Source organism: Nioella nitratireducens, assembly GCF_001879715.1.
In the GTDB taxonomy this organism is placed as follows: Bacteria; Pseudomonadota; Alphaproteobacteria; order Rhodobacterales; family Rhodobacteraceae; genus Nioella; species Nioella nitratireducens.
This window is the reverse complement of record NZ_MNBW01000006.1, coordinates 55608-170401: the sequence shown is the minus strand read 5'-3', so window position 1 is coordinate 170401 and position 114794 is coordinate 55608. Positions and strand designations below refer to the sequence as shown.

Here is a 114794-nt window from a genome sequence, read left to right as displayed (position 1 = left end):
GTTTCCCAGCGAGGGACGCGCAACTTTGCGCATCAGTTGCCCGCATGGCGCGAAACCCGCGTGAGGACAGGGTTTCGCGACGGCCACGACGGCAATACACTGGTTGGGGGAGGCCAATCACCGACATTCGCCCTTCGGGGCTGTGGGAATTGGGTTAGCTTCGCACGTAGTGGGCACCCGCCCGACATAGCAGGACACGTGGAAGGCATCCGCCCTCCGCCCCGGTTCAACGTGTCATCTGCTGGGACAGGAACCGGCACCTTTCAAGGGAGAGACCATTGTCCAACGACACTGACATGATGCCCGGACTGCTCAAGGACGCGCATATCGACCTGGCCAAGTACAACGAGATGTATGCCGCCTCGATCAACGACCCCGAAGGGTTCTGGGGCGAGCATGGGCGCCGCATCGACTGGATCAAGCCCTACACCAAGGTCAAGGATACGTCCTATGACTTCGACAACGTCCATATCAAATGGTACGAAGACGGCACCCTGAACGTCGCCGCCAACTGCATCGACCGGCACTTGGCCACCCGTGGCGACCAGACCGCGATCATTTTCGAGCCCGATGAACCGGGCGACGATGCGCAGCACATCACCTACAATCAACTGTCCGAGGAAGTGGGCCGTTTCGCCAACGTCCTCAAGGAAATGGGCGTGGGCAAAGGTGACCGCGTCGTCATCTACCTGCCGATGATCCCGGCCGCCGCCTATGCCATGCTGGCCTGCGCCCGCATTGGCGCCGTGCATTCCATCGTCTTCGCCGGGTTCTCTCCCGATGCGCTGTCTGCGCGGATCAACGGGTGTGGGGCCAAGCTGGTCATCACCTCCGATGGCGCCCCGCGCGGCGGGCGTGTCACCGAGCTGAAAGACAACGTCAACAAGGCGCTCCTGCATTGCGATGACCATGTGAAATGCCTCGTGGTCAAGCGCACCGGCGATCAGGTGGCCTGGGTTGCCGACCGCGACCACTGGTATCACGACCTTGCCGCCACGGTCAGCGCAGACTGCCCGCCGGAAGAGATGAACGCCGAAGATCCGCTGTTCATCCTCTACACCTCGGGCTCGACCGGGCAGCCCAAGGGCGTGGTGCACACCACCGGCGGCTACCTCGTTTATGCCTCGATGACCCACGAATACGTCTTCGACTACAAGGATGGCGACGTGTTCTGGTGCACCGCGGACGTGGGCTGGGTCACTGGCCACAGCTATATCGTCTATGGCCCGCTGGCCAACGGCGCGATCACGCTGATGTTCGAAGGCGTGCCGACCTACCCCGATGCCGGCCGCTTCTGGGCCGTCTGTGAAAAGCACAAGGTCAACCAGTTCTACACCGCCCCCACCGCGATCCGCGCGCTGATGGGCAAGGGAACGGAATTCGTCGAGAAATACGACCTGTCCGATCTCAAGATCCTCGGCTCGGTGGGCGAACCCATCAACCCCGAAGCGTGGAACTGGTACAACGAGAATGTCGGCAAGGGGAACTGCCCGATCGTCGATACATGGTGGCAGACGGAAACCGGCGGTCACATGATGACCCCGCTGCCCGGTGCCCATGACCTCAAGCCCGGCGCGGCGCAAAAGCCGTTCTTTGGCGTCAAGCCGCTCGTGCTCGACCCGACCACGGGCGACGTCGTCGAAGGCAACGGCGTCGAGGGCGTGCTTGTGCTGGCCGATAGCTGGCCGGGCCAGATGCGCACCGTCTACGGCGATCACGACCGCTTCGTGAAAACCTACTTCTCGGACTACAAGGGCTACTACTTCTCGGGCGACGGCTGCCGCCGCGACGAGGACGGCGACTACTGGATCACCGGCCGCGTCGATGACGTGATCAACGTTTCCGGTCACCGCATGGGCACCGCCGAGGTCGAAAGCGCACTGGTGGCGCACGAAACCGTGTCCGAGGCCGCCGTTGTGGGCTATCCGCATCCTGTCAAGGGGCAAGGCATCTACTGCTATGTCACGCTGATGAACGATGAAACCCCGTCGGACGAGCTGAAAAAGACGCTCTCGGATTGGGTCCGCACCGAAATCGGCCCGATCGCCAAACCCGATGTCATCCAGTGGGCCCCCGGCCTGCCCAAGACCCGCTCGGGCAAGATCATGCGCCGCATCCTGCGCAAGATCGCCGAAAACGACTTCGGCAGCCTTGGCGATACCTCGACCCTCGCAGATCCGTCCGTCGTGGACGAACTGATCGAGAACCGGGCCGTAAAGTAAGGCGTTGTCATGACCACACAGACCATGACCCGCCCCGTCAACCTGATCCTTCTCGGCCCTCCGGGCGCCGGGAAGGGCACCCAGGCCCGTATGCTGGAAGATACCTTCGGCCTCGTGCAGCTCTCCACCGGGGATCTGCTGCGCGACGCCGTGGCCAAGGGCACAGCGGCCGGCACCGCCGCCAAGGCGGTGATGGAGAAGGGCGACCTCGTTTCCGACGAGATCGTCATCGCCATCCTGTCCGACCGGCTCGACCAGCCAGATGTGACCAAGGGAACAATCCTCGACGGCTTTCCCCGAACCGAGGCGCAGGCCGCGGCGCTTGACGAACTGCTCGCGGATCGCGGGCAAAAGATCGACGCCGCGATCAGCCTCGACGTGGATGACGAGGCGATGGTGGCCCGCGTATCCGGGCGATACACCTGTTCGACTTGTGGCGAAGGCTATCATGACGAGTTCAAGCAGCCCGCCACCGTAGGCGTTTGTGACAAGTGCCAGAGTAACGAGTTCAAACGCCGCGCGGATGACAATGCAGACACGGTGCGCACGCGCCTGTCGGCATACCACGCACAGACCGCCCCGCTGATCAGCTACTACGACAACCGTGGTGCGCTGAGCCGGGTCCACGCCATGGGCGACATCGGCGATATCGCCGCCAGCCTTGGTGCCATCGTGACCGAGGTCACGGCGGCCTGACAAACGTCACGGGCGCCCTTCTGAGGGGCGCCCGCGATATCAAGGGTCCGGGGCGGGGGTCGGAGTCCATCCCGGATCATCCTCAACAAGTGGGAGTAACATAATGGCTGATTCGCCATCTAACAATGAGTACTGGTCCGCGAACATGCGTCTGGTCGCCATCTGCCTGGTGATCTGGGCGGTTGTCTCGTTCGGTTTCGGTATCCTGCTGCGCCCGATGCTGTCCGGCATCGCGGTTGGCGGCACCGATCTGGGCTTCTGGTTTGCCCAACAAGGCTCCATCCTCGTCTTCCTCGCGCTGATCTTCTTCTACGCCTGGCGGATGAACACGCTCGATAAGCAACACGGCGTGGACGAAGAGTAAGGACGACACGGGAACATGGAACAGTATACTCTCAACCTTATCTTTGTGGGCGCCACATTCGCGCTCTACATCGGTATCGCGATCTGGGCCCGCGCAGGGTCCACGTCTGAATTTTACGCCGCCGGACGCGGCGTTCACCCCGTCACCAACGGGATGGCAACGGCGGCTGACTGGATGTCGGCGGCCTCGTTTATCTCGATGGCGGGTCTCATCGCCTTTACCGGCTACGACAACTCCACCTACCTGATGGGCTGGACCGGCGGCTACGTGCTGCTCGCCATGCTGCTTGCGCCCTACCTGCGCAAGTTCGGCAAGTTCACCGTGCCGGAATTCATCGGCGACCGCTTCTACAGCCCGACCGCCCGCGTGGTGGCCGTGGTCTGCCTGATCGTCGCCTCCGTCACCTACGTGATCGGTCAGATGACCGGCGTCGGCGTGGCCTTCTCGCGCTTTCTCGAAGTGGACAACGCGACCGGCCTCTATATCGGTGCCGCCATCGTCTTCATGTATGCCGTTCTCGGCGGCATGAAGGGCGTGACCTACACGCAGGTCGCACAGTATTGCGTGTTGATCGTCGCCTACACCATCCCGGCGATCTTCATCTCGCTGCAACTGACGGGCAACCCGATCCCGGCCCTTGGCCTGTTCTCGGATCATGTCGCCTCGGGTCAGCCGCTGCTGGAACGCCTTGACCAGGTCGTGCAAGAGCTTGGGTTTGCCGAATACACCGGCCATCACTCCAACACCTTCGACATGTTCCTGTTCACCATGTCGCTGATGATCGGCACCGCGGGCCTGCCCCACGTCATCATCCGCTTCTTCACCGTGCCGAAAGTGGCCGACGCACGCTGGTCCGCCGGTTGGGCGCTGGTCTTCATCGCGCTGCTCTATCTCACCGCTCCGGCCGTGGGCGCGATGGCTCGCCTGAACCTGATCGACACCGTCTATCCCAATGGCACCACCGAGGCCCCGATCGCCTACGACGATCGCCCCGAGTGGATGCAGAACTGGGAAGTCACCGGTCTGCTCAGCTTCCAAGACGCCAATGGCGACGGCCTGATCCAGTGGTATAACGCAGGCTCCGCAGACTTCGCCGCCACGGCGGAAGAGCGTGGCTGGGCCGGATCGGAACTGACCGTGAACCGCGACATCCTCGTGCTGGCCAACCCCGAAATCGCCAACCTGCCGGGTTGGGTGATCGCACTGGTCGCGGCCGGTGGCCTGGCCGCCGCCCTGTCCACCGCGGCAGGTCTGCTTCTGGCCATCTCGGGCGCCATCAGCCACGATCTGATCAAGGGTCAGCTCAATCCGAACATCTCGGAAAAGGCTGAATTGCTTTCGGCCCGTATCGCCATGGCCGGTGCCATCGCAGTGGCGACCTACCTCGGGCTCAACCCGCCGGGCTTCGCCGCGCAAACCGTGGCTCTGGCCTTCGGTCTGGCCGCTGCGTCGATCTTCCCGGCGCTGATGATGGGGATCTTCTCCAAGCGGGTGAACAACAAGGGCGCCGTGGCCGGGATGTTGGCCGGTCTGATCGTGACCGTTGTCTACATCTTCCTGCACAAGGGCTGGTTCTTCATCCCCGGCACCAACACGTTCACCGACGCCGATCCGCTGCTTGGACCGGTCAAGTCGACCTCGTTCGGTGCCATCGGGGCGGTCATCAACTTTGCCGTGGCCTACCTCGTGTCCAATGCGACCGACGAGCCGCCGCAAGAGATCCGCGATCTGGTGGAAAGCATCCGCGTGCCGCGCGGTGCAGGCGCCGCTCAGGATCACTGAGGCCTAGCCAAGACAGGGCCTGCGACACCGCGGGCCCCGTTCAGGACAACGGCGCATCCCGACCCTCCGGGGTGCGCCATTTTACATCCGGGGGAGCCGGACCAATGCCCCAGACAACCCGCGAAATCCTCGCCCTGACCCATCCCTACGATAGCCTGCCGCCCGAGGCGCTCGACCATCTGGCCGAGACCGTGGTGCGCCGGGACGTGGACGCCGGGACCACGATCTACCCCCAAGGCGCGCCGCTCGATGCGCTTTACCTTATCATTCGCGGGCGCGTTGAAATCACCGACGAGTCCGGCGCGCTCCTTTCGATCCTCGGTCCCCGCAACTCTTTCGGCGAACGGGGCCTGATGCGCGACGGGCTGGCCGCCACGACTGCCCGCGCCGACAGCGACAGCCAGCTTATTGCCGTTCCCGCCGACACCTTCCGCGCGCTGATTGCCGATCACCCCCGCGTCGCCCGGTTCTTCGACCGCACCCGCCCCGCCCGCGCCAAGCGTCAGGATCTGGCCACCATGCGGCTGGCCGACATGATGACGCCCGCCCCCCATACCGCCACGCCCGACACCCCGATCCGCGCCGCCGCGCAGACAATGCGCGAGCATGGCGTCTCGTCGCTGATGATCACCCAAGGCGACACCGTCACCGGGATCGTCACCACCCGCGACCTGACCAACAAGGCGCTGGCCGAGGGACTGGCCCCCGACACGCCTGTGCGCGCCGTTATGACCGCGAACCCCATGTCGCTGCCACCCTCGGCCCTCGTCTCGGACGTGCTGCATGTGATGGTCGAGCGGCGCATCACCCATATGCCGGTGATCGACGACGGCAGGCTGGTGGGTATCCTGACCCAGACCGACCTGACGCGGTTTCAGGCCACCTCCTCTGCGGCGCTGATCCGGGATGTCGCCGACGCCGACACTGTTGACGATCTGACCGGCATCGTCGCGCGCATCCCGCAATTGCTGGTGCAACTGGTCGGTGGCCACAACGCCCATCAGGTCGTCACTCGCCTGATCACAGATGTGGGCGACGCCACCACCCGGCGCCTGCTGGCCATGGCCCAAGAGCAGCTCGGCCCGCCGCCCGTGCCCTACCTGTGGCTTGCCTGCGGGTCGCAGGGGCGGCAGGAACAGACCGGCGTCAGCGATCAGGACAACTGCCTGATCCTCGACGACGCGATGCAGCCCCAGCATGATGCCTATTTCAAGGCGCTGGCCACGTTTGTCTCGGACGGGCTGGATGCCTGCGGCTATTTCTATTGCCCCGGCGACATGATGGCCACCGCCGACCGCTGGCGGCAGCCCCTGCGCGTCTGGACACAGTATTTCCAGAAATGGATCGCCAAACCCGACCCCGAAGCGCAGATGCTGGCCAGCGTCATGTTCGACTTGCGCCCCATCGGCGGCGACGAACGCCTGTTTGCAGACCTTCAGGCCGACACGCTGGCCGCAGCCGCCGGAAACTCGATCTTCGTGGCCCACATGGTCTCGAACTCGCTCAAGCACACGCCGCCGCTTGGCCTCTTCCGCGGTTTTGCCACCGTCCGCTCGGGCGAGCACAAGAACCAGATCGACCTCAAGCACAACGGTGTCGGGCCCATCGTGGACCTTGGCCGCATCTACGCCCTGCAGGGCCAGTCGGCCCAGACCAACACCCGCGCCCGGCTGGAGGCCGCAATAGACGGCGGCCAAGTCTCTCCGACCGGCGGGCGTGACCTGCTCGACGCCTATGACATGATCGCCGAGGCCCGGCTGGAACACCAGGCCCGCCAGATCCGCCGCGGCGACACCCCCGACAATTTCATGGCCCCCACCGACCTGAGCGATTTCGAACGCAGTCACCTGCGCGACGCTTTCGTGGTGGTCAAAACCATGCAATCCGCCGCCGGTCAGGGCCGCGGCATCCTCAGCTGACAAGGAAACGCACCCCATGCTGATGACCCTCATCGCCGTGATCTTCGCGGGCTTCGCCGGGGCGGGCCTTGCCCTTGCCCTGCGTTTCGGCACCGGTCGCCGCCTGCCCGGCTGGATCACCCCGCTCGGCGCCGGGGCCGCAATGATCGCGGCCACCATCGCCACCGAATACGGCTGGTATGACACCACCACTGGCTCGATGCCCGAAGGGATGGAGGTCATCGTCACCCATGAACGCTCGGCATGGTGGCAGCCCTGGACCTATCTGCGCCCCTACCGCGATGGCTTCATCGCGGTCGACATCGCGGGCATCCGCAGCAACGAAGACGCCCCCGGCCTGCATCTGGTGAACCTTTATGTCTTTGGCCGATGGGCCGCCACGACCGAAGTGCCGATGGCCGTGGATTGCACCGGCAACCGCCAACTCACCCTGATCGACCGCCCCGACCTGTCGCTCGACAGCCTGACCGACGACGCCCCGTGGATCGCCTTGCGCGAAAACGATCCCCTGCGCCTCGCCGTCTGCAACGAGGCCACGACCTGACCAATTGATGCGGGAGGAGGAGGCCCGCCCCAATGTTGACCCATCTCAGTCTGCGCCTGCGGATCTTCCTGTTCTTCGCGCTTCTCGCCCTTGGCGGCTCTGCCCTGACCATCGGCGGCCTCACCTTGGGCTTTCTCCGGCTGGCGGAACCCGAGGCGCTGTCCTCTTTCATCGTCGCGGGCGTCGTCGCCTGTTTCGCCATTCTGGGCCTGACCACATGGGTCTGGGTGCTTTTCGATGAAAACGTCGCGCGCCCGGTCGAACGGCTGGCCGCCGACCTGCGCGCCCGCGCCCATGCCGACGTGGATCACGCGATCGACCACGCCCCCACCCGCTATCTGGGGGATCTGGGGCAGGCCGCCGCCGCCGTCTCGTCGCATCTGACCGAAACCCGCAACGCCATGGCAATGGCCGTGGGCCGGGAAACCGCCCGCCTGTCGCTGGAAAAATCGCGGCTGGAAACCCTTTTGGCCGAGGTGCCGGACGGGGTCCTGTTCTGCACGCCTGACCACACCATCGCTCTCTACAACGCCCGCGCCGTCGAATTGCTCGACAACAGCGAGGCCTTGGTGCTCAACCGCCCCATTCACCACCTGCTGAAACCCGGCCCAATCCTGCAGGCCTATGCCCGCCTGCAACAGGGCACGCCCGAGGCCACCGCCGACATCCTCTGCGCGACCGAGGATGGCGCACGCCTGATCGCTGCCCGGATGCGGCTGCTCTATCTCGACGGGCAGGAAACGCCGACTCCGGGCTATGTGCTGTCGCTGCACGACGTGGCCAGCGACCTGCGCCACAGGGCCGAACGCACCGCGCTGCTCGATCGCCTGATCGAAGGGACCGAGGCCACCCTGCCCGCCCTGCCCGAGGCCGAACGCACGACCCTGAGCACCCTGCTGCGCGATGTCAGTGGGCGCAAATCGGCCACCGACGCGGCGTGGTGGCCGAAAGAAGCACTGGCCCTGTCCGACCTTGGCGGCGCAGTCGCGTCGCGGCTCGCCCGCAAAGGCGTGCAGATCACCCAAGACCTGCCCGCCCGCCGGGTGCTGTGCGATGGCTACGCCCTGACGCGCCTGCTCGAACGGCTGGCCCTTGCCTGGACCGGCCATGGCGCCGACGCGCTGACCGTGAGGGTCTCTGATCTGGGCGCGCAATCCGCCACCCTCAGCCTGGAGGCCGCCTCTCCCACACCTGATGCCGATACGCTGGACGATTGGCTCTCGACCCCACTCAGTCCCGGATTTACCGGGTTTTCGGGCCATGACGTGGAATCGACCCATGCCACACAGGTGACGATTGCCCACGGCGATGCAGGCCGCGCCGCGCTGCATCTCGCGCTGCCGCTGGCCGCCGCCACCGCCCCGCGTCCCGCCCGCGCCATGCAATATGACTTCGACCTTTTGCACGCGGCCCTGCCACCGGAACTGTCCGAGGCGCGGCTGAAACAGCTCAACTTCGTCATCTTCGACACCGAGACCACCGGCCTGAACCCCGCCGTCGACGAGATCTGCCAGATCGCCGCCGTTCGGGTGGTCAACGGGCGCATCCGGGCCGAGGAACGCTTCGACATTTTGGTTGATCCGGGCCGCAAGATTCCCGCCGCCTCGACTGCCGTTCACCACATCACCGACGCCATGGTCAGGGGCGCCCCCTGCGTGGCCGAGGCACTGGCCCGTTTCCACCGATTTGCCGACAATGCCGTTCTGGTCGCCCACAACGCGCCTTTCGACATGGCGTTCCTGCAACGGCGCGAGGCCGAGATCGGGCTGCGCTTTGACCAGCCGATCCTCGACACCGTGCTTCTGTCGGCGATCCTCTACGGCCAGTCGGCGGAACACACGTTGGACGCGCTCTGCGACCGGCTCGCCATCACCATCCCCGAGACCGACCGCCATACCGCCATTGGCGATGCGCTTGGCACCGCGGCGGCCTTTGCCAAGATGATTCCGATGATGGAAGCAGCAGACCTGCCTACATTGGGGGCAACCATCGCCGCATTCGATCGCCATGCGCGGCTTATCGGCCATCTCAATTGACCTGCACCGCCATGCTGGCCTAACTCATGTATAAGAAGTAACGAGGAGACCCATGATGGCGCGTGTTCCGCTCTACAAGACCGCCGAAACCGAAGTTCTGCGCCGGATCGAAACCGGCGTTTGGCCGGTCGGCACGCGCTTGGGCAACGAATTCGAACTGGCCGCAGAATTCGGCGTCAGCCAAGGCACCATGCGCCGCGCGCTGATGACGCTGGAAAGCGCGGGCCATCTGCACCGCAAACCCGGACGCGGCACCATCGTTGCAGAACCGACGACCGCGGCCGCCGCGACGCCCACCGATTTCCACCGCCTGACCTTGCCCGACGGCGCGCCTCTGCCGCTAGAGGTCTTTCGTGCCAAGGTAACCGAGCGCGCGCCCGAGGGCGAAGAAGCCAAGCTCTTCCCCGGTCCGGTCCACGCCCTCAGCCGCACCCTGAAATCCGGCGGCGACCGCTTCGCGCTGGAAGAGGTGCTGATCCCGATCGACCTCATCCCCGCGTTGGATGAGGATCAGCCTGCCGATTTTCTCGATCTGCTCGCAGACCTCGCCCTGACGCCCACGCAGGTCGAGGACCGGCTACATGCCGACATCACAACGATGGGGGATTCCGTGGCCCTCGCCTGTGACCGCCACACCGGCCTTCTGTGCCTGACCCGCGTCGCCCGCGACGCCGGGGGCAAGGTGCTGGCCCGGCAATCCCTGCGCATGGCGGGCCCCGCCGCCTATGGCGTCACGCTCGGCGGCTGATCAGCGCCGTCCTTCACCCCACACCCTGTCATCCCCGCGAAAGCAGGGATCTCTCTCCGCTCGCGCCTTGCCCGGCCCGCCGACCGAGATCCGCATTTCGTATGCACGGGGGGTGCACGGGGGGTGTACAGGGGGTGCACGCATGGCGACACCCCCTTTTGGGGCCGCAAGGCAGGGTAAGGCCCCCCCGCATCCGACCCTCAGATTCCGTCGATGCAGACGTATTTTGTGTCCAGGTAATCGTCGAGTCCCTGACTGCCACCCTCTTTGCCCATGCCGCTTTCCTTGACACCACCAAACGGCGCTTCCACGGTGGTAATCAGGCCCGAGTTGATGCCGATCATGCCGTATTCCAGACCTTCATTCAGCCGGAAAGCTCTTGATAAATCAGAGGTATAGGCATAGCAGGCCAGCCCGAACTCGGTGTCGTTGGCCATCGAAATGGCCTCGTCCTCGGTCTCGAATTTGAACACCGGGGCGAGCGGACCGAAGATCTCTTCCCGCGCGAATTTCATGTCCTGCGTGGCGTTCTGGATCACGGTCGGTGCAAAGTAGCTGCCACCATTGCCATGCCGCGCACCGCCGGTGGCGACCACGCCACCCTTTGCCGTCGCGTCCGCGATGAATTCTTCAACCTTTTCAACGGCATCAATGTCTACCATCGGCCCCTGCTCAACACCATCGTCCAGCCCGTTGCCGACCTTCAGCGCCTCGGTTTTCTCGACCAGTTTCGCCACGAACGCATCATAGATGCCGGATTGCACATACATCCGGTTGGCACAGACACAGGTCTGCCCGGCGTTGCGGAATTTCGAGACCATCGCCCCCTCGACCGCGCGTTCCAGATCGGCGTCGTCGAACACGATGAAAGGCGCGTTGCCGCCCAGTTCCATGGAAACTTTCTTAACGGTATCAGCGCTTTGCCGGATCAGTTCCTTGCCGACTTCGGTCGATCCGGTGAAGGTGATCTTGCGCACCACAGGGCTTTCCATCATCGCACCCGCGATCTTGCGGGCCGACCCGGTGAGGATGTTCACAGTGCCCTTCGGGAAGCCGACCTCTTCCGCCAACGCAGCCCAGGCCAGCCCCGAATAAGGCGTCGCCGTCGCCGGTTTCGCCACCACGGTGCAGCCCACGGCCAGGGCCGGCGCCACCTTGCGGGCCAACATGGACGACGGGAAATTCCACGGCGTGATCATCCCCACAACACCAACAGGATGCCGCGTCACAAGGATGCGGCGGCCGTTGACGCCAGCGGGCACCACCTCGCCCTTGGCACGGCGGGCTTCCTCGGCGAACCACCTAACGTACTGGGCGCCAATGGCAATCTCGCCCATGGCCTCGGCCAGCGGCTTGCCCATCTCGACCGTCAGCAATTCGGCAAGGTCTTTCTGGTTGTCCATCAGCGCGTCGTGCAGCGTCCACAACAGGCCCACGCGGGTCATCAGGTCGGTCCCCGCAAATGCCGGAAACGCCGCCCCGGCGGCTGCAATCGCGCGCTTGGTTTCAGCGTCGCCCGCATTTGGGACGGTACCGATCACCTCGCCCGTGGCGGGGTTGGTCACGTCGATGGTCGCGCCGCTGTCGGCCGCGATCCATTCACCGTCAACGAAATTTCCCTCGCGCAACCACGTCTTGTATCCGCTCATTCTTTTTCTCCTCAGGTCAATCCGCCCATGCGGCGGGCAACGTCCAGCATCCGGGCCGAAAAGCCCCATTCGTTGTCATACCAGCCAAAAACGCGGAGCATTCCGCCCTTCGACCGTTTGATTTCTGGCCCCGCGACGATCAGCGATTCAGGGCGTTGCCGCAGGTCTGACGACACCAGCGGCTTTTCGGTATATCCAATCACGCCCCCCGCAGAGGCCAACAGGCTGCGCGCCGCGTCGGCTCCGGGCCGCTCGCGGGTGATCACGGCCAGATCGACACAGGACACGCTCGCCGTTGGCACCCGGACCGCCGATCCGGTGATCCGCCCCGCCAGATGCGGCAGCACCAGATCGACCAGCCTTTCGGCGCTTGTCGTGGTCGGCACCATCGACAGTGCGGCGGCCCGGCTGCGGGCGGGGTTGGCCATCGGCATGTCTACCGTTGGCTGGCTGCCGGTATAGCAGTGCACCGTGGTCATCAGCGCGGTTTCCAGTCCATAGGCATCGTCCAGCACCCGCACCAGCGGGGCAAGGGCGTTGGTGGTGCAAGAGGCGTTAGACACGATGCGGTGGCCCGTGCTTAGCCGCTCGTCATTGGCCCCCAAGACCACGGTCAGATCCGCCTCGGGGCACGGACCGGAAATCAGCACACGCGCGGCGCCTGCGGTCAGCCCCTGTTCGGCAATCGCGCGGTCCTTGGCGCGTCCGGTGCATTCCATCAACACGTCAACGCCCGTCAGGTCGAGGGCCGCAAGATCGGGTTGTTGCGTGAAGGGAATGCGCCGGCCCGCGGCGATCAAGGCGCCAGGTTCGGCCACTACCCCGCCCGGAAAGGGGCCAAACACGCTGTCATATTCAAAAAGGTAGGCGCAGGTTTCAAGCGGGGCGATGTCGTTCACACCGACGACCTCGATCTCGTCCCACGCATCCGATGTCAGCCACGCCCGCAGCACCGAGCGGCCTATCCGCCCGAACCCGTTGATGGCAATTCTGATCATGATCCTGTCCCTCGCCCGACTCGCGCGCAGTCATGCACGGGCGGGCGCAGGGTTCAAGCCGCCATGGCCTGCTGCTGTCGCCGCCGCATCTATGTCCGGCGCCGCTCTCGGTCGGGGATTTCGGATAGGCTCGCATAGGCGTGTTTCAGACCCACGAGGCTCAATTCTTCGCGGGCACGGCACATCACCGGCACCCCCTGCGTTTCCAACGCGGTTGTGTAGAGGCTGGCGATCAAGCCGGAGCCGATCACGATGATCTGCCGCCCGATCCACGTGTCGCGCATCGCGGCCAGTTCAACCCCGATCAGCTTGCCCGCCAGACGCACGCGGGCGGTTACGGCCTCGACAGTGCCATGTCGCAATTCCGATAGCAGATCCGCGATGTGGAGGGTCAGGGCCTCTGGGAATGTCAGTCCCTTTTTGACGGACCGGCGAAACACGTCACGGTCAAAGCCCGGATCCACGAAAGCTTCGCCATCGGCATCCAAAGCGGCTTCGGTGGCAAAGTGATTGCGGATCGCCCCGGTGACAAACCCGCGCAAGCTGACCAACCTGCGGTCCTGCACCTCGGCCCACCGGCTTTCCAGACCCGGCGTACAGACCATTCCGTCGAACTCGGGCAGGTCCACGAACACCCCCCGCAGCAACCCTTCTTCGCCATCTGTTGCCGCAATCGGCGCCGCTTGATGGAACTTGGGCAAGACATAGAGGTTGAGCCGGGGGTCGGTGGTCGGGAACGCGATCGGCGAAATCTCGGACGGGGCGCACGGCAGGTCGATCATGCCCGGCCCTTTCGCCAAGAGCGGCCCGACCGGTAATCCCGAGGCGACGATGGGCACGGGGCCATTCGTCAACCAGGGGTCCAGCACCTCCAGCAGCGCCGCTTCAAGGTCATCAGTGGCGGCCAATGTCAGACGTTGCGCCGACCGTGCCCGCATGATGATGGACCCTGACGAGCCGACTGCCCATGCATTTATGCCATCCGCCGTCCGGTCGACGGCGACCCACTCTGGACCAGCCATTCCCATCAAATACCCCCTTTACACACAAACACAAAACTTCGGGAAGCCACCCGAAAGACAACAGGGGCCGAGCGTCTATAAAATAGATTTACATATTCCGTCCACATGGACGTGCCGTCCCACAGGTCGAATGGACAAAATTGCAACATGAGAACAAAAGATCCCCGGCAGACAGACTGCCGGGGATCGGACTGATCAATCTTTGGGGCCTGTATCAGGCCGCTGTTTCGTGTGGATGCTTGCCGAGAATGATCATGCCAAGCAGGTCATCGTCGGTCACGTCCTTGACGTTGACGGTCCCGACCAGCTCGCCATTTTTCATCACGCTGGCCCGATCGCACAAGTTCATCACCTGGTGCACGTCATGGTCGATCAGGAAAATGCCGATGCCCTCTGCCTTGAGCTGATGGATCAGTTCGGCCACCATCTGCGTTTCGTGCGGGCCAAGCGCCGCCGTCGGCTCATCCATGATCAGGATACGCGCGTTGAAATAGACCGCGCGGGCGATGGCAACGGATTGCCGCTGCCCCCCCGACAAGGCCGAGACCGGCGCCGAGAACTTCTGGAAGTTCGGGTTGAGGCGGCCCATGATCTTGCGCGTTTCGGCCTCCATCGCGGCATCATCGACCAGCCCGAGGGGGGTCACCAGCTCTCGCCCGAGGAACAGGTTCGACGCAGCATCGAGGTTATCGGCCAGCGCGAGGGTCTGGTAGATCGTCTCGATATTGTAGCGCCGCGCGTCCCGCGGATTGTGGATATCGGCCTTTTCGCCATTGATGAAGATCTGGCCGCTATCGGGGGTATAGGCCCCCGACAGCATCTTGATCAGGGTGGATTTACCGGCCCCGTTGTGGCCAAGCAGACCCACGACCTCGCCGGGATGCAGATCGACCGATACGTGGTCGACCGCCTTGATCCCGCCGAACGAGATCGACATGTCGCGCATTTCTACAAGTGGTGTCGCCATATCAGTGCGCCCCCGTGCGTTTGCGATAGATGATGTCGATCAGCACGGCTGCCACCAGCACGATGCCCACGACGATGTTCTGGAACGGCGCGTCGACGCCGACCATGGCCATACCCGATTGCAGCGACTGCATGATCAACGCCCCGAGAATGGCCCCGTGAATGGTGCCGATCCCGCCCGAGAGCGCGGTGCCCCCGATGACGGCAGCGGCGATCACGCGCAATTCGTCGAGCGTGCCGATGTCGTTGGTGTGGTTGGCCAGACGGGCCGAGGCCACGACCGCCGACAACGCGCAGAGCCCGCCCATCAGGGCAAAGACCTTGACCGTCAGCAGGCGGGTGTTGATGCCCGACAGTTCCGCCGCATCCGGGTTGCCGCCCGTGGCGAAGATATAGCGCCCCAAACGGGTCCGCTGTGCCATGATGGTAAGGCCGATAGCCACCGCGATCAGGACGAAAACCGAGATCGGCAGGCCGTAGGCTTCGGTATAGCCGTCGGGCATGATCTCGCCGCGCGCTTCGAACAGGCGTTGCAGGCGGCGGGTGGGGATTTCGTAAGAGTTCAGGATCCAGATGAAGCCAAGGATCGACCCCGCGGCAAGACCGGACATGGTGAACTCGGCCCACATCGGCTTGACCGGGAAGCCATGCGATGCCTTCGACCGGCGCCCGCTCCACATTGCGGCGATGGCGGCCAGCGTCAGAAGAACCCCGACGATCCAGGACAAGGTGACACCAAGCGTGCCGTTGGTGCCGCCAAAGGCCATGAAGGTCTCGTCAAGCGGGCCGATGGTCTGGCCGCGGGTCAGGTACCAGCCGACATTTCGCCAGACCAGAAGCCCGCCGAGCGTGACGATGAAGGCAGGTATGGTGAGATACCCGATCAGCCACCCCTGAAAGGCGCCGATGATCGCCCCGGTCACCAGCCCGACGATGATGGCAATGGGCGCAATCGCCGGGTGTCCAAGTTCGAGCCCGAGCATGTTGGGCAGGATATCTGTCTGCGTCACGGCCATGACGGCCGAACAGGTCGCCAGCAGCGCACCGACAGACAGGTCGATGTTTCGGGTTACGATAACGAACACCATCCCGCAGGCCATGATCGCCACCGACACCGTTTGCACCGTCAGGTTAAAGACGTTGCGGGGGGTCAGGAAACGACCTTCGGTCACGAAATTGAAGGCGAGGCAAAGAATAACAAAGGCGCCAACCATCCCCAACAGGCGCGTGTCCAGCTCAAGCTGCTGCGCGAGGTTCTTGCGTTGCGAGGGGATTGGCTGAGACGTGGTGTCGGTCATGTCCGGACTCCAGAGTTCAGCGTTTGGGGTGATACGCCCCGGCGCCAAGGGGCGGGGCGTATCGCATTAGGCCTATGAGTATATCACAGATCAGTTACAGGGGGCAGGGCCATCAGTGACACCCTGACACAGGGTCTCAAGGTCGATCCAGCCCGCATCGACGACAACGCTCAGGTTATCGGCGGTGATCGGAACCGGCGCGAGGAACATCGAGGTCATGGTGGTGCCGCCGGGCGACGTCCATTCCTGAGAGCCGTCGATGTCGGCCATCGCAGAGCCGTTGGCCAGAGCAACGGCGATCTCGGCGGCATTGCGGCCAAGGTCACGCGAGTCTTTCCACACAGACACGGTCTGGGTGCCAAGCGCGATCCGGTTCAGGGCGGCGTGGTCGCCATCCTGGCCAGAGACCGGAATACCGTCCATGCCTTGCGCGGTCAGAGCGGCAACAGCACCACCTGCGGTGCCGTCATTCGAGGCCACGACAGCGTCAACACCGTTGTCGGTCGCGGTCAGGATCTGCTCCATGTTGCGCTGTGCGTTCGCGGGCAGCCAGCCATCGGTGTAGGCTTCGCCCACGATTTCGATGTCACCGGCGTCGATTGCCGCTTGCAGGACTTCCTGCTGACCACCGCGCAGGAAGTCTGCGTTCGGGTCAGTGGGCGAGCCCTTGATCATGACGTACCGACCGGTCGGCGCTGCTTCCAGAACCGCGCGCGCCTGCATCCGGCCCACTTCCACGTTGTCGAAGGTCAGGTAAAAGGCCCGCGGGTCTTCGATCAGACGGTCATAGGCGATGACCGGGATACCTTCGTCGGCAGCCGCCTGAACGGCGGGGCCGATAGCGTCGGCATCTTGTGCAAGAATGATCAGGGCATCCACGCCCTGAGCGATCAGGCTTTCGATGTCCGACAACTGCTTGGATGCGGACGACTGAGCGTCGGCCGAGACGTATTCTGCACCGGCTTCGTCCAGTGCCGCCACGATGGCCGCCTCGTCGGTTGCCCAACGCTCTTCCTGGAAGTTCGACCAGCTCACGCCGACGGTGATGTCCTGCGCGAAGGCGGACGTCGCCATGGTTGCTGCAGCGACCGTTACGGCCGCACGCTTAAGAAACTTCATAATTTCCTCCCTATCACATGTCGCGGGCCCCGGTTGTGAGTGTCCCGCTATGCCAACAACCTCTAGCACTATTTTTTTCGCGTATCAAATTAAATCAACAGGACCGATCCGGAACCATGGGAATTCCTCGCTTGCTGATTTATTTTTTTTGGTGAATTATAACGGCAGGAGGACATCTTGGCCGCTACGCAACGCATACCCCACGGATTGGACCAACGCGAAAGCGGACGGCAGCAGGTCTTCGATGCGATTCGTCAGGCCGGACGAATCGCCCGGATCGACATTGCCCGCGAAACACAGGTCAGCCCCGCAACCGTAACCGCCATCACGTCCGAGCTGCTGGCCGCCGGCCTTATAGAAGAAGTGGTGCCCGAGGGGGATCGCCCCGGTGCCAAGCGCGGACGCCCCCGTGTGTCGCTCAAGGTCAGGGGCGCCGCCCATCTGATTGCCGGGATCAAGATCACCGACCGGTCGGCCACAGTGATCCTTGTGGATTTCGAGGGTAAGACGGTCGGCGAGTACGACCAGGAACTGCCCGGCCCGGTGATGTCCGCCGAAGAACTGGTGGTGCTGGTGCGCGAGGCCCTGACCGGCGCCTGCGCCGCCGCCGGGCGTCGCCTATCGGACCTGTCGGGCGTGGGGCTGGGGCTGGCCGGGCTGATCGACGCCACCCGAAACTTTGTACATTGGTCGCCGGCACTCGATCAGCGCAACGTGGAACTGGGGCAAATGCTGTCGCAAGCGATCCCGGTACCGTTCTTCATGGACAACGACGCCAATCTGGTCGCCAAGGCCGAACAGCTTTTCGGGCAGGCCCGGAACCTGTCGGATTTTATCGTCATCACCATCGAGCAGGGTGTTGGCATGGGCATCGTGATCGACGGCAAGATCTATCGCGGCGAACGAGGCTGCGGCGCCGAGTTTGGCCATACCAAGGTGCAGCTCGACGGCGCGCTCTGCCGTTGCGGTCAACGCGGCTGTCTGGAGGCGTATGTCGGCGACTACGCCCTGCTGCGCGAGGCGAATATCCGCGGCAGCGCACAGCCCGAGGACGATCTATCCGCGCTTTATGCCCGCGCCAAGGCTGGCGACGCGATGGCGCGGTCGATCTTTGACCGGGCCGGTCGGATGTTCGCCATGGGGCTGGCCAATGTCATCAACATCTTCGACCCCGGACTGGTGATCCTGTCGGGCGAACAGATGACCTTTGACTTTTTGTATTCCGAGGACGTGTTGAACCGGGTCAAGGAGTCGATCGTGCAGGTCGATGCCCCCTTGCCCGATATCCGCGTCCATAAATGGGGAGACCTGATGTGGGCCAAGGGCGCAGCAGCTTGCGCCATGGAAGGTGTCTCGGAACTCACAATCCGAAAGTTGGCAGCCAATGCGGCGTGACCTCATCCTGTTGTCGCTGCTGCTGGCCACGCCCGCAGCCGCCGCCCCCCTCTTCGCCCCGCGTGACATGCCCGTGCATGTCTATGATGGGGGCTGGGTGCATTTCGTCGGCGGCGGCATCTCGGCCTTCGATTGCAATGGCGACGCCCTGCCCGAACTTTTCGCCGCCGGCGGTTCCAACCCCGCTCAGTTGTTCCTCAACCGGTCACGACCCGGCGGAGATTTGAGCTATGAGGTCGCCGAAGACAGTGGCCTGGGGTTCGAGGGCGTCACCGGTGCCTATCCGCTGGACATCGACAGCGACGGGGTGACCGATCTGGCCATTCTGCGCGTGGGGGAAAACCGGCTGATGCACGGCCTGGGCGACTGCCGGTTCGCCCCGTTCGAGGACATGGGCTTTGCCAGCGACGATCGCTGGACCACGGCCTTTTCCGCGACATGGGAGGCGGGGCAGTCGCTGCCCACGCTCGCCTTTGGCAACTACGTGGACCGCGCCGACCCTGATGGCCCGTTCGAAGCCTGCGACGCAAACCGCCTCTATCGGCCAGAGGGCGACCGCTATACCGCGCCCGTGTTGCTGGACCCCGGATTTTGTGCGCTCTCCATGCTGTTCACCGACTGGGGTCGCCAAGGGCGCGCCGATCTGCGGGTGTCGAACGACCGCCACTACTACGTGCGCGGCGGGCAAGAGCAGATGTGGGCGATGGAAGACACCCCGCGCCTCTACACCCATGCGGATGGCTGGCAAACGCACCGGCTGTGGGGCATGGGCATCGCCTCGCGCGATCTGGATGGCGACGGGCTGTCCGAGGTGTTCATGACCTCGATGGGGGACCAGCGGCTGCAAGTGCTGGAACGCGGCGCGCATGGTCCGACCTATGATGATGCCCCCTATGAACGCGGCACCACCGCCCATCGCCCCTATACGGGCGGCGACGGGCGGCCCTCGACCGGCTGGCACGCGGTCTTTGGGGATGTGCAGAACGATGGCTGGGACGACCTTTTCATCGCCAAAGGCAATGTCGAGCAGATGCCGGGCAGCGCGATGCAAGACCCCAATAACCTGCTTCTGGGCACCGCCGACGGCACCTTTCACGAAGACGGGCTGCAAGCCGGGGTCGCCAGCCTTGCCCGGTCCCGCGGGGCGGCGCTGCACGACCTGAATGCCGACGGCTTGCTGGACCTTGCCGTGCTGAATCGCCGCGCGCCGCTGGAGCTTTATCAGAACGTGACCGAAGATGGGGGCCACTGGCTGGCGGTCGAGGTCTCGCAGGATGGGACCAACCGCCTTGCCGTGGGGGCCTTTGTCGAGGTTCGCGCAGGCGACCGCCTGTGGACGCAGGAAATCACCGTGGGCGGCGGGCACGCGGGTGGTGTCGCCGGGCCACTGCATTTTGGGCTGGGACAGGCGCAAGAGGTCGACCTGCGCGTAATCTGGCCAGACGGAACAGAGGGCGCGTGGCAAACCGTGGCCGTGGATCAACCCGTCAGCCTGTCGCGGGGCGGCTGAGCGGCGTCAGCGGTCCACAGGCAGCCCGCTCGGCACCGTCTCGGGCACGCCCAACCGGCCCGCGGCCCCGGCCGCGTCGGTCAGAGCCCCGAGAAATGCCATCAGGTCCGCGACCTGCCCATCCGACAACTCTATCGGAGGCAAGTCGTTCGAGGCGGCAATCGCTGCCATCTCTGCCGGATCGTCGAGGATACGCCAGTCGTCCGCCCCCGGAAGATCAGCCAGAATAGCCTGCGAGCGGTCATAGGAATAAAGAGAGCCGACCGGGTCGAGGTGGTGACGGATCACGCTCTCCAGCGTGGCATAGGCTCCGTCATGCCCGTAAGGCGCGGTCAGAGTGACATTGCGCAACGACGGCGTGCGGAAGGCAAAGGCATCTTCGGGGTTGCCGGTGACACGCATCCGCCCCTCGTCGCGGGCGTGGGTTTCGAACCGGGCCGCCTTGCCGGGACCGATCTGGACCATGGCGATTGAGTGAAACTGGTGGTCGGTCTGGAACAGGCCGGTATGGCAACCGGCGCAGCCAGCCTCGCCATAGAACAGGTCCATACCGTGCATTTCCGCGTCAGACAGCGCGTCCTGCCCCGCCAGATAGCGGTCGAAGGGGCTGTCATCCGCGCGCCATTCGGCATTGATGAACTCGGCCATCATGTTGGAAATGTCGGTGAAGTGGATCGGCGCGCCCACGCCCAGAACCGCGTCGAACCGAGCGCGATACTCTGGCACTGCCTCGACCCTTGCGGCGATCTGCTCCCACGCGCCGCCGGGCAGGGAAAGCTGCCCCATGCGCACCGCCCGGCTGATCGGGTTCTCGGAATAATGTCCGGCCATCTCGTCCGGGGCCAGCACAGGGAACATGGCCTGCGCCGACAGGACCGAGTCGAATCCTTCCGTCATCGACTCGCCCAAGGGGGTGCGGATGCCATGGGGTTGGGTCGCGTCGGCCTCCAATCGGCCATCGTGGAACATATGTGTGAACTGCGCGGCGCCGAGGTTGAACAGTGCCGGCGCATTCCGCGGGATGCGTTGTTCGGGCAGGTTGTCAGGGTCGATCACACGATCCGGCCCCAACCCATGCGCCCCGTCGCCAAGCGACAGCGACATGCCGTCCGAGGTGCCAAAGCGAGGATGGTGGCAGGTGGCGCAGGCGACGCCCTCGTTGCCCGACAGGATCGGATCGTAGAACAGCAGCCGCCCCAGGTCTACCCGCGCCGGATCGGTCGGCGCGAACTCGGCTGGCGGGAACTCGGGGCGCCCGCCCGTGTCGGCCAGCATCGGAACGGCCAGCACAGCCAAGGGCAACGCGGCCAGAGCAAGACCCTTCATTGCCCATCCTCCGCAATCTCCAGGACGATGCTGTGCCGATATGGCCGATCCGGCGTAACGATCACCGGCGGGAAACCCGGTTGATTCACCGCGTCCGGAAAGCCCTGCGGCTCAAGGCACAGGCCGCGGAACGGCGCAAAGCTCTGCCCCGGATGCGCGCCCGACGCAGCGCCGATCCCGGCCCCGGTGTAGAATTGAACGCCCGGTGCGTCCGACCAGATGGACAGGGCCAGCCCGTTGGGGGCCGACAACCGCGCCAACGGCGCCTTGGGGTCGCGTGCAGGATCGAGGGCAAGGTTGATGTCGCTGCCCGTGTGGTCGGGGTCGATGGCATCAAGGCGCGTGCCCTGGCGATAGTCATAGCGCGTGCCCTCGACCGGCAGCACCTGCCCCGTGGGGATCAGCGCCGCGTCCACCGGGGTATATCCGCTGGCAGGCACCTGAAGGGAATGGTTCCAGATCGGGCCATCGCCCATCAGGTTATAGTAATTGTGGTTCGTCAGGTTGATCGGGCCGGGACGAGAGACCTCGGCCGCCAGCTCGATCACCAGCCGCGGCGCGTCGAGCGTAAAGCGCACGGAAATGCGCGCCTCGCCCGGATAGCCTTCGTCGCCGTCGGGTAGCACGGTGGAAAGCCGCACGGACCTGGCTGTCGGCTCGTCTACCACATCCCAGAGGCGATTGTGCAGACCGGTGGCCCCGCCATGCAACTGGTTCTCGCCTTCGTTGGCGGCAAGCTGCATCTCTTGTCCGTCCAGCGTGAACCGCGCGCCGCCGATCCGGTTGGCCACACGACCGATGGTCGCCCCAAGAAAAAGCGGATCGCTCAGGTAGGCCGCGGGATCATCATAGCCAAGAACCACCGGCACACAGCCGCCCCCGAGCGGCACCCACCAGCCCCGCATCCGCGCGCCAAAGGTCAGCACGGACACGCGGTGCCCGCCATCCTGAAGGGTGATTTCTCGAATGTCGGCGGCCTTGGCCATGTCGGTCCTCACACGAAGCGGTTGATGACGTTTTCCAGGTATTCCTGCCGGCCGGACACCGGCGCGGGGTTGATATTTTCGGCCTCGACCCGCGCGGCGATGTCTTCCAGCGAGCGGTCGCCCTTCAGCATCGCCTGCGCTTCGTTCGATTTCCAGCCCGCATAGCGGTCTTCGACGAAGCCGGGCAGCGTGCCATCCTCGATCATCGCGGCGGCAGCCTTGAGGCCGCGCGCGCAGACATCCATGCCCCCGATATGGGCCATCAACAAATCTTCCGGGTCCAGCGACTGGCGGCGCAACTTGGCGTCGAAATTCGTGCCGCCGGTGGAGAACCCGCCGCCTTGCAAGATGTGGTAATAGGCCAGTGCGACCTCGGGCACGTTGTTGGGGAATTGGTCGGTGTCCCATCCGGACTGGTAGTCGTTCCGGTTCATGTCGATCGAGCCGAAGATGCCAAGCGCCTGCGCCAAGGCGATTTCATGTTCGAAGCTGTGGCCGGCAAGGATTGCGTGGCCTTGTTCGATATTCACCTTCACTTCGTCTTCCAGCCCGTGACGCTTGAGGAAGCCATAGACCGTGGCCACGTCGTAATCATACTGGTGCTTGGTCGGCTCCTGCGGCTTGGGCTCGATCAGGATCGCGCCGTCGAAACCGATCTTGTGCTTGTACTCCACCACCATGTTCAGGAAGCGGCCGAACTGCGCGTCTTCTTGTCCAAGATTGGTATTCAACAGCGTCTCATACCCTTCACGTCCGCCCCATAGAACGTAGTTTTCACCGCCCAAGCGATGCGTTGCATCCATGCAGGATTTCACCGTTGCGGCGGCGAAGGCAAAGACATCGGGGTTGGGGTTGGTCGCCGCACCGGCCATGAAGCGGCGGTTCGAGAACATGTTGGCGGTGCCCCAGAGCAGTTTGACCCCGGTCTGGTCCATCTTCTCGGCGAAGTAGTCCGTGATCTCGTTCAGCGTGTCGCGGTTTTCGGCAAAGCTGGCCCCATCGGGGCGCACGTCGAAATCGTGAAAGCAGAAATAGGGCACGTTCAGCAGGCTGAACATCTCGAAGGCCACATCTGCCTTGAGCTTGGACAGCGCCATCGTGTCGGCAGGGAACCACGGACGGTCAAAGGTCTGGCCGCCGAACGGGTCATTTCCCGGCCAGACAAAGCTGTGCCAATAGCAGGCCGCAAAGCGCAGGTGATCTTCCATGCGCTTGCCCATCACCACCTCTTGCGGGTCGTAGTGATGGAAGGCCAGCGGGTTGGCGCTGTCTGCGCCTTCAAAGGGAATTTCGGTGATGTCGCGGAAGAAGCCGGTGCTCATGTCAATGCTGCCTTGATGCTGGGATAGAGGGCACGGTAGCGGGCGTAGCTGTCGTCATAGGCCGCCTGCAAATCCGTGCGGGGGTCGATGGTCTCCGCCACGTCGGGCGGGGTCATGATGTCGTGAATCCGGGCACCGCAGGCGGCCATGGCCAAACGTGCGGCGCCAAGGGCTGCCCCGAACTCACCCTTGGCGGGCAGGTCCAGCGGCAGGCCGAGGATGGTGGCGAGGCTTTCCAGCCAAAAGCGGGACTGCGTGCCGCCGCCGATGGCGAGGACGCTTTGCAGATCGGTGCCGGTGGATTTCAACGCCTCCAGCGAATCCCGCAGGGCGAAGCTGACGCCTTCCATCACCGATTGGGTCAGGTTTTGTTGGTCTGATCCGATGTCGAGACCGACGAACGCGCCGCGAATATCGGCGTCATTATGCGGGGTCCGTTCGCCCGAGAGATAGGGCAGGAACAGTGTTTGCGCGGGGCCGGTGATGGTGTCGGGCAGCTTGCCCGCCAGCGTTGCGGGGCTTTCACTCAGCGTCTTGGACAGCCAGTTGAGACAGTCGGTCGCCGCAAGGATCACGCCCATCTGGTACCATGTTTCGGGCACCGCGTGGCAAAAGCTGTGGACAGCGGTTTCGGGCGCGGGCGCGAACCTGTCCTTCGCGGCCAGCAGCACGCCAGAGGTGCCAAGCGAGACGAACCCGTGGCCTTCGCGGAAACAGCCGACGCCACAGGCCGCAGCGGCGTTGTCGCCGCCACCGCCAGCCACCGCGACCGGGCCGAGGATGCCCCAATCGGCCGCCAATTCCGCGCGCAACTGGCCCGAGCTTTCGCTACCTTCGACAAGCGCCGGCATCTGGTCGCGGCCCATGTGGCCGGTGGCCAGCAGGGCGTCAGACCAGTCGCGTTTGGCCACGTCGAGCCACGAGGTTCCGGCGGCATCGGACATGTCCGAAACATGCTCGCCGGTCAGCCACAGACGCAGATAATCCTTGGGAAGCAAAACCTTGGCGGTTTTTCCAAAGACCTCGGGCTCGTGGGTTTCGACCCAAAGCAGCTTGGGCGCGGTAAAGCCGGGGAAAACGATATTGCCCGACAGGTCGCGCACGCCGGGGGTGGCGTCGAGCGCCGCCGCCTCGGCGTGAGAGCGGGTGTCGTTCCACAGGATACAAGGGCGCAAAACCTCGTCCGAGGCATCGAGCAGCGTCGCGCCGTGCATCTGGCCAGACAGGCCAATGCCGCGCAGCGTGGCAAGGGCGTGGGGGGCGTCTTGCTTCAGTTTTGCAATGGCCGACTGGCAGCCTGCAATCCAATCAGCGGGGTCTTGTTCGCTCCACCCCGGTGCGGGGTGGCTGACGGGCCACGCACATTCCGACGAGGCAACAAGCGCGCCATCCGCATCGACCAGCACCGCCCGCAACCCGGACGTGCCCAGATCCAACCCGAGATACATCTGTCCTCCCCAAGGTCGCCTCCCCGGTGACCTTAATTATTTTACTGATTAAAAAATTTCACGGGAGACTTCCTGAGTCAAGGGGGCGTGCGCCGTGCTGCCGCGAAATCGGCCTGTCGCCGCCCGTACACCCCCTGTGCACCCCCCGTACACCGGGCGTACAGACAAAACGGCAAAACGGACAACGGCGACCGAGGAGAACCCCGACCGCCGCCAGTCAATTCTTATATATGATGGTGCTACATCTGGCTTGGCAACCAGAGCACGATCCAAGGGAAGGCCACCAGCATCGCAATGGTGATCGCGTCGGCGATGAAGAAGGGCGTTACCCCCTTGAACACATCCTGAACGCTGATGTCGTCGCGCACCCCCGCCACGACAAAGCAGTTGAGGCCGATGGGCGGCGTGATCAGGCAGAACTCTGCCATCTTCACGACGAGGATGCCGAACCAAACCGCGCAAAGGGTGCCCGACATGCCGAAGGTGCTGGCCTCGGCCGTCACGTTCATGCCCCCGTTCAGCGCCATGACCGCCGGGAACACCACCGGCAGGGTCAGCAGCAGCATTCCGATGGCATCCATGAACATCCCAAGGACCGCATAGGCCAGAAGAATGCAGATCAGGATCAGGATCGGTGCCATGTGCAAGCTGGAGATCCAGTCGGCGAAGGCCCCTGGCAGGTCGGCGAAGCCAAGGAAGCGAACATAGATCAGCACCCCCCAGATGATGGTGAAGATCATCACCGAAAGCTTGGCCGTTTCCAGCAGCGCGTCGCGCAGTTGCGGCCAGCGCATCCCGCGGTAGAGCGCCATGAGGAACACGATGAACGCGCCGATAGCCCCACCCTCGGTCGGGGTGCCCCATGCGTCACCGCCGAAGGGATTGTAGACGAAGAAGATGATGATCACGACGACGGCGACAATCGGCAGGGCCGGGGGCAGGGATTCGAACCGTTCCTTCCAGGAAAAGCCGGTGACGGGCGGGCCGAAATTCTTCATCGTCATGGCCATGCCGACGATCAGCAGCGTGTAGATCACCGCCGAGAAGACGCCGGGAACGAACCCTGCCAGCAGCAGGCGGCCAACGTCCTGTTCCACGATGATCGCGTAGATCACGAGGATGGCAGAGGGCGGGATCAGCGAGGCCAAGGTTCCTGCCGCCGCCACGACCCCGGCGGCAAAGCGCTTGTCATAGCCGACGGCCAGCATCTCGGGGATGGCGATGCGGGCGAAGACGGCGGATGTGGCAACCGACGCGCCCGACACGGCAGCAAAGCCTGCGGTTGCGAAAACGGTCGACACGGCAAGACCGCCCGGCACCCATGCGAACCAGCGCTTGGCCGCCTCGAACAACGCCTTGGTCAGGCCGGCGTGATAGGCAAGATAGCCGATCAGGATGAAGGTCGGGATCAGGCTGAGCGCCTGATGCGACACCTTTGAATGGGGCACCTGCCCTGCGGTTTTCACCGCAACGGTCAACGCCCAGAGGAAATCCTCGGGGTCGTAGCCACGGCGGCTCCAGAATATCCAGATCAGGCCGACGAGGCCCGACAGACCGGCGGCAAAGGCCACCCGCATCCCGAGAAATACGAGCACCAGCATCCCGGCAGAAACGACAAGACCGATTTGAATGGAATCCATCTCTTAGCGCTCCTCGTCCGGGCCATCGGTGACCTGTGCGGCCTCCATCGCGGCTTGGGTGGCGGCATCGGCGGGCAGCGGAATGCCGACCGGTTTTTCTTCCCCCGTCAGCAGGGCCCGGCCATAGACCCAGAGTTGTAGCAGCAGCCGCAGGCACAGAACGAAAAAGGCCACGGGCACCACCAGCTTGGCGGGCCAGATCGGCAGGTTGATATCCATGGTGCTGTCACGGCTGAACATCGGCGCGGACCAGTCGAAGCTGCGCTGGAAATGCGCGAACGAGCCCCAGACAAGCAGCGCCATGAGGATCAGAATGGCAAGCGTGGTGACGAACTCGGACGCCCAGAGCGCCCGTCCGCGCAGCGAACCGACCATCAGGTCCATGCGGATGTGGCCACCTTCGCGCTGCGTATAGGAAATGCCCATGATCGCGATCAGCGGCATGGCCTGCTCGATCCAGTCGACATAGCCGGGGATCGGGTGGTTCATCGCATTGCGCCCGCCAACGGACACGACGGCAAGCATCATCAGCCCGAAAACGGCAAGACCGCTGATCAGCGCCATCGCCTTTTCGAGTTTCAGCAGGTGTCGGTCGATCCAGCTGATCGTACTGTCATCGGACAGCACAAGGGAAGCTCCGGCCATGACTGGCCTCCTTGTTGGAAATCCCAGAGCCTGCAGCGATCCTTCGCGGTCACGCGCCTGCTCCTACCTGTGGGTGTCGCACGATCCCGCGGCCCGAAACCGGCCCCCGCTATGGTGGAACATGCGTTACGGAAAAACCCCGCCCGGATCTGGTGTCCGGGCGGGGCGAGACGGCACGGGGGCCTTAGCTGCCCTCGGCGATCAGGCCGGTGACGAAATCGTAGAGTTCCTGCGCGGGCAGGCCGCGGGCGGTGTTCTCTTCGATCCAGGCGGCAGCGGCCGGGGCGGCGGCGGCCTCGCGGAAGGCGGCGATTTCTTCGTCGGAATAGGTGATCCGCTCGATCCCGCGTTCATCCAGCGCCGGGCCCCAAGCGGCCATGGTCTGGTTGTTGTAGTAGTCGATGTAGTGGTCGAGCGCCTCGTCGACCGATCCCAGAAGGATCTCGCGCTCTTCATCCGACAGGCTGTTCAGCGCGTCGGTGTTGACCACAACCGGACAGTTGACAGTGCCGGGGTTGAGGTTGGTCGTCCACCAGTCGGCATTTTCGATGGTGCCGAAGGACATGTGCGCGTGGGGGGCGAAGCTGGCCGCCTGCACGACGCCGCTGTCCATTGCCTGACGCACTTCCGTTGCGGTCATCGAGGTCGGAACCGCGCCGACCGTCGACATCGCCGCGCCGATCCCGCCGGTGGCGCGCACCGCCATACCGTCGTAGTCGGCCAGCGTGGTCGGCGCATCGCCCCGGCCCACGAGGTTATATTGCGGCAACGGCGAGGGCATCAGCAGCGTCGCGTTCCAGCGGGCCAAATCGGCCACCACGGCGGGCTGCTGGTAGAGCGCCATGGAAATCTCGCGCTCTTGTTCCAGCGACGATACCCCGAGGAACGGCAGTTCCAGAACGGTGATCGAGGGGTTCTTGTCGGGGTGGTAGCCCGCGCAGAACTGGGCCATCTCGAAGGCACCGATGGAAATCCCGTCGAGGTTTTCACGGTTGCCCGACAGGCCGCCGTAGGAAATGTTCAGGGTGAAGTCACCACCGGAACGGTCCTCGACCAATTCCGCCAGGCGTTCGACATGCTCGGTAAAGGCACGGCGCGCGCCCCAGACAGAAACGTTCCATTCGGTTGCCATGGCCTCGGCTGCAAAGCCAACACTCAGGGCGGCCACTGCGGTGGCCGTGATCATCTTGTTCATGCTGTCCTCCCTTGGATCCTGCAAATTGCGGATGTGGGGAGTGTGCCAGCCGGTCGGCGCCATCACCATGAAGGAAACCGCGCGGGCCTGTCCCCCTGCCCTGCGGAAATCCGCAAGGCAGGGGAAGGGCATGGTGTCAGGCCACCAAACGCAGGCGCGGCAAGGACAGCAGGGCCGCCGTCCACGCCAGCAGGGCGCAGGCGGCGATCGCGCCCACCATGCTGAGCGCGGTGTTGTCGAGGAACACGCTGGTCAGCGCGATCATCACGCCGCCGGTCAGCATCTGGATGGTGCCGCCAAGCGACGAGGCCAGCCCGGCGATATCGGGATGCGGGTCGAGCGCCATGACCATTGCCGTGGGGATCACCAGCCCGAGGCAGGCATTGGCGAGGAACAGCCCGCCAACGACCACGGGCAGCATCTCGGCCCCCATGCCGACCACGACCGTCAGCAGTGCTGTGAAGCCGAGAAAGCCGGTGATGGCCAGCGAAATCACCCGCTCCATCCCGAACATCTGGCCAAGCCGCCCGGCGAATTGCGACGCGCTGAAAAAGCCAATGGCGTTGACCGCGAAGGCGATGGAGAAGCCGGTGGGGGAAAGGCCGAACTGGCGGGTGTAGACGAAACTGGCCGAGGACAGGAAGACGAAGAAGCTCGCCATGCCGAAACCGCCAACCATGGTCAGGCCCATGAAACTGCGATCGGTCAGCAGACGCACGGCCCCCGACAACATCGCGCGCATCCGCACCGGGCGGCGCGACTCGGGCGCCAGCGTTTCGGGCAACACGAAGAGGACGAGCGCAAGGCTGAGCAATGCCGCCACGCCAAGCACGGCGAAGATTTCGCGCCAGCCGCCCCAGACCATGATGGCCGAGCCGGTGAGCGGCGCCAGCATCGGCGAAATCGAGATCACGATCATCACAGCAGCCATCATGCGCGCGGCGTCGGGGCCGGTCGCAAGGTCGCGGATCACGGCGCGCGGCACCGCCATGAGCGTCGCAGCCCCAAGCGCCTGCGCGGCCCGAGCAGCGATCAGCCAACCAAGGGTGGGCGCAAGGCTGGCCAGCACGGTCGCGGCGAGGAAGATGACCAGCCCGGTCACCAGCGGTTTCTTGCGCCCGACTGCGTCGGCCATCGGGCCATAGATCATCTGGGCGATGCCGAAGGTCAGGAAATAGGCGGTCAGGGTCATGGCTGCCCCGGCCTCGGTCGTGCCGAGGTCTTCGGCCACCATCGGCAGCGCAGGCAAATACATATCAATGGCGAAGGGGCCGACTGCGGATAACAGACCCAGAATCAACGCCATGCGGAACAAGGGATCACGCATTGGAGAACCTGTGGATTTTGAAATGAAAACGAGGGCGCTGAATCGCACCGAGAATGGGACACCGCCGCCGTTGGGTAATCGTGACATTGCCATTCAGGTTTTGCAACTGCGCGTTGCGCGGCGATGCCGTCATAGGTGCCATGCGGCTGGTGCAAGTCACGCCGATGGCAACCGCGCGCGGGCAATGGCAGCGTGGACCTGCGCCCCGTGCCACAAGGCAGCGTCGTTGAAATCGTAGCCGGGGGCGTGCAACGGGGCGGACTCTGCGCCATTGCCGATGAAGGCAAAACAGCCGGGGACATGGGACAGGAACCGTGCGAAATCCTCTGACCCCGTCATCGGCTGGGGGCGCGTGTCGGTTGCGACCGAGACCGGCGCGGCGGCCTGCATCATCGCCTGCGACAAGTCGGGATCGTTGATCGTGGGCACAAATTCGCGCTCGTATCTGACCTGCGCCTCGACCCCATATTGGGTGGCGATGCCCTCTGCCATCCGGCGCATTTCCGTTTCGATCTGCTGCGACACCTCGGGGCTGAAACTGCGCGCATCGCCGAGGATGCGGGCGTGACCGGGCAGCGCGTTGCGGGTGCCGTCGGTCAGAAGTTCGGTGATGGACACCACGGCGGTCGCGGTCGGTGCAATCCGGCGCGACACGATGGTTTGCAGGTCCATCACCAATGCGCAGGCGGGGACCATGACCTCGCGCCCCCATTGGGGCGATGAGGCGTGACCGCCCTGCCCCGTCAGCGTGATCTCGAAAATGTCCTCGGCGGACATGATCGGGCCGGGGCGGGTTTCGAAATGGCCCACAGGTAGGCCCGGCATGTTGTGCAGGCCATAGACCTCGTCGAAGGGAAACCGCTCCATCAGGCCATCGCCCAGCATGGCGAGCGCCCCCTGCCCCCATTCTTCGGCCGGTTGGAAGAGGAAACGGATGGTGCCGTCAAAGCCGCCTTCTTCGGCCAGCATCTTGGCCGCGCCGAGCAACATTGCCGTGTGCCCATCATGGCCGCAGGCGTGCATGGTGCCGCGGGTTTCAGAGGCATAGTCTGCACCGGTGGTTTCCGTGATCCGAAGCGCGTCCATATCGGCCCTGAGCGCGATGGCCCGGTTGGAGGTGCCGCGTTTCAGGGTGCCGACAACGCCGGTGCCGCCAATGCCCGTGGCGACATCCAGCCCGAAGCCGCGCAGGATGCCTGCCACGAAGGCGGCGGTGCGGGTTTCCTCGAAACCAACTTCAGGATAGCGGTGCAGATCGCGCCGCCATTGGGTCATTTCGGTTGCAAGGTTGGTCATGGGCGGGCTCCTTCGCCGCTGACCAGACTAAAGCAGCGCCTCCTTGTCCAGCCCGAGCTTGACGATCTTCTCGTTGAGGGTCCGCCGCCCGATGCCAAGCGCTTCGGCCACGGCATCCATGCGGCCTTCATGCGCCCGGATCGCCTTGCCGATGAGTTCCCGCTCGAACACCGCGACCGCCTCTCGCAGGGTTTCCGGCACGTCCTCGGGGGCCTGATCGGCGCGGATTGCGTCGGCGACCGAGCCTCTGCCCCGGCGGGCCGCCAGAACCCGCCGTTCGGCGGCGTTACGCAACTCGCGGACATTGCCCGGCCAATCATGGGCCAAGAGCGCGGACACGTCATCATGGCTCAGGTCGGGGACGGCGACCTCGTATATGCGGCCGTATACGCCGAGGAAATGGGTGAAGAGCAGCACCAGATCGTCCCGGCGCGCGCGCAAGGGCGGCAAGGTCAGAACGACCGTGTTCAGACGAAAGAGCAAGTCTTGGCGCAGGCGCCCCTCGCTCACTGCCTGATCGGCATCCTCGTTCGAGGCCGAGATCACCCGAATGTCGAGCGCCACCGGCGTCGTGGCCCCGATCGGCGTGACCTGCTTGTCCTCGATCACCCGCAAGAGCTTGGCCTGAACCGGCAGCGGGCAGGCGCAGATTTCATCGAGAAAGAGCGTGCCGCCATTGGCCGCGATCAGCTTGCCCGTGGCCTCGCCTTTCACGCCGAACATCTCGGATTCGAAACTTGCCTCGGCAATCGCCGCTCCGTTCAGGGCCAGGAACGGCCTATCGGCGCGCGGGCCAAGATCATGCAGGGCGCGCGCGACGACCTCTTTCCCGGTGCCGGTTTCGCCCTGCAACAGAACCGGCGCGGGGGTGTCGGCGAGGTCCAGCACCTCTTGCCGGATGGCCGCAAGGTCCGGGGTTGAGCCAAGCAGAACCCGATCCAGCCCCGACAAACGCGCCAGCCGCGCCTTGAGCCGTTCGGTGCCCTTGGCCATGCGGTTCTGTTCCGCCGCGTGGCGCAGGATCGACAGCAGGCGGCGCGGGTCGTAGGGCTTTTCGACAAAGCTGTAGGCGCCGTCCTGAATCGCCTGCACGGCCATTGGAATGTCGCCGTGGGCCGAAATCAGCACCAAGGGCGGCGCAAAGGAGCGGTCGAGCGCGGCCAGCAGGTCCAGCCCCGACAGGCCGGGCATCCGCACGTCGGAAAGGATCACGTCGGGTTGAAGGCGTGGCAGCAGGTCGACCACCTGAGTGGCGCGCGGCAGCGCCTCGGTTCGCCATCCGGCGGCTTCCAGCAAATCGACGAGCGAGGCACGCATGGACTTGTCGTCATCGACGACCAGAACGCTGAGTGCCGTGTCGGGCGGGGTCATTCGACGGTCTCCTCTCGTGATGCGGCCAAGGGGATATCCACCCGGAAGACGGCACCGCCGCCCTCTCGGTTGCGGGCGCTCATCCGACCGTGGTGTTCCTTGACGATGCCTGCGGAAATGGCCAGCCCGAGGCCCATGCCGTGGCCGGATTCGCGGCTGGTCACGAAGGGCTCCTGCAACTCTGACAGGCTGGCGTTGCCAAGGCCATGGCCCCGGTCAGCCACCTCGACCCATGCCGTGCCGCCTTCTGCCCCGAGGGACACATGCAGCGCCCGATCTTCGCTGTCTTCCATCGCGTCGATCGCATTGCGCAGCAAGTTGACCAGCACCTGCTCGATCCGCAGCGCGTTGCCCTGCACGATGACGGGCACCACGGGGACGTGACGGTGCAGGATCACGCGCCCGGTCTCGATATTGGGGGCAACGAGGTTCAGTGCCTCGGCCAGGGCATCGCGCAGATCGACGGGTTTCAGGTCATCCTCGCCGGGATTGGAGAAGAACTTGAGCTGCCGCGTGATCCCTTCCATCCGCTCGACAAGGCCCGTCAGGCTGGAAATGACCCTGGCCCCACCGCCCATTTCCGCCGCCGCAAGGTGGTTGCGCATGGCGGTAATCGGCTGACCCAGTTCATGGGTGACCGAGGCCGCAAGCTCGCCAAGCGCGGCCAGACGGCTGGCGCGGGCGAGGTCTTCTTGCGTGCGTTCCAAGCGGCGTTCGGCGGTGCGGCGATCCTCGATTTCGACGGCCAGCCGGTCATAGGCGTCGCGCAATTCGGCCTCTTCGACCTCCAACCGCCGCAGGGCCGCCTGCGTCAGCGCGTTGCGGCGCAAGAGCATCAGCAAAACGACCCCGCCACCGATCACCACGGCGATAACGGTGGCCAGCCAACTGCGGGTGCGCGCCGGATCTTCGCTGGCGAAGTAATGCAATTGCCAGCCATGCGGCAGGTCACTGGTCGACAGGTGAATCACCTCCAACCCGCCGATAAAGGCCCGCCCGTCACCTTCGGAGCGCCAGTCCAGCGGGTCAAGCGGCTGGCCCTGAAACTGCCGCGCCTCGTCGATCGCGGCGCGTTGATCGGCACCGAGCGGGGCCAATGCCCGGTAGCGCCAATCGGGGTTCGAGGCCAGCAGCACCACCCCGTCGGCATTGGTCAGCAAAACCTGCTCGCCCCCTTCGCGCCAACGGCTTTCCAACTCGGTCAGGTCGATCTTGATGGCGATGACGCCAAGCGCCTCGCCCAGATCGGACACCACTGCATCGGCAATGAAATACCCCGGCAGCCCGGTGGTCGCACCGATGCCGTAAAAGCGCCCCTGCCGCCCCGCCAACGCATCCTGAAAATAAGGCCGGAAGGAATAGTTCTGCCCGACGAAAGAACTGGGGCTGCCCGCGTTCGAGGCGGCGATGGTCACCCCATCCAGCCCCATCAAGTAAATCGCGTCGAGCCCGGCCTGATCGGCGAAGCTGGCCAACCGCGTGTTGAGCGGCGCGGTCGGCGCGCCACCCGCCGTCTCGATCACGAACGGGTCGCGCGACAGAACGAAGGTAAGATGCGAAAATCGGTTCAGCTCGGCAACCACGGTGCTGCGATAGAGCGACAGCCGCCCTTCGGCCTGCGTTACCTCTTCAGAGCGGAAATAGCGGTGCGACAGCGTATAGGCCCCGGTCGCGAAGACGAGGAACAGAACGGACAGAAGCAGGCTGCGCGCGACGTTCATGCCCCTCCCCGGCCGATGGACGTGCCCGAACAGGCTTAGCCGAAACCGCGCAGAAAGAAAAACCCCGCGCGTGGGGCGGGCTGAACCGGGCAAGGGGGAAATGGTGGCGGTGCAGGGACTTGAACCCCGGACACGCGGATTATGATTCCGCTGCTCTAACCAACTGAGCTACACCGCCGGGCCGGGGCGGTGAGTATGACAGGGGCGTGATCCCGTCAAGACACAAAATCGAGGTTTTTCATTCGAGGGGCATCGCGCGGATCGCCCGCGCCCCCCGGCCCCACTCCAAGGTGTTGCGAAGGGGGCCGCCACCCCGTCACCGGCATTGAATGCTGGGGCTCGGGACAGGCAGATCGTGGCTTTGCCCTTTCAGCGGACACATCTTTTGCGCGCCTGCGAGATCGCCGAGCCGGGTGGCAGATTGAAATGACCCGCAGGCATGGCCCGAAACCCGCTGGCCCGCGATCCGCCCCGGCGGTTGGCGCCGTTGCCACGATGGTTGCAAACGCCACGAGGGCCGTCAGGTGCCGGTGATCCAGTCGAAGAAGCCGGGCCCGGCGCGGTCGCGCAGGCGGGCTGCCATCTCGGCCCCGGCCCTGGCACCTTCGGCGATCGGCACCGTCACGTCGTCGGACAGCACCTCCGACCCATCAGGGCGCAGGATTTCGCCCCGCAACCGCAGCCTGTCACCGTCAAGCTCTGCCAACCCGGCAATCGGAGTCTCGCAAGAGCCATCGAGCCCCGCCAGATAGGCCCGCTCGGCAGCAAGGCGCAGCCCGGTGTCACGATCATGGATGGCCGCAAGCATGGTCGCGGTACGGGCGTCATCGGCGCGCCGCTCGATCCCGATTGCGCCCTGGGCCACGGCCGGCAGCATGTCTTCGGGGGACATCCCGCCCCGCGCCACCTCGACCATGCCAAGTCGGCGCAGACCGGCCATGGCAAGAAACGTCGCGTCGGCGACACCGTTTTCCAGCTTTTTCATCCGGGTCTGCACGTTGCCCCGAAACTCGACAACGTTCAGATCGGGACGGCGCGCCTTGAGCTGCGCCCGGCGGCGCAGCGACGACGACCCCACGGTCGCGCCCGGTGGCAGATCGGCAAGGCTGGCGTGCCGGAGCGAGACAAACGCATCGCGCACGTCCTCTCGCGGCAGGTAGCAGTCAAGGATCAGGCCGCCGGGCTGGTCGACCGGCATGTCCTTCATCGAATGCACCGCGATGTCGATGGCCCCCGTCAGCATCGCCTCTTCGATTTCCTTGGTGAAGAGCCCCTTGCCGCCGATCTCTTTCAGCGGTTTGTCCGCGTCGATCAGCGCCCGGTTGTCGCCGGTGGTTTTGATCACCACGATCTCGAACGCCGCGTCGGCCAGGCCAAAGGCCGCGGCCAGGCGGTCACGCGTTTCATGGGCCTGCGCCAGCGCCAGCGGTGAGCCGCGGGTGCCGATTTTCAGCGGTTGGTCGGGGGTGGGCAAATCACGTGTCATATCGCCTTCCTAGCCGCAGTTCGTCCCCGTGACAACGCGACCGGCTTGACACGAGGCCGCGCCCGGAAAAGGGTGCGCGGACTTTGCCGGACGGAGAACCCCATGACCAAGACCATGCTGCGCGCCCTTGCCGGGGAAACGCTGCCCACGCCGCCGATCTGGATGATGCGGCAGGCGGGGCGTTACCTGCCGGAATACCGCGCCACGCGGGCCAAGGCCGGGGATTTCCTGTCGCTGTGCTATAACCCCGAGCTTGCCGCCGAGGTCACGCTGCAACCGATCCGCCGCTACGGCTTCGACGCCGCGATCCTTTTTGCCGACATCCTGCTGCTGCCGCAGGCGCTTGGCGCCGACCTGTGGTTCGTGACCGGCGAAGGCCCGCGCCTCTCGACCATCACCGGCCCCGAGGGACTGAAGGGGCTGAAAGGCAAGGACGACATCCACGAGCATCTGGCTCCGGTCTATGAAACCGTGCGCCTGCTGTCGGGGGCGTTGCCCGCGGACACCACGCTGATCGGCTTTGCCGGTGCACCATGGACGGTGGCGACCTACATGATCGCCGGGCGCGGCACGCCCGATCAGGGCCCGGCCCATGCGTTGCGCGAGGGCGACCCCGAGACCTTCGGCGCGATCATCGACCTTTTGACCGAGGCCACGATCGAATACCTCTCGATGCAGGTCGAGGCCGGAGCAGAGGTGGTCAAACTCTTCGATTCCTGGGCCGGGTCGCTCAGAGGCGAGGCGTTCGAGCGTTTCGCGCTCGCACCGGCCAAGCGGATCATCACGGAACTGAAGGCGCGCCATCCGGGCCTGCCGGTCATCGCGTTCCCGCGTCAGGCGGGCGACAAATACATCGGCTTTGCCAGGGCCGTGGGGGCCGATTGCCTTGCCATCGACAACTCGGTCTCAGCCCAATGGGCCGCCGAGATGCTGCAACCGGACGGCTGCATTCAGGGCAATCTCGACCCCAGGCACATGGTGACGGGCGGACAGGCCCTGATCGACGAAACGCGGCAGATCGTCGAAGCGTTCCGCAACGGCCCGCATATCTTTAACCTCGGGCACGGGATCACCCCCGATGCGGACCCCGAGAACGTGCAATTGATGATCGACGCGGTGCGGGGCGGCTGACGCCAACCCCCTTCTTCTTGGCAAAAATACTCCGGGGAGTGCGAGGGGCAGCGCCCCTCGCCTTGGTCGCCGCGCGCAGCGCGGCGAAACCCAGTCAGACCCGCAGCGACGGCAATCCGATGCCGGTCGATTCGAACCCGCCGTCGACGGCGATCACCTGCCCGGTGACGAAGCTCGCCTTGTCCGAACTGAGGAACACGATCACGTTGCCGATCTCTTCTTCGCTGCCGTAGCGGTTCAGCGGAATCGCGTCGTGATAGGCGTCGATGATGTCCTGCGTGTGCACCGCCATGGCCAGTTTTGTCGCCACCGGCCCGGGGCAGACGCAATTGGCACGAACGCCCCATTCGCCCCATTCCGCCGCCTGCTGCTGCGTCAGGTGCATCACCCCCGCCTTGGAGGTGCCGTAGGCGACCCGCAGGGTCGAGGCCCTGAGGCCCGAAATCGAGGCGATGTTGACGATGGTGCCACGTGTCTCTTTCAGCGCCGGGGCGCAGGCTTGCGAGCACAGGAAAACGCCGTCGAGATTGGTCTCCATCACGGTGCGCCACCGCTGGAAATCGGTCTGGTCGATTGGTCCGAAATCGGCCACCCCGGCATTGTTCACCAACGCGTCGATACGTCCGAGCTTGGCCAACACCTCGGCCACCATCACCTCGACCTGATCGGGCCGCGAGACATCGCAGAGCACGGGCAGGACATTTTCCAGCCCCTCAGCGGCCTCTTGCAAGGCCTGCGCATCGCGGTCGATCATGGCCACCCGGCGCCCCTCGTCCAGAAAAAGCCGGGTTGTGGCGAGACCAATACCCCGCGCGGCGCCGGTTACGATTGCGGTTTTCTGCATGGTCACACCCATTTCGCCAGTGGCGGCAAGCTCATCAGTACCGCGTTTGCATCATGCCCCGTGGCGAGGCCGAACTTGGTGCCCCGGTCATAGACGAGGTTGTATTCGGCATAGAGCCCCCGGTGGATCAGCTGCACGTCCTTGTCGGCCTCGGTCCACGGGGTGTTGCGACGCCGTTCCGTGATGGGCAGGAAGGCGGGCAGGAAGGCGCGTCCGATGTCTTGGGTCAGGGCGAAGTCCGCTTCCCAATCTCCGGTATTGCGGTCATCCATGAAGATGCCGCCGACCCCCCGCGCGCGGTGGCGGTGCGGGATGTAGAAATAGTCGTCTGCCCACGCCTTCAACTCGGGGTAGAGCGTGTCCCCATGCGGGTCGAGATGCTCTTTCTGCACCGCGTGGAAATGCGCGGTGTCCTCTTCATATTCGATACAAGGGTTCAAGTCCGAGCCGCCGCCAAACCACCAGGCACCGGGGGTCCAGAACATGCGGGTGTTCATGTGGACGGCGGGCGTGTGCGGGTTCTGCATATGCGCCACCAGGGAAATGCCCGAGGCCCAGAAACGGGGATCGTCCGCCATCCCCGGCACGCCGCGCGCCGCCATCGCTTTTTGCGCGGCCTCGCCCAATTGGCCATAAACGGTCGAGACGTTCACCCCCACCTTTTCAAACACGCGCCCGCCACGCAGGACGCTCATCAAACCGCCCCCGGCATCGGACCCGTCATCCGAGGCGCGGGTGGTCTCGGTCACGTCGAAGCGGCCTGCGGGCCGGGCTGCGAAACTCCCGTCGGTCTGGCTGTCCTCCAGCGCTTCGAAGGCGGCGACAATCTGGTCGCGCAAGTCTCGAAACCATGCCGAGGCGCGGGCTTTGCGGGCGTCGAACGGGTCTGTCATCGGGGTCTCCTTACCGGCTCGGCGGGACTTTGCCGAACTCGCCGGGGCAGGTCCAGAGCCGCTGGCGCCAGAATTTTTCCGGAACCGGCCGTCGTGATCCGGGGCCGATCAGGATTGCCGCAAAATATCCATAGTTGTTTGCGAGCTTTCATCATGGATTCCTGAGTCGGAATGACATAAACTAATTTTAATAGCCGCATCAGACGGCACCTGAGGCAGATAGAGCAGGTTCGTGATCCGAAGAACGCTCCGAGTGGCCCTGACCGGGCTCGTTGTGCTGTTGAGCGCAATCGTTTCCACACCTACCCAGGTGCGGGCCGCCCCCTATGCAGCCATGGTGATCGACGCCCGGACGGGCGAAGTGTTACACTCGCGCAATGCCGATACGCGGTTGCACCCGGCCTCGCTGACCAAGATGATGACCCTCTACATCGCCTTCGAAGCGATCCGTCTGGGGGAAATCACGCTGGATACCGAAGTGCGTATTTCCCAGAACGCCGCGGCTGAACCGCCCTCGCATCTGGGCCTGCGCGCGGGCACGACCATTCGCCTGCGATACCTGATCCGCGCCGCTGCGATCCGGTCCGCCAATGACGCCGCGACCGCCATCGGCGAGGCGATAGAGGGGTCGGAGGCGGCCTTTGCGCGGCGCATGAACCGCACCGCCGAAGCGCTTGGCATGACGCGCACGACGTTCCGTAATGCCAATGGTCTGACCGAAGAGGGCCATCTGTCCACCGCCCGCGACATGACGACGATGGGGCGGCGGGTCTTCTTCGACTACCCGCAATACTACAACCTCTTCTCCCGCCGCAGTGCCGATGCGGGGATCGCAACCGTGCGCAACACCAACCGCCGGTTCCTCGATGCCTATCGTGGCGCGGACGGGATCAAGACGGGCTATACCCGCGCCGCTGGCTACAACCTCGTGGCCTCTGCCGAACGCGGCGGTGTGCGGATCATCGCCACGGTTTTCGGTGGCCGGTCCACCGCCAGCCGAAACGAGCGGATCATGGAATTGCTGGATATGGGCTTCGAACGGGCCCCGTCCCATGCCACGGTCAGGCGCCCGGAACTGCCGACTTATCCTGATGACGGACGCGTCGGGCGCGACTATCGCGCCAGCGGCCTGGTGACGAGCAGCCTGCGCCCCCTGCCCCGCCCATTGCCGGTTACAGGCCCGAGCGACCCCTCGCCGGACCTGATTGCCGCCGTGGCGAGCGCGGTGGAAGTGGCGCTTGCCGAGATCCCGCCAGAGGAGGAAGGGCTGGCCGAGTCACCGATTCCCGCACCACGGCCCGAGCCCTTGGAAGAAGGGGATATCAGCGCCGAGGCCGAAGCGGTGCAGCTGGCCATGCTCGACCCTGACCCCGTGGACTTGCCGCATCCGGTTCCGCGCCCCGAGATCGTCGCGCTCGATTCCACAGAGATCGAACTGGCCGTGATTGACCCGGACGCGGCCCCGCCCGCGCAAGAGGTCGTCACCCGCGCCTCGTCGGATGGGAACCATCTTTACGGGGTATCGCTTGGCCGCTACCCGACGCAATTCGCGGCTGAGCAGTTGTTGCTGCAAACCGCCTTGGCGGAGCTGGGGTTGTTTGACAGGGCGTTGCGTAATGTCGAGCACCGCACCGGCGGGTTCGAGGCGCAGTTCGCCGGGATGAGTCAGGAAGAGGCGGATCGCGCCTGTGCCCGGCTGATGGCCCGCGACATCATCTGCACCACCTACGGTCCATAAGCGTCACCGCTTCGGTTTGTCGTCGTAGTCGCCGCTGAGAATGCGGTTGGCGTCGCCTTCGGGGTCGTCGAACTGACCTTTGCGCAACAGCCAGAAGAACGCGACCAGCCCGACACCCCCAAGAAACAGGGAGGCGGGAATCAGGATGACGAGAATGCCCATTCGGGGTTCCTTGGCGGGCCGGTCAGCGCAAACGAAGTGCGTTGAGCGAAACGGTGATTGAGCTGGCCGACATGGCCAGCGCGGCCGCCAGCGGCGTCGCCAGACCGGCGATTGCGATCGGCACCGCGATGATATTGTAAAGCGTCGCGATGGTGAAGTTCTCGCGGATGCGGGCGCGCGCCTTGACCGAGGTTTCGAACGCGTCAGCAATCGGGGCAAGGTCTTTGCCAAGCAGCACCATGTCCGACGCCACCCGCGCCGCATCCAGCGCCGAGGCCGGGGAAATCGACACATGCGCCGCCGTCAGCGCGGCGGTGTCGTTCAGGCCGTCGCCCACCATCAGCACCTTGGCCCCCTCATCCGCCAGCGCGGCCACGCGGGCGGCTTTCTCGGCAGGCAGCGCTTCGGCAACGACCTCGGCAATGCCGATCTCGGCGGCGAAACGGTCAACCGCGCCGCGCGTGTCCCCGGACATCAGGATGACCCGCAGCCCTTGGGCCTTGAGGCCCTGTACCGCCTCTACCCCACCAGGGCGCATGGAATCGGTGAATGGAATGGCGATGGCCTCTGCTTGCCCGATTTGCAGGAAAGTGGCGGTCACATCAGTGTTTTCGGCATTGACCCATGTCGCGCGGCCAAGGCGAACCCTCTGGCCCTGCCACGCCCCCTCGACGCCGTAGCCGGGAACCTCGTGGAGATCGGTCACCGCGTCAGGGCCCTGCCCCATCTCACGCAGGCCACGCGCAAGGGCCTCGGCCAACGGGTGCGACGACACGCTGGCCAACGCAAGGGCCACGCCACGGGTTTCCGAGGGCAGGTCGGTTAGCGCCACCGGGTGCGGAGCGCCCAAGGTCAAGGTACCGGTCTTGTCGAAGACAACCGTGTCGACCTCGGCCAGACGCTCCATCGCGGTGCCATCCTTGATCAGCATACCCTTGCGAAACAGCCGCCCCGACGCCGCCGTGGTCACCGCAGGGACGGCGAGGCCAAGGGCACAGGGGCAGGTGATGATCAGAACGGCAGCGGCGATGTTCAGCGAAATCCGCAGATCCCAAGTGTAGAGAAACCAGCCCACGGCCGCGAGCGCCGACAGGATATGCACGCCGGGCGCATAAAGCTTGGCGGCTTGGTCGGCGAGTGAGGTGTAGTTGTTGCGCCCCGACTCGGCCACGGCGACAAGATCGGCAATGCGGTGCAGGGCGGTGTCTTCGCCTGCCGCCGTCACCTCGACCGTCAGCGGCCCTGTCAGGTTCACTTCCCCCGCCGACACGGCGCAGCCCGGCCCGGCAAAGGCGGGCAGGCTTTCGCCGGTCATCAGCGAGCGGTCGATTTCCGAGGAGCCCCCGGTCACCATGCCATCGACCGGCACCCGGCCACCGGGACGCACCAGCACAAGGTCGCCCACGACCAGTTCGGCCACACCGACGGTCTCGGTCTCTCCATCCGCGGACATGCGCAGTGCGCGCGGCACTTCCATCGCGGCCAGTTCCTGCGCGGCAGAGCGGGCCGAGGCGCGCGTGCGGTAATCCAGATACCGGCCAGCCAGCAGGAAGAAGGTCAACGAGATCGCCGCGTCGAAATAGGCGTGTTCGCCCGACATGATGGTTTCGAAAAACGAGGTGCCCACGGCCAGAAGGATCGCCAGCGTGATCGGCACGTCCATGTTGAGACGGCCATGTTTCAGCGCGGTCCATGCGTTCACGTAAAAGGGTTTGCCGGTAAAGACGATGGCGGGCAGAACGATGGCCGCCGAAATCCAGTGCATCAGGTCGCGGGTCGTGCCCTCGGCCCCGGACCAGACCGCGACCGACAGCAGCATGACGTTCATCATGGCAAAGCCCGCCACGGCAAGCCGCATCAGCAGATCGCGCGCTTGGCGGTCGGTGGCGGTGGTCGCCAGCATGCCGGGGTCGAGCTCGTGCGCCTCGTATCCCACGCCCTCCAGCACCGCGACCAGATCGGCCGCGGTAACATCGGCGTCGGCCTCGATCGCGGCGCGTTTGAGGGTCAGGTTCACCCGCGCCTCGTGAACGCCCGGTGCCTTGGCCAAGGCGCGTTCCACCGTCGAGATGCACGCCGCGCAGTGAATGCCCGGCAGCGACAACATCAGGCGCGCATCCTGTGGCTGTTCGGCCAGGGCCTCGGCGGCCGGGGTGACCGAGCAGGCCGGGCAAACAGAAGGGCGACTATGTTCGAAGGTGGCGGCCACTTGGGATCAATCCGGCAGGGTGAACGTGATGTTGCGTCGATAGGCGGTGCCGTCATGTGCGGTGCCGGTCATGCGCAGACGCCAACGACCGTCCGACACCTGGACCGGCGCTGTATAGACGCCATTGGCGAAGGTCAGATCCAGGTTCTGATCCTCCAACTGGTTGGTGGGCCGGGTCAGCAGCGCGGTGAAGGCTGCGGGAACCACGGGCGAGCCATCCGCGTCGGTCAGGTGCAGGGTCAGCAGACCAGCCTCTTCATCAACCTCGACCGACGAGGTCCAATGCAGGGCCTCTTGCGCGTCGCGGCGTTCGTTGAAGTCCTGCCCGGCGGCGTAGGAGGACGACACCTCCAGCCCCGGGAAGGTGCTGATCGCCTCGGTCGCCATGTAGACATTCACGCCGATGATGATGCCGAACCCGACGATGAACATGTAAAGGACGTGGCGTCCGGTCAGTTCCCGGCCCGTACGGGTATTGTCAGCTTCGGTCATCTTATTCGCCTTGCCCATTGAATACGGTATCCTCGTAGGTGCGTTCGCCGCTGACCTGATCTTCCACCCAGAGGCGGAATTCCGTGCGATCCCGAGAGGCCGCCGGATCGTCGGGCCGCGCCGAGACATATACCCTTTGAAGGTGGGTGCTGTCAGCCGGAACCATGACGGTCAGCAATTCGGTGCCTTCCAGCCCGACACGCAGCACCTCGTCCGAAGCGACCGAGATGCGGAATTCCCGGCTGTCATGCTGCATGTTGCGGATCCGAACGTCGTAGGTGTTGCGGATCGTCCCGTCCGACAGGGTCACATATTGCGGGTTGCGGATCGGCGACACGGTGACGTCGATGTCCGACCGCACAAACAGCATCACGGTCAGCGCCACGCCGATCGCCGCCCACAAGGTGGTGTAGATGATCGTGCGCAGGCGGAAGATATGCTTCCAGACCGGCTTTTTCGGGTTGCCTGCGCGCTCGTTGGCCTCATCCGTCAGGGCCATGTAGTCGATCAAACCGCGCGGTTTGCCGATCCGTTCCATGATGTCGTCGCAGGCGTCGATGCAGAGCGCGCAGGTAATGCATTCCAATTGCTGACCATCGCGAATGTCGATCCCCACGGGGCAGACATTGACGCAGGCGCGGCAATCGATGCAATCGCCGAGCTGGTCTGCATCGGCGTCCTTGCGGTGCTTGCCCCGAGGTTCGCCCCGCCATTCACGATAGGCCACGGTGATCGAGTCCTCATCCATCATGGCGGCCTGAATGCGCGGCCACGGGCACATGTAGATGCAGACCTGTTCGCGCATGAAGCCGCCAAAAATGAAGGTCGTCGCGGTCAGGATGCCGATGGTGGCATAGGCTACGTAGGGGGCCTGAAACGTGACCAGATTGACCAGAAGTGTCGGCGCATCGGTGAAATAGAACACCCACGCCCCGCCGGTCGCGATAGCGATCAGCAACCACACAAGGTATTTGGTCAAACGCAGCCGGATCTTCTTGGCATTCCATTCCTGTTTCCACAGGCGCAGACGGGCGTTCCTGTCGCCCTCGATCCAGCGTTCGACGGTGTAGAACAGATCGGTCCAGACGGTCTGCGGGCAGGTATAGCCACACCACACCCGGCCAAGCGCCGAGGTAAACAGGAACAGGCCGAGGCCAGCCATGATAAGAAGGCCCGCGACGAAATAGAACTCGTGCGGCCAGATCTCGATCCAGAAAAAGAAAAAGCGGCGGCTGGACAGGTCAGCCAGCACCGCCTGATCGGGAAGCGACGGCCCCCGGTCCCATCGAATCCACGGCGTGATGTAGTAGATGCCGAGGGTCACGATCATGATCAGCCATTTCAGGTTCCGAAACGTACCGTGTACCCGCTTGGGGAATACGGGTTCACGGGCGGCATAAAGCTTCGGGGGGGTTTCGGTGGAACTCATGAACGGAGTCTTTCCTTGAAGTCGGCATGGCTGTGCGTGGACCGTTCTTAGGGGGTTGGCCCGCCGCTCATCCTTGACGTGGATCAAACCGACGATGCGACACCAAAAAAAGATGACTTCTCGTCTCAGCTTTTGGAGAGCGCTGCGACGATATCGCTCGGCCCAGAACAGAAAAACGCCGCCGAGGCGGCAAATTTCTGGCAAGTTACGGAAAAAGTTATAGAAAGGTGCCGGTTCTGTAGGAAACGCGCGAACAGGACCAGAACCGGCACCTTGTCCGTCGGCCGGAAGGGGCCGCCGGATCTCTTGATTGATAAGGTGCCGGTTCCTCAGGAAACGCGCGAACAGGACCGGAACCGACACCTCGTCCGTCGGCCGATACGCAGCCTCGGGAACTCTTGATATTTAGGGTGCCGGTTCTGCAGGAAACGCGCGAACAGGACCAGAACCGGCACCTTTTTCCGATGGCCGGGAGGGGCCACCGGAAATCTCGTTGGGGATTACTCCCCGCCACCCAGAGAGTGGACATACACAGACACCGAGCGCACTTCGGCTTCGCTCAGGCGGCCTGCCGCACTGGCGTCTTCCGACCATGCCGGCATCACACCGAAGCGGGCGTTGCGAACCGTTTCTTCCAGCGTCGCCTCGTCCCCGCCATAGAGCCAGATGGCGTCGGTCAGGTTCGGGGCGCCGAGCATCCGGTCGCCGGTGCCGTCTTCCGTGTGGCAGGCGGCACAGTTGTCGAGGAACACCTGCTCTCCGGCTGCCGCCAGATCGGCGTCATGCGACTGGCCCGAAATGTTGCGCACATACTGCACGACACTGGAGATTTCCTCGTCGCTCAGGATGCCGTCAAAGGCGACCATCTGCGAAAAGCGGGCTTCAGGATCGTCCTCGTTGCGGATGCCGTGGCTTATGGTGGTGTGGATATCGTCAAGCGAGCCGCCCCACAGCCAGTCATCGTCCAGCAGGTTGGGATAGCCCTGCCCCTGCACGCCAGCCGCACCCGAGCCGTGACACTGAGCGCACCAGGTGCGGAAGATCGCGGCCCCACCTTGAATGGCATAGTTGTAGAGGTCCGGGTTGTCGTCGGGGTTGATCGACGCCAGCTCCACGTCTTCGATGCGCGCCCGGATCGGGGCGTTCATCTCTTCGAAGCTGGCAATCTCGGCGGCCACTTCGCCCCGGGTGGAATACCCGAGCAGACCGGCGGTCGCCCCGTGCACCAGCGGCCATGCCGGGAACAGGACCGTGTAGATCACCGCCCACACGATGCAGGCGTAGAAGGTCCACAGCCACCAACGCGGCAGCGGGTTGTTGAACTCCTTGATCCCGTCCCAGGAGTGACCCGTGGTATCCGGATCGCCTTCCTGCAGGATCTGTTCTTCAGGGTGTTTCTGTTCGGTCATTGCCGCGCCTCCTTGGGGTGGGCGTCTTGGCCTGGGGTCACCATGGACCGGGCCGGCTTGTCGTCATGGCGGAACGGGATGTTCGCGGTGTCCTCGTGGACAGTCCGGCTTCCGGGCCGCAGGGCCCAAAGGATGACGCCGACGAAGACGAGGAACATGAAGACCAGTCCCCAGCTTCCCGCGAAGATCCGCATGATGTGATAGGTTGCTTCCATCATGCCCTCCGTTAGCGGCTTTCGTCGGGCGTGAAGGTCGAGAAATCGACCAGCGTGCCCAACATCTGAAGATAAGCGATCAAAGCGTCCATCTCGGTGATTTCAGGATTGCCATCGAAGTTGCGCACCTGCGCCCCCGGGTAACGATCCTGCACCGCGCTGTCGCCGAAATCGGTAGCCTGTTCGACAAAGTCGAAGGAGGCCTGTTCGATCATCTCGTCCGTGTAGGGAACGCCCACGATGCGATGTGTCGACATGAGGTCGCCGATATGCTCGGGGCTGATCACCGTTTCGGCCAGATAGGCGTAGGGCGGCATCACCGATTCAGGGACAACCGACTGCGGATCGCTCAGGTGATCCACATGCCAGCTGTCCGAATAGCGGCCACCGACGCGGGCGAGGTCAGGCCCCGTCCGCTTGGACCCCCACTGGAACGGGTGGTCGTACATCGACTCCGCTGCCAGCGAGTAGTGACCGTAGCGTTCAACCTCGTCCCGCATCGGGCGGATCATCTGCGAGTGGCAGACATAGCAGCCTTCGCGGATGTAGATATCGCGCCCTGCCAATTCGAGCGGAGAGTAGGGGCGCATGCCCTCTACTTCCTCGATCGTGTTGTCCAGGTAGAACAGGGGCGCGATTTCCACGATCCCGCCGATGGTGACGACCACGAAACTCAACGCCAGCAGAAGCGTCGCGTTGGTCTCGATTTTCTTGTGTCCGTCGAGAAAAGCCATCTGGTTTCGCTCCTTATTCGGCGGGGGCCGTCGCGGGGGCAACTGCGTCGGAAGCAGCCCCTTTGCGCACGGTCATCCAGAGGTTGTAGGCCATGATCAGCGAACCGGTCAGGTACATAACCCCACCCAAGCCACGGACCACATACATCGGGAACTTGGCGGCCACGGTGTCGGCGAAGGAGTTCACGAGGAAACCCTGCGGATCGACTTCACGCCACATCAGCCCTTCCATGATCCCGGTCACCCACATCGAGGCCGCGTAGAGAACGATGCCGATGGTGGCGAGCCAGTAGTGCCAGCTGACCATGCGCAGCGAATACAGAGCCTTGCGGTTCCACAGGCGCGGCACGAGGTAGTAGAGCATCCCGAAGGTGATCATCCCGTTCCAGCCAAGCGCACCGGAGTGCACGTGACCGATCGTCCAGTCGGTATAGTGCGACAGCGAGTTGACCGCGCGGATCGACATCATCGGGCCTTCGAAGGTCGACATGCCGTAGAAGGCGATGGAGGTCACCATCATCCGCAGGATCGGGTCGGTCCGCAGTTTGTCCCATGCGCCAGACAGCGTCATCAGACCGTTGATCATGCCACCCCAGGAGGGCATCCACAGCACGACCGAGAACACCATGCCGAGGGTCGAGGCCCAGTCCGGCAGCGCGGTGTAGTGAAGGTGGTGTGGGCCGGCCCAGATATACAGGAAGATCAGCGCCCAGAAGTGAATGATCGACAGTTTGTAGGAGTAGACCGGACGCTCAGCCTGCTTCGGAACGAAGTAGTACATCATGCCAAGGAAGCCTGCGGTCAGGAAGAAGCCAACGGCGTTGTGGCCATACCACCACTGCGTCATGGCATCCTGCACACCCGAAAAGAGCGAGACAGAGCGCGACCCGAAGATCGACACCGGCACGGCCAGGTTGTTGATCACGTGCAGCATCGCCACGGTCACGATGAAGCTGAGGTAGAACCAGTTGGCCACGTAGATATGCGGCTCTTTTCGCTTGATCAGCGTCCCGACATACATGGCCAGATAGGCCACCCAGACAACGGTCAGCCACAGGTCGATATACCATTCCGGTTCAGCATATTCCCGGCTCTGCGATCCGCCCAGGATATAGGAGGTCGCGGCGAGCAGAATGAAGAACTGGTATCCCCAGAGAACGAACCACGCCAGGTTCCCGCCCCACATCCGCGTGGCGCTGGTGCGCTGCACGACGTAGAAGGACGAGGCCAGCAGACCCGTGCCCCCGAAGGCGAAGATCACCGCCGAGGTGTGCAGCGGGCGCAGACGGCCAAAGTTCATGTAACCCTGTGCCCAATCGAAGTTGAGCTGCGGAAACGCCAACTGAAAGGCGATATACACGCCGACCAGAAACCCGACGACGCCCCAAAAGGCCGTCAGGGCCACGGCAACGCGCACCGGGCCGTCCATATATTCTGATTCCAGCACATCTGCCGGAACCGGTTCATCCGTGCGGCGCAGTTGCCACAGGAAAAGACCCGCGGCCACAACCATCACCAGGACCATATGGATCATATAGATCGAGTCCCGGGCATAGTTGGCTGCGATCGCGGCCAGCACCGCGATCAGGCCAAGGATCACCAGCTTCAAGTAGTTAAGCATTGATCGTCCCTTCGTCATGCCCCGGTAGCGACTCAAAGAGAGCCATCCGGAACTGTTCCATCTGCCCCCACATCGCGCAGGTGCCCCGAGCAAGCCTTGATCCATGTCAAGTTTGTGGAAAGACAGGGTTGATGCAGGTCAAGGCGTTGCAACAATGTGAGTTATATCACGACTTCATCAGTCAAGGAGACCGCGCATGGCCTACAAGAGTATTTTCACTGTCATTACGGATCTCGCGGATGTGGGGCCGGTACTGGAAGGGGCCCTGCCCTTTGTTCGTGCCGAGGGCGCACATCTCGACGTGCTCTGCCTCGGCATCGACCGCACCCAGACCGGCTATTACTTCGCTGGCGCCACGGCGCTGATGCACGAAGAAACGCTGCTACAGGCCCAATCCGAAGCCAAGGACCTGGAGCGCGCGGTGCGGGACCGACTCGGCCAGACCGAGGTCAGTTGGGGTGTCGATGCCGTCGTCGCCCAAACCGCCACCGTTGCCGGTCTGGTCGCCCGGCGTGCGCGCTTTGCCGATCTGGTGATGCTGCCCAAGCCCTATGGCGAAAACCGCACGATGGACGCGCCCGTCATCGTCGAGGCGGCAATGTTCCAGGGGCAGGCCCCTGTCATGGTCTTGCCGGGACAAAAGGCACCGACCACGACGCCGGACCGGGTGGTGATCGCGTGGAACCAAAGCACCGAGGCAATGTCGGCCATCCGCCGGGCGCTGCCGCTGCTTCTGGCCGCGAAGGAGGTCAACGTGCTGATCGTCGATCCGCAGCAGCACAGCTCGGATGTGGCCGATCCGGGCGAGGAACTCTCGACCATGTTGTCCCGGCACGGGGCCAAGGTCGAAATCTCGCTGGTGCCGCGCAGCCTGCCGCGCATTTCCGACCTCATCTCGCGGCATGTCTCGGATCAGAACGCCGATATGTTGGTGATGGGGGCCTACGGGCATTCCCGCTTCCGCGAGGCGATTCTGGGCGGGGCGACTCGCAACCTGCTGGAGCAGGCAGAGGTGCCCGTCTTCATGGCGCACTGACGCTCGCATCACCATAACTCACGCAAAAGGGCGCCCTATTCAGGGTGCCCTTTTTCATTTCATGTCAGCCGCTTAGGGGTTCGGGAATTCGACGCTTGTTTAAGTGTTATTTTTACACTATTATGAAGGAATACCGCTTCACGCCAACAAGGACCGCCCCAATGTTCTGCACCGCCCATCACCAGCCCCGCCGCCAGACCGCCGCAGCCATTCCGACCCGCAACACCGACGCACGCGTGCGCACCGCCCCGGCAAAGCCGCGCCACATGTTTACGGATTGGGCCAGCATCTGACGCGGCGACACCCTCAGCCGAACATCCCGCCATCGGCATCATCGCCGGTCTCTTCCATCAAGGCCGAAACATCCGGCACCGTGATGTGCCGCTTGCCCTTCAACTCGATCACTCCGTCCCGCTTCAAGGCAGACATCTGCCGCGACACGGTTTCCAGCGTCAGCCCCAGATAATCCGCCATCGCCTCTCTCGTGAGGGGAAGATCGAATACCAATTCATTGGCGTTCGGGCGGTTCTTCAGGCTCGCATCGCGCCGCGCGATGATCGACAGAAAGCTTGCAATCTTCTCGCGCGCCGTCTTGCGCCCCAGAAGCAGCATCCATTCCCGCGCGGCATCCAGTTCATCCAATGTCATTTCCAAAAGCCGCTGGCTGATATGCGGCGTTTCCGAGATCAGGGTCTGGAACGGCACCCTGCGGAAGCAACACAGCATGACATCGGTGGTCGCGGTGACATCATAGGCGACCGACTCTCGATTCGGACGACCGAGAAAATCGCTCGGCAACAACAGGCCCACCATCTGGCGGCGCCCATCCTCCATCGTCTGGGTCAGCGAGGCCACGCCCTCTACGACAGAGGCCACGAAATCCATCTGATCCCCGGCCCAGGCAATCGTCTGACCGGCCTCGAAACGTCTGTAGTACTTGATGGCGTCAAGCTGCTCCAACTCATCGGACTCACATCGCGCGCAGACCGCCCGGTGGCGGATCGGACAATCGGCACAGGCCAGTTCTGGCATGGCAAGAGAGCGACTAGGCATCGAGTACCCCTCGTGGGTCAGACTTCGGGGGCTGATTTGATTTCGATCAAATACAACCTGTTCAGCGCAGTTTAAGGCTAACGCAATGGAAAATCTTGCGCAACTTCGTCGCCTCGGGCTCTTCGAGGCAAAGGTTCCGCGATACACGAGCTACCCGCCCGCCACGAAGTTCTCAAACGACGTGGATTCAGCCGTGTTCGGGGATTGGATTACCACGATTCCCGCCGGAACGCGGGTGTCGCTCTATCTTCACGTGCCGTTCTGTCGCAGGCTTTGCTGGTTCTGCGCCTGTCGCACCCAAGGGGTGCGCAGCGATGAACCGGTACGCGCCTATCTCGAAACGCTCAAGAAAGAGGTTCGGTTGGTTGGCGCAATGTTGCCCGACGGGGTGGAAGTTGCCCGCCTGCATTGGGGCGGCGGCACGCCGACCCTGCTGAGCGCCGACATGATCACCGACCTCGCAACCACGGTCGCCGAGTCGTTTCCCCAAGCACCGGACCTTGAGTTTTCCGTCGAAATCGACCCCAACGAGATCGACGCTGCCCGGCTAGACGCCCTGGCGGCCGCCGGTCTCAATCGGGCATCCATCGGGGTGCAGGATTTCGACCCCGGCATTCAGAAGATCATTGGCCGAATCCAAAGCTACGAAGTGACCCGCAGCGCGGTGGAAGAGCTGCGCGCACGGGGCATTCAGTCGCTCAACGCGGATATCCTTTTTGGCCTGCCCGAACAGTCGCAAGAACGGATTTCCGACAGTGTGCAGATGCTGCTGTCGCTCGCGCCCGATCGGGTCGCGCTTTACGGCTATGCGCATGTGCCATGGATGGCGCGACGGCAGGCGATGATCCCGACGGATGCCCTGCCCCGTCCAGAAGAACGGCTGCACCTGTTCGATACTGCGCGGCGGCTGTTCAAGTGGGACGGCTACGTCGATATCGGCATCGACCATTTCGCAAAACCAGAAGACAGCCTTGCCGAGGCCGCCCGCACCGGACATCTTCGGCGTAATTTCCAAGGCTATACCGATGACACCTGCGACGTGCTGATCGGGCTTGGGGCCTCGTCGATTTCCAAGTTCCCGCAGGGCTTCGCACAAAACGCCGCCGGCACGGCCGACTACCAAAAGGCCGTCCGCGCCGGTCAGCTCGCCACCGGACGAGGCCACCTGTTCAAGGGAGAAGACAGGCTGCGGGCGCGGATGATCGAGGCGCTGATGTGCGACTTTCGGATTGACGCGACCGAGATCCGGAACAGCTTCGGCACGGCGCAGTCCGAGCTTGAAGCGCTGTTCCGCGAGGCGGAAGAGGCATTCCCCGCCATGGTGCGATGGAATGCCGACGGGTTCGAACTCTTGCCCGAGGGCCAAGCCTTGGCGCGTCTGGTGGCGCGTCAGTTCGATGCCTACGAGATGCGGGCCGAGGGACATAGCTCGGCCATCTGATCACGCCGGGCGCGCCGTTCTGCGCGTGTTCCCCGCTGGGGCGGGATGCCTGGCGCTAGCCCGCGTCCAGAACCGTGGTGCCGAAAGCTGCTGCCATCAGTTCCCGCGTATAGGGCGCCTGCGGATTTCCGAAAATCTCGTCATTCGCGCCGGACTCGACGATGTCGCCCTGCTTCATCACGATCACCTTGTGGCTGAGCGCCCGCACGACCTTCAGGTCATGGCTGATGAAGAGGTAAGCGAGGTTGTGCGTCTTTTGCAGGCGGCGCAGCAAATCGACGATCTGCACCTGAACCGTCATGTCGAGGGCCGAGGTGGGCTCGTCCAGCACCACCAGACGCGGCCGCAGGATCATCGCTCGGGCGATAGCGATACGTTGGCGCTGCCCACCCGAGAACTCGTGCGGGTAGCGGTGGCGCATCTCGGGGTCTAGTCCGACTTCCCGCAAGATGTCCTTGACCAGTTGCTCGGGGTTGCCCGCCACCTGATCGCCATGCACGGTCAGTCCTTCGGCGACGATCTGCCCCACCGTCATTCGCGGACTGAGCGAGCCATAGGGATCTTGGAACACCACTTGCATGTCCTTGCGCAAGGGCCGGATACGGGCCGAGGGCCAATCCTGCAACTCATTGCCCAGAAACGCGATTTTGCCTTCCGACGACAGCAACCTGAGGATCGCGAGCGCCAGCGTCGTCTTGCCTGACCCGGACTCGCCCACGATGCCCAAGGTTTCGCCTTGGCGCACGGCGATCGTGGCGTCGTTCACCGCCTTCACATAGCCAACCGTCTTGCGTAGAAAGCCGCGCTGGATCGGGAACCAGACCCGCAGGGCCTCGGTGTGCATGATCTGCTCTGCCCCGTCCGGCACCGGATCGGGGGTGCCCGTCGGTTCGGCGGCCAGCAGCATCTGCGTATAGGGATGGCGCGGATTTGCGAAAATATCTTCGGTCGGTCCGGTCTCGACGATTTCGCCCGCCTGCATCACGCAGACCCGGTCAGCGATACGGCGCACGATGGTCAGGTCGTGGGTGATGAACAACAGGCTCATGCCCTCGGCCTGCTTGAGATCGGCCAGCAGATCGAGAATTTGCGCCTGAATGGTCACGTCAAGCGCGGTCGTCGGTTCATCCGCCACCAACAGGTCGGGTTGGTTGGCCAACGCCATGGCGATCATAACACGCTGCCGCTGGCCGCCGGACAATTGGTGCGGATAGGCTTTCAGGCGGGTTTCGGCATCACGAATGCCCACCTTTTTCAGCAATTCGAGAATGCGGGTCTCGGCGGCTTTTCCCGACAGCCCCTGATGCAGCGCCAGACTTTCGCCCAACTGCTTTTCCAGCGTGTGCAGCGGGTTGAGCGATGTCATCGGTTCCTGAAAGATGAACGAAATGTCATTGCCGCGCACCCGGCGCAGCTCGGACTCAGGTGCGCCGACCATCTCTTTGCCGTTGTAGCGGACCGAGCCGTCGACCTCGGCACTGCCCGGCAAGAGCGACACGGTGGAAAGCGCCGTCACCGACTTGCCGGAACCTGACTCGCCCACGATGGCGACGGTCTCACCCTTGGCGACGTCAAAGCTCACCTTTTTCACGGCGTCGATCTTGTTCCCGTCCTGGGTGAAACTGACCGACAGGTTGCGGACCTCAAGCAGGCTCATCGAAATGTCTTCCTTGGGTCGAACGCGTCGCGCACACCTTCGAAGACGAAGACCATGAGCGACAGCATGATGGCAAACGTTGTAAAGGCCGTGAAGGCCAGCCACGGCGCTTGCAGGTTGCGTTTGGCTTGCAGGGTCAACTCGCCGAGCGAGGGCGATGCAGAAGGCAGGCCGAAGCCGAGAAAGTCGAGCGTCGCAAGCGTGCCGATCGCGCCGGTAATGATGAAGGGCAGAAAGGTCAGCGTCGCCACCATCGCATTGGGCAGCACATGGCGGAACATGATCACCCCGTCGGTCACCCCAAGGGCCTTGGCCGCGCGCACATATTCGAAATTCCGCGCCCGCAGGAATTCTGCCCGCACCAGGCCCACCAGCCCCATCCAGCCGAAGGCCGTCATCAAGATGACCAGAAGCCAGAAATTCATCTGGTAGATCGCCGCCACGATGATGATGATGTAAAGTTGCGGAGTCGATGACCAGATCTCGATCACCCGCTGAAAGATCAGGTCGATCAGCCCGCCAAAATAGCCCTGTACGGCCCCGGCCGCGACACCGATGACCGATGTCGTAAAGGTCACGATCAAGGCAAAGGCCACGCTCAGTCGAAAGCCATAGATCACCCGCGCCAGCACGTCGCGCGCGGTGTCGTCGGTTCCCAGCCAGTGATTTTCATCCGGGGCCGAGGGCGCGGCGCCCTCGATGTCATTGACTGTGTTGTAGGCGTAGGGCACCGGCGGCCAGAGAATCCAGCCTTGTTGGAAGTTCTCGACACTCTCGGCCAACGCCCCCGTCTGCGCTGCGTCGATCACGGTTTGCGGGTCGTCCCAGCACGCATCCATCCCGCCCGAAATAATCAGGCACTGAACCTCGATGTCGCGATAGACCGCCTCGGTGCGGAAATCGCCACCAAACGCGGTTTCCGGGTAAAACCGAAAGATTGGCGCGTAGAGATCGCCCCGATAGCTCACCAGCAATGGCCGGTCATTTGCCAGCAATTCGGCAAACAGCGACAGGCCGAACAGAAGACAAAAGATGATCAAGGACCAGAATGCCCGACGGTTCGAGCGGAAATTGCGCCAGCGACGTTGGTTCAGGGGCGACAGAGTGATCAATGCCATGGCTCAGGTTTCCCGCGTTTCGAAGTCGATGCGGGGATCAATCAGGATATAGACGAGGTCCGAAAGCAGGTTCACCACCAGCCCGATAAGGCCGAAAACGAAGAGCGTGCCAAAAATCACCGGGTAGTCGCGCGCAATAGCGGCCTGATAGCCCATCCGACCCAGCCCATCGAGCGAGAAGATCGTTTCGATAATCACACTGCCCCCGAAAAAGACCGCGACGAACAGGCCCGGAAAACCGGCCACCACGATCAGCATCGCGTTCCGGAAGATGTGGCCATAAAGCACCCGCTTTTCTGCCAGCCCCTTGGCCTTGGCGGTGATCACGTATTGTTTTCGGATCTCGTCCATGAAGCTGTTTTTCGTCAGCAAGGTCAGCGTGGCAAAGGACGAGATCGTCGAGGCCAGAACCGGCAGCGCGATGTGCCAGAAATAGTCGATCACCTTGCCGATCATACTCAGCTCTTCCCAATTGTCCGAGGTCAGTCCCCGGAGCGGGAAGAATTGCCAATAGCGCCCGCCAGCGAAAAGAACCAGCAACAACACCGCGAACAGAAAGCCCGGAATCGCGTATCCCACAATGATAACTCCACTGGTCCAACTGTCGAACTTGGAGCCGTTCCTGACCGCCTTGCGAATGCCAAGCGGGATCGAGATGATATAGGCGATCAACGTGCTCCACAGCCCAAGGGTGATCGACACGGGCATCTTTTCGATGACCAGATCGACAACCGAGATCGAGCGGAAATAGCTCTCGCCGAAGTCGAACCGCAAATAGTCCCAAATCATCAGGAAGAACCGCTGATAGGCTGGGATCTGCTCGGCGCTGCATTCCTCGGCATCCAGATCCGGGGGGCCGGTATACCCGTCTTCACAGACGATCCGCGAGAAGTGGAATTCGACCTCCAGCTCGGCAAGGAAGTCGGGCGGCAGGCCGCGCGCGCCCAAATAGGTGCTGTCCTGCTCCACCCCTGCGTTGCCAGCCTCGTTGCCCCCGCCCGCAATTGTCTGGAACACGTCGCCATCGCCCTCCAGTTGTGCGCGGATCTGGTCGAAGGGACCACCCGGCACGAACTGCACGAGGACGAAGTTGATCACCATGATCCCAAGGATGGTCGGGATCATCAACAGGATCCGTCTGAGAATATAGGCGGCCATCTTGGCTTAGAACGCCCCTGCTTGGGCCAAGGCCGCTTCTGCTTCGGGGTCGATCCACCACAGGTCGATCAGCCCCAGCGAATAGGGTGGCAGGGTCTCGGGGTAGCGATACATGTCGTAATAGGCGACCCAGTGATTGGGGTTATACCATTGCGGCACGCGGAACCGTTCCCACCGCAGCACCCGGTCCAAAGCATGGACGGCAACGGTCAGGTCGTCTTGCGTTTCGGCATTCACCACCGTTTCGATCAACGAGTCGATAGCCGGATCGGCCACCCCGGCGGTATTGAAAACCGAGTCATTGGCCGAGGCCGATCCGAAATACTGGCGCAGGCCAGAGCCGGGTTCATACCCCATCGGGAAATGATCGGTGATGATGTCGAAATCGTAGTCGCGTTCCCGCTGACTGAGTTGGGCGTTGTCGATTCGGGTCAGCCGCGCGTTGACGCCAATCGCGCGCAGGTTCTCGACGTAAGGATTGATGATCCGCTCGAACAGAGGCGAGTCCTCGATGAACTCGACATCGAGGGTCTGGCCATCCGTGTTGCGCAGCATGCCGTCATCGCCCGCAGTCCAACCCGCCTCTTCCAACAGGCCGAGGGCGCGGCGCGCGCGGCGGCGGTCAAAGGCCCGGTCAGGGTCCGACTCGCCCAAGGCATAGGCCGGTTCCGAGAAAACCTCGGGGCGCAATTCGTCCCGCAGCGGCTCCAGTATGGCCAGTTCCGCCTCGGACGGCTGCCCCGTCGCAGCCAGATCGGTGTTTTCCCAGAACGACACGTTCGGCGCGTAGAGTCCGTAGAACAGCGTCTGGTTGGTCCATTCGAAGTTGAACATCAGCGAGATCGCCTCGCGCACCCGCGCGTCCTGAAATTGTGGGCGTCGCAGGTTCAGGACGAAGCTTTGCCCCGGCGAGATCGTGCCATCAGGCAATTCCTCGCGGATCACGGTGCCGTTCTGAATCTTCGGGAAGTCATAGGCCGTTGCCCATTGGACCGAGCTGGATTCCTGCCGGAAGGTATAATTGCCCGCCGTGAAGCCTTCGAACGCGGCAACCGAGTCGCCGTAGTATTCGATCCGAATCGTATCGTAGTTGTAGCGGCCCACATTGATCGGCAGGTCGTTGCCCCAATAGTCGGGGTCGCGGCGGAACACCGTGCGCTCGCCCGGCACGACACTGTCGAGCACATAGGGCCCAGAGCCGATCAGCGGGTCCAGCCGACTATCGGAGAACGGGATGCCGGCGGCCTCGTGGCTGGCTTGGGAAAAGACAGGCAGACCGCCCGCCGTGTCGATCCGCCCGCGAATGGGCGCGTCGGGGTTGAAGGTGAACTTGATCCGCCGATCATCCAGCACCTCGGCGCTGTCGATGGTCAGGGGGATGGCCGCGCGGAAAGACGGCAGCCCCTCGTCGCGCAGGATTTCATAGCTGAACAACACATCCTGGGCGGTCATCGGCGTGCCATCCGAGAAATGCACATCGGGCCGCAGGGTGAAAATCACGTAAGAGCGGTCCTCGGGGAAGGCCATGCTTTCGCAAAGCAGACAGTAGTAGGTGCCGATTTCATCCACCGTCGATTCAAGCATGGATTCAAAGAAGACCGACGCAAGAACCGCCGGGCGCCCCTGCCGGGTATAGGGGTGCAGCGAGTCGAACGATCCGGTCCATGACATCGAGAACTCGCCCCCGCGCGGGGCGTCGGGGTTCACGTAGTCGAGGTGTTCGAAATCCGGTCCATACCGCAGATCGCCAAAGGTCGAGATCCCGTAGGTTTCGGTCAAGTCCCCGCCATCTTCCTGCGCCAGAGCAGGCGGCACGGACAACAGGGCGGCGAACAGGGCCGCCATCGTCCACCGGGACAGAGTCTCACGGGGCTTGGCATGGGATATGTTCATGGGAGCTCCACTGCGGGGATCTTGTTCATTGGTCTTGTTATGGTGCTCAATACCGTAAGGACCAGCCCCGGCAGTATTCAAGATCGGATTACAGGATCGTGACCCCCGGACATGAAAAAGGCCGCCCCGAGGGACGGCCTGTTTCGCTCTGGACACCAAGGATCAGTTATCGAGCGAGTCGAGATAGGCAATCACGGCGGCCCGGTCTTCCACGTCGCGCAGACCGGCGAAGGACATTGCGGTGCCCTGCACATAGCCGCGCGGGTTTTCGAGGAAGTTGTTCAGCTCGTCCGGCGTCCACGCGCCGCCCTTGGACGCCATGGCGTCAGAATAGCTGTGATACGGTTCGGACCCGACATCGCGGCCAACCACACCGTAAAGCGACGGGCCGGTGCCATCGACGCCCGGCTCGACCGAGTGGCAGCTACGGCACTGCCGGAACAGGCCTTCGCCATCCGCGGGGTCTGCGGCAGCCAGCACTTCCGAGAACGGAACTTCGGGTGCGGCCTCGGCCGGGGCATCGCCCTCGCCGGTGTCGATCACATATGCGGCGTGTTCTTCGCCATGCTGGCCAGCACCGCCACCGACGCTGTAAAGGCCGTCGGCAGCCCAACCACCAACGAGCAGAATCAGCCAGGCCGCGCATACGCCACCAACGGCCTTGGTAAGGGTCATCGTGTCAAACATGGTTATCCCGTCCACATTTCGAGTTGGCGCGTATCTACCGACTTTCCCACCCTGCTTTCAAGGTGTAGTCAGCGCGACAGAACGCCCTTGTTGAAGAAAGTCGCCAAAATGACTGCAAGTATCGCCTTTCAGGGAGAGCCCGGAGCCTATTCGCACCAAGCATGCCACGAGGCTCGCCCACATATGAAGGCCCTTACTTGCGGCACGTTCGAAGACGTGATCGAGGCGGTTCGCAGCGGTGAAGCGGACGAGGCGATGCTTCCGGTCGAAAATTCAACCTATGGCCGGGTGGCCGATATTCACCGTCTTTTGCCCGATTCCGGGTTACATATCGTGGATGAGGCGTTCGTTCGCGTGCATATCAACCTGCTTGGCGTGCCGGGCAGCACAATTGCCGATATCGAAGAAGCCTACAGTCATCTTGTGCTGCTGCCGCAATGCGCGGGGTTCCTGCGCAAACACGCGATCCGTGGCCGGGTCAGCCCCGACAATGCCCGCGCCGCCCGGGATGTGGCCGAGCGGGGCGACAAGTCGCACGCGGCACTGGCTTCGGAACTGGCGGGGGAAATCTACGGTCTGGACGTGCTGGCGCGCCATATCGAGGATCACGATCGCAACACCACGCGTTTCCTGATCATGTCGCGCGAACCGGACATGACACGCCGGGCCGATCGCATGATGACGACCTTCGTCTTTCAGGTCCGCAACATCCCGGCAGCGCTTTACAAGGCCATGGGCGGGTTCGCCACCAACGGTGTGAACATGACCAAGCTGGAAAGCTACATGGTGGGCGGCAGCTTTACCGCCACCCAGTTCTATGCCGATATCGAAGGGCACCCCGACGACCGGATGGTGCAATTGGCGCTGGAAGAGTTGGCGTATTTCACCTCGCACCTGCACATTCTGGGCACCTATCCGGCAGACCGGTTGCGCGATTGACGGTCAGTTGCGCGCCTTGAGCCGCCGATAGTCGTCTTCGTACTGGTTGGCGAGCGCCACGATGCGCGAGTCGATCTTGGACTGAATCCGCCCGCGCGCCAGCTTGGCCGTTTGCAGGATCAGCCGCGCGGCAAGTGTTGTGGCCTTGAGTTGCGCCACCACCCGGACCAGTGTCTTTTCCGGCGCCAATTCATCAAAGAACAGATCCACCCCAACCGCCATACCGCCCACGACGGTATCCATGTGCGCATGGGCCGGCGCGTCGAGCCGGGTCACGGTCGCCTCGACACCGCGTGTTTTGCCGCGAACCACGACAGACCCACGCCAGCTCGCGCCCTCGGCCAGGTCCGAAAAGCCGTTCACTCGGCGGATATCGGCCCCATACTGGCGGGCAGTGGCTTCGTAACGGGTGAAGTCGGCGAAATGCGAAAAGGCGTAATCCCGCGGGACGTCCACTTCTTCTCTGGTTTCAAACAGCATTGGATCGGGCCTTTATCAAGGGGCGGTGCAATATCCCCATTTGCCCGTCAGTCGAGCCTGTCCGCAAGCCAGTTTTCCATGATGAATTGCGCGATCGCGCCTTTTCGCGCCGGTTTCAACGTCGGATGCAGGCCCGCGAACGCGCTTGTCAGGTCTTCGCGGCTGATCCAGAGGGCATCCTCCAACTCTGCCGGGTCCAGCGTGATGTCGCGGCTCAAGGCCTCGCCCCGGCAGCCCATCATCAGCGACGAGGGGTAAGGCCACGGCTGGCTGGCGAGATAGTCGACGCGGCCCACACGCACCCCGGATTCCTCGAAGACTTCGCGGCGCACGGCAGCCTCGACAGTTTCGCCGGGTTCGATGAACCCCGCCAACAGCGAATACATGCCGTCGGGCCACCCCGGCGACCGGCCAAGCAACAGGTCGTTGCCGTGTGTGATCAGCATGATCACGACAGGATCGGTGCGTGGGAAATGATGCGCCCCGCAATCCGGGCACACCCGTTGCCACCCGGCTTGCTGCATTTTGCTTTCTGCCCCGCATTTGGCGCAATAGCGGTGCGACCTGTGCCAGCCGAGCATGGCCTTGGCGGTCGCGGCCAATTCCGCGTCTCGTGGCGAAAGCCGGGCCATCGCCAGCCGCAATTCCTGAAAGGTCTGGCCGTCTTGCACTGCGGGGTGCCGTTGTTGGCTTTGATCGGCAAAACTGTCCAACTCGGCCGAGTCAGGATCGTCAGGCTGCCACGCGGACATATCTGCGGAAAACCGCAAGGCGCCGTCGTCGTCGCCAAGGAATAACCGCTCCGCAAGGGCCTCGGCCAGCACGGGGTGATCTGCTGGCAACCACACCAACCGCAGCTTGCCCGATGCGTCCGCTTGCATCAGTGGCTTGCCGCGCCAGATCGGCAGAACGGTCCCACGTCCATCAGACAGGGCAGCCGCCAAGCCCGCCGCATCGGCCCGCAAATGCGCGGCGCGGTCGAGGCCGGAACCACCGAATGTCACGGATTCCGCAAGTCTCATGTCTCTGCTAACCCCTCTCGATCATTAACCTTTTTAAAGAAAACTATTGCAGGAATGCCGCACAGTCCCAAAAGCGGCACGTTCCTCTCGCCGTTGATACGCGCCACTGGTGCTTTCCCGGTTTCTCGTTCTATCTGCTTATGAAACAAAAGAAAGCGGACCGAAAGGCGACATGGGGACAGTAGCCGACATAGCGGACGGCAGGCAAAATCTGCGCCTGACGATCTTTGCCACGACAGACCTGCACGCGAACCTGCGGCCCTACAATTACTTTACCGACAACGCGGGAGATGAACCTGCGCTGGCGCGGATCGCCACCTTGCTGGACCGCTTGCGTCCCGACGTTCCGAACAGCCTGTTGTTCGACAATGGCGATACGTTGCAAGGGTCGCCTCTGGGCGATGTTGCCGCCGCGCCGGACCGCACAGGCCCGCATCCGATGATCGCGGCGATGAACGCCATGGGCTACGACGCATCGACCGTTGGCAATCATGATTTCAACTTCGGGCTCGACTTCTTGCTGGCCACCGTTGCCGACGCGGCCTTTCCTGTGGTTGCCACCAATATCCGCCGCTCCGACGGGGGCCCCTTGCTGCCCGCCTCGGTCATTCTCGACCGCGAGATGCACGATACGGACGACCGCCCCCATACCCTGCGCATCGGTGTCATCGGTCTGGCACCGCCGCAGATCACCAAGTGGGACCGAGCCATACTGGCCGGAAGGGTCGAGACATTTCCGATCGTCGAAAGCGCCCGCACGGAAGCCGCCCAGTTGCGGGCGGAGGGCGCCGACATCGTGGTCGCGCTGTGCCATTCCGGCGCCGGACCGGAACAAGATGCCCCGGATCTGGAAAATGCCCTGATCCCGCTGGCCCGGTCCGGTATCGCCGACGCCATCGTTGCCGGTCACACTCACCGCGTCCGCGCGGGATTGGAGGGCTGTGCGACGCCTGTGGTGAAGCCGGGGTTCTACGGGTCGCATCTTGGCCGGATCACACTGGACCTGACCAAGACCACCACTGGATGGACAGTCTGCAACGCCCTGTCCGAGGTCTTGCCGCTGCGCGACGCGATCGGCCCGCTTCCGCCCGCGCCAGCCATCATGCGCCTGTCCGAGGACAGCCACCACGCCACACTCGCCCATGCCCGCCGCAGGATCGGCGACAGCCTGACGCCGCTGGAAACCTATTTTGCCCTCGTGGGGAACAGCCCGGCCTTGGCGCTGCTGGCAGAGGCGCAGGCAGAGTTCGCCCGCGCCCAACTGGCGGATCACCCGCTATCCGACCTGCCACTTTTGTCCGTCGCACCGCCCTTCAAGGCAGGTGGCCGCGCTGGACCCGGATTTTACACCGACATTCCCGCAGGTGCCCTGTCCATTCGCCACGCGGCCGACCTTTATGCCTTCCCCAACACGCTGCAAGTGGTGGTGGCCACCGGCGCGGACCTACAGGATTGGCTGGAACGCGCGGCCAGCGGCTTTAACCAGATCGTGCCGGGGCAGGCCGGGCAACTGTTGGTGGCACCAAGCTTCTCGGCCTACAACTTCGATGTCATTTTTGGCGTGACCTACCAGATCGACCTGTCTGCCGCCGCCCGCTATTCCGCCGATGGCGAGCAGGTTTACCCGGCCAACAGCCGCATCCGCGCGCTGTCCTGTCGGGGGCGCCCCGTCGCGGCAGAAGATCGCTTCCTCGTCGTGACCAGCAGCTACCGGGCCGCAGGGGGAGGGCATTTCCCGGCCCCCGCGCGCTGTGATTCGGTCGTCAAAGGCTCGGAGTCCGCCCGCGACGTTCTGGTGCGCCATATCGAGGCGCGGTCGCCGCTTCGGATCGAAGCCCAGCCAACATGGCGATTCCTTCCGATGCCGGGCACCCGTGTGGTCTATGAAACCGGGCCGGGCGCGATGGCCCACAAGGCGACCTGGACCGCCCTCGGCCTTATCCCCGACGGTCAGAGCGACGCCGGATTCCAGCGGTTTGACCTGCCGCTGTGATCCGCCACCTGCGCCCGGAACCCGCCCAAGGACAGCCCCTTGCGAATCCGGCTTATGGCCCCTATGTAGCCCGGTGAGAGGTTGGCGCGGGCAAGCGCCTCGCCAACCTGGTCAGGACCGGAAGGTAGCAGCCACAACGAGCCCCGCTTGGGTCGATGTCCAGCCTCTCACCCCTTCAGCCACCGGCGGATTGACGGGTATTGTCGCATCCCTCCGGGCCCGCGCTGCCTGATTTCCCAGGTCATAGTTTACCCGGCCGTTCTGACCTCTGCGCCGCCACGGCACTTTTTCAACGTGCTGCCGGGATTATCCATCGTGACACGCCTTTCGCTTGCCGACCTAGGTTGGTCAGACCACTCCGCCGCGCAGATTGGCGGTGATCCAGCGCATTCTTCTCATGCCATGCGGCTTGCCTCGGTCGCCCACATCAGTTGCATATCGGTCTCGACGGCGCAGGGGCGCACCGCGCGCAGGCGCGTCAGGGCCCCGTCCGGCGCCTCTCCGGCCTCGACCATCAACCGCAGCAAAATCATACCGGATCGCCCACACCCCCCGTGGCAATGAATCAGGATGCGCGCGCCTTGCCCCAAACCACTGTGAATCTCCGCCGACAGGGCGGTCCAAACCGTCCGGTCGCGGGCCTTGGGCACACTGAAATCGACCACCGGAAAATGGCGCCAGGCGATCCCCTGGCCCGCCAGGTCCGGCCCAAGGGTGCAAGCGCCCTTGGCCTGCATCTCGTCCTCGCTGGTCAGACTTAGCACCACGCCTGGACGCCACGACAGCAAGCCTTCCAGATCATCGGCATAGGCCCCATCCCGCCCCGGCAAGGGGGAAATCCCAAGCGTTCCGCCAGCAACCCTCAACTCTGCTACGCTGAAGCCGCTCACCCAAGCCTCCTGCCCAAACCTCACCGGGTCATGCTGACCTGATCCGGCAGGCAAGTGCAATGTCGTCGTCTGCCGACAACTCCCCTGTTCACCCCCCGGTCAAAACGCTCTAACCTGCGTGCACCCAACCCCGGCGCGAGGCGACATGTCCGAGACCAAAGACAAAGGCTATCAGGTTCTGGCCCGCAAATACCGGCCCGCCAGCTTTGCCGATCTGATCGGGCAAGAGGCGATGGTGCGCACGCTGAAAAACGCGTTCGAGGCGGACAGGATCGCGCAGGCCTTCATCCTCACCGGCATTCGCGGAACGGGGAAAACCACCACCGCGCGGATCGTGGCCAAGGGGCTGAACTGCATCGGGGCGGATGGCACCGGCTCGCCGACAACTGACCCCTGCGGTGTATGCGAACATTGCACAGCCATCGCCGAAGGACGCCATGTCGACGTGATCGAGATGGACGCCGCCAGCCACACGGGCGTGGGCGATATCCGCGAAATCATCGAAAGCGTGCACTACCGGGCGGCCTCGGCCCGCTACAAGGTCTACATCATCGACGAGGTTCACATGTTGTCCAACAGCGCGTTCAACGCGCTTTTGAAGACGCTGGAGGAGCCCCCCGCCCATGTGAAGTTCATCTTCGCCACCACCGAGATCCGCAAGGTGCCGGTGACGGTGCTGTCGCGCTGCCAGCGGTTCGACCTGCGCCGGATCGAACCCGAAGTGATGATCGCCCACCTGCAAGCTATCGCGCAAAAGGAATCGGCCGCGATAAACGAGGATGCACTGGCGCTGATCACCCGCGCGGCCGAAGGTTCGGTCCGCGATGCGATGAGCCTGATGGACCAGGCGATTTCCCATGGTGCGGGCGAAACCACCGCCGAACAGGTGCGCACGATGCTGGGGCTGGCCGACCGGGGCCGGGTCATGGACCTGTTCGAACAGATCATGTCCGGCGATGCCGCAGGCGCCCTGAACGAGCTTGGCGCGCAATACGCGGACGGGGCCGACCCGATGGCGGTCCTGCGCGATCTGGCGGAACTGACCCATTGGCTGAGCGTCATCAACATCACGCCGGACGCGGTGAACGACCCCACGATTGGCCCGGATGAGCGCACGCGCGGGCAAGCGCTTGCGTCGCGGCTGTCCATGCGGGTGTTGGCCCGGACATGGCAGATGCTGCTGAAAGCGCTTGAAGAGGTGGCGCAGGCCCCGAACGCGATGATGGCCGCTGAAATGGCCGTGATCCGGCTGACCCATGTGTCCGACCTGCCCCCGCCCGAGGACCTGATCCGCAAGCTTAAGGACATGCCGCCGCCACCCCCTTCGGCAGGCGGACCTGCGCCCTCTGCCGATAGGGGCCCGGCCCCCCGCGCCTCGGCCCCGCGCGGCCCGTCGGGTGGCGCGGCGATGGCGCTGGCCGAAGCCCCGGACACTGCGCTGGCGCATTATCACAACTTCGACACCGTGGTCGCGCTGATCGAATCCAACCGCGACATAAAGCTGTTGATCGAGGTGAAGACGGGCGTACGGCTGGTCTCTTACAGCCCCGGCCGGATCACCTTCCAGCCGACAGAGCGTGCCCCGCAAGATCTAGCCCCGCGCCTGGCCCAAAGTCTCAAGAATTGGACCGGAGTGCGTTGGACCGTGACACTGGCCAACGAGGGCGGCGGCGAGACCATCGAGGAACAGCAGGACGCCGCGCGTCGCGCGCTGGAAGAACAGGCGCTGGAGCATCCGTTGATGCAGGCCGTGATTCAGGCGTTCCCGCAGGCCAGGATCACCGATATTCGCACCCGTGCGGATATGGCCGCAGAAGCCGAGGCCGAAGCCCTGCCCGAAGTCGAGGATGAGTGGGATCCGTTCGAAGAGGATTGATCGGCGCCTTGCCGTGACCCCGGAGCACACGTATCTAGGCTGAAACCGTACTTCACTCCGCAGGAGACACAAGATGTTCAAAGGACTGGGCCAGCTTGGCGATATGGCCAAGATCATGAAACAGGCGCAGGAAATGCAGGGCAAGATGGCCGAGGTGCAAGAGCAACTGGCCACCATGACGGTCGAAGGCGAATCCGGCGCGGGCCTCGTGCGGGCCACCGCCACCTGCAAGGGAGAATTGACCGGTCTGGATATTGATCCCTCGATCTTCAATCCCGATGAGAAAGAAGTGGTCGAAGACCTGATCCTTGCCGCGATCAAGGACGCACAGGCCAAGGCCAATGAGAAGTCTCAAGCCGAGATGGCCAAGCTCACCGACGGGCTGAACCTGCCCGAAGGCATGAAGCTGCCTTTCTGAGGCGGCGCAGCGCATGGCAGGCGGCACCGAGGATATCGAGGCCCTGATCGACATCATGGCCCGCCTTCCGGGGCTCGGCCCCCGGTCGGCCCGTCGGGCCGTTCTGCACCTGATCAAGAAGCGCGCGCTGCTGATGCACCCCTTGGCCAAAGCGATGACCCATGTCGCCGCCACCGCGCGCGAATGCCTGACCTGCGGCAATATCGGAATCGCCGACACCTGTGCGATCTGCGCCAATTTCGAGCGTGGCAACGGCCAGATCTGCGTGGTCGAGGATGTCGCCGACCTTTGGGCGCTGGAACGGGGACGGGCGTTTCAGGGCCGCTACCACGTGCTTGGGGGAACGCTCTCCGCACTGGATGACGTCGGTCCGGACGATCTGCGCATTCCCAAGCTTCTGGACCGCATCCGCACCGACGGCATTACCGAAGTGATCCTCGCACTCAACGCCACGGTCGATGGCCAGACCACCGCCCATTACATCGCTGGCGAGCTGGAGGGCAGCGGCGTCACTGTCTCATCGCTCGCACAAGGGGTGCCGGTGGGGGGCGAGCTGGATTACCTTGACGACGGGACGATTTCGGCCGCGTTGCGGGCGCGCAAATCCTTTTAGGCGGCCCTACCCTTCGCGGAAGGCGCGATTGAAGTAATTTGCCAGCGGGCGCAGCAGATAGGCCAGCGGCGTCCGGTCCTCGGTGCGGATAAAGGCCTCGACCGGCATCCCCGGCAACAATGTCCGCCCCTCAAGTCGCGTCGCCTCGCCTTCGTTCAGGACGATCTGGGCCTCGAAGTAGCTGACACCGGAATTCTGATCGGTGAAGGCATCGGCAGAGACCTGCCGTATATGCCCAAACAGTTCCGGGGTCTGCCGGGAATCAAAGGCCGGAAACCGCAAGACGACCTCCTGCCCAACGAAAACCTCATCGACATTGGTGGGCGAAACCTGCGTGGTGATGACCAGTGGCCGGTCTTGCGGCACGAGGTAGAGCACCGGGTCCGCCGCCTGAACCACCGAGCGCGCCCCGAACACGCGCAACCCGTAGACAACGCCCGAGACCGGCGCGCGGATTTCCATGCGGTCGAGTTGTCGGGTCAACCCCTGCTGACGCTCGGTCAGTTCGGCCTGCTGAACGCGGACCTCACGCAGTTGCGAAATCGCTTCCTCGCGGCGCGCAGTTTCGAGTTGCAGGATCGACAGGTCCGTTTCGGTGATCCGGCCCTCGGCCTCGGCGGTGCTGGCGGCCAACTCTCCGATGCTGCCCAAAAGGCGCGCGCTTTCGCGTTGCAACGTCAGGCCACGCGACGCCTCGGACAAGCCACGGTCGATCAGGTTCTGGACGTTCTCCAGCTCTCCCAAGATCAAGGTGCGTTGTTCCTGCAAAGCCTCGCTTTGGGCCGCAAACCCCTCGATCTGCGCGCGGATCTGATCGGTCCGCCGGGCGAGTTGATCGACCTGTTGGCGGGTGTTCTCTGCCCGCGTGGCAAACAGGTTGCGCTGCCCCTCCAGCACTTCTGCCAGCGCGGGGGACAGTTCGGCGGCGGCCAGCAGATCGTCGGGGAAAGTGACGTCGTCGCGGCCATCGCGCTCAGCCTCCAACCGGGCCTGCCGGGCGCGCCACTCATTGAGTTGCGCGGTCGCCACAGCGAGGTTGGACTCCACATCCGAGGGATCGAGCCGCAACAGCACGTCGCCCTCCTCGACCCGCTGGCCTTCGACCACGTCAAGCGTCTCGACCACGCCGCCATCGGGGTGTTGCACGGCCTGCCGGTTCTGGTCCACCTCGATCCGGCCAGAGGCGACCACCGCGCCTGCGATGTTGGAAAAGGTGGCCCACGCCCCGAATCCGCCGATTAGCACCACGAGTGCCGCCAGCCCGAGAGTGATCGGCCAACGCACCGAGAACGGGTTTGAAGAGTCTGCCATCAGCTTACCCCCCCATTGACGGCCCCGGCGCGGGTCGCGTCGACCACGTGGTCGGCATTGTGCAAGACCTTGCGCAGCACCTCGTCCCGTGGCCCAAAGGCCCGAGGCGTTCCGTTTTCCAGCACCAATAGCATGTCGCATTCGCGGATCGCCGCGGGCCGATGCGCCATGATCAGCACCGCGTTGCCCGTGGCCTTGGCCGCGCGGATCGCTTGGTTCAGCGCCTCCGACCCTTCGTTGTCGAGATTGGAATTGGGTTCGTCCAGCACCAGCAGAACCGGGTCGCCATAGAGTGCGCGAGCCAGGCCGATCCGCTGGATTTGCCCGCCGGACAGACGCCCCCCTTCCGAAGACATCGGGGTGTCGTAGCCCATCGGCTGATGACGGATCAGCGCGTCGGCGGCAGCTTTCTTGGCGGCGGACACCACGGCGTCCGGGGCCGGGTTCTCTTCCAGCCGGGCGATGTTTTCCGCAAGGGTGCCGTCGAACAGGCTGATGCTTTGCGGCAGGTAACCGATCAGCTGCCCCAAGGCGTCGGGGTCATATTGATCGAGCGTCGCACCATCGAGCCGGATTTGCCCGCCAGCCGGCTTCCAAACACCTGTCAGCGCCTTGGCGAGGGTCGATTTTCCCGCCCCCGACGGCCCAATCACGCCCACGGCCTGCCCCGGCTGAACCCGGAAGGTCACGCCGCGCAGCGTCGGTTGGCGTTGGCCCGGTGGCACGACCGAGAGCTGATTCACCTCCAACAACGCCTTGGGGCGCGGCAGGGGCATTCGCGTCGCGTCGGCCTTTTCCTCTTGCAACAGGGCGACCAGCCGCTGCCGCCCTTCGCGGGCGCGGGCGATCAATTGCCACTGCCCGATCACGGATTCGATCGGCGCCAGCGCCCGCCCCATCAGGATAGACCCGGCAATCATCGCGCCCGCCGTCATCTGCTGATGCAGCACCAGATAGGCCCCCAGGCCAAGCATGGCCGATTGCAGAAACAGCCGCAGGGTCTTGGTCAGCGTGGTAAAGCCGCCGACCTGGTCAGAGGCGAGGATACCCTGCCCAAGGGCCTGCGCGCGCATCTTTCGCCACCGCGCAAGGGCGTGGGTCTGCATGCCGAGGCTTTGCACGAGTTCCGATTCAGATTGCAGGCGCCCGGCAAACCGGTCCGCCATCCCGCTTGCCCGGTTGGCCGCGATCAGCGGCTCTTTCGAGCGCGCCTGATTGAGCAGGGTAACCAGCACAAGGGTCGCGCCGCCCCCAAGGGCCAGCATCCCCAGCCAGGGGTGAAAGACAAAGATCGCCAACAGAAAAAGCGGCGTCCACGGCATATCGAACACCGACAGGAAAACCGGCGAGGACAAGAGCCGCTGGATCGCCTCAAGATCTGCCAGCCCCGTCTGCATCTGCCCGGTGCGCCCCGCGCGGGCCAAAGCGGCCCGGAACACGCGGTCGTCCAGCGACGCCTGCAACTTGGCCCCGATTCGCGCTGCCACCCGCCCACGGGCGAAATCCAGCACCCCCATCATCAGGAACAGGAACGTGACCAGCAGGGCCAAGGCCAAAAGCGTCTCTTCCGAGCGGCTGCCAAGCACCCGGTCATAGACCTGCAACATGAACAGCGGTCCGGTCAGCATCAGGACATTGGTGAACACGCTGAACAGGAAAACCGCCCACAAGAGCGGTCGATTGCGGCGCCAAGCCTGGATCAGATCATCCTGTTGTGAACGCACCGCCATACTCTTTATCCAGCTTTCCCTTGCAACCCGCCAAAACCTTCACATCTTGATGACCGGGATGCCACATGTTTTACCAAAGGCCGATAGTCTGCCATGCGGTCACTAGCAATCCGTGTCGAATCCCGGTTTGAGACACTAGTCTGCTGTTCTTATGAAACCATTGACGAGAAATCCATTGTTCCGAGTATGTCCCACAGACCGTTTCCGTGCCGTTCTTGCCATTGTGGTATTGGGGGGGCTAACCGCCTGTGGTCCGGCCGTGCTGCCCGGCGAGGGTGTGATCGAGGATCCGACCGAAGACGCCAATAGGGCGATGTACGATTTCAACGTCGCCGTCGATCGCGCGTTGGTCCGCCCGGTCTCGCAGGGGTATGGCACCGTCGTGCCGGAACCCGTGCGCAACGGGGTCAGGAATTTCTCGTCCAACCTCGATCAGCCGCTGATGGTGGTCAACGATGTGCTCCAGCTTCAATTTGCGGACGCGTTCCAGAACACGTTCCGCTTTCTCGTGAACAGCACCTTCGGCCTTGCAGGCCTGCTCGATCCGGCGACGGATATGGGCATTTATGCCGCCGATACCGATTTCGGCGAGACCATGCATGTCTGGGGCGTTTCAGAGGGGGGCTATGTCGTGCTGCCGATCCTCGGCCCCTCGACCAGCCGGGACACCGTCGGCCTGATCGTCGACGCCGCGATGAACCCGACGCGTCTGGCGTTCAGCACACCTGAAAGCGATTATGTCACCGGCACGAATGTCGGTGACGCGCTTGATACTCGCTACCGTTACACCAACGAAGTGGACCGGTTGTATTATGAAAGCGTCGACGGTTATTCTCAGGCCCGCAGCCTGTATTTGCAAAACCGCCGATATGAATTGCGCGGGTCGGCGCAAGCCGAGTATTTCGACCCGTATTCCGATCCCTATTCAGACCCCTACGAGGACCCCTATGCAAACTAAGCCCGGCCTGACCCGGCGGGCCTTTCTTGGCCTCGCCGCTGCCTTGACTGCCTCTGCCGCCCTCCCCGCCCGTGTCTGGGCCATGACTGTTCAGGCCGCACAGGCTCTGGTCGATCGGCTCGTGGGGGAACTGTATGACGTGATCAATTCCGGCACTGGCGAAAGCCGGATGTATAACGACTTCGAGGCCTTGCTGGGCCGCTACGCCGACATGCCGATCATCGCGCAATCCGTGCTCGGCGTGGATTGGCGCCGGGCAAGCACGGCACAGCGAAGCGCCTTCATCGACGCATTCGCGGGCTATATCTCGCGCAAATACGGCAGCCGCTTCCGCGACCTGATCGGCGGCCGCATCGAAGTGAACGGCGCCCGCGCGATCCGAAACTTCTTCGAGGTCACGTCAACCGCGCATTTGCAGGGCGAGGCCCCCTTCCAGGTGGTCTGGCTGGTATCCGACGGCTCTGGCCAGCCCAAGGTGTTCAACCTCATCATCGAGGGCATCAACCTGCGCACCACCGAAGCGGAAGAAGTCGGCGCGATGCTGGACCGCAACCGCGGCAATCTGGATGCGATGATCGCCGATCTGCGCAACGCCAGCTGACCTGCCCTTGCCAGCGGCGGCCGGGCCACGCTAACTAGCCGGACCTTTCAGGATTGCCGGACAGCCCCGCCGCCGTGACCGCCCTCGATTCCCCCACCTACCGACACGAGCTTGACGGGCTGCGCGCGATCGCTGTTCTGTGTGTTCTCGGCTATCACGCGGGCTACAACGATTTCGCGGGCGGCTTTATGGGGGTGGATGTCTTCCTGACCCTCTCGGGCTATTTGATCACGCAACAGATCACCCGCGCCCTGGCAAACGGCCGGTTCCATCCAGGCCGGTTCTGGCTGCGTCGTGTGCGTCGGCTGTTGCCCGCGATGCTGCCGGTTCTGGGGTTTGCGCTGGTCTCGGCCCTGCTGCTGAAGGGGCAGGGCGCGTTCGCGGCGTTCGCAGGCCACTTCCTGAGCGCCGGGTTTTTCTATTCCAACTACCAGTTCCTTGCCGAGGCGGACTATTTCGCGCGAGCAAGCGATACGAACCTGTTGTTGCACACGTGGTCGTTGTCGCTGGAATGGCAATTCTACCTTGTGACGCCACTGGTTCTGATGGCCACGGTCCGGTTGGGAAAAGGGGCGCCATTGGTGGCGCTTGGCGCCCTTGCCGCCGTCTCATTGCTGTTGTCCGAGGCGTTGATCGGGTCGGGCCGGGAAAGCTGGGCCTTTTACGGCGTTTTGCCGCGCTATTGGGAATTCGTCTTGGGGGGGCTGGTGGCTTTGCTGGTGCCCTATCTTCCACAGGGATTGCTTGCAGCAACAGGCCTGCGCGCGGGCGGGATCGCGCTGATCCTGTGGGGTATTTTTGGTTATGCGGGCGGCAGCTTCCCCGGAGTCGGCGCACTGTTGCCCGTAACGGGTACCGTTTTGGTCTTGGCCGCGCCCCGGCATCCCAAAGACCTGCTGCGCCGGGCGCTTGATATCGCGCCGCTGCAATGGGTCGGCCTGCGGTCTTACGCGATCTACCTGGTGCATTGGCCCCTGTTCGTGACGGTCACCCCGGCGGATATGAGCCAGTCCGAGGGGCCGCTCTCGGCCGCTCTGCTGGTAAGCCTGGCCCTTGGCCACCTGATCTATCGCTATGTGGAAACCCCGGTGCGCAGCGGCACGCGCTTCACCTCCAGCGCCGCGATCCTGCGCTATGGGGGCGGAGCATTGGCCACGATTGCAGTGATCGGACTGACCTTGCCGACAGCCCCGGTCGCGGCCTTGGGCCGCGCTCTGCCCCTCGCCGGCCTGCGCGCAACGCTGACCGAGATCGACAACAGCCGCGAGGCGTATCTGACGCGGATGGACCGCCTTGCCAGCAACCCCCGCGACGGTCTGCATTATTGCAGCTACGACAGCCTGTCAGGCCCCGACCAGATGCTTGCTTGTCTCACCGACCCGAGCGGTCCCGAGGATGCCGTTCTGCTGATTGGGGACAGCCACGGGCGCGATGTGCTTCTTGCCCTGTCCTATGCCCTGCCCGACCTGCCCTTGGTGTTGTTTCACCAATCCTCCTGTGTGCCGGCAACCTATGTGCGGGGCCGTTCGCTATGCTTTCCCGACCTGACACAGACCCTGACCGAGTTGGCCGAGGCCGGTCGGCTCAACCGGGTGATCCTCGCCTCGCGCTGGATGGCTGGCGAGCACGAGGGCGCGGCCGACACGCTGGCGACGCTGGACCGGCTCGGGGCCGAGGTTCTGGTCGTCGGGCCGGGGCCGACCTTCGATGCGCCGATGGAAAGCTATGCGACGGATCTTGCGCTTTCCGGGCAGTCACTGCGCGACGTGCCGGGATTGGGGCCGGATCGCTTCGCCTTTGACGTGCGTGGGGTCAACGCGGATATGCGCGGCTATGCCGAGGCGGCCGGCGCGCGCTATGTCGACCGCTACGCCGCGATGTGCCCCGATGACCTGTGCAGGATTTTCGACGGAGCGGATGGTCCGATCCTGTATTTCGACCAACAACATCTCAGCCCCGCAGGGCTGGATGTGCTGGCAGCGGTCCTCTTTGGCGACCCCCGCATCATGGCCTTCGCAACCGATCCTTGATCAGTTGCGGTTCGCACCGAGCAGGCCGAGCACCTCCATCAAGATCTGTTCCGCGATATCCGGGCGTCGTCCGGGGGCCTCTTCGACCGGGTCAGGACGTGGGCCCATCTCGGCGGGGTCGATCATCGGCAGCGGACGGGGCGGAATACCCTCGTGGATCGGCTCCATTGTCTGACGCCAAATCTCGGCGGGCAGGCCGCCACCTGTCACGCCCGAAAGCGGCTGGTTGTCGTCATAGCCCATCCAGACACCGGCCACGTAATCCGCTGTAAAGCCGATGAACCACGCATCGCGGGCCGATGTGGTGGTGCCGGTCTTGCCCGCGACGGGCCGGTCCGGCAATTGCGCGCGCCGCCCGGTGCCTTGTGCCACGACCTGCGCCATCATGTAGGTTAGCTGCCGCGCCGCGGTTTCCGAGATCACGCGCTCCTGAATGCCGCCGCCCTGGCCCATCATTGCCTCGTTGTCTCCGACAAGTCGCAGATCGGTCAGGCCGTAGGGCGCCACGGCCGAACCGCCGTTCAGAATGCCCGCATAGGCCCCGGTCATCTCCAGCAGCGTGCTTTCCGACGCCCCAAGCGCCAGTGCCGGGCCAAGGGCCAGGTCGCTTTCGATCCCGAATTCCGAGGCGACGGTGCGCACCAGATCGCGGCCCACTTCCTCGGACAGGCGTACCGCTGGCGTATTGAGCGAGGCCCGAAGCGCTTCGGTCAACGTCACCGTTCCGTAGAACTCGCCAGTGTAGTTGCGCGGGCTGTATGGCCCCGATCCGGGGATGTCGATGGTCAGGGGCGCATCTTCGATCAGGTCATCGAACCGCCAGCCAAGGTCGAGTGCGGTCGCGTAGACGAAGGGCTTGAAGGCCGACCCCGTTTGCCGGTGCGCCATGGTCGCACGGTTGAACAGGCCAGTGCCCGGTTGGCGCCCGCCAACCATCGCGCGCACGGCACCGTCGGCGGACATGACGATGATCGCAGCTTCGGCCTCCGAGCCGTCCCGCACCTGATTTTCGAACACGTTGGCCAGCGCACCTTCGGCTGCTTGCTGCATCCTCGGGTCGAAAGTGGTGCGAATGATCACGTCCTCGGTCGTGTCGCGCAGCAGGAAGTCCGGGCCTTGGGTCATCACCCAATCGGCGAAATAACCGCCCGCGCGGGCTTGGGCCGCTTCTGACAGGGTGGCAGGGTTGGCGCGGCCATCGGCCACTTGCGTGTCGGTCAGATAGCCCTGTTCCCCCATCAGCCCCAGCACCACGTTGGCCCGTTCCTGCGAACGATCGAGGTCAGAGGTGGGCGCATACCGCGACGGGGCGGTCAACAGCCCGGCGATGATCGCGGCCTCAGCCGGGGTCGCATCGGTGGCGGAATGTCCAAAATAACGCTGCATGGCCGCTTCCACCCCATAGGCCCCGCCACCCATGTAGGCGCGGTTGAGGTAGATGGTCAGGATCTCGTCCTTGGTGTAGCGCAACTCCATCGCCAACGAGAACGGCACCTCCTGGATCTTGCGCCAGAGCGACCCGCGACGACAATCGGCCTCGTATTCCGCTTCGCTTTCCCATTCATCCGGGTCAAAGGGGGTGCCCAGACACAGAAGCTTCGCCACCTGTTGCGTGATGGTCGAGCCGCCGTGCCCTTCCAGCGGGCCGCGTCCTTCGCGCAGGTTGATGCGGATGGCCGAGGCGATCCCGCGCGGGGAAATGCCCCAATGGCGATAGAACCGCCGGTCCTCGGTGGCGACGATGGCATTCACCACGTCGGGGTCGACGCTGTCTGTGTCAATCAGCCCGCCATACTGGTCGCCACGCCATGCAAACACGTCGCCATCACGGTCGAGCATGGTGACAGAGCCGCGCGCGCGCCCGTCAACAAGGTCGCTGACCGGCGGCAAGGTCGAATAGATATAGGCCGTTGCGCCCGCAAGGATCAGCACCATGACCAGCGTCGCGCGCCAGAATATCCCGAACAGAATCCGCAGGATCAGGCGGAAAAACGCCCCGATCAGCCCCAACAGACCGCCACGCCGCCGCTGCGTCTTGCGTGCGGGCCTGCGCTTTCGGCTGGTGGATTTCCTTGCCTTGGTCTTGGCCGGGGCCGCCGTTCTCCGGTCAGCCACGATACGGCGATTCCGGGGGCCACGCCCCCCGCCTTTGTTGCCCGATGCGCTCATGCTCGATCCTGTTCTTTCGGGCGAACATAGGGGAATTCGAGTCGTTTGTGGAGAGTTCTCGCCGCGCTGCCGCAATTCTCCGCCGCTCAATATTTAATCATATGCCCAAGATTGCGCAAAAAATTTGCAATATGTCCCGTTCCGGCCCCGATCACCCGACCGCCTTCGTTGCTCTTGGGGCGCTGGCGTTCTGATTTGACAGCGTCTGGGTTCCCACACCCACAACAACGGAAGGGTAACACCGTGAAACTCATCATTGCAGCAATCAAGCCGTTCAAGCTGGAGGAGGTCCGCGAGGCTCTGACCTCTATCGGCGTGCGCGGCATGATGGTGACCGAGATCAAGGGCTTCGGCTCTCAGTCCGGACACACCGAAATCTACCGTGGCGCGGAATACGCCGTGAACTTCGTGCCCAAGGTCAAACTGGAGATCGTGGTCGCCTCCGCGATGGCCGACCAAGTCGTCGAAACGATCCAGTCCACCGCCAAGACCGACAAGATCGGCGACGGCAAGATCTTCGTCCTCGACGTAGGTGCCGCCGTTCGTGTCCGCACGGGCGAAACCAACGAAGACGCGCTTTAACAGCCGCCGCAAAAGGGATTTTTCGACAATGAAACTCACCAAGACACTGCCCGTCGTTGTCGCGCTGATCGCGCTGCCGACGCTGGCCCTCGCGCAAGAGGCCGATGTCACGCCGCCGAACGAAGAAATCGGCTATATCTTCACCACATTCATGTTCCTGGTCACCGGCTTTCTGGTGATGTGGATGGGCGCAGGCTTTTCGATGCTGGAGGCCGGCCTCGTCCGGTCCAAGAACGTGGCCATGCAGTCGCTCAAGAACGTTTCGCTCTTCGCCATTGCCGCGATCATGTACTACCTGATCGGCTACAACCTGATGTATCCGGGCGACGGTTGGACCATCACCAATGTCCTTGGCGCATTCAGCCCCGCCGTGATGGAGCCGGTTGGCGGATCGCCGGACACCGATCTGACCTATGCCTCGGTTGGCTCTGACTTCTTCTTCCAGTTGATGTTCTGCGCCACCACCGCCTCGATCGTTTCGGGCACGCTGGCCGAGCGCATCAAGCTGTGGCCCTTCCTGATCTTCACCGTGGTCCTGACCGGCCTGATCTACCCGATCCAGGCGTCCTGGAAATGGGGCGGCGGCTTCCTCGATGCGAATTACGGCTTCCTCGATTTCGCAGGGTCCACCGTCGTGCACTCTGTGGGTGGCTGGGCCGCTCTGGCCGGTGCCCTCATTCTCGGGCCGCGTATCGGCAAGTACAAGGATGGCAAAACCGTTCCGATGCCGGGCTCGAACCTGACCCTCGCAACGCTTGGCACGTTCATCCTGTGGCTCGGCTGGTTCGGTTTCAATGGCGGCTCGCAGCTCTACATGGACACGGCCGGCAACGTTGCTGACATCAGCCGCATCTTCGCCAACACCAACACGGCCGCCGCCGGTGGCGCGATCGCAGCCCTGATCCTGACGCAACTGCTCTACAAGAAGCCGGATATCACCATGGTGCTCAACGGTGCCTTGGCCGGTCTCGTGTCGATTACCGCGGAACCGCTGACCCCGGGTCTTGGGGCCGCAACCCTGATCGGTGCCGTGGGCGGTGTGCTGGTGGTCCTCGCCGTGCCGTTCCTCGACAAGCTGAAGATCGACGATGTCGTCGGTGCCATCCCGGTCCACCTTGTCTGTGGCATCTGGGGGACCATCGCGGTTGTCCTGACCAACTCGGACGCCACTCTTGGCGGCCAGCTGATCTCGATTGCCATCGTCGGTATCTTCACGTTCGTGGTCAGCGCCGTGGTCTGGCTCATCCTGAAAGCGACCATGGGCATTCGCGTCCCGGAAGAAGACGAGATCAACGGTCTCGACATGGCTGAGCTGGGGATGGAAGCCTACCCCGAGTTCACCAAGGGCTGAGCCAACACCCAGCCCGCAGCCCCTGGCCCTCCCCTCTCTGCCGGGCGCTGCACAGACGGAAAACGGCACCTTCAGGTGCCGTTTTTCTATTTTAAAACAGCATGATAAAAAAACCCCGCCGGGCAGGGCGCCACGGCGGGGTGTTGTCTGAGCAAGGGTGGCGCAGATCAGATCTCGCCTTCGATCCAGCTTTGCAGGGCCGCCTTCGGGGCCGCGCCGATCTTGTTCGAAACGACCTCGCCGCCCTTGAACAAAAACAGCGCGGGGATGCCGCGGACGCCGAGTTGCATGGGGGCGTTGGGGTTTTCGTCGACGTTGACCTTTACGACCTTGATCTTGCCTTCCATTTCGGCGGCGATCTCTTCCAGGGCCGGGCCGATCTGGCGGCAGGGGCCGCACCATTCGGCCCAGAAATCCACCACGACGGGGATCTCGGATTGTTTGACTTCGGTGTCGAATGTTGCGTCTGTGACGGCGACGGTGGCCATATCTAGCCCTCCAGGCAATGAAAGCGGGTTGGTGACGGAAGGTAGGTAGCCCGCGGACCGAGGTCAAGCGGACAAGACGCGCGCCCACGGGACTGTGAGCCGTAGCGTGGCGGATTCATCCCGAATTGCCCCGTCGCCATGCGTGCACCCCCTGTACACCCCCCGTGCACCCCCCGTGCACCGGCAAACGCGCGCCCTGTGCGGATCCGCGCAGAAGTTGGCAAAAAGGGAATTTCACTGCGTTGAAAACGCACCCTACTGCGATTGGCTTGCGCGCGCCAAGGCCGCTGCGGCCAGCCCCGGCGGCACCGGCATCAGGCGTGCCTCGCGGGTCCAGAGAACCGCGGTCTCAACCGCGCGATCGGGGTAGATCGCGGCGAGCATCTCGGCATAGGCCCCCATCTGGCGCAGGATGCCGTCGGGCACGTCCTCGGGCCGGTCGGGGCAGACCGCGTTCGATTTGAAATCGACGGCCAGCACCCTGTCGGGGCCGACCAGCAGCCGGTCGATCTGTCCGGTCAGACGACAGCCGAGGGTGGCACTGTCGGCGGTGAGCGAGACCTCGGCCAGCGCGCCCGCGCCGAAGACCTCGGCCAATGCCGGGGCGGTCAGGCAGGCGACGGCCTCGTCAAAGAGGGCGCGCAACGCGTCTTGTTCCAACGCGCCCTCGACCGCGAGAATACCCGGCGCGGCGGCGGCCCATCCGGGTTCCGGCAATTCCGGCAGGTGTTCCAGCAGCAGGTGCAGGCGGCGGCCACGGGCCTTGGCGGCGTCTTCCTCCAGCCCGTCGCCCTCGCCCGGCAATGCCTTGGCACCGCCGAGATCGGAGGGGGAGCGGGCAGGCTCTTCCCGCTTGGGCGTGTCGGCCCGCTGCCCCACCCATCCGGGCAACGCGGGCTTGGCAGCGGACGTGGCCGAGGCGCGGCCCATCGGCGTCCAGTCGCCGGTTTGCAGGCGCAGGCCCGTGCCGCCCGGCATCTCGACCGGCCCGGCCCCGCAGGCGCGCGCGGCATCGGCGATATGGGGATACCAGCCTGACGAAGTCTTGCTGTCCACATCGCCCGCCGCCGCCACGATCAGCCAGCTTTCGGCGCGGGTCATGGCGACATAGAGCAGGCGGTTGCGCTCTTCCTCTTCCTTGGCGGCGGCCTCGTCATAGACCGGGTGCATCGGCAGCGGCGCGTCGTCCTTGGAACCGGCCCAGACCACCGGGCCACCCTCGGGCGCGAACAGTTTCGGCCCCGGCGGGCCACCCCGGCGCAGGCCGGTATCGGGCAGGATCACCACCGGCGATTCCAGCCCTTTGGCGCCGTGCACCGACATGACGCGGATCTGGTCGCCCGCGCTGCCGGGGTCGCGCTTGATGGTCACGTCATCGGCCTGCAACCAGCCGGTGAAGCCGGTGAGGCTGGGCACCTCCAACCGTTCATAGGCGAGCGCCTGCGCCAGCATCGCGTCGATGCCGTCCTCTGCCTCGTTCCCCATTCGCGCCAGCAGCTTTTGCCGCCCGCGATGGCGGATCAACACCCGTTCCAGCAGGTCATAGGGGCGCAGGAAATCGGCGGAATTGCGCAGGTCTTGCAACATGGCGACGGTGTCGGGGAACTCGTCGGCCCGGGTTTGCAACGCGCGCCACAGGTAGGCAGGCCCACGCGGTTGCGCCAGATCGTGCAACTGCGCCTCTGACCAGCCGAAAAGGGGCGAGCGCAGGACAGCGGCAAGCGACAGGTCATCTTCCGGCGTGGCGAGGAAGGCCAAGAGCGCCGTCAGATCCTTGACCGCCAGTTCGGCGGCCAGCCGCATCCGGTCGGCCCCGGCAATGGGCAAGCCCCTTTCCTTGATCGCGGCGATAAGTTCGTGAAACAGGTCGGACCGGCGCTGCACGAGGATCAGGATATCGCCCGCCGTGACCGGGCGGCGGGTCTTGTCCACCGTGATCGGCACGCCCGCGCCAATCATCTGTTCGATGGCTGCGGCGATGTTGCGGGCAAGGACGACGAAATGATGATCCTCGGCCAGCAGGTTCACCGGGTCATCCCATTCGGCCTTTTCGGCCTTGTCTGCCTTTTCGATCACGGGCCAGATATCGACACGCCCCGGCAAGTCGCCGAAGAACGCCCTGTGGGTCACGTTTTGCCCCACCCCCGCCTGCGATGTGCCCGCGAAGACCTGATCCACCAGCCGCAGGATCGGTGGGGCCGAGCGGAAGGAATAGGTCAGCGCGCAGCTTTGGAAGGGGGCCTCGGCCTGCTGCAAGCGGTCGCGGAAATGGGCGCGCATCCGGTCGAACCCGTCGGGATCGGCGCCTTGGAACGAATAAATCGACTGCTTCTTGTCGCCAACGACGAAAATGGTGCGCTTTGTATCCGCCCGCGCCCCCGAGCCTGCGGCGAATTCCTCGGCCAGTTGCGCGACGATATCCCATTGCGGCGGCGAGGTGTCCTGCGCCTCGTCGACAAGGATGTGGTCGATGCCGCCATCGAGCCGGAAGAGCACCCATTGCGCGACGCCGCTATCGGCCAAAAGGCGGCGGGTGGCGAGGATGAGGTCATCGAAATCGAGCCAGCCAAGCGCCGCCTTGGCCCGGTCATAGGCGGGCAGAAAGGCGCGGGCGAAGCGGTGGAGCGCCTTGGTCTTTTCGGCGGCCAGCAGCGCGCGGCGCAGCGGGCGCGCATCTTGCAGCCGCTCCATGAAGGCGGTGAGATCGCCTTCGATCGGCGCGAAGCTGGCCCAGATGCCCTTGGTCGGGAAGGTGCCGATCTTGGCGGTGTCGGGGGTTTTGGTCTTGGACCCCGTGAGGAAGACGTCCTCCAGCGCGGCCAGATCTGCGAGAGTCAAGTTGCCCCAGTTGATCGCGCCAAGACGGCGGCGATTGGCGCCCTGGTTGCGGTTGTCGGGGTCGAGCGCGGCGCGGACCGTCTCGCAAATCTCGTGTTCGTCCCCCTCGAAAACCTGCGCCAGCAGGGCTTCGGCGGTCAGGCCCTTGGGCAGATCGAACCACGCGTCGATATCGGCCTCGGGGAAACCTGTTTCCAGCGGCACGCGTTTCGACAGAACGGCCCGGATCAGCGGCATGGCGTCATCGCCCGAGGCATGGGCGGCCATCGCATCGACGGCATCGCGGCCTGTGCCATCGGCCATCTCGTCCAGCACATCGGCGCAGAGCATCGCCTGCGCGCGGTCGTCCATCTCGGTAAAGTTGGGGGCCACCCCGGCCTCTAGCGGGAAGCGGCGCAGCACGGCGGAACAGAAGGAATGGATGGTCTGGATCTTGAGCCCGCCGGGGGTTTCGATGGCGCGGGCAAAGAGCGTGCGCGCGTGGTTCATCAAGGCAGGGGTGAGCGTCGCGGCGCCCATGCCGAGCTGCAACAGGTCGGCGCGCAGATCGGCGTCGGGGGTCATCGCCCATTCGCCGAGTCGCTTGAACAGGCGGTTCTGCATCTCGGAGGCGGCGGCCTTGGTGTAGGTCAGGCAGAGGATGCGTTCGGGCGGCACATCTTGCAGAAGAAGCCGCGCGACGCGGTCGGTCAGCACCCGCGTCTTGCCGCTGCCCGCGTTGGCCGAAAGCCATGTGGACGATGCGGGATTGGCCGCTGTCACCTGCGCCAGCGTGGCGTCGTCAAAGCTCATGATCCCACCTTTTCGCTGACCGGGCTTTGTGTGGTGTCCCATTCGCCGTAGCGGGCGAGGTGATCGTAATCCCCTGAATACTGGACCTTTTCCATGGCGCGGCGGGCGGTGAAGCCGTTGCCTTCGTCACGGTAATGGGCGATCAGACGGCCAAGGCCCGCGACGATTTCATCCAACTCGCCGGGGGTCACGGGATGGTCCTGCACCTTGCCGCCGGAGCCGAGCGCGATATAGGCGATGAGCGCGGTTTCCGCAGGGTCGCCGAAAGCGCCTTTCGCGGCCATGGCGGCCTCTAGCCAGAGTTGTTTGTTGAAATGCTGCTCTTGATCCGAGCTTGGGGCGCTGCCGGTTTTATAATCATATATAAGAAATCGTCCGTCTGCCGCGCGGTCGATCCGGTCGGCGGTGCCGTAGAGGCTGAAACCCTCAGCGCCCAGCTCCGCTTCGCCCCGTGTTTCCAACAGGTGGGGCACGGCGATGGCCCGGCGATCACGCTCGGTTTCGACGAACCACGGCGCGATCCGGGCGATCCGCGCGCGCCAGAGCCGCCGGGCGGCAGGCCACGGGGCGGTGTCGTCCAGCACCTGATCGGCCATTTCGACCAACAGGCGCTCGGCATCCTCTGGCAGGCCGTCCCATGTCGCGGCGATGAATTTCTTGAGCAGGTCGTGCAGGACGGTGCCCCGCAAGGGCGCATCGGGTTTCTGGCGCAGCGGGTCCAGCGGCCTGAGCCGCAGCACCTTGTAGGCATAGACCCAGTATGGATCGCGGATCAGCTTTTCGATCTGCGTCACCGACAGGCGGTCGGGGCGCTGGCTCAGCGGCGGGCGCGGGGCGGGGCGTTTGGCGGCGGGCACAGGCTCGACCGGGTCGTCCAGCCGGTCGGCCAGCGTCAGCCAGTCGGCCCCGCGCGCGACCATGTCGGCCAGCGCCGCCGCGCTTTCGCCACTGGCGCCCTTCATCAGGTTGACGATGCGGTTCAGCCAGCGCGAAGGCACCGTCTCGGTCTCTGCATCGCGCTTGGCGCGGGTCAGCCAGACCTCTTTCCCCGTGACGGATTGCTGGAAATCATGCGCCGAGAGGCCGATTTCGCGGTCGGGCAGGCGCAAACCCGCCTCGGACCGCATCCGGCGATTGAGCCATGGGTCCGCGCCAGGCGCTGCGGGCCACGCGCCTTCGTTGAGACCGCCCAGAATGACCAGATCGGCACCCTGAACGCGCGCCTCCAGCGTGCCCCAGATCATGATGCGGGGATGCGGTCCACGGGGGTCGCGCGCCTCTTCCTCGGACAGCACGGCGGCAACGAAATCGCGATATTCCGCGGCGGTCATGCGGCCCCCGGCCCCGGCTTCGTCCGACAGGGCGCGCAGGGTGGTTTCGGCCTTTTGCCCGGCCTCTTTCTGCCAGAGGGCCCCTGCCCCCCCGGCCCCCGGCCCGGCGGCCAGCCGTTCGACGGCGGCAAGATGGGCCGCGACATGATCGGTCAGGTCACGCCCCCCCGGCGCATGCAGGTCCAGCACCGCGTCGGCCACCCAAGTGACCCAGTCCATCACGCCGGGGTCATTTTCACGCTTTTCAGCCCAGTCCACCAGATCGGCGCGGGTCGGGAACGGCAGCCTGCCGCGCAGCCGCTGCAATTCGAGGTCGCGGGTGCGGCGCAGGTGATCGCCCCGGTCCTCGCGCCCGGAATGGGAGAGCGGATGTTTCAACAGGACCAGCAAATCCTCCGCCGTCAGGCGGGTGGCGAAAGCCCCGGCCACGTGGCGCAAGAGCCGCCCCGGCGCGGTTTGCGACAGCGGTTCGCCAGCTGAGTCATCCGGTTCGATCCCCCACCGGTCAAGCGCCGCCGTGACCTGCCGGGTCAGCCCCCGGTCAGGGGAAATCAGCGCGGCGGTCGCGCCCTCTTGGACCGCTTTGCGCAGGCGCAGGGCGATGGCCGCGGCCTCGAGCTGGGGCGAGGCCGCTTCGAGCAGCGTCAGGCCCTTGGCAGCCTCGGCGACATCGGTCAACGCGGGGCCTTCGGCCAGCCATTGATCGGTGACGGGGGCCGGGCGAAGGGCCAGTGAAATCAAGCGGTTGCGCGCAGGGGCGGCGGGGGTGTCGCGGCCCCATCGGGGAATGTCGGCAGGGTGCAGGCCCACCCTTGCTGCGAAGCGGGCAAAGCGGAATTGCGGGTGATCCTCGCCAGTCAGGCTGTCCTCCAGCCGGTCCCAGACCGCGCGCGGCTGGTCGAAATCCAGCCCCGGCAGGATCACCGCCCCCTGCGGCAGACGTGACACGGCTGCCATGAGCCGCGCGGTCGGCCCGCGAGAGCCGGTAGACCCGGCGACGATCACCGGGTGCTGCGGCGGCTTTTCCGCCCAGAGGGTTTCCAGCTCGGTCACCACGGCCGCTTGGCGGGCTTGCGGCGACATATGCTCGGCGCTGCCTGCGAAATAGGGGGCGACGATACGCAGGAAGGCCTGCGCGCGCTGCCAGTGGGTAGAGTGATCGCCAACGTCGAGGGCGGCGATGGTGTCTGGTGTCACGCCTTCTTCCTGCATCTCGGCCATCAGGTCGGCGAGACTGTCGGACAGGCCATAAAGCGACGACCGCGGCGCGAGCGACGGGTCGCGGTCGAGCAGCGCCGACACCAGTTGAGACAATTGCAGGCGCAGGCGCAGCGGCGGGATGGACGGGGGCAGACCGGCCATGTCGGGGCGATTGCCAAGGTCGGTGATCAGGCGGATGCGCGGCAGGAACCCCGCGCCGCGCTGTTCATAAAGCGCGCGCAGGCGGCGTTGCGTGCGGGCGGTGTTGACGAAAAGTGCGACCTTTCCAAGCGCCTCGGGCGGCTGGCCTTGCAGGCGGGCGTCGAGACCGGCGACGAGGGCGGCAGAGAAATCGACGCCGAGCGGCGTGGCGAAGACGCGGGGGGAGTCGGTCGGGTCAAACATCGGCGTGGTCCCTCAGCATGTGTTCGGCCATCAGGATGCCGGCGGGGTGCCCCACATCGGCCCAGTGCCCGGCATGGGGCGTGCCGGCCATCCGGCCCCGGTCCATCGCCGCCTGCCAGACCTTGTGCAACGAGAAGGGGCCGGGGGGGTAGCCATCCAGCAGGTCCGCCTTGAGGATCTGCGCGCCGGTATAGACCTCTCCCGCCTTGTCCCAGGTGAGGCGTCCCTGCGCGTCGCGGGTGAAATCGCCGCCCGCCTGCCGCCCGATGGCACGGGATTGCGGGACCATCAGGGCCAGAACATCCATGCTGTCGGGGCGCCACGCGGCGGCGAGTTGGGCCAGCGCGTTGGGGCCGGTCCAGACCGCATCGGCGTTGAGGGAAAAAAACGTGTCGGCCTGCAATAGCGGGCGGGCCGCGCGGATGCCCCCGGCAGAGTCGAGGATTTCCGGCTGTTCGAGGCTGAAGCGGACATCGGGCATGGCGGCGAGATGCGTGGCCATCTGGTCGGCGAGGTGGTGGCCGTTCACCACGATGCGCCTGGCCCCGCCGCCCCGCGCCTGCGCCAGAGCGTGGTCGATGAGCGGACGGCCTGCCACCTCGATCAGCGGCTTGGGGCGGGTGCGGGTCAGATCGCCCATACGGGTGCCGAACCCGGCGGCAAGGATCATGCAGGCGGCGGGCGCGCTCATGGGGCCAGCCCGCGCATCAGGGGGCGCATTGCGCGGTCGAGCTCGGCCAGCGCGGGGTGGGCCAGCGCCCGGTCCACATGGGCGAAGACGCGGGGCAGGAAGGTCAGGTAGCCCGGCTTGCCCCGTTCGCGCGCCAGGCGGCGGAACACGCCGAGAATGCGCAGGTTGCGTTGCAAAGACAGAAGCGCGCAGTGCACCGAGAACGACTCGGGGTTGAGGGCCAGCGCGGTGGCATAGCGGTCGGTGGCGCGGGTCGCGATGTCGTCGGGCACATCGCGGCGGGCGTCGTGGATATAGGACACGAGGTCATAGCCCGGCGGAGCCATGACCGCATCCTGAAAGTCGAGCAGGCCGACCCGCGCCAGCCCCGCGCGGTCTGGCAGCCAGATCAGGTTTTCGGAATGAACATCGCGCAGCGCCGGAACCGGGGCATGGGTGAAATGGGCGGTGAACTGCGCCTCCATCAGGCGCAGGGCGGCGTCGGTCAGGGGCGAGTCCGGCAGGGCGACACGGGTCATCGCGGCCAGCCGGTCGGGCGTCAGGGTCAGCAGGCCCCAGCCCTCGGGGTGCCGCGCAAGGTGGATCAGCACATCCACCGCCGCATCGGTCGCACCGGGCAGGTCGGCACCCAGATCGGCGAAGCGGAGATCACCGAGATCCTCCAGCAGCATCAGGCCCCGGTCGGCGTCAGAGGCCAGAACCCGAGGCGCGGACAGGCCCAGCGCGTGCAGGCGGGCGGCCACGGACAGGAAAGCGTCGAAGCTGGTGCGATCGTCGGGCGGGGCCTGCATAAGCACGGCGCGCGCGCCCCCCCGAAGCAGGCGGTGATAGCGGCGGGCCGAGGCGTCGCCTGCGAGCGGCACGGACACGGCGCCGCCCCAGCCATGGGCCGCGAGGAAGGCGGCAACCGTCATGCTGGCACCTTGCCGATCCAGCGGTCAGGCTGGTGCGAGGCCAAGGTGATGTCGCGCGCATCCTCGGCCTCTGGCACCATGCGCAGGGTGATCCAGAGCGCCCGCTGCGGCACATCCGGCCCCAGCCGGTCAGGCCATTCGACAAGGCACAGCGCATCGTCGAAGGCGTCGGAAAGGCCAAGCTCGTCCACCTCCCACGGGTCGGACAGTCGGTAGAGATCGGCGTGCCAGATTTCCAGCGGCCCCGCCTCGTAGGTCTGCACCAGCGTGAAACTGGGCGACGGCACATCTTCGGCCAGCGCCCCGTGGGCGGTCTGCAAATGGCGGATCAGGGAGCGGGCGAAATGGGTCTTTCCAGCCCCCAGATCGCCCTCCAGACACAGCACATCACCGGCCCCCAGCCGGTCGGCCAAGGCCGACGCGAACGCCGCCGTCGCCTCGGGCGAGGTCAGGCGGCGGGTCTGGATGATGGGACGGGCGGGCGAAGCAGCGTCTGGCATGGGCGCGAGTTTACCCGCGCTGTCAGGCACCGCAACCGGAACCGGCGCGACACCGCGCGACGATCAGGGCGCCGCGGCCGCCATCTGGGGCCGGTCGCCACCGCCGACGGGGGCGGCCTCTCTCGGGCGGGGGGATGCCAGCACGCCTCGCGGCATAAACCCAACCAGCGTCGCCCCGCCCTTGAGCGGCGCCATGCGACAGACAAGGCCACACCCGTCGGCGGTCTCGACAGGTTCGCTCCATGCACAGCGGTCGCCGAAGCCACCGACGAAATCCCGCAGGTCGCCCCAAAGCGGCGACGGCGCGCAGGCCTCTTGCCACTGGCGGCTGGCCTCGATCACCCCGGCGCCGGTCGCGGCAGGCCACATCGTGTCATAGGCTGCGTTAGAGAACACCAACCGCCCATCCTTGGCAAAGACCGCCAGCGCCTCGGGGCTGTCATCCATCACGGCTTGGTAAAGGTCGAGATCGCCACGGAACTTGCGTGTCAGAGTCACCTCTTGGCTGATGTCTTCGAACAGGAAGGCGACGGCCCCGTCGGCATGGGGGCGCCCGATCACGCGGAAGGTCTGGCCGTTGGGCAAGGTCCAGAGTTCCTGGTAGGTGCCATCGCGCGCGGCCTGTTCCAGCGCGGCCATCTCGGCGCGCCATTCCTTGTAATCCTTTGGTTCGGGCATCCGCTGATGTTCGCGCAGCCGATCAAGGAACGCGGGCAGGTCGGGGCGCGCCGACAGCCAGTCCGATGGCAGGGTCGAAAGCGTTACCAGCGCCGGGTTGAACAGGACCAGTTGCCGACGCTTGTCGAAGATCGCCAGACCGATGGGCAGTTGTGCAAAGGTCCGCGACAGGGTTTGAACGAAATCCCGCAGCGAGGTTTCCGCCGCCACCAGCCGGTCGATCGGCCGGGCCACATGCAGGGCACCGCGTTGATAGACGGTGTTTTCGTGTTCGAACCGCAGTGGGTCGGGGCTGTCGGGCAGGTCAAGCGTGACACGGCTCGACGACCCGGACTCTGCCTCTTTGTCGGGGGGGAAAAGGCGGCGGATGGGCCACACCAGCGTTTCGGCTGCCGGATCGGTCCGCTGCAACAGGTCGAAATACGCCTTGTTGGCCCAGACGATCTGGCCGGTGTCATCCTCTTGCCACAGCGCCATCTCTCCGAAGGCGAGGGCGTGGCGCAGCAGGTCAAGCTCATCCGTCATCGCGTCGAGCCCGGCGCTATCGACAAGCCGCCGGTCGCTGCCCGGAGTCGTGGAGGAGATGCTGACGACGCTGCGCCCCTGTTGCAGCCGCCCACTGACCGACAGATCATCGTCGCCGATCCGCGCGGTCACCAGAAAACTGTCGCCGCGCGTTCGCAGCGCATCCATGGCGCGCCCGGCATCGTGGTTCAGCGCCACAAGGCTTTCGCGCAGGTCGCCCCAAGCGGCCACACGGTCATCGGGGTCGGCAAGAAACGGGTCATTGCGCACTGCATCACTGAGGAGATAGCCATCGCGAAAGGTGTAGGAGCAAGGCAGATCCACGCCGCGCAGCAACACATGGGTGTCGGACTGATCGCGGCGAAACAGCACCAGACCGAACCCGACAGCGGTGGCGGCGGCCAACAGGCTGCTGCCCACCACGAAGAACATGGTCATCATATCGGAAAACACGATCTGGCCCCCGTCAAACTGGTCCCAAAGACAGGCGCGTCCCCCACGCCTGCAGATTCATCAATGTTCTCTAAAGGTTAATAAGGGGTTAAACCGGGATCTGCCGGTTTTCCCCGAGCGGTCCCTTGGCCTCTTGATCGGCCACCCGGATCGCATCGAGCGGCCAAGAGACCTCGACCACCGCGCCCCGACGCGCACCGCTTTCCTCGACCAGCAGGAACGGATCGCCCGCGTTGCGAAAGGTGATCGACGCCCCGGAGCGTTCCAGCAAGGTCTTGGCAATGAACAGGCCCAGACCCATGCCCTCGTAGCCGGGACGCTTGGCGCTGTTTTGCGGGCTCTTCCTGCGGCGCAGGAACGGGTCGCCCAACCGGCCCAGCAGGTCCGGGGGATAGCCCCGCCCGTCATCGGTCAGGGTCAGGCGCAGGGCCTTGGCGTCCCATACGCCTTCGATCCAGACGGTGTTGTCGGCGAAATCGACCGCGTTCTGAACGAGGTTGCGCAGACCATGGATGATCTCGGGACGACGCCGGATCACCGGCTGCGCCGCCTGCCCGCCCTCGCTCGGGGCGAAGTCGAACAGCACCTCGATGCCCCGGTCGGTATGGGGGTCGGCCGCCTCGCGCACCACCGCGCCCACGGGGGCCGAACGCATGTGCAGGTCGTCTTTCCCGGCGCGCCCCATGTCGCGCATGATGTCGCGGCAGCGGTCGGCCTGTTCGCGGATCAGGCGGGCGTCTTCGGCCAGTTCGGGGTGATCCTCCAACTCTTCGGCCAGTTCCGTCGAGACCAGCTTTATGGTCGCCAGCGGCGTGCCCAGTTCATGGGCGGCGGCGGCCACCACACCGCCAAGGTCGGTCAGTTTCTGTTCCCGCGCCAGCGCCTCTTGCGTCGCCAAAAGGGCTTGGCTCATCGTGTGGATCTCTTTCGTGACGCGGCGGGCATAGGCCGACAGGAACACGATACCGATCACGATGGCGATCCAGAACCCCAGCAGAAAGAGCGGCGGCAGGGTGATCATCTCGCCATCCCGCATCCTGAGCGGCATGTGGTAAAACGCGATCAGGGTGATCATCACGATGGCGGAAAAGCCAAGGATCAAGGTCGAGCGCATGGTCAGTGCCGTGGCCGAGATCGTGACAGGCGCCAGGATCAGCAAGGAAAACGGGTTGTTGAGACCGCCGGTCAGGAACAGCAGGAACGACAATTGCGTCAGGTCGAAGAGCAGCGTCAGCATCGCGTCCCAGTCGTGCAGCCTCTGGTTTGGCGGAAACACCGTCATTGCGATCATGTTCGACAGCACGGATGACCCGATGGCGAGAAAACACAGACCCAGTTCGACCCGCAGGCCGAAATAGAAGCTGGCCACCACCACGGTCACGGTCTGGCCCAGCACCGCCAGCCAGCGCAGGACCAGCAGCGTTTGCAAGCGCACCCAGTCGCTGCGCAGGTCGCGCATCAGCAGGGTGCGTGTCTGGTCTGGATCAAGGGACATGGGCGGCGCGGCTTTCGGTTCGGCGCGACAGGGGATGTGGGCGTTCTGTCACAGTTTCGCAGTCGTGAATTGATAGACGCGGAAGAATGCCCGATCAACGGCGCGTTGAACCGCAAGGGATCTGCGCCATGAATCGTGTCTATGCCGCCAGTGCTCTGGCTCTTACCGCCGCCCTGATCGCCGGAATCGGCGGATTTATCCTTTGGGGGCGGGCCAATCAGGATGAAGACCTGTTCGCACAATGCCGCGCCACACAGGTCGCGGGCGGCTCGGGCGATATCGGCGGGCCGTTCGAACTGGTGTCGGAAGACGGCGAGACGGTGACGGATGAAGACATCATCACCGGGCCGACACTGATCTATTTCGGCTACACCTTCTGTCCCGATGTCTGCCCTCTGGACAATGCGCGCAACGCCGTCGCGGTGGAAATCCTCGAAGACGAGGGCCGCATGGTGACGCCGGTCTTCATCTCGATCGACCCCGAGCGCGACACCCCCGAGGTTCTGCGCGCCTTCACCGACAACCTGCACCCGCGCATGATCGGCCTGACCGGCACGCCCGACCAGACCGCCGCCGCGTCGCGTGCCTATCGCACCTATTACAACTACCAGGACCCCGGCGAGGACGGGTTCTACCTCGTGGATCACTCGACCTTCACCTACCTGGTGTTCCCCGATTTCGGCTTTGTCGATTTCTTCCGCCGCGATGAATCGCCCGAGGAAATGGCCGACCGGATCAGTTGTTTCATGGATGCCGCAGGGTCGTGAGTCGCCATTCGGCCCAAGCGGACTATTTGACGCTGACGAGGATTTCCGTCTAAGACACAAAGACAATGCGTGGAGGACAGATCGCATGGCCACGGAACGCTCGTTGCGGGATATCGGACCAGACAAATCACTGCTGCTTGTAGATGATGACGAGCCGTTCCTGAGGCGCCTTCAACGCGCGATGGAAAAACGCGGGTTCGAGGTAGAGGCCGCCGAGTCCGTGGCCGCCGGACGCGCCATCGCCACCGCCCGCCCGCCGGCCTATGCCGTGGTCGATCTGCGGCTTGAGGATGGCAACGGGCTGGACGTGGTGGAAACCCTGCGCGAAAAACGCCCCGATGCCCGGATCGTCGTGTTGACCGGCTATGGCGCGATTGCCACCGCCGTCGCCGCGGTCAAGATCGGGGCGACCGACTACCTGTCGAAACCCGCCGACGCCAATGACATCACCGCGGCCCTGCTGGCCGAAGAAGACGACATGCCGCCACCGCCGGAAAACCCGATGAGCGCGGATCGCGTCCGCTGGGAACATATCCAGCGCGTTTATGAACTGTGCGACCGGAATGTCAGCGAGACCGCCCGGCGGCTGAACATGCATCGCCGCACGCTGCAGCGCATCCTCGCCAAGCGCAGCCCCCGTTAAGATGCGCGCGGCTCTCCTGCTCTCCGCCCTCGCCCTTGCGCCTGTGCCATGCCCGGCGCCGAAGGGCCCGCGCCGCAGGGCCTGACCCCCGATGCGGGCGGCCTGCAACCGGCAAGCACAGACCTGCGCATCGACTTTGGCCGGGCGCAAGAGGGGGCGATTGCCACCGTCTCGCGCTTGCTGGGGGCGCAGCCGACCGACATCACCACCATGGCGGATTGCGGCGACGTGACCGCGGCCTACTGGGCCGACGGGCTGACGATGAATTTCGTCGACGGCGATTTCCGCGGCTGGGTTCTGACCGAGCCCGACCTGACCGCCGCCGGGGGGTTGACCGTTGGCGACATGCCGCCTGCGGTGCAGATGGAGAACACCACCCTTGGACAAGAGTTCGAGGTTGGCGGGGTCTGGGCGTTGGTCGAGGAAACCGGCCCCGCGATCACCACGCTCTGGTCCGGCCGCACCTGCTTCTTCCGCTAGACCCGCCTCATCTCGGGCCAAGGCCGCGCCAGGACGGGATGACGCGCTACCCCCGTGCCGCCCGCCGCAGCCAAGACACGAAAGCGGCCAACGCCGGGGGTTTCGGGCCACGGGGGGTCACGATGTGATACCCCAACCCCTCGCTCTCGCCGGTATAGAGCGCCACCAGCCGCCCGTCCCTGAGATCGCCCTCGACCAGCGTCTGCGCCTGAATCGACACCCCGTGCCCGGCGCGAGCCGCCGCCTGCGCGAGGCTGTTGTTAGGCAGTTCGGTGAAATTGATCCGCGCCATATCCAGCCCTGCCGCATGGCCCCAGACCAACTGTTCGCGCGACGCCTCTGACGTGAACCAGCGGTATTGGTCGAGCGCGCCCATCTCGTCCAGCATCCGCCCCTTGGCCAGATCGGGCGCAGCCACCACGACGAAGGGGCTCATGACCAGCGGCTCGACGTCATAACCGGGCCAATCGCCTTCGCCAAAGCGCAGCGCCATGTCAAACCCGTCGCGGCGCAGGTCGATGACCGAAACCGACGGAATCAGCGCCACCTCGATATCGGGGTGGCGCGACCAGAACTGGCCGATCCGGGGCATCAGCCAAGCCTCGGCGAACGAGGGCGTCATGGTCACCTGCAAGGGCCGCTGCCGCTGGTTGTCCATCAGTGTCCGCACGCCCGCCGCGATGGTCGAAAACCCCTCGCCCAGGTCCGCCGCCAACCGCCGCCCCGCCGCCGTGGTCCGCATCCCGCGCCCTTCGCGCAGCATCAGTTTCTGGCCGAAATGGTCTTCCAGGCTGCGCACATGTTGGGCGATGGCGGCATGGGTCACGTTCAATTCCCGCGCCGCCGCCGAAAAGGTTTCCAGGCGGGCCGCCGCCTCGAACGCTCGCAGCGCCGCCAGAGAGGGGATTTCGCGCCAATCCATTATGATAGCTGATCTAACATATGAGATTTATTCCTGATTCGAGATGCAAGGGCAAGATCGCTAGGGTGAGGGCATCAAAGCGAAAGGACCAAACCCATGTTCTCGATCTTCTCCAACGCCATGAAAACCGCGACACGCACTGATATGTGGAACGCACCTGACCACTGGCACCGCCAACAGCAGGACTATCGCACGCGCCGGAACCGGCGGGATGCCGAGCGTGCCCGCCTGCGCCGAAGCCTGTCAGATACCGGGATTCGGTAAGTCAGACTATAGCTGAGCCAACAGCTCTTCGTGCCGCGCGGTGAAATCCGCGCGCACCTCGGCCGGGGGGCGCAAATGCAGGCGCAGACCCTCGGCCAATGCCGGGGCGGGACGGCCAAAGAACCGGTCCGCCTCGGCCTCGGCAAAGCCCGCCAGTTGCGTCGCCTCCAACCAGGCCGAAACCTTGTCGGCCCGCTTGATCCGGGCCTTCACCGTCTTGGGGATCGCGCCCGGCAGACCGAAGCGCAGGTGGATCGCGGCCGCAAGCCGCGCATCAAGCTCGCCATATCCCGGCCCGACCGCCGCCTTGACCGGCGAAATCATGTCTCCGATCACATATTCCGGCGCATCGTGCAGCAGCGCCGCCAACCGCCATTTGACCGGCGCCTCGGGCGATATCCGCGCAAAGATCTGTTCAACCAGCAACGAGTGTTCGGCGACCGAATAGGGGAAATCGCCCTGCGTCTGCCCGTTCCAGCGCGCTACGAAGGCCAGCCCGTGGGCGATATCCTCGATCTCGATATCCACCGGCGTCGGGTCCAGCAGGTCCAGCCTGCGTCCCGACAGCATTCGCTGCCACGCTCTTGGTGTCTGTCTTGCCATCGGTCCTCGCCATCGCGCCCTTGGTCGTGCTGAACTCCTAAAAACCAACTCGTCGCCAGGAATTCAACGACCTCCTTCCCGCAAAGGGCCTTTTACTATGCCTGCGGCGGGCGGGTTTCGGGGGGCATACCGATCCTGTCTTTAAAAAATATGACGCTATATCAGCGCCTTGATCGGCGTTTCCTTGGCCCGGTCCCGTAAGTGCCCCATGTCTCGATCAGTCCCGCGCCGTTGACTTCCCCCCCTTGGCAGAGCAGCCAGCGCGGGGGCTGCTCTGCCACCCGGTGCCGGTTTCAGTGCCACGCCAGCGCAAAGTCCACCCCCGTGAAAGAGCTTCCCCGGCCCGCGCTGTCGCGGTCAGCGCCCCACACGTTGCCGATAGCTTGGCCCGATGCTATGTGCCGTGGCAAAGCTGTACCGGAACGGAGCCCCATGATGGCCGAAAATTATATCGTCAAAGACATTGCGCTGGCCGACTATGGCCGCAAGGAACTCGACATTGCCGAGACCGAGATGCCTGGCCTGATGGCCCTGCGCGAGGAATATGGCGAAAGCAAACCGCTGAAAGGCGCGCGCATCGCGGGCAGCCTGCACATGACGATCCAGACCGCCGTGCTGATCGAAACGCTGGTGCATCTGGGGGCCGATGTCCGGTGGGCCTCGTGCAACATCTTCTCGACCCAGGACCACGCCGCCGCCGCTATCGCGGCCACGGGCGTGCCGGTCTTCGCCATCAAGGGCGAAACGCTGGAGGAATACTGGGACTATGCCGACCGCATCTTCCAGTTCGAGGATGGCGGCTGCAACATGATCCTCGACGATGGCGGCGACGCCACGCTCTATATCCTGATGGGCGCGCGCGTCGAGGAAGGTGAGACCGACCTGATCGAAACCCCCACCTCCGAGGAGGAGGTTGCCCTCTTCGCACAGATCAAGAAGCGCCTCGCCGCCTCGCCCGGCTGGTTCACCAAGCAGCGCCACCTGATCCAGGGCGTGACCGAGGAAACCACCACCGGCGTGCATCGCCTCTACCAGATGATGGAAAAGGGCCACCTGCCCTTCCCTGCCATCAACGTGAACGATTCCGTCACCAAGTCGAAATTCGACAACAAGTACGGCTGCAAGGAATCGCTGGTCGACGGCATCCGCCGCGCCACCGACACCATGATGGCCGGCAAGGTCGCCGTGGTCTGCGGCTATGGCGACGTCGGCAAAGGCTCCGCCGCCTCGCTGCGCGGCGCCGGCGCCCGCGTGAAAGTGACCGAGGCCGACCCGATCTGTGCGCTTCAGGCCGCCATGGACGGGTTCGAGGTGGTGCTGCTGGAGGATGTCGTGTCCTCGGCCGATATCTTCATCACCACCACCGGCAACAAGGACGTGATCCGCATCGAGCATATGCGCGAGATGAAGGACATGGCCATCGTCGGCAATATCGGCCACTTCGACAACGAGATCCAGGTCGCCAATCTCAAGAACCACAAATGGACCAACATCAAGGACCAGGTGGACATGATCGAGATGCCCTCGGGCGCGCGTCTGATCCTGCTCTCCGAAGGCCGCCTGCTGAACCTCGGGAACGCCACCGGGCACCCCTCGTTCGTGATGTCCGCCAGCTTCACCAACCAGACGCTGGCCCAGATCGAGCTGTGGACGCGCGGCGACCAGTACGAGAACAAGGTTTACGTGCTGCCCAAGCATCTCGACGAGAAAGTGGCCAGCCTCCACCTCGCCAAGGTCGGCGCCCGCCTGACCAAACTCAGCGAGGAGCAGGCCTCCTATATCGGCGTCTCGCCGGACGGCCCGTTCAAGCCGGAACATTACCGCTACTGAGGGCGGATCGGTTCAGGAATTTGGAGCACCGGCCAGCGTAAGTTGGCCGGTGTGTTCGTTTGTGCACCGCCGGGCGGGGTGGCGCGGGGATTCCCACCCCCTGTCATCCCCGCGAAAGCGGGGACCTCCCGCCACAAGCGACAGGGTTATAGATCCCCGCTTTCGCGGGGATGACAGCCGTCGCGGGGGTGACAGCTTTCGCGGGGATGACAGGGGCCGGCGTCGGATGGGTGATTTCACCCCTCACGCGTGACCCGTTACTCCTCGCCCCGTCGCGCCTTGTGCCACGCCTTGCTCTCGGCCATCTGGCGGTCGGTCCAGCCGAATTCCGGGCGCTCGTGGGGGCCGTTATCCTCCTGCTCCTTGAACTGGTCGATGGTCTCGTCGCCGCGAAACAGGCCCATCAGCTTGGCGTGCATGAAGCCCTTGAGCACGTCGTTCATGCGCGGGCCGTAGTCGCGGCCCATGGAGCGGAAAAACTTTACCACGTCCTCATCCAGGCGGATGGTCACCCGGCGTTTGTCGGGGCTGGGGCTGTTCGCGATCCGCTCCCACGAGCGGGGGACGCGCCGGTCGATCCAGATGCGGTGGTGCATGTCGAACTCGACCCGCGCCAGCGCGTCGGTCAGGTAGTGGTGATGTTCGCGCTGGCTCTTGCTCAGCGGTGTGCCATCCATGGTCATGGCCCGGTACTCTTGTTGGGAAAGTCCGGGGCAGACTGGCACGATTTTCTTAAAAACCCGTCAAAACCGCGTTTCGTCTGCACGCGGGGTGTACGGGGGGTGCACAGGGGGTGCACGCATGGCACCCCCCTGTTTTGGGAAAGTCGGAGTCACGCCAGGGGAGGCAGGCCCTTGACCACACCTTCCTGCAAAACCGCCGGATCATAGGCTTTCCGGCCAAAAACCTCTCGCACCATAGGCTCGAACACCTCCAGCGGCTCGTACTGGTAATCGGGATCGAAAGACGCCTGGTCCCAGCGTTCACAGAAATCCGCGCAGCACTGCCAGCAGGGATGATCCTTGAATTCATCGCGCGCATTGCGGTCCCAGCCGTAATGGTGGCCGTAGTAAAAAACCTGAAAGATTCCATGGTGTTCCACAACCCAGGCCACCTCGTCCCGCACAAACGGCCGGATCACCTCGGCGGAAAAGCGGTCGTGGTTCTGGGGGGCCAGACCGTCGCCGATATCATGCAATAAAGCGCCGACAACCCAGTCGATATCCGCCCCATCCCGCAGCGCGCGGGTGCCGGATTGCAGCCCGTGTTCCAGCCGGGTGATGCGGTATCCTTCAAGCGACACCTCGCCCTGACGGCGCAGCTCGTCCAACACGCGGTCGGCGGTCAGGGCCAGATAGGGTTTTTCGAGCCTCTCCAACAGCTTGTAATCCTCTTTCGTCCCGTTCTTCATCTGGGTGAAACTGACTGTGTGTTCGGCTGTCATCGTCGTGATCTCCTGCTGCATGGACGGGTATTCGGCCCCACCTTAGCCGTCATCGTGGTCCACGACACGGCCGTTTCCGATACCGCGCCTGCCTCGGCCTGACGCTTGGGAAACCGGCTGAAAATCGTCTCTCCAACCCGCATTGCGCTGCATTTGGCCGCCCTTTTCGGGGGATAACCAAAGTTTTTCGTTGTCAGCGAAAGGAGAGGCGGGTTTCATACCCGCGACCCGACAGGGCCGAATGACATTGAGAATAACGGGGAGATCAACATGGGCAAACGCGACGAGCTGATCGCAAAATACGCGGAAGACCTGCGCAGCAAATGCGGGATGGAGCCGGACATGGACCTGCTGACCAAGGTCACCATCGGCTGCGGTCCCGCGATCTATGACGCGGACGCCTCGACTGTTGCCGGGTCTCAGGCAAGCGAGTTGGAGACGGTCAAGAACAACTTCCTGATCAAGAAACTCGGGCTGTCCGACGGCCCCGCCCTAATGGACGCCATCAACTCGGCGATCGACACCTATGGCAAATCCGAGCGCAACAAATATCGCGCCGTGATCTATTACCTGCTGACCAAACATTTCGGCAAAGAGAGCGTCTACGGCTGAGCCGGACGCCGCTTGCGACAAGGGGCCTGCCGATCCGGCGGGCCTTTTCATTTCCGGTTTGGCTAAAATGCAGCGGGCATTTCCTTTGCGCAGTCGCAGGTTCGTGGGCTAGGGTCTACCTGTCCCGACCAGGATGGCGGACCCTTATAGAACACGTGCGGAGCGAGCGATTGCGCGTGGGTGTAGGAGGGTCCCGGGGGGTCGGGACCCTCCTTTTTCGTTGGTTGTGGCATGTCACGTCACGCTTTGGTGGCTGCCGTGACTTCAGTGGCCCGTATAGACACCGCAGCTACCCATGGCAGCCGGTCATCTCGACGGCGCGGCCATCGCCCAGCACCGTGATCCGCAGGGTCGAGCGGTCGAGCGCGAAGGGCCCCGCATCGGGCGGCACGATATCAGCGGTCGCTGTCAGCGTGTTGCCGTGGCGCGCGGTTTCGGCCTCGGAAATCCAGGTGCCGGGATCGGGCAATTCAAAGACCACCACCTCGGCCCCGCCCTGACGGGCGATGGGAATGGTCGCCTCGATCCGCAGCCCGTCCGAGATCGGCGTCAGGGTGCAGGCAATCGACCCCGCCCCCGCCTCTGCGCGGGTCAGCGGGCGATCGGCAAGGGCGGCCGCGATACGCGGGTCGGGATGGCCACCGGCGGGCAATGTGCCGCGCAGGCGCAGCGTCACCGGCATGCAGATGTCATGGCAGACACCGATTTCCAGTTGTCCCGACAGACGGATCGGCCCGGTGCCCTCGGTCAGCGTCAGTTCCAGCGGAAACACCACGTCCTGCCGATAGCCGATGGACCGCATACCGTTCGACTCGAACACCTCGGGCACCGGCCAGTGGATATCCACGCCTTCCAGCCCGGCGCGGTCGCGCAGGCTGAGATGCGGGGGAATGCCGGCCTCGCCCGGGGCGCGCCAATAGGTTTTCCAGCCCGGTGCAAGATGAATGGCCAACCCGGCCATGTGGCTGCCGTCGTCCCGGCGCCAGCCCTGCAAGAGCTCGACCTGGACGATATCGGAATCGGACAGGGGCGCGTCGGCCTGCGCCGCTGTCGCCGCCATCAGACCAAGTGCGACCAGCGCGGGGAAAAGCGTTCTCTTCATCATCGCAAGACAGGTATGGCCTCGCTTTGGCAAAAGGAAGTCACGTTTTGGCGAAAGCGCTGTCATCCGTTGCCGATCTGGCGCGTTCCCCCCTTGCCCGCTTGCACATATACGGGATTCCGCACATGCTTGACCGGGCAGAAAGAACAAGGTGCAGATGTCCACAAATCTCACAGGCCACCTCCTGATCGCCATGCCCGGAATGGGCGACCCCCGCTTTGCCGGGGCTGTGGTCTTTCTCTGCGATCATTCCGACGAGGGGGCGATGGGGCTGATCATCAACAAGCCGGTCAGCGACCTCAGTTTTGCGCAGATGATCGGCCAGTTGGGGATCGAGGCGATTTCCCCGCCCAAGGTGCCGGTGCTGTTCGGCGGGCCGGTGGAAACCGGGCGTGGCTTCGTGCTGCACAGCGACGATTACGACGAAGACGGCAACACCATGCATGTGGTTGGCGGCTTCGGCATGACCGCGACGCTCGATGTGCTGGAAGACCTTGCCCATGGCGACGGCCCGGAGCAGGCGGTCATGGCGCTCGGCTATGCCGGGTGGGCACCGGGACAGCTGGAGGCCGAGATCCAGCAGAACGGCTGGCTGACCTGCGACGCCGATGCCGGGATCGTTTTTGGCCGCGACATGGATGGCAAATGGGAGGCTGCCCTTAAAAAGCTGGGCGTGTCGCCGCTTATGCTGTCCGCCGACGCCGGACGCGCCTGACCCGGGCGAGGAGCGCGCCGTCTCAGGCCCTTCTGAAGAGAGGCGGCCTCAGCGTGGGGCCGCGGCGCGCGAAAGCCGGTCGTTGATGGCGCGGCCAAGGCCAGTGCCCGGGATCGGCGCGACGTGGATCGCAGGGGCGTTGCGCTCGGTTGCAAGCCGGTCGGCCTCATGCAGCACGCGAAAGAGGTTGGCAGCGGCTTCGGTCAGGTCGCCACTGGCGGTCAAGGTCAGGTCGGGGCCGTCCTGGGCAAAGCCCACGCGGATGGTCTTCGGGTCGCTCAGATCGCTGTTCAGCACCACCGGCGCCCCCGGCGCGTAATGGCTGGACAACTGCCCCGGTGCCTGCACCTTGCCGGGCGTGGTATCGGTGACAAGCGGGCCGGTCAGCCCCTCGACCGCCTCGCGCGGCAGCCCGCCTTCGCGCAACAGCCGCGTGCCGGTGTCGGAGGGGGCGAGGATGGTCGACTCGACGCCGACCCCGCAGGGCCCGCCATCCAGAACCGCCGCGATCCGCCCCTCCAGCCCCGCCAGCACATGCGCTGCCGTGGTCGGGCTGATCCGCCCCGAGGGATTGGCCGAGGGGGCGGCGATGGGGCCGCCAAATGCCTGCAACACCGCGCGCATCACCGGGTGGGCTGGCAGGCGCAACGCCACGCTGTCCAGTCCCGCCGTCACCAGCGGCGACAGCCCGTGCCCCGTGCGCAGCGGCAACACCATGGTCAGCGGGCCGGGCCAGAAGGTCGCGGCCAGGGCGCGGGCGGTGGCGTTCAGGTCCGCGATCCGCTCGGCGGCCTCAAGCGTCGGCAGATGCACGATCAACGGGTTGAACCGCGGCCGCCCCTTGGCCTGGAAGATCCGGGCGCAGGCAAGGTCGCTGGTGGCGTCGCCTGCAAGGCCATAGACTGTTTCGGTCGGCAGGCCCACAATCTGCCCATCGGCCACAAGGCGGGCCGCGCGGGCCACCCCTGCGTCATCGGGCATCAGGATTTCAGTCTTGCCGTGGGCCATGAGCGACGTAACGTTTCTGTTGATCGGGGGCGATATCGCAAAATATCTGCCTCAGAGACAGGCCCATAGCGCGCGCGGCGCGCCATGCCAAGGAGGAGTGACCATGCCCTACACCGCCCCCGTATCCGAGTTCGACTTCCTGATGAGCCATATCGTCGGCTTCGACCGCGTTTCGGCGACCGACACCTTCGCCGAGGCCAGCCCCGACATGGTCACCGCGATCCTGACCGAGGCGGGCAAGATGGCCGAAACCGTGCTGGCCCCCCTGAACCGGGGCGGAGACGCGCACGGGGCCTATCTGGAAAACGGTGTCGTGCGTACCTCTCCGGGCTTTGCCGACGGCTACAAGGCGATTGCAGAGGGCGGCTATGTCGGCATGTCGGCGGACCCGGGCTATGGCGGGCTTGGCCTGCCGATGACGGTGACGACGGCGGTGAACGAGATGATCGGCTCGGCCTGCCTGTCGCTGCAACTGAACCCGCTGATGACGCAGGGCCAGATCGAGGCGCTGGAACATCACGCCAGCGACGAGTTGAAGGCGCTCTACCTGCCCAAGCTGATTTCGGGCGAGTGGTGTGGCACCATGAACCTGACCGAGGCGCAGGCGGGCTCTGACGTGGGCGCGCTGCGCACCAAGGCAGAGCCTAATGGCGATGGCACCTATGCGATCACGGGGCAAAAGATCTACATTTCCTGGGGCGACAACGATTTTTCAGGCAATGTCTGCCACCTCGTGCTGGCGCGGCTGCCCGATGGTGCGCCGGGAACCAAGGGCATCAGCCTGTTCATGGTGCCGAAACTCATTCCCGATGAAAACGGCGAACCGGGCGCGCGCAACAGCCTGAGCGTCGTCAGCCTTGAGCACAAGATGGGCCTGCATGGCTCGCCCACTGCCGTGATGCAGTATGATGGCGCCACCGGCTGGATGATCGGCAAACCGCATGGCGGGATGGCGGCAATGTTTACCATGATGAACAACGCGCGGCTCGGCGTTGGCGTGCAGGGGCTGTGCGCCGCCGAAGGCGCCTATCAGCACGCGCTGGCCTACGCGACTGAGCGCAAGCAGGGCCGCAGCCCGGTCGAGGGTGGCACCGGAACGATCCTCGACCACGCCGATGTGCGCCGGATGCTGATGCAGATGAAGGCAGAGATCTTCGCCGCCCGCGCCATCGCCCTCGACAACGCCCTGTCGATCGACATGGCCAAGGCGACCGGCGACGACGCGTGGACGGCGCGGGCGGCGCTGCTGACCCCGGTGACCAAGGCCTATGGGACCGAAACCGGGATCGCCGTCAGCCAGCTTGGCATCCAGGTGCATGGTGGCATGGGCTTCATCGAGGAAACCGGCGCGGCGCAATATCTGCGCGACGTGCGCGTGACCGCGATCTACGAGGGCACGAACGGCATTCAGGCGATGGACCTTGTCGCACGCAAGATGATGGATGGCGGGGCCGCGATGGCCGCCCTGCTCGATGAGGTCGATGCAACCGCGACGGCAGGCGACCATGCCGGGCTGGCGACAGGCTCCACCGCCCTGCGCCAAGCGACGGAAACGCTTGTGGGCATGGAGATGAACGACCGCTTTGCCGGGGCCGTGCCCTACCTGATGGCCGTGGCGCGCGTGCTTGGCGGGCACTATCACCTCAAGGCCGCCCTGGCAGAGGGCGGGACCGGACCGCGCAGCAAGCTGGCGACGTTCTTCCTTGGACGTCTGCTGCCAGAAGCGCACGGGCTTTTGACGCAGGCGCTGACCGGGGCGGACGACCTATATGCCCTCAGCGCCGACGAGTTCGCGGCGTGATCCGCTACCCGTTCGAAACACCCCCCGCCCCCGGCGACGCGATCGAGGTCGCCGAGGGCATCCTGTGGCTGCGCTTTCCGCTGCCGATGGCGCTCGATCACGTCAATGTCTTTGCATTGCGCGATGGCGCGGGCTGGACCATCGTCGATACCGGCTTTGACAGCCGCAAAGCGCGCGACATCTGGACAACCGCGCTGGCCGGGCCGCTGCAAGGGCTGCCCGTCACCCGCGTGATCGTGACCCACCACCACCCCGACCATGTCGGCCTTGCCGGCTGGTTTCAGGAAAACGGGGCCGAGCTGGTCACCACCCGCACCGCGTGGCTGATGGCGCGAATGCTGGTCCTGGACGAGCAAGAGGCCCCGACCGAGGAAACCCTGGCCTTTTGGCGAGCAGCGGGGATGGACGCCGAAATTTACGCCAAGAGGCGGTTTGAAAAACCGTTCAACTTCGCCGATGTCGTGGCGCCGATGCCGCTTGGGTATACCCGCATCCGCGAGGGCGACGTGCTGCCCATCGGCGGCCGCGATTGGGAGGTGCGGATCGGCCACGGCCATGCGCCGGAACATGCCACCCTGTGGTGCCGGGACGCACCGCTCGTGCTTGGCGGCGATCAGCTCTTGCCGTCGATCTCGCCCAATCTGGGCGTTTACGCGACCGAACCCGCGGCCGACCCCGTGACCGACTGGATCGAAAGCTGTAGCCACCTCGCGCGCTATGCCCGCGCCGACCAGCTTGTGCTGCCCGGCCACAAGCTGCCCTTCACCGGCCTGCCCGACCGGCTGCACCAATTGATCGAGAACCACCACGGCGCGCTGTCACGTCTGCGTGATCACCTTGATCGCCCGCGCGTCGCCACCGACTGCTTCAAACCCCTGTTCAAGCGAGAGATCGGCGAAGGCACCTATGGCCTCGCCATGGTCGAGGCGGTGGCGCATCTCAACCATTTGCTTGCCCTGGGCGAGGTCACGCGCGAAAAACGCGATGACGGCGCGTGGCTTTGGCAACTTACGGACGGGACATGACCAACGACATCCAGACATCGGCCGAGGCGATGGAAAACGCCGCCCTGCCGCAGGCGCGGGTGGTGCATTGCGATCCCGGTGCCCGCCCCACCCCCGAGGAAATGCCCCTGCCCGCGAAGGTTCAGGAAAAGCCGATAGAGGAAAAATCCCCGGCGGAATGGGCCTATGAGCGGATCATCCTCTATATCAAGAATTTCGAGGAACAGCTCGATTCCGAGCACGAGGTCGCCATGGGCTTTGCCGGCTCCGACACGGGCGTGATCCGGATCGAGGGGATGGGATTCTTCGCCCCGGATATCCTGACCTTCTATGGCAGTGATGGCTCGGGGCTCAAAACCCAGTTGATCCAGCATGTCAGCCAATTGAACGTGGCCCTGCGCGCACTGCCGCGTCTGCCGGATCAGCCCGCGCACCGCATCGGCTTTCAATTGGCCGCAGATCTGGGGGACACGCCCCCCGAGGCCGAACCCGAACCGGGGTCCAACGGCAACAGCTAGGCACTGCGGCGCTTTGCGGACCGTGACAGACGCGGCGAATTGGGCTAATTCGAATCGCGACGCATTCAACAGGACGACATGAGGGACCCCGATCCATGGCTGAACACACCCACAAGCACGGCGAAATGGACATTCACCAGCAGGAAGGAACCTTCAACGGCTTCGTGAAGTTTCTGACCAACGGGATCATCTTCTGCCTTCTGGTGGTGGTGATCCTGGCGCTGTTCTTCCAATAATGGTTCGGCGCGCGCTCCTTGCCCTTGGGCTTCTCCTCGGGCTTGCCGCCTGCGGGGCCGAACCGGTTTGGGCCCCGGATGAGGCCGTGGCGCGCGCCCGCTACGAACCCACAGGTGCGCCCACCATCACGCTCTATACGATGATCTCGAACCGCTCTGGCGCGGGGGGGCATTCGGCGCTGATGATTGACGGGGCGCAGCGTCTGCTGTTCGACCCGGCGGGAACCTGGCGCAACCCTGCTGCGCCCGAGCGCAACGACGTGTTCTTCGGCATGTCGCCGCAGCTTCTGGATTTCTACATCGACTACCACGCCCGCTCGACCTATCACGTGGTGGCGCAGCGGCTGGAGGTCACGCCCGAGGTCGCGGCACAACTGTCCCGCGCCGTGCAGGAATACGGCGCCGTGCCCAAGGCGCAATGCTCGCTGTCGATTTCCACGATCCTCAGCCAGGTGCCGGGCTGGGACGACGATTTCAGCCGGTCCTATTTCCCGGTTCGGACGATGGAAAACTTCGCCACGTTGGCGGGGGTTCAGACCCGAGAGATTTACGATGACGACTCGGACAACAATACCGAGATTCTGGCCCGTCAGGCCGCAACCGAACTGCGCCAGCAACGCGCAGCCCAAATCACCGGCGGCACCTGAGCCAAGGTCACGATCGTGAAATCCCGGCACCCTCGCCAATCGGCGGGGGTTTTCTTGTGCTGGAGTGTAGCGTCAGTCCTCCGAGCGGCCCCCGCCCTGTCTGTCTTGCGGAAAATGCCGGGCCAGCGGGAACGCCGGCAACCAAGCCTCGCGACGGAGCATCCAGTTTTCATAGGTCGGACGGAACCTGTCCGGTTCATCCAGCGCGCCCAGATGCAGCTCTACCTCATCATCGCTGCACGCAAAGACCGATGACCCGCAGCGCGGGCAGAAATGCCGCCCCTCGTAGGACTGTGTCGCGCCCGTGACCTGCACCGCGCCACCGGGAAACACCGCCGCCGCGTAGAACAGGGCGCCGTGATGCTTGCGACAATCAAGGCAATGGCACAGCCCCACCCGGTAGGGCCGCCCCGTTGCCACCACCCGCACATCGCCGCACAGGCACCCGCCCTCGACCTTGTCCATACCTCGCCCCTTCGCGCCACTTCGGCCCACAACAAGTCTGACTGGCGCAGGGGCGGTGTGGCAAGCGGGCAAAAAAATACCCCCGGGCCGGGCGGCGCGGGGGCGTCTTTTCGGGCAGCAAGCCACCCTTTGGTTCGCAAAGCCTGAAAGGTGCTTAGAGCATCCCTTCGCGCTGCGCTTTCTTCCGAGCCAGTTTGCGAGCACGGCGAATTGCTTCGGCCTTCTCACGCGCTTTTTTCTCGGACGGTTTTTCGTAATGCTGCTTGAGCTTCATCTCACGAAAAACACCCTCACGCTGCAGCTTTTTCTTCAGAGCCCGAAGGGCCTGATCGACATTGTTGTCACGAACGCTAACCTGCATGTGGTTTTCACCACCTTTCTAAGTTTGAGTTGCAAGAATTTGCAGGAGGTGGCGCTATAGCAAAGGCCCGGCTATATGTCCAGCATCCGCACAGCGTCCCGAAAGGAGACCCCGATGCAAGACCTGAAGGACCAAATCCTCGATGCTGCCCTGATCCATGTCGTCTTCGACGGCTGGTCAGATGCCACTCTGAAAGCCGCGGTTTGCGATACCGGCACCGATGAGGCCGCCGTGCGTGCGTTGTTCCCGCGCGGCCCGGTCGATCTGGCGGTGGCCTTTCACCGGCGGGGCGATGCGGCCATGGTGGCGGCCCTGACGCCCGAGGTTCTGGCGGGCCTGAAGATCCGCGAGAAAATCACCCATGCGATTCGCACCCGGCTGGAATTGATGGAGATGGACAAGGAAGCCGTGCGGCGCGGCACCACGCTCTTTGCCCTGCCGATCCATGCAGGCGACGGCGCGCGGGCGCTGTGGGAAACAGCCGACGCGATCTGGACAACGATTGGCGACACCTCGGACGATCACAACTGGTATACCAAGCGCATGACGCTGTCGGGTGTATATTCCTCGGTCGTGCTCTACTGGCTTGGTGATCATTCCGAGGGGCACGCGGCGACATGGGCCTTTCTCGATCGCCGGATCGAGGACGTGATGCGGTTCGAGAAATTCAAGGCACAGGTCAACAAGAGCCCGCTGCTGAAACCCCTGATGGCCGGGCCGAACTGGCTGCTCGGCCACATCAAACCGCCTCGCTCCGGCGCCATGGCCGACATGCCCGGACATTGGGGCACCCCGAAAAGGCAAGAGGATTTCTGAGTCATGACCGTTCCCGACACCATGCGCGCCGTGGAAATCAGCAAACCCGGCGGCCCCGAGGTTCTGCGCCCGGTCGAGGTGCCCGTGCCCATGCCCGGCGCGGGCCAGATCCTGATCGCGGTGGACTATGCCGGGGTGAACCGCCCCGACGCGTTGCAACGCGCGGGCATGTATGCCCCGCCGCCCGATGCCTCGCCCCTGCCGGGACTGGAGGCGGCGGGGACCGTCGCCGCCGTTGGGCCGGGCGTGTCACGCTGGCAGGTTGGCGACAAGGTGACGGCGCTGTTGCCCGGCGGTGGTTATGCCGACTACGTTCTGACCTTCGCCGATCATGCGCTGCCGGTGCCCGAGGGCATGGCGATGGACCGCGCCGCGGCGCTGTGCGAGACCTATTTCACCGTCTGGTCCAATGTCTTCATGCGCGGGGGCTTGCGCGCGGGCGAGCGGTTCCTCGTCCATGGCGGGTCCTCCGGTATCGGAACCACGGCGATCCAACTGGCGCGGGAATTCGGCGCACGGGTCTTTGCCACCGCGGGGTCCGCCGACAAATGCGCCGCCTGCGTCGATCTGGGCGCGGAGCGGGCGATCAACTACCGCGATGAGGACTTCGTCGAGGTGATGACATCCGAAGGTGGGGCCGACCTGATCCTCGACATGGTCGGCGGGCCCTATATTCCCCGCAACCTCGCGGCGCTGGCCGAGGACGGACGCCTGGTGCAGATCGCCTTCCTGCAAGGCCCCAAGGCCGAGGTGAATTTCGCGCCGCTGATGACGCGTCGGTTGACCATGACCGGCTCGACCCTGCGCCCCCAAAGTGTTGACGCCAAAGCGCGCATTGCCGCAGAGCTGGCGCAAAACGTCTGGCCCCTGTTGGAGGCTGGCAAACTTGGCCCGGTGATGGATTCCGAGTTCCCGCTGGAAGACGCCGCCAAGGCCCATGCCCGGATGGAAGGCTCGACCCATATCGGCAAGATCGTCCTGAAGGTGCGCTGACAGGTTTCGCCGCCAAAGGCGGCGACGCGGCCCCGACTCGCGGGGACCATGGCACGACACCCCGAGGAGACCCCATGCTGAGCATCCTGCGCCATCCCGTGTTTATCCGGCTTTTCGCCGCCCAAGGCGTGGCGCTGGTGGGCACCGGCCTGTTGACCGTCGCATTGGCACTGCTGGCCTATGACCTTGCGGGCGACCGGGCGGGGACGGTTCTGGGCACAGCGCTGACGATCAAGATGGTGGCCTATGTCGGGCTGTCGCCGCTGGCGGCGGCACTGTTTTCGCACCTGCCGCGCAAGGCGGTTCTGGTGGGGGCCGACCTGATCCGCGCCGCCGTGGCGCTGGCCCTGCCCTTCATCGACGCAATCTGGCAGGTCTATGTTCTGATCTTCGTGCTTCAGGCCGCCTCGGCCAGTTTCACCCCGGCCTTTCAGGCACTGATTCCCGACGTGCTGCCGAAGGAGCGGGATTATACCAACGCCCTGTCCCTGTCGCGGCTGGCTTATGATCTGGAAAACCTGCTCAGCCCGACGCTGGCCGGGCTGCTGCTGATGGTAATGAGCTATAACACGCTGTTCGTGGGGACGGTCGTCGGCTTTCTCGGCTCGGCCTTGCTGATCCTGTCGGCCCCGCTGCCGCCGCGCGCCACGACCCGGCAGCGCCGGTTCCGCGACCGCCTGACCCGTGGGGTGCAAATTTACCTTGCCACGCCGCGTCTGCGGGGATTGCTGGCGCTCAACATGGCGGTGTCGAGCGTCATCGCCTTCGTGCTGGTCGATACAGTGGTGCTGGTGCGAGGGCCGTTTGGCGGGGATGAGGGCGACGTGGCGCTGGCCATGGCCGCCTTCGGCCTTGGCTCGATGGCGGTGGCGATCGGGCTGCCGCGCCTGCTGGACCGCACCGGAGACCGGCCAGTGATGCTGGCGGGCGGAACCGGCTTGACGGTGCTCGGGCTGGCAACGGCGGCGGGCCTTTGGGCGCAGGTCGTCGGATGGTCCGGGATGCTGGCCCTTTGGGCCGGGTTCGGGGCGGTCAATGCCGCGGTGATGACGCCCTCTGGGCGGCTGTTGAAGCGGTCGGCCCACGAGGAGGATCGCGCAGCGCTCTTTACCGCGCAATTCGCACTGTCACATGCCTGCTGGCTGCTGGCCTACCCGGCTGCCGGGTGGTTCGGGCCCTGGCTGGGACTGGCAGGCACGCTGAGCGTGCTGGGGCTGACCGCCGGCGCCGCGACCCTCGCCGCGCGCCACCTGTGGCCCAGGGACAGCGCCGCCCCCCTGCCCCATACCCATCCCGACCTGCCCGCCGACCACCCGCACCTGCGCGCCCATGGCCTGGGCCGGGACCATGCGCATCCGGTAGTGATCGACGACGACCACCGGCACTGGCCGGTGGCCGGGTAAGGCGGGTTACATCGGAAGGATTTCGGCCACTTCGACCGACCCGCCATCCGCATGGACCGGGCAGCCCTCGGCCATGCGCGCGGCAGCGGCGTGGCTGTCGGCCTCGACGATGGAATAGCCGGCGACCGGGTTCGCACCGCCATCGTCAACCGTGCCCGATGCGCTGACGGTCTTGGATTTTCCCACGGGGGCGCCGCCATCAACCAGCGCGGCGCCGATCCCCTCCATCCAGGACATCCACGCGGCCATGGCCTGCTGTTGTGCGTCCTCGCCCTCTGGCGCCTTGGCGCCGTGATAAATGAACAGGTACTTTGCCATGGTATGTCTCCTTCAATGGTTGGTTGAAAAGATGGCATCGAGCCGTCGCAGGCAGGAGGTCCACCCCCCTGTCTGAGTCTGCACGGCGGCGTCATCGGGCAGATCGACATGCGACAGGCGAAAGAGAGTGCCGCCCTCTGGATGCGGTTCCACCGACAACGTGACATGGCTTTCCACGCCGCGCCGGTCGGCGTCGTCGTGCCAGGCCCATGTGAACCCCACGGAGCGCGGCGGGTCGACATGGGTCACCTGCCCGGTCATCTTGTACCGTCCCCCATCGGAGGCCACCAGAACCGAGCCCCATGGACCAAGCCGGGTAAAGTCGAGCCGGTCCGGCTCTACCATCATCCCCTCGTGTCCCCACCATTTCAGGATCAGCTCTGGCCGGGTCAACACCTCGAAGACCTTGTCGGGCGGGGCCGCGTAATGGCGCGTCAGGGTCAGCTCTGCCATGGATTACTCCGCCTGTAAGTCATCGAGAACGGTGGCCAGCCGGTCGAGGCTGCCCTCCCAGAATTCGCGCTTGGTCATGCTCCAGCGACCGATCGCCTGCACCGCTTCGGGCGCAACCGAATAGATCCGCCGCTGTGCGTCGACCTGTTGGTGGACCACCCCAGCCTGCCGCAGCACCTTGAGATGGCGCGAGACGGCGGGGGCCGAGATGTCGGCCACGTCGAGCAGGGCACCGGCGCTTTGCGGACCCTCGGTCATCAACCGGGTGACGATGGCGAACCGGGTCGGATCGCCAAGCGCGGCAAAGCAGGTTGCCAGATCTGTATCAGCGGCGGCATTCATATAAATAACTCAATAGTTAATTAACAATAGAGTCAACAAAATTCCAGCGCGCCGCAATCGGCTCTGTGCCGCATGGCCGCCGGCGGGGGTATTTGGACAAAGCAGACGGATCAGGCTTCGATCTCGGCCACGAGCGCAGGAAGGGCTGAAAGATCGGCGATCTCGTGGAACCGAGGGTGACCGATAGGCGCGTCGGCGTGTTCCAGCTCCCATGTCAGGCCATGGGGCACGTAGACGCCGAAGGCGCCCGCCTCGATCGCGGGCAGCACGTCGGATTTCATGGAATTGCCCACCATCAGCGCCCGCCCAGCCCCGTCACCGTGACGCGCGAAGGCCGCGGCATAGATGGCGGGCGTCTTGTGCGACACGATCTCGACTCCGTGGAACAGCTCCCCCAGCCCCGATTGCGCCAGCTTGCGTTCCTGATCCAGCAAGTCACCCTTGGTGATCAGCACGATCCGGTGGGTCGCGGCCAGCGCCTCGACCGCTTCCCGCGCGTGGGGCAGCAGGTGGACGGGGTGGCGCAGCATCTCTTGCCCCGCCGACAGGATCTCGGAAATGACCGGGGCGGGGACGCGTGAGTCTGTCACCTCGATCGCCGTTTCGATCATCGACAGCATGAAGCCCTTGATGCCAAAGCCGTAGTGACCGACATTGCGTGTCTCGGCCTGCAAAAGCCGCGTCATCAGGTTGTCGCGGTCGGTGTAATCGGCCAGCAGATCGGCGAACCGGTCCTGCGTGATGCGAAAGAAGGTCTCGTTTTGCCACAGGGTATCGTCAGCATCGAAACCGATTGTTTGCAATTTGATGACCATTCTTTCCCTTTCACCGGGCACGGGGTGACAATCGCCCCCTTTTCTGTCACGAGGCGCAGCTTATATACTCCCTTCTAACGAGACTCGGCGATATTGCGGAAGGCATGATGGCACTCGAAACCCCGACAATTCTGGCGGACAAGACTGCCCCCGGCGAGGGCAGCGATACGCTGACCCAGACCAAGCCCAAAACGCAGCGGCCGCCGATGTACAAGGTGTTGCTGCTGAACGACGATTATACGCCGATGGAATTCGTCGTGCACGTTCTGGAACGGTTCTTTGGCATCACCCATGGGCAGGCGGTCGAGATCATGCTGACCGTCCATAAAAAGGGTGTCGCGGTCGTGGGGGTGTTTTCCTACGAGATCGCGGAAACCAAGGTGGCGCAGGTAATGGATTTCGCCCGCCGCAACCAGCACCCCCTGCAATGCACCATGGAGAAAGAGGAGTAGGCCGTTGGCCTCGCTCTCGGGTCCATGACATTTGACCGCCTCCCCCTCGCGCTGGAAAACGGCGATTTGATCTGGCCGGAGTCTGGCCGCGTGCTGGTGTTGCGTGCGCGCGGCGACGGCGACTACGCCGCGCTTGGCGGCGAGCGTGTGCTGGCTGTTCAGGGCTTTGCCCCCGATCACGACCGGCTGGCGGCGCGGGGCGTCGCGGTTGATGTGGCCGCCGAGGGCGACTTTGCCGCCGCGCTGGTGCAGATCGTCAAAAGCAAGGCCGAGACCCTGTCTCTGGTGGCCGAGGCACTGGCCCATGTCGTTCCCGGCGGGATCGTCGCGGTCGACGGGCAAAAGGATGAGGGGATCGAGTCGATCCTGAAAGCGGTCAAGAAGCTGATGCCGGTCGATGGCACGCTGTCCAAAGCGCATGGCAAGCTCTTTTGGCTGACCCGGCCCCGGACTCTGCCCGAGGCGCTTATGGACTGGGTGGCCGAGACCGGCGAGACCGCAGACGGCTTCGTCACCGGGCCAGGCATGTTCTCGCCCGATGGGGCCGACCAAGGGTCCGAGGTGTTGCTGGCGCTGGTGCCGCAGCTTTCGGGCCGCGTGGCCGATCTGGGGGCGGGCTGGGGCTATCTCTCTGCCGTTCTGCTGGAGGAACAGCCGACCATCACCGCGATCGACCTGATCGAGGCGGAATTTGCGTCGCTGGAAGCGGCCCGCATGAACGTGACCGACCCGCGCGCGCGGTTTTTCTGGGCCGATGTAACCGGATTCGAACCCGAGCAGCGCTATGACGCCATCGTGTCGAACCCGCCGTTCCACGCGGGCCGCAGCGCCGACCCGGCGCTTGGACAGGCCTTTATCGCCGCTGCCGCGCGGATGTTGAAACCGACGGGTCAGTTCTTCATGGTCGCGAACCAGCATTTGCCTTATGAGACGACGCTGAAACAGCATTTCGGCACCGGCAAGCTGCTGGCCGAGATCGCTGGCTACAAACTGTATCAGGCCGGCAAACCCAAAGGGGCCCGGCGCGGCTGACCGATCACGGAGACACCCGCATGTCGCTATCCATCCAAGGCAAGACCGCTATCATCACTGGCGCCGCCAATGGCGTCGGTCTGGCGATTGCCCGCCATTTCATCGAACGCGGTGCCAACGTGATGTTCGCAGACCGCGACGAGGCCCGCCTTGCCGACGAGGTCGGCCATGCCGAGGACGAAAAGGGGCAGGCCCGGTATTTCGCCGGCGACCTGCGTGAAAAGCTGACGGTGGCGAACCTGCTGTCGGCCACCATCGACGCCTTCGACCGGGTCGACATCCTCGTCAACGCCTCGCGGCAGGTGGTCAGCTCCGATCCGCTCGACCCCTCCGACAGGACTGTCGAAGAGATGATGGAGCAGAACCTTTACACCGCCCTGCGGCTCAGTCAGGCGGTGGCCAAACGCATGATCGCACAGGCCGGGGACCGAGAGGAAACCACCGGCCCGATTGGCTCGATCGTGAACCTGTCGTCGATTGCCGCGCGCCGCACCCACCCCGACCTGCTGGCCTATTCGATCAGCGCCGCGGCGCTGGATCAGGCGACCCGCAGCCTTGCCGTGGGGCTGGCACCGCATCGCATCCGGGTGAACGGGGTGGCCTTCGGCTCGCTCATGTCCAACAGCCTGAAGGAAACGCTCAAGGACAACCGCGACCTGCGCGAAGAGATCAAGCACTGCACCCCCATGGGCCGCATCGCCTCGGCCCGCGAAATCAACGGGGCGGTGCAATTCCTGTGCTCGGACGGCGCCGCCTTCGTGACCGGCGAGGTCATTACCGTCGATGGCGGTCGCACCCTGCTGGACAGCGTCGGAACGGCCGCGCACTAATGCATGTCGTGCAAAAGCGGGAACCGGTTTTGCGCCCCTCGGACATGCGACATCACCAGGTCAGGGCAGATCGCGTGATTGCGACTGCATGTGCCCGGCTCTAACCCGCATATTGGCGACAACTGGGGTAGCTGCCGCCGGGGAAATGCACCCAGCCGTGCCGCCCCTGCCCCGCTGGCAATCCGGGTTGCACCTGCCGCCAGCCCGCGCCGAAGACCGTGACGAAGGCCCACTGCCCTTCGTCACGAAACCCGAAGGCAATGTCAGCCCCGGTCGGCAACACCCCAAGAATCGGCCCTTTGCCCGCTGGCGCCGCCAGCAAGGGCAGGTCGGGCCCCAGATAACCGATGCAGCCGCTTTCATCCGCGACCGGCACCGGCAACAGCCGGACGCCGCGCAGATAGGCAAGCGTGTCCTGATGCTCCAGCCGCCAACCGTTGGTGTCGATGTGGCAGCCCATCCCGCGCTCCAACGCGCGGATCTGCGCCACCGCCGCCGCATCGCGGGGCGACAGCCTGTCAGAGCCGGTGCAATCGGAATTGTCGAACAGCGCCCGCCCCAGTGGCGAGGAAAAACAATACCCCGCCCGGTCGAACATCAGGTTGCGGATGAACCACGGCAATTCGCAAGAGATCGTATCGGCCCGGGCAAGGGTGGGCAGGCACAGCAGCACAAAGGCAAAGGCGAAGCGGATCATGGCAATCTCCGGATCAGGCACAACGCAAGCCTAGCAGGGCTGCCGCACCGCGCCACCGATCACGTCAAGACCGTCGGCCCCGGCCCCTCCTTCCACGAAAAATGGCCCCCGAAGTCCCCTTCGAGAGCCATCCAATGTGCGTTTCAACGCGATCAGCGCTGTTCGTCTTCATCCTCGTCATCGCCACCCGACGGCAGGTTGAAGAAGCTGTCGGCATCGCTGACATCCTCTTCCTTTTCCTCTTCCTCGGGTTCGCTGAGCGAGAAGGTTTCCAGCCCCGAAATCGCGGTCGGCATCCGCGGCTCGGTATCCATCCCAAGGCTGGTTTCGGTCGAGACCAGCTTGCGACGCTCGTCGTCGTTCATCACACCGCCTTCGCGGGCGATCTTGGAGGCGGCCTTTTGCACGGCGGCATCCAGTTCCGACTGCTTGCACAGGCCAAGCGCCACCGGGTCGATCGGCTGCATGTTCGAGATGTTCCAGTGGGTCCGCTCGCGGATCGACTGGATGGTCGGCTTGGTGGTGCCCACCAGCTTGGCGATTTGGCCGTCGGTCAGCTCGGGGTGGAATTTCACCAGCCACAGGATCGAATTCGGCCGGTCCTGCCGTTTGGACAGCGGCGTGTAGCGCGGGCCACGGCGCTTTTCCTCGCCGACGGCGGCAGGGTTGAATTTCAGCTTCAGCTTGTGCGCCGGGTCTTTCTCGGCGGCGTCGATCTCGTCCTGCGTCAACTGGTTGTTGGCGACCGGATCGAAGCCCTTTACACCCGCAGCCACATCACCATCGGCAATGCCCTGAACCTCAAGCTCGTGCAGACCACAGAAATCGCCGATCTGCTTGAAGCTGAGCGTGGTGTTGTCGACCAACCAGACGGCGGTGGCTTTGGCCATGATCGGTTTGTTCATCTCGCAGGCTCCTTCGAAAAAGCACGTCTCCCTCGGCGCCGGAAATCGGCTCGCGGGGTCTGGCCCTCGCGCGTCCTCATTGTAAGGGAGGT

At 64.4% G+C, this 114794-nt stretch carries 105 protein-coding genes, 1 tRNA gene and 1 other RNA gene; 44 read left to right on the top strand and 63 right to left on the bottom strand.

Features of this window, described 5'->3' with window-relative positions:
- The first annotated feature begins 296 nt into the window (after positions 1-296).
- The 8 genes from acs (at position 297) to BKY27_RS07600 (ending at position 10311) form a co-directional block, all read left to right on the top strand.
- Positions 297-2222, top strand: a complete 1926-nt coding sequence (gene acs / locus BKY27_RS07635) for an acetate--CoA ligase (protein ID WP_071673946.1) — start codon at positions 297-299, stop codon at positions 2220-2222.
- A 9-nt stretch (positions 2223-2231) separates the two neighbouring features.
- Positions 2232-2918, top strand: a complete 687-nt coding sequence (locus tag BKY27_RS07630) for an adenylate kinase (RefSeq protein ID WP_071673858.1) — start codon at positions 2232-2234, stop codon at positions 2916-2918.
- A gap of 103 nt (positions 2919-3021) precedes the next feature.
- Positions 3022-3282, top strand: a complete 261-nt coding sequence (locus tag BKY27_RS07625; RefSeq protein WP_071673857.1) for a DUF4212 domain-containing protein — start codon at positions 3022-3024, stop codon at positions 3280-3282.
- A 15-nt stretch (positions 3283-3297) separates the two neighbouring features.
- The gene (locus BKY27_RS07620; protein WP_071673856.1) at positions 3298-5064 is read left to right on the top strand and encodes a sodium:solute symporter family protein; all 1767 of its coding nucleotides are present in this window, start codon (positions 3298-3300) and stop codon (positions 5062-5064) included.
- A 104-nt stretch (positions 5065-5168) separates the two neighbouring features.
- The gene (locus BKY27_RS07615) at positions 5169-6983 is read left to right on the top strand and encodes a DUF294 nucleotidyltransferase-like domain-containing protein (RefSeq protein ID WP_071673855.1); all 1815 of its coding nucleotides are present in this window, start codon (positions 5169-5171) and stop codon (positions 6981-6983) included.
- 16 nt (positions 6984-6999) lie between these two features.
- A complete protein-coding gene (locus BKY27_RS07610) occupies positions 7000-7527 on the top strand; it encodes a hypothetical protein (RefSeq protein ID WP_071673854.1) in 528 nt (175 codons plus the stop codon).
- A 32-nt stretch (positions 7528-7559) separates the two neighbouring features.
- Complete coding sequence (locus BKY27_RS07605; protein WP_071673853.1) at positions 7560-9563, top strand: 3'-5' exonuclease; 2004 nt, start codon at positions 7560-7562, stop codon at positions 9561-9563.
- 52 nt (positions 9564-9615) lie between these two features.
- Positions 9616-10311: a GntR family transcriptional regulator gene (locus BKY27_RS07600; protein WP_084667894.1), complete on the top strand. Its 696-nt coding sequence runs from the start codon at positions 9616-9618 to the stop codon at positions 10309-10311.
- A gap of 200 nt (positions 10312-10511) precedes the next feature.
- On the opposite strand, the gene BKY27_RS07595 is transcribed toward BKY27_RS07600, so the two are convergent.
- From BKY27_RS07595 to xylF, 6 genes are all read right to left on the bottom strand, one after another.
- Positions 10512-11960: an NAD-dependent succinate-semialdehyde dehydrogenase gene (locus BKY27_RS07595; protein WP_071673851.1), complete on the bottom strand. Its 1449-nt coding sequence runs from the start codon at positions 11958-11960 to the stop codon at positions 10512-10514.
- Positions 11961-11971: 11 nt separating this feature from the next.
- Positions 11972-12958, bottom strand: a complete 987-nt coding sequence (locus BKY27_RS07590) for a type I glyceraldehyde-3-phosphate dehydrogenase (protein ID WP_071673850.1) — start codon at positions 12956-12958, stop codon at positions 11972-11974.
- Positions 12959-13047: 89 nt separating this feature from the next.
- Positions 13048-13980: a 2-dehydro-3-deoxygalactonokinase gene (locus tag BKY27_RS07585; RefSeq protein ID WP_158514969.1), complete on the bottom strand. Its 933-nt coding sequence runs from the start codon at positions 13978-13980 to the stop codon at positions 13048-13050.
- 214 nt (positions 13981-14194) lie between these two features.
- On the bottom strand, positions 14195-14947 hold the full coding sequence (locus BKY27_RS07580) for an ATP-binding cassette domain-containing protein (protein ID WP_071673848.1): 753 nt from the start codon (positions 14945-14947) through the stop codon (positions 14195-14197).
- Position 14948: 1 nt separating this feature from the next.
- A complete protein-coding gene (locus BKY27_RS07575; protein WP_071673847.1) occupies positions 14949-16244 on the bottom strand; it encodes a sugar ABC transporter permease in 1296 nt (431 codons plus the stop codon).
- 90 nt (positions 16245-16334) lie between these two features.
- On the bottom strand, positions 16335-17363 hold the full coding sequence (gene xylF, locus BKY27_RS07570; RefSeq protein ID WP_071673846.1) for a D-xylose ABC transporter substrate-binding protein: 1029 nt from the start codon (positions 17361-17363) through the stop codon (positions 16335-16337).
- Between the two features lie 177 nt (positions 17364-17540).
- Between xylF and BKY27_RS07565 the strand changes: the two genes are divergently transcribed.
- Positions 17541-18758: an ROK family transcriptional regulator gene (locus tag BKY27_RS07565; RefSeq protein WP_071673845.1), complete on the top strand. Its 1218-nt coding sequence runs from the start codon at positions 17541-17543 to the stop codon at positions 18756-18758.
- Positions 18748-20268 carry a CRTAC1 family protein gene (locus BKY27_RS07560; protein ID WP_071673844.1) on the top strand — a complete coding sequence of 507 codons (1521 nt, stop codon included), beginning with the start codon at positions 18748-18750 and terminating at the stop codon, positions 20266-20268. Before BKY27_RS07565 ends, BKY27_RS07560 begins: the two co-directional genes overlap by 11 nt.
- A gap of 6 nt (positions 20269-20274) precedes the next feature.
- Here BKY27_RS07560 and BKY27_RS07555 read toward each other — a convergent pair whose 3' ends face one another.
- From BKY27_RS07555 to hemC, 13 genes are all read right to left on the bottom strand, one after another.
- Positions 20275-21594, bottom strand: coding sequence for a cytochrome-c peroxidase (locus BKY27_RS07555; protein ID WP_071673843.1), 1320 nt, complete (start codon positions 21592-21594; stop codon positions 20275-20277).
- On the bottom strand, positions 21591-22580 hold the full coding sequence (locus BKY27_RS07550; protein ID WP_071673842.1) for an aldose epimerase family protein: 990 nt from the start codon (positions 22578-22580) through the stop codon (positions 21591-21593). Before BKY27_RS07550 ends, BKY27_RS07555 begins: the two co-directional genes overlap by 4 nt.
- Positions 22581-22588: 8 nt before the next feature.
- Entirely contained in the window at positions 22589-23902 is a 1314-nt protein-coding gene (xylA, locus tag BKY27_RS07545; RefSeq protein ID WP_071673841.1) for a xylose isomerase, read from the bottom strand.
- Positions 23899-25350 (bottom strand): xylulokinase, encoded by a 1452-nt coding sequence (xylB, locus tag BKY27_RS07540; protein ID WP_071673840.1) that lies wholly within the window; start codon positions 25348-25350, stop codon positions 23899-23901. Before xylB ends, xylA begins: the two co-directional genes overlap by 4 nt.
- A 239-nt stretch (positions 25351-25589) precedes the next feature.
- Positions 25590-26990, bottom strand: coding sequence for a TRAP transporter large permease (locus BKY27_RS07535; protein ID WP_071673839.1), 1401 nt, complete (start codon positions 26988-26990; stop codon positions 25590-25592).
- Between the two features lie 3 nt (positions 26991-26993).
- Positions 26994-27635 (bottom strand): TRAP transporter small permease subunit, encoded by a 642-nt coding sequence (locus tag BKY27_RS07530; RefSeq protein WP_071673838.1) that lies wholly within the window; start codon positions 27633-27635, stop codon positions 26994-26996.
- Positions 27636-27819: 184 nt separating this feature from the next.
- Positions 27820-28830 carry a TRAP transporter substrate-binding protein DctP gene (gene dctP / locus BKY27_RS07525; protein WP_071673837.1) on the bottom strand — a complete coding sequence of 337 codons (1011 nt, stop codon included), beginning with the start codon at positions 28828-28830 and terminating at the stop codon, positions 27820-27822.
- 136 nt (positions 28831-28966) lie between these two features.
- Positions 28967-30157, bottom strand: coding sequence for a multidrug effflux MFS transporter (locus BKY27_RS07520; protein ID WP_071673836.1), 1191 nt, complete (start codon positions 30155-30157; stop codon positions 28967-28969).
- 156 nt (positions 30158-30313) lie between these two features.
- The gene (locus BKY27_RS07515) at positions 30314-31453 is read right to left on the bottom strand and encodes an amidohydrolase (RefSeq protein ID WP_071673835.1); all 1140 of its coding nucleotides are present in this window, start codon (positions 31451-31453) and stop codon (positions 30314-30316) included.
- A gap of 27 nt (positions 31454-31480) precedes the next feature.
- Positions 31481-32824, bottom strand: a complete 1344-nt coding sequence (locus BKY27_RS07510; protein WP_071673834.1) for a sigma-54-dependent transcriptional regulator — start codon at positions 32822-32824, stop codon at positions 31481-31483.
- Positions 32821-34545 carry a sensor histidine kinase gene (locus BKY27_RS07505; RefSeq protein WP_071673833.1) on the bottom strand — a complete coding sequence of 575 codons (1725 nt, stop codon included), beginning with the start codon at positions 34543-34545 and terminating at the stop codon, positions 32821-32823. Before BKY27_RS07505 ends, BKY27_RS07510 begins: the two co-directional genes overlap by 4 nt.
- A gap of 101 nt (positions 34546-34646) precedes the next feature.
- Positions 34647-34723: transfer RNA gene (locus BKY27_RS07500), tRNA-Met, on the bottom strand.
- Positions 34724-35065: 342 nt separating this feature from the next.
- Entirely contained in the window at positions 35066-36031 is a 966-nt protein-coding gene (hemC, locus tag BKY27_RS07495) for a hydroxymethylbilane synthase (protein ID WP_071673832.1), read from the bottom strand.
- 102 nt (positions 36032-36133) lie between these two features.
- On the opposite strand from hemC, the gene hemE reads away from it, so the two are divergent.
- A complete protein-coding gene (gene hemE, locus BKY27_RS07490) occupies positions 36134-37162 on the top strand; it encodes a uroporphyrinogen decarboxylase (RefSeq protein ID WP_071673831.1) in 1029 nt (342 codons plus the stop codon).
- A gap of 94 nt (positions 37163-37256) precedes the next feature.
- Here the strand turns inward: hemE and BKY27_RS07485 are convergent, their stop codons facing one another.
- Together BKY27_RS07485 and hemF are read right to left on the bottom strand one after the other, a co-directional pair.
- A complete protein-coding gene (locus BKY27_RS07485; protein WP_233491795.1) occupies positions 37257-38006 on the bottom strand; it encodes an SDR family NAD(P)-dependent oxidoreductase in 750 nt (249 codons plus the stop codon).
- Positions 38007-38008: 2 nt separating this feature from the next.
- The gene (gene hemF / locus BKY27_RS07480; RefSeq protein ID WP_071673829.1) at positions 38009-38899 is read right to left on the bottom strand and encodes an oxygen-dependent coproporphyrinogen oxidase; all 891 of its coding nucleotides are present in this window, start codon (positions 38897-38899) and stop codon (positions 38009-38011) included.
- A 232-nt stretch (positions 38900-39131) separates the two neighbouring features.
- Here hemF and BKY27_RS07475 point away from each other — a divergent pair, with 232 nt between their 5' ends.
- Positions 39132-40637: a D-alanyl-D-alanine carboxypeptidase family protein gene (locus tag BKY27_RS07475; RefSeq protein WP_071673828.1), complete on the top strand. Its 1506-nt coding sequence runs from the start codon at positions 39132-39134 to the stop codon at positions 40635-40637.
- A 3-nt stretch (positions 40638-40640) separates the two neighbouring features.
- Here the strand turns inward: BKY27_RS07475 and ccoS are convergent, their stop codons facing one another.
- From ccoS to ccoN, 8 genes are all read right to left on the bottom strand, one after another.
- On the bottom strand, positions 40641-40799 hold the full coding sequence (ccoS, locus tag BKY27_RS07470; RefSeq protein WP_071673827.1) for a cbb3-type cytochrome oxidase assembly protein CcoS: 159 nt from the start codon (positions 40797-40799) through the stop codon (positions 40641-40643).
- Between the two features lie 22 nt (positions 40800-40821).
- Positions 40822-43008 (bottom strand): heavy metal translocating P-type ATPase, encoded by a 2187-nt coding sequence (locus tag BKY27_RS07465; RefSeq protein ID WP_071673826.1) that lies wholly within the window; start codon positions 43006-43008, stop codon positions 40822-40824.
- 6 nt (positions 43009-43014) lie between these two features.
- Complete coding sequence (locus BKY27_RS07460) at positions 43015-43500, bottom strand: FixH family protein (protein ID WP_071673945.1); 486 nt, start codon at positions 43498-43500, stop codon at positions 43015-43017.
- Position 43501: 1 nt separating this feature from the next.
- Entirely contained in the window at positions 43502-44929 is a 1428-nt protein-coding gene (gene ccoG / locus BKY27_RS07455) for a cytochrome c oxidase accessory protein CcoG (RefSeq protein ID WP_071673825.1), read from the bottom strand.
- Between the two features lie 500 nt (positions 44930-45429).
- Positions 45430-46338, bottom strand: a complete 909-nt coding sequence (gene ccoP, locus BKY27_RS07450; protein ID WP_071673824.1) for a cytochrome-c oxidase, cbb3-type subunit III — start codon at positions 46336-46338, stop codon at positions 45430-45432.
- Positions 46335-46556 (bottom strand): cbb3-type cytochrome c oxidase subunit 3, encoded by a 222-nt coding sequence (locus tag BKY27_RS07445; protein ID WP_407668409.1) that lies wholly within the window; start codon positions 46554-46556, stop codon positions 46335-46337. Before BKY27_RS07445 ends, ccoP begins: the two co-directional genes overlap by 4 nt.
- A gap of 8 nt (positions 46557-46564) precedes the next feature.
- Entirely contained in the window at positions 46565-47287 is a 723-nt protein-coding gene (gene ccoO, locus BKY27_RS07440) for a cytochrome-c oxidase, cbb3-type subunit II (protein WP_071673822.1), read from the bottom strand.
- Positions 47288-47300: 13 nt separating this feature from the next.
- On the bottom strand, positions 47301-48908 hold the full coding sequence (gene ccoN / locus BKY27_RS07435) for a cytochrome-c oxidase, cbb3-type subunit I (protein ID WP_071673821.1): 1608 nt from the start codon (positions 48906-48908) through the stop codon (positions 47301-47303).
- A gap of 196 nt (positions 48909-49104) precedes the next feature.
- Between ccoN and BKY27_RS07430 the strand changes: the two genes are divergently transcribed.
- Together BKY27_RS07430 and BKY27_RS20510 are read left to right on the top strand one after the other, a co-directional pair.
- On the top strand, positions 49105-49944 hold the full coding sequence (locus BKY27_RS07430) for a universal stress protein (protein WP_071673820.1): 840 nt from the start codon (positions 49105-49107) through the stop codon (positions 49942-49944).
- A gap of 161 nt (positions 49945-50105) precedes the next feature.
- Positions 50106-50237: a hypothetical protein gene (locus BKY27_RS20510; protein ID WP_267888888.1), complete on the top strand. Its 132-nt coding sequence runs from the start codon at positions 50106-50108 to the stop codon at positions 50235-50237.
- Positions 50238-50250: 13 nt separating this feature from the next.
- Here BKY27_RS20510 and fnrL read toward each other — a convergent pair whose 3' ends face one another.
- A complete protein-coding gene (gene fnrL, locus BKY27_RS07425) occupies positions 50251-50997 on the bottom strand; it encodes a transcriptional regulator FnrL (RefSeq protein ID WP_071673819.1) in 747 nt (248 codons plus the stop codon).
- A gap of 85 nt (positions 50998-51082) precedes the next feature.
- On the opposite strand from fnrL, the gene hemN reads away from it, so the two are divergent.
- The gene (gene hemN, locus BKY27_RS07420) at positions 51083-52438 is read left to right on the top strand and encodes an oxygen-independent coproporphyrinogen III oxidase (RefSeq protein ID WP_071673818.1); all 1356 of its coding nucleotides are present in this window, start codon (positions 51083-51085) and stop codon (positions 52436-52438) included.
- Between the two features lie 55 nt (positions 52439-52493).
- Here hemN and BKY27_RS07415 read toward each other — a convergent pair whose 3' ends face one another.
- The 5 genes from BKY27_RS07415 to BKY27_RS07395 all read right to left on the bottom strand — a co-directional run bounded on the left by BKY27_RS07415 (position 52494) and on the right by BKY27_RS07395 (position 58951).
- Positions 52494-54095, bottom strand: a complete 1602-nt coding sequence (locus tag BKY27_RS07415) for an ABC transporter ATP-binding protein (protein ID WP_071673817.1) — start codon at positions 54093-54095, stop codon at positions 52494-52496.
- Entirely contained in the window at positions 54092-55204 is a 1113-nt protein-coding gene (locus tag BKY27_RS07410) for an ABC transporter permease (protein WP_071673944.1), read from the bottom strand. Before BKY27_RS07410 ends, BKY27_RS07415 begins: the two co-directional genes overlap by 4 nt.
- Before the next feature lie 12 nt (positions 55205-55216).
- The gene (locus tag BKY27_RS07405) at positions 55217-56371 is read right to left on the bottom strand and encodes a microcin C ABC transporter permease YejB (protein WP_071673816.1); all 1155 of its coding nucleotides are present in this window, start codon (positions 56369-56371) and stop codon (positions 55217-55219) included.
- Positions 56372-56377: 6 nt separating this feature from the next.
- Positions 56378-58216 (bottom strand): extracellular solute-binding protein, encoded by a 1839-nt coding sequence (locus tag BKY27_RS07400; protein ID WP_233491794.1) that lies wholly within the window; start codon positions 58214-58216, stop codon positions 56378-56380.
- Between the two features lie 210 nt (positions 58217-58426).
- Complete coding sequence (locus BKY27_RS07395) at positions 58427-58951, bottom strand: c-type cytochrome (protein WP_071673815.1); 525 nt, start codon at positions 58949-58951, stop codon at positions 58427-58429.
- A gap of 108 nt (positions 58952-59059) precedes the next feature.
- On the opposite strand from BKY27_RS07395, the gene BKY27_RS07390 reads away from it, so the two are divergent.
- Entirely contained in the window at positions 59060-59890 is an 831-nt protein-coding gene (locus tag BKY27_RS07390) for a prephenate dehydratase (RefSeq protein ID WP_071673942.1), read from the top strand.
- A 3-nt stretch (positions 59891-59893) separates the two neighbouring features.
- Here the strand turns inward: BKY27_RS07390 and BKY27_RS07385 are convergent, their stop codons facing one another.
- Together BKY27_RS07385 and nudC are read right to left on the bottom strand one after the other, a co-directional pair.
- On the bottom strand, positions 59894-60370 hold the full coding sequence (locus BKY27_RS07385) for an SRPBCC family protein (protein ID WP_071673814.1): 477 nt from the start codon (positions 60368-60370) through the stop codon (positions 59894-59896).
- 47 nt (positions 60371-60417) lie between these two features.
- Positions 60418-61392, bottom strand: a complete 975-nt coding sequence (gene nudC / locus BKY27_RS07380) for an NAD(+) diphosphatase (RefSeq protein ID WP_071673813.1) — start codon at positions 61390-61392, stop codon at positions 60418-60420.
- Between the two features lie 172 nt (positions 61393-61564).
- Between nudC and BKY27_RS07375 the strand changes: the two genes are divergently transcribed.
- Both BKY27_RS07375 and ffs read left to right on the top strand, forming a co-directional pair.
- Positions 61565-63385 carry a bifunctional 2',3'-cyclic-nucleotide 2'-phosphodiesterase/3'-nucleotidase gene (locus BKY27_RS07375; protein WP_071673812.1) on the top strand — a complete coding sequence of 607 codons (1821 nt, stop codon included), beginning with the start codon at positions 61565-61567 and terminating at the stop codon, positions 63383-63385.
- A 74-nt stretch (positions 63386-63459) separates the two neighbouring features.
- An RNA gene (ffs, locus tag BKY27_RS07370) (signal recognition particle sRNA small type) lies at positions 63460-63558 on the top strand.
- 222 nt (positions 63559-63780) lie between these two features.
- Here ffs and BKY27_RS07365 read toward each other — a convergent pair.
- Entirely contained in the window at positions 63781-64275 is a 495-nt protein-coding gene (locus BKY27_RS07365; RefSeq protein WP_071673811.1) for a phosphatase domain-containing putative toxin, read from the bottom strand.
- Between the two features lie 118 nt (positions 64276-64393).
- On the opposite strand from BKY27_RS07365, the gene BKY27_RS07360 reads away from it, so the two are divergent.
- The 3 genes from BKY27_RS07360 (at position 64394) to recR (ending at position 67182) form a co-directional block, all read left to right on the top strand.
- Positions 64394-66151 (top strand): DNA polymerase III subunit gamma/tau, encoded by a 1758-nt coding sequence (locus BKY27_RS07360; protein WP_267888887.1) that lies wholly within the window; start codon positions 64394-64396, stop codon positions 66149-66151.
- 73 nt (positions 66152-66224) lie between these two features.
- The gene (locus BKY27_RS07355; protein ID WP_071673809.1) at positions 66225-66569 is read left to right on the top strand and encodes a YbaB/EbfC family nucleoid-associated protein; all 345 of its coding nucleotides are present in this window, start codon (positions 66225-66227) and stop codon (positions 66567-66569) included.
- A gap of 13 nt (positions 66570-66582) precedes the next feature.
- The gene (gene recR / locus BKY27_RS07350; RefSeq protein ID WP_071673808.1) at positions 66583-67182 is read left to right on the top strand and encodes a recombination mediator RecR; all 600 of its coding nucleotides are present in this window, start codon (positions 66583-66585) and stop codon (positions 67180-67182) included.
- Positions 67183-67188: 6 nt separating this feature from the next.
- Here the strand turns inward: recR and BKY27_RS07345 are convergent, their stop codons facing one another.
- Together BKY27_RS07345 and BKY27_RS07340 are read right to left on the bottom strand one after the other, a co-directional pair.
- Positions 67189-68493, bottom strand: a complete 1305-nt coding sequence (locus tag BKY27_RS07345) for an HlyD family type I secretion periplasmic adaptor subunit (RefSeq protein WP_199559080.1) — start codon at positions 68491-68493, stop codon at positions 67189-67191.
- Entirely contained in the window at positions 68493-70223 is a 1731-nt protein-coding gene (locus BKY27_RS07340; protein ID WP_071673807.1) for a type I secretion system permease/ATPase, read from the bottom strand. Before BKY27_RS07340 ends, BKY27_RS07345 begins: the two co-directional genes overlap by 1 nt.
- Positions 70224-70446: 223 nt before the next feature.
- Here BKY27_RS07340 and BKY27_RS07335 point away from each other — a divergent pair, with 223 nt between their 5' ends.
- The 3 genes from BKY27_RS07335 (at position 70447) to BKY27_RS07325 (ending at position 73812) form a co-directional block, all read left to right on the top strand.
- Positions 70447-71181: an MlaA family lipoprotein gene (locus BKY27_RS07335; RefSeq protein WP_407668411.1), complete on the top strand. Its 735-nt coding sequence runs from the start codon at positions 70447-70449 to the stop codon at positions 71179-71181.
- Entirely contained in the window at positions 71171-71782 is a 612-nt protein-coding gene (locus BKY27_RS07330) for an MlaC/ttg2D family ABC transporter substrate-binding protein (protein WP_071673805.1), read from the top strand. Before BKY27_RS07335 ends, BKY27_RS07330 begins: the two co-directional genes overlap by 11 nt.
- A gap of 74 nt (positions 71783-71856) precedes the next feature.
- Positions 71857-73812, top strand: coding sequence for an acyltransferase family protein (locus BKY27_RS07325; protein WP_158514968.1), 1956 nt, complete (start codon positions 71857-71859; stop codon positions 73810-73812).
- Here BKY27_RS07325 and BKY27_RS07320 read toward each other — a convergent pair whose 3' ends face one another.
- Entirely contained in the window at positions 73813-75981 is a 2169-nt protein-coding gene (locus tag BKY27_RS07320) for a transglycosylase domain-containing protein (RefSeq protein ID WP_071673803.1), read from the bottom strand.
- Positions 75982-76224: 243 nt separating this feature from the next.
- Here BKY27_RS07320 and BKY27_RS07315 point away from each other — a divergent pair, with 243 nt between their 5' ends.
- Both BKY27_RS07315 and BKY27_RS07310 read left to right on the top strand, forming a co-directional pair.
- Positions 76225-76563: a P-II family nitrogen regulator gene (locus BKY27_RS07315; RefSeq protein WP_071673802.1), complete on the top strand. Its 339-nt coding sequence runs from the start codon at positions 76225-76227 to the stop codon at positions 76561-76563.
- A gap of 28 nt (positions 76564-76591) precedes the next feature.
- Entirely contained in the window at positions 76592-77914 is a 1323-nt protein-coding gene (locus BKY27_RS07310) for an ammonium transporter (RefSeq protein ID WP_071673801.1), read from the top strand.
- Between the two features lie 167 nt (positions 77915-78081).
- On the opposite strand, the gene trxA is transcribed toward BKY27_RS07310, so the two are convergent.
- From trxA to regB, 8 genes are all read right to left on the bottom strand, one after another.
- Positions 78082-78402: a thioredoxin gene (trxA, locus tag BKY27_RS07305; RefSeq protein WP_071673800.1), complete on the bottom strand. Its 321-nt coding sequence runs from the start codon at positions 78400-78402 to the stop codon at positions 78082-78084.
- A 255-nt stretch (positions 78403-78657) separates the two neighbouring features.
- Positions 78658-82032 carry a double-strand break repair helicase AddA gene (addA, locus tag BKY27_RS07300; protein ID WP_071673799.1) on the bottom strand — a complete coding sequence of 1125 codons (3375 nt, stop codon included), beginning with the start codon at positions 82030-82032 and terminating at the stop codon, positions 78658-78660.
- Positions 82029-84968, bottom strand: a complete 2940-nt coding sequence (gene addB, locus BKY27_RS07295; RefSeq protein WP_071673798.1) for a double-strand break repair protein AddB — start codon at positions 84966-84968, stop codon at positions 82029-82031. The genes addA and addB overlap by 4 nt, the downstream gene beginning before the upstream one ends.
- A complete protein-coding gene (locus BKY27_RS07290) occupies positions 84961-85659 on the bottom strand; it encodes a nucleotidyltransferase family protein (protein WP_071673797.1) in 699 nt (232 codons plus the stop codon). Before BKY27_RS07290 ends, addB begins: the two co-directional genes overlap by 8 nt.
- Positions 85656-86573: an aminoglycoside phosphotransferase family protein gene (locus BKY27_RS07285; protein ID WP_071673796.1), complete on the bottom strand. Its 918-nt coding sequence runs from the start codon at positions 86571-86573 to the stop codon at positions 85656-85658. Before BKY27_RS07285 ends, BKY27_RS07290 begins: the two co-directional genes overlap by 4 nt.
- Positions 86570-87073: a tRNA (adenosine(37)-N6)-threonylcarbamoyltransferase complex ATPase subunit type 1 TsaE gene (tsaE, locus tag BKY27_RS07280; RefSeq protein WP_071673795.1), complete on the bottom strand. Its 504-nt coding sequence runs from the start codon at positions 87071-87073 to the stop codon at positions 86570-86572. Before tsaE ends, BKY27_RS07285 begins: the two co-directional genes overlap by 4 nt.
- Positions 87074-87136: 63 nt before the next feature.
- Positions 87137-88729 (bottom strand): PAS-domain containing protein, encoded by a 1593-nt coding sequence (locus tag BKY27_RS07275; protein WP_146636204.1) that lies wholly within the window; start codon positions 88727-88729, stop codon positions 87137-87139.
- A gap of 88 nt (positions 88730-88817) precedes the next feature.
- Positions 88818-90224, bottom strand: a complete 1407-nt coding sequence (gene regB / locus BKY27_RS07270; protein ID WP_071673793.1) for a sensor histidine kinase RegB — start codon at positions 90222-90224, stop codon at positions 88818-88820.
- Positions 90225-90352: 128 nt separating this feature from the next.
- On the opposite strand from regB, the gene BKY27_RS07265 reads away from it, so the two are divergent.
- The 3 genes from BKY27_RS07265 (at position 90353) to BKY27_RS07255 (ending at position 92114) form a co-directional block, all read left to right on the top strand.
- Positions 90353-90991 (top strand): SCO family protein, encoded by a 639-nt coding sequence (locus BKY27_RS07265; protein ID WP_071673940.1) that lies wholly within the window; start codon positions 90353-90355, stop codon positions 90989-90991.
- An 85-nt stretch (positions 90992-91076) separates the two neighbouring features.
- Positions 91077-91634: an ActR/PrrA/RegA family redox response regulator transcription factor gene (locus BKY27_RS07260; RefSeq protein ID WP_071673792.1), complete on the top strand. Its 558-nt coding sequence runs from the start codon at positions 91077-91079 to the stop codon at positions 91632-91634.
- A 48-nt stretch (positions 91635-91682) separates the two neighbouring features.
- A complete protein-coding gene (locus BKY27_RS07255; RefSeq protein WP_071673791.1) occupies positions 91683-92114 on the top strand; it encodes a hypothetical protein in 432 nt (143 codons plus the stop codon).
- A gap of 46 nt (positions 92115-92160) precedes the next feature.
- On the opposite strand, the gene BKY27_RS07250 is transcribed toward BKY27_RS07255, so the two are convergent.
- Positions 92161-93036, bottom strand: a complete 876-nt coding sequence (locus BKY27_RS07250; protein WP_071673790.1) for a LysR family transcriptional regulator — start codon at positions 93034-93036, stop codon at positions 92161-92163.
- Positions 93037-93132: 96 nt separating this feature from the next.
- Between BKY27_RS07250 and BKY27_RS20130 the strand changes: the two genes are divergently transcribed.
- Complete coding sequence (locus tag BKY27_RS20130; RefSeq protein WP_158514967.1) at positions 93133-93300, top strand: hypothetical protein; 168 nt, start codon at positions 93133-93135, stop codon at positions 93298-93300.
- A gap of 6 nt (positions 93301-93306) precedes the next feature.
- On the opposite strand, the gene BKY27_RS07245 is transcribed toward BKY27_RS20130, so the two are convergent.
- Entirely contained in the window at positions 93307-93903 is a 597-nt protein-coding gene (locus BKY27_RS07245) for an HD domain-containing protein (RefSeq protein WP_071673789.1), read from the bottom strand.
- A 435-nt stretch (positions 93904-94338) separates the two neighbouring features.
- On the opposite strand from BKY27_RS07245, the gene ahcY reads away from it, so the two are divergent.
- A complete protein-coding gene (gene ahcY / locus BKY27_RS07240) occupies positions 94339-95733 on the top strand; it encodes an adenosylhomocysteinase (RefSeq protein ID WP_071673788.1) in 1395 nt (464 codons plus the stop codon).
- Between the two features lie 257 nt (positions 95734-95990).
- Here ahcY and BKY27_RS07235 read toward each other — a convergent pair whose 3' ends face one another.
- Both BKY27_RS07235 and BKY27_RS07230 read right to left on the bottom strand, forming a co-directional pair.
- Positions 95991-96416: a BrnA antitoxin family protein gene (locus tag BKY27_RS07235; protein WP_071673787.1), complete on the bottom strand. Its 426-nt coding sequence runs from the start codon at positions 96414-96416 to the stop codon at positions 95991-95993.
- Positions 96417-96565: 149 nt separating this feature from the next.
- Positions 96566-97177, bottom strand: coding sequence for an HD domain-containing protein (locus tag BKY27_RS07230; RefSeq protein ID WP_233491792.1), 612 nt, complete (start codon positions 97175-97177; stop codon positions 96566-96568).
- Between the two features lie 270 nt (positions 97178-97447).
- Here BKY27_RS07230 and BKY27_RS07225 point away from each other — a divergent pair, with 270 nt between their 5' ends.
- Complete coding sequence (locus BKY27_RS07225; RefSeq protein ID WP_071673786.1) at positions 97448-97789, top strand: DUF2853 family protein; 342 nt, start codon at positions 97448-97450, stop codon at positions 97787-97789.
- A gap of 289 nt (positions 97790-98078) precedes the next feature.
- Here BKY27_RS07225 and BKY27_RS07220 read toward each other — a convergent pair whose 3' ends face one another.
- Positions 98079-98894, bottom strand: a complete 816-nt coding sequence (locus tag BKY27_RS07220) for a protein-disulfide reductase DsbD domain-containing protein (protein WP_084667890.1) — start codon at positions 98892-98894, stop codon at positions 98079-98081.
- A 154-nt stretch (positions 98895-99048) separates the two neighbouring features.
- Here BKY27_RS07220 and BKY27_RS07215 point away from each other — a divergent pair, with 154 nt between their 5' ends.
- Positions 99049-99606, top strand: a complete 558-nt coding sequence (locus BKY27_RS07215; RefSeq protein WP_071673785.1) for a YqgE/AlgH family protein — start codon at positions 99049-99051, stop codon at positions 99604-99606.
- Between the two features lie 48 nt (positions 99607-99654).
- Here BKY27_RS07215 and BKY27_RS07210 read toward each other — a convergent pair whose 3' ends face one another.
- Entirely contained in the window at positions 99655-100614 is a 960-nt protein-coding gene (locus BKY27_RS07210; protein ID WP_071673784.1) for an L-threonylcarbamoyladenylate synthase, read from the bottom strand.
- A 103-nt stretch (positions 100615-100717) separates the two neighbouring features.
- Between BKY27_RS07210 and BKY27_RS07205 the strand changes: the two genes are divergently transcribed.
- The 5 genes from BKY27_RS07205 (at position 100718) to BKY27_RS07185 (ending at position 104820) form a co-directional block, all read left to right on the top strand.
- Positions 100718-102415 (top strand): acyl-CoA dehydrogenase, encoded by a 1698-nt coding sequence (locus BKY27_RS07205; RefSeq protein WP_071673783.1) that lies wholly within the window; start codon positions 100718-100720, stop codon positions 102413-102415.
- Positions 102412-103440, top strand: a complete 1029-nt coding sequence (locus BKY27_RS07200; RefSeq protein WP_071673782.1) for an MBL fold metallo-hydrolase — start codon at positions 102412-102414, stop codon at positions 103438-103440. Before BKY27_RS07205 ends, BKY27_RS07200 begins: the two co-directional genes overlap by 4 nt.
- Positions 103437-103937, top strand: coding sequence for a DUF6173 family protein (locus BKY27_RS07195; RefSeq protein WP_071673781.1), 501 nt, complete (start codon positions 103437-103439; stop codon positions 103935-103937). The genes BKY27_RS07200 and BKY27_RS07195 overlap by 4 nt, the downstream gene beginning before the upstream one ends.
- 95 nt (positions 103938-104032) lie before the next feature.
- Positions 104033-104173 carry an aa3-type cytochrome c oxidase subunit IV gene (locus BKY27_RS07190; RefSeq protein WP_071673780.1) on the top strand — a complete coding sequence of 47 codons (141 nt, stop codon included), beginning with the start codon at positions 104033-104035 and terminating at the stop codon, positions 104171-104173.
- A complete protein-coding gene (locus BKY27_RS07185; RefSeq protein WP_071673779.1) occupies positions 104173-104820 on the top strand; it encodes a hypothetical protein in 648 nt (215 codons plus the stop codon). Before BKY27_RS07190 ends, BKY27_RS07185 begins: the two co-directional genes overlap by 1 nt.
- A 72-nt stretch (positions 104821-104892) precedes the next feature.
- On the opposite strand, the gene BKY27_RS07180 is transcribed toward BKY27_RS07185, so the two are convergent.
- Both BKY27_RS07180 and rpsU read right to left on the bottom strand, forming a co-directional pair.
- Positions 104893-105285, bottom strand: coding sequence for a GFA family protein (locus tag BKY27_RS07180; RefSeq protein WP_071673778.1), 393 nt, complete (start codon positions 105283-105285; stop codon positions 104893-104895).
- 154 nt (positions 105286-105439) lie between these two features.
- Positions 105440-105646, bottom strand: coding sequence for a 30S ribosomal protein S21 (gene rpsU / locus BKY27_RS07175; RefSeq protein WP_071673777.1), 207 nt, complete (start codon positions 105644-105646; stop codon positions 105440-105442).
- Positions 105647-105760: 114 nt separating this feature from the next.
- Here rpsU and BKY27_RS07170 point away from each other — a divergent pair, with 114 nt between their 5' ends.
- The 3 genes from BKY27_RS07170 (at position 105761) to BKY27_RS07160 (ending at position 108858) form a co-directional block, all read left to right on the top strand.
- On the top strand, positions 105761-106462 hold the full coding sequence (locus BKY27_RS07170) for a COQ9 family protein (RefSeq protein WP_084667889.1): 702 nt from the start codon (positions 105761-105763) through the stop codon (positions 106460-106462).
- Positions 106463-106465: 3 nt separating this feature from the next.
- Positions 106466-107455 (top strand): NAD(P)H-quinone oxidoreductase, encoded by a 990-nt coding sequence (locus BKY27_RS07165; RefSeq protein ID WP_071673775.1) that lies wholly within the window; start codon positions 106466-106468, stop codon positions 107453-107455.
- A 74-nt stretch (positions 107456-107529) separates the two neighbouring features.
- On the top strand, positions 107530-108858 hold the full coding sequence (locus BKY27_RS07160; protein ID WP_071673774.1) for an MFS transporter: 1329 nt from the start codon (positions 107530-107532) through the stop codon (positions 108856-108858).
- Between the two features lie 6 nt (positions 108859-108864).
- On the opposite strand, the gene BKY27_RS07155 is transcribed toward BKY27_RS07160, so the two are convergent.
- From BKY27_RS07155 to BKY27_RS07140, 4 genes are all read right to left on the bottom strand, one after another.
- Positions 108865-109176, bottom strand: a complete 312-nt coding sequence (locus tag BKY27_RS07155; protein ID WP_071673773.1) for a YciI family protein — start codon at positions 109174-109176, stop codon at positions 108865-108867.
- A 12-nt stretch (positions 109177-109188) separates the two neighbouring features.
- Positions 109189-109629, bottom strand: a complete 441-nt coding sequence (locus BKY27_RS07150; RefSeq protein WP_071673772.1) for an SRPBCC family protein — start codon at positions 109627-109629, stop codon at positions 109189-109191.
- A 3-nt stretch (positions 109630-109632) separates the two neighbouring features.
- Positions 109633-109971, bottom strand: a complete 339-nt coding sequence (locus BKY27_RS07145) for an ArsR/SmtB family transcription factor (protein WP_071673771.1) — start codon at positions 109969-109971, stop codon at positions 109633-109635.
- Between the two features lie 110 nt (positions 109972-110081).
- Entirely contained in the window at positions 110082-110786 is a 705-nt protein-coding gene (locus tag BKY27_RS07140) for an HAD family hydrolase (protein ID WP_071673770.1), read from the bottom strand.
- A gap of 104 nt (positions 110787-110890) precedes the next feature.
- Here BKY27_RS07140 and clpS point away from each other — a divergent pair, with 104 nt between their 5' ends.
- From clpS to BKY27_RS07125, 3 genes are read left to right on the top strand one after another with little or no spacing between them, the layout of a single operon-like run.
- Complete coding sequence (clpS, locus tag BKY27_RS07135; RefSeq protein WP_233491791.1) at positions 110891-111238, top strand: ATP-dependent Clp protease adapter ClpS; 348 nt, start codon at positions 110891-110893, stop codon at positions 111236-111238.
- Positions 111239-111262: 24 nt separating this feature from the next.
- Positions 111263-112270, top strand: coding sequence for a class I SAM-dependent methyltransferase (locus BKY27_RS07130; RefSeq protein WP_071673769.1), 1008 nt, complete (start codon positions 111263-111265; stop codon positions 112268-112270).
- 20 nt (positions 112271-112290) lie between these two features.
- The gene (locus BKY27_RS07125) at positions 112291-113100 is read left to right on the top strand and encodes an SDR family NAD(P)-dependent oxidoreductase (RefSeq protein ID WP_071673768.1); all 810 of its coding nucleotides are present in this window, start codon (positions 112291-112293) and stop codon (positions 113098-113100) included.
- A 100-nt stretch (positions 113101-113200) separates the two neighbouring features.
- Here BKY27_RS07125 and BKY27_RS07120 read toward each other — a convergent pair whose 3' ends face one another.
- Complete coding sequence (locus tag BKY27_RS07120) at positions 113201-113797, bottom strand: DUF4453 domain-containing protein (RefSeq protein ID WP_071673767.1); 597 nt, start codon at positions 113795-113797, stop codon at positions 113201-113203.
- Positions 113798-113949: 152 nt separating this feature from the next.
- Positions 113950-114702 carry a DUF1013 domain-containing protein gene (locus tag BKY27_RS07115; protein WP_071673766.1) on the bottom strand — a complete coding sequence of 251 codons (753 nt, stop codon included), beginning with the start codon at positions 114700-114702 and terminating at the stop codon, positions 113950-113952.
- Between the last annotated feature and the right edge of the window lie 92 nt (positions 114703-114794).

Excerpts from the sequence above, each read along its gene's own strand:
- BKY27_RS07120 (WP_071673767.1), bottom strand. The coding sequence starts at position 113,797 with ATGATCCGCTTCGCCTTTGCCTTTGTGCTGCTGTGCCTGCCCACCCTT.
- BKY27_RS07610 (WP_071673854.1), top strand. The coding sequence starts at position 7,000 with ATGCTGATGACCCTCATCGCCGTGATCTTCGCGGGCTTCGCCGGGGCG.
- BKY27_RS20510 (WP_267888888.1), top strand. The coding sequence starts at position 50,106 with ATGTTCTGCACCGCCCATCACCAGCCCCGCCGCCAGACCGCCGCAGCC.
- BKY27_RS07590 (WP_071673850.1), bottom strand. The coding sequence starts at position 12,958 with ATGATCAGAATTGCCATCAACGGGTTCGGGCGGATAGGCCGCTCGGTG.
- BKY27_RS07595 (WP_071673851.1), bottom strand. The coding sequence starts at position 11,960 with ATGAGCGGATACAAGACGTGGTTGCGCGAGGGAAATTTCGTTGACGGT.
- BKY27_RS07170 (WP_084667889.1), top strand. The coding sequence starts at position 105,761 with ATGCAAGACCTGAAGGACCAAATCCTCGATGCTGCCCTGATCCATGTC.
- BKY27_RS07460 (WP_071673945.1), bottom strand. The coding sequence starts at position 43,500 with ATGACCGAAGCTGACAATACCCGTACGGGCCGGGAACTGACCGGACGC.
- BKY27_RS07235 (WP_071673787.1), bottom strand. The coding sequence starts at position 96,416 with ATGACCATGGATGGCACACCGCTGAGCAAGAGCCAGCGCGAACATCAC.
- BKY27_RS07605 (WP_071673853.1), top strand. The coding sequence starts at position 7,560 with ATGTTGACCCATCTCAGTCTGCGCCTGCGGATCTTCCTGTTCTTCGCG.
- BKY27_RS07245 (WP_071673789.1), bottom strand. The coding sequence starts at position 93,903 with ATGGCAAGACAGACACCAAGAGCGTGGCAGCGAATGCTGTCGGGACGC.
- trxA (WP_071673800.1), bottom strand. The coding sequence starts at position 78,402 with ATGGCCACCGTCGCCGTCACAGACGCAACATTCGACACCGAAGTCAAA.
- BKY27_RS07415 (WP_071673817.1), bottom strand. The coding sequence starts at position 54,095 with ATGAGCCTGCTTGAGGTCCGCAACCTGTCGGTCAGTTTCACCCAGGAC.
- addA (WP_071673799.1), bottom strand. The coding sequence starts at position 82,032 with ATGAGCTTTGACGACGCCACGCTGGCGCAGGTGACAGCGGCCAATCCC.
- recR (WP_071673808.1), top strand. The coding sequence starts at position 66,583 with ATGGCAGGCGGCACCGAGGATATCGAGGCCCTGATCGACATCATGGCC.
- BKY27_RS07330 (WP_071673805.1), top strand. The coding sequence starts at position 71,171 with ATGCAAACTAAGCCCGGCCTGACCCGGCGGGCCTTTCTTGGCCTCGCC.
- BKY27_RS07115 (WP_071673766.1), bottom strand. The coding sequence starts at position 114,702 with ATGAACAAACCGATCATGGCCAAAGCCACCGCCGTCTGGTTGGTCGAC.
- BKY27_RS07520 (WP_071673836.1), bottom strand. The coding sequence starts at position 30,157 with ATGCGTGATCCCTTGTTCCGCATGGCGTTGATTCTGGGTCTGTTATCC.
- BKY27_RS07215 (WP_071673785.1), top strand. The coding sequence starts at position 99,049 with ATGTCCACAAATCTCACAGGCCACCTCCTGATCGCCATGCCCGGAATG.
- regB (WP_071673793.1), bottom strand. The coding sequence starts at position 90,224 with ATGTCCCTTGATCCAGACCAGACACGCACCCTGCTGATGCGCGACCTG.
- BKY27_RS07340 (WP_071673807.1), bottom strand. The coding sequence starts at position 70,223 with ATGGCGGTGCGTTCACAACAGGATGATCTGATCCAGGCTTGGCGCCGC.
- BKY27_RS07555 (WP_071673843.1), bottom strand. The coding sequence starts at position 21,594 with ATGAAGGGTCTTGCTCTGGCCGCGTTGCCCTTGGCTGTGCTGGCCGTT.
- BKY27_RS07220 (WP_084667890.1), bottom strand. The coding sequence starts at position 98,894 with ATGATGAAGAGAACGCTTTTCCCCGCGCTGGTCGCACTTGGTCTGATG.
- BKY27_RS07430 (WP_071673820.1), top strand. The coding sequence starts at position 49,105 with ATGGCCTACAAGAGTATTTTCACTGTCATTACGGATCTCGCGGATGTG.
- BKY27_RS07165 (WP_071673775.1), top strand. The coding sequence starts at position 106,466 with ATGACCGTTCCCGACACCATGCGCGCCGTGGAAATCAGCAAACCCGGC.
- hemC (WP_071673832.1), bottom strand. The coding sequence starts at position 36,031 with ATGACACGTGATTTGCCCACCCCCGACCAACCGCTGAAAATCGGCACC.
- BKY27_RS07290 (WP_071673797.1), bottom strand. The coding sequence starts at position 85,659 with ATGAGCGCGCCCGCCGCCTGCATGATCCTTGCCGCCGGGTTCGGCACC.
- BKY27_RS07185 (WP_071673779.1), top strand. The coding sequence starts at position 104,173 with ATGGTTCGGCGCGCGCTCCTTGCCCTTGGGCTTCTCCTCGGGCTTGCC.
- BKY27_RS07625 (WP_071673857.1), top strand. The coding sequence starts at position 3,022 with ATGGCTGATTCGCCATCTAACAATGAGTACTGGTCCGCGAACATGCGT.
- xylF (WP_071673846.1), bottom strand. The coding sequence starts at position 17,363 with ATGAAGTTTCTTAAGCGTGCGGCCGTAACGGTCGCTGCAGCAACCATG.
- BKY27_RS07535 (WP_071673839.1), bottom strand. The coding sequence starts at position 26,990 with ATGGATTCCATTCAAATCGGTCTTGTCGTTTCTGCCGGGATGCTGGTG.
- clpS (WP_233491791.1), top strand. The coding sequence starts at position 110,891 with ATGATGGCACTCGAAACCCCGACAATTCTGGCGGACAAGACTGCCCCC.
- BKY27_RS07505 (WP_071673833.1), bottom strand. The coding sequence starts at position 34,545 with ATGAACGTCGCGCGCAGCCTGCTTCTGTCCGTTCTGTTCCTCGTCTTC.
- ccoG (WP_071673825.1), bottom strand. The coding sequence starts at position 44,929 with ATGAGTTCCACCGAAACCCCCCCGAAGCTTTATGCCGCCCGTGAACCC.
- BKY27_RS07160 (WP_071673774.1), top strand. The coding sequence starts at position 107,530 with ATGCTGAGCATCCTGCGCCATCCCGTGTTTATCCGGCTTTTCGCCGCC.
- hemN (WP_071673818.1), top strand. The coding sequence starts at position 51,083 with ATGGAAAATCTTGCGCAACTTCGTCGCCTCGGGCTCTTCGAGGCAAAG.
- acs (WP_071673946.1), top strand. The coding sequence starts at position 297 with ATGATGCCCGGACTGCTCAAGGACGCGCATATCGACCTGGCCAAGTAC.
- BKY27_RS07585 (WP_158514969.1), bottom strand. The coding sequence starts at position 13,980 with ATGGCTGGTCCAGAGTGGGTCGCCGTCGACCGGACGGCGGATGGCATA.
- BKY27_RS07195 (WP_071673781.1), top strand. The coding sequence starts at position 103,437 with ATGACCAACGACATCCAGACATCGGCCGAGGCGATGGAAAACGCCGCC.
- BKY27_RS07385 (WP_071673814.1), bottom strand. The coding sequence starts at position 60,370 with ATGCTGTTTGAAACCAGAGAAGAAGTGGACGTCCCGCGGGATTACGCC.
- BKY27_RS07190 (WP_071673780.1), top strand. The coding sequence starts at position 104,033 with ATGGCTGAACACACCCACAAGCACGGCGAAATGGACATTCACCAGCAG.
- BKY27_RS07320 (WP_071673803.1), bottom strand. The coding sequence starts at position 75,981 with ATGAGCGCATCGGGCAACAAAGGCGGGGGGCGTGGCCCCCGGAATCGC.
- BKY27_RS07580 (WP_071673848.1), bottom strand. The coding sequence starts at position 14,947 with ATGGCGACACCACTTGTAGAAATGCGCGACATGTCGATCTCGTTCGGC.
- BKY27_RS07255 (WP_071673791.1), top strand. The coding sequence starts at position 91,683 with ATGCCCGGCGCCGAAGGGCCCGCGCCGCAGGGCCTGACCCCCGATGCG.
- BKY27_RS20130 (WP_158514967.1), top strand. The coding sequence starts at position 93,133 with ATGTTCTCGATCTTCTCCAACGCCATGAAAACCGCGACACGCACTGAT.
- BKY27_RS07130 (WP_071673769.1), top strand. The coding sequence starts at position 111,263 with ATGACATTTGACCGCCTCCCCCTCGCGCTGGAAAACGGCGATTTGATC.
- BKY27_RS07515 (WP_071673835.1), bottom strand. The coding sequence starts at position 31,453 with ATGACCAACCTTGCAACCGAAATGACCCAATGGCGGCGCGATCTGCAC.
- fnrL (WP_071673819.1), bottom strand. The coding sequence starts at position 50,997 with ATGCCTAGTCGCTCTCTTGCCATGCCAGAACTGGCCTGTGCCGATTGT.
- BKY27_RS07615 (WP_071673855.1), top strand. The coding sequence starts at position 5,169 with ATGCCCCAGACAACCCGCGAAATCCTCGCCCTGACCCATCCCTACGAT.
- BKY27_RS07630 (WP_071673858.1), top strand. The coding sequence starts at position 2,232 with ATGACCACACAGACCATGACCCGCCCCGTCAACCTGATCCTTCTCGGC.
- BKY27_RS07390 (WP_071673942.1), top strand. The coding sequence starts at position 59,060 with ATGACTGCAAGTATCGCCTTTCAGGGAGAGCCCGGAGCCTATTCGCAC.
- BKY27_RS07210 (WP_071673784.1), bottom strand. The coding sequence starts at position 100,614 with ATGGCCCACGGCAAGACTGAAATCCTGATGCCCGATGACGCAGGGGTG.
- ccoP (WP_071673824.1), bottom strand. The coding sequence starts at position 46,338 with ATGACCGAACAGAAACACCCTGAAGAACAGATCCTGCAGGAAGGCGAT.
- BKY27_RS07485 (WP_233491795.1), bottom strand. The coding sequence starts at position 38,006 with ATGCAGAAAACCGCAATCGTAACCGGCGCCGCGCGGGGTATTGGTCTC.
- BKY27_RS07375 (WP_071673812.1), top strand. The coding sequence starts at position 61,565 with ATGGGGACAGTAGCCGACATAGCGGACGGCAGGCAAAATCTGCGCCTG.
- BKY27_RS07345 (WP_199559080.1), bottom strand. The coding sequence starts at position 68,493 with ATGGCAGACTCTTCAAACCCGTTCTCGGTGCGTTGGCCGATCACTCTC.
- nudC (WP_071673813.1), bottom strand. The coding sequence starts at position 61,392 with ATGAGACTTGCGGAATCCGTGACATTCGGTGGTTCCGGCCTCGACCGC.
- BKY27_RS07250 (WP_071673790.1), bottom strand. The coding sequence starts at position 93,036 with ATGGATTGGCGCGAAATCCCCTCTCTGGCGGCGCTGCGAGCGTTCGAG.
- BKY27_RS07125 (WP_071673768.1), top strand. The coding sequence starts at position 112,291 with ATGTCGCTATCCATCCAAGGCAAGACCGCTATCATCACTGGCGCCGCC.
- addB (WP_071673798.1), bottom strand. The coding sequence starts at position 84,968 with ATGTTTGACCCGACCGACTCCCCCCGCGTCTTCGCCACGCCGCTCGGC.
- BKY27_RS07140 (WP_071673770.1), bottom strand. The coding sequence starts at position 110,786 with ATGGTCATCAAATTGCAAACAATCGGTTTCGATGCTGACGATACCCTG.
- BKY27_RS07150 (WP_071673772.1), bottom strand. The coding sequence starts at position 109,629 with ATGGCAGAGCTGACCCTGACGCGCCATTACGCGGCCCCGCCCGACAAG.
- BKY27_RS07310 (WP_071673801.1), top strand. The coding sequence starts at position 76,592 with ATGAAACTCACCAAGACACTGCCCGTCGTTGTCGCGCTGATCGCGCTG.
- ahcY (WP_071673788.1), top strand. The coding sequence starts at position 94,339 with ATGGCCGAAAATTATATCGTCAAAGACATTGCGCTGGCCGACTATGGC.
- BKY27_RS07180 (WP_071673778.1), bottom strand. The coding sequence starts at position 105,285 with ATGGACAAGGTCGAGGGCGGGTGCCTGTGCGGCGATGTGCGGGTGGTG.
- BKY27_RS07230 (WP_233491792.1), bottom strand. The coding sequence starts at position 97,177 with ATGACAGCCGAACACACAGTCAGTTTCACCCAGATGAAGAACGGGACG.
- BKY27_RS07575 (WP_071673847.1), bottom strand. The coding sequence starts at position 16,244 with ATGACCGACACCACGTCTCAGCCAATCCCCTCGCAACGCAAGAACCTC.
- tsaE (WP_071673795.1), bottom strand. The coding sequence starts at position 87,073 with ATGCCAGACGCTGCTTCGCCCGCCCGTCCCATCATCCAGACCCGCCGC.
- BKY27_RS07405 (WP_071673816.1), bottom strand. The coding sequence starts at position 56,371 with ATGGCCGCCTATATTCTCAGACGGATCCTGTTGATGATCCCGACCATC.
- rpsU (WP_071673777.1), bottom strand. The coding sequence starts at position 105,646 with ATGCAGGTTAGCGTTCGTGACAACAATGTCGATCAGGCCCTTCGGGCT.
- BKY27_RS07620 (WP_071673856.1), top strand. The coding sequence starts at position 3,298 with ATGGAACAGTATACTCTCAACCTTATCTTTGTGGGCGCCACATTCGCG.
- BKY27_RS07285 (WP_071673796.1), bottom strand. The coding sequence starts at position 86,573 with ATGACGGTTGCCGCCTTCCTCGCGGCCCATGGCTGGGGCGGCGCCGTG.
- xylA (WP_071673841.1), bottom strand. The coding sequence starts at position 23,902 with ATGAGCACCGGCTTCTTCCGCGACATCACCGAAATTCCCTTTGAAGGC.
- ccoS (WP_071673827.1), bottom strand. The coding sequence starts at position 40,799 with ATGGGCATTCTCGTCATCCTGATTCCCGCCTCCCTGTTTCTTGGGGGT.
- BKY27_RS07510 (WP_071673834.1), bottom strand. The coding sequence starts at position 32,824 with ATGACCCCGCCCGACACGGCACTCAGCGTTCTGGTCGTCGATGACGAC.
- BKY27_RS07395 (WP_071673815.1), bottom strand. The coding sequence starts at position 58,951 with ATGTTTGACACGATGACCCTTACCAAGGCCGTTGGTGGCGTATGCGCG.
- BKY27_RS07400 (WP_233491794.1), bottom strand. The coding sequence starts at position 58,216 with ATGGCGGCCCTGTTCGCCGCCCTGTTGTCCGTGCCGCCTGCTCTGGCG.
- BKY27_RS07145 (WP_071673771.1), bottom strand. The coding sequence starts at position 109,971 with ATGAATGCCGCCGCTGATACAGATCTGGCAACCTGCTTTGCCGCGCTT.
- BKY27_RS07265 (WP_071673940.1), top strand. The coding sequence starts at position 90,353 with ATGAATCGTGTCTATGCCGCCAGTGCTCTGGCTCTTACCGCCGCCCTG.
- xylB (WP_071673840.1), bottom strand. The coding sequence starts at position 25,350 with ATGTATCTCGGGTTGGATCTGGGCACGTCCGGGTTGCGGGCGGTGCTG.
- dctP (WP_071673837.1), bottom strand. The coding sequence starts at position 28,830 with ATGAACAAGATGATCACGGCCACCGCAGTGGCCGCCCTGAGTGTTGGC.
- BKY27_RS07550 (WP_071673842.1), bottom strand. The coding sequence starts at position 22,580 with ATGGCCAAGGCCGCCGACATTCGAGAAATCACCCTTCAGGATGGCGGG.
- BKY27_RS07445 (WP_407668409.1), bottom strand. The coding sequence starts at position 46,556 with ATGATGGAAGCAACCTATCACATCATGCGGATCTTCGCGGGAAGCTGG.
- BKY27_RS07560 (WP_071673844.1), top strand. The coding sequence starts at position 18,748 with ATGCGGCGTGACCTCATCCTGTTGTCGCTGCTGCTGGCCACGCCCGCA.
- BKY27_RS07355 (WP_071673809.1), top strand. The coding sequence starts at position 66,225 with ATGTTCAAAGGACTGGGCCAGCTTGGCGATATGGCCAAGATCATGAAA.
- BKY27_RS07225 (WP_071673786.1), top strand. The coding sequence starts at position 97,448 with ATGGGCAAACGCGACGAGCTGATCGCAAAATACGCGGAAGACCTGCGC.
- hemF (WP_071673829.1), bottom strand. The coding sequence starts at position 38,899 with ATGACAGACCCGTTCGACGCCCGCAAAGCCCGCGCCTCGGCATGGTTT.
- BKY27_RS07260 (WP_071673792.1), top strand. The coding sequence starts at position 91,077 with ATGGCCACGGAACGCTCGTTGCGGGATATCGGACCAGACAAATCACTG.
- hemE (WP_071673831.1), top strand. The coding sequence starts at position 36,134 with ATGACCAAGACCATGCTGCGCGCCCTTGCCGGGGAAACGCTGCCCACG.
- ccoO (WP_071673822.1), bottom strand. The coding sequence starts at position 47,287 with ATGGCTTTTCTCGACGGACACAAGAAAATCGAGACCAACGCGACGCTT.
- ccoN (WP_071673821.1), bottom strand. The coding sequence starts at position 48,908 with ATGCTTAACTACTTGAAGCTGGTGATCCTTGGCCTGATCGCGGTGCTG.
- BKY27_RS07155 (WP_071673773.1), bottom strand. The coding sequence starts at position 109,176 with ATGGCAAAGTACCTGTTCATTTATCACGGCGCCAAGGCGCCAGAGGGC.
- BKY27_RS07600 (WP_084667894.1), top strand. The coding sequence starts at position 9,616 with ATGATGGCGCGTGTTCCGCTCTACAAGACCGCCGAAACCGAAGTTCTG.
- BKY27_RS07530 (WP_071673838.1), bottom strand. The coding sequence starts at position 27,635 with ATGGCCGGAGCTTCCCTTGTGCTGTCCGATGACAGTACGATCAGCTGG.
- BKY27_RS07205 (WP_071673783.1), top strand. The coding sequence starts at position 100,718 with ATGCCCTACACCGCCCCCGTATCCGAGTTCGACTTCCTGATGAGCCAT.